This is a genomic window from Microcoleus sp. AT8-A3 (assembly GCF_036705675.1).
Taxonomy (GTDB): Bacteria; Cyanobacteriota; Cyanobacteriia; order Cyanobacteriales; family Microcoleaceae; genus Microcoleus.
The window spans coordinates 1-115,343 of record NZ_JAUBVD010000015.1; the positions used below are offsets into that span (position 1 = coordinate 1).

The 115,343-nt window shown below is 45.0% G+C and carries 90 protein-coding genes, 1 tRNA gene and 1 pseudogene (1 of these 92 running past the window's edge); 51 read left to right on the forward strand and 41 right to left on the reverse strand.

Going from position 1 to position 115,343, the window contains the following annotated elements:
* Positions 1-194 precede the first annotated feature (194 nt).
* Positions 195-983: pseudogene (cas6, locus tag QUB51_RS11345) on the forward strand (CRISPR system precrRNA processing endoribonuclease RAMP protein Cas6).
* Positions 984-1,120: 137 nt separating this feature from the next.
* Here cas6 and QUB51_RS11350 read toward each other — a convergent pair.
* Together QUB51_RS11350 and QUB51_RS11355 are read right to left on the reverse strand one after the other, a co-directional pair.
* Positions 1,121-2,578, reverse strand: a complete 1,458-nt coding sequence (locus QUB51_RS11350) for a DUF2079 domain-containing protein (RefSeq protein WP_333056483.1) — start codon at positions 2,576-2,578, stop codon at positions 1,121-1,123.
* A gap of 8 nt (positions 2,579-2,586) precedes the next feature.
* Entirely contained in the window at positions 2,587-4,170 is a 1,584-nt protein-coding gene (locus tag QUB51_RS11355; protein WP_333056484.1) for a DUF2079 domain-containing protein, read from the reverse strand.
* Between the two features lie 268 nt (positions 4,171-4,438).
* Here QUB51_RS11355 and dxr point away from each other — a divergent pair, with 268 nt between their 5' ends.
* Positions 4,439-5,629 (forward strand): 1-deoxy-D-xylulose-5-phosphate reductoisomerase, encoded by a 1,191-nt coding sequence (gene dxr, locus QUB51_RS11360; protein WP_333209211.1) that lies wholly within the window; start codon positions 4,439-4,441, stop codon positions 5,627-5,629.
* A 358-nt stretch (positions 5,630-5,987) separates the two neighbouring features.
* On the opposite strand, the gene QUB51_RS11365 is transcribed toward dxr, so the two are convergent.
* Positions 5,988-6,500, reverse strand: a complete 513-nt coding sequence (locus QUB51_RS11365) for a phosphoribosyltransferase family protein (RefSeq protein WP_333056486.1) — start codon at positions 6,498-6,500, stop codon at positions 5,988-5,990.
* A 54-nt stretch (positions 6,501-6,554) separates the two neighbouring features.
* Between QUB51_RS11365 and QUB51_RS11370 the strand changes: the two genes are divergently transcribed.
* The gene (locus QUB51_RS11370) at positions 6,555-7,304 is read left to right on the forward strand and encodes a pentapeptide repeat-containing protein (protein ID WP_333056487.1); all 750 of its coding nucleotides are present in this window, start codon (positions 6,555-6,557) and stop codon (positions 7,302-7,304) included.
* A gap of 148 nt (positions 7,305-7,452) precedes the next feature.
* Here the strand turns inward: QUB51_RS11370 and QUB51_RS11375 are convergent, their stop codons facing one another.
* The 3 genes from QUB51_RS11375 to QUB51_RS11385 all read right to left on the reverse strand — a co-directional run bounded on the left by QUB51_RS11375 (position 7,453) and on the right by QUB51_RS11385 (position 8,962).
* On the reverse strand, positions 7,453-7,653 hold the full coding sequence (locus QUB51_RS11375; RefSeq protein WP_333056545.1) for a hypothetical protein: 201 nt from the start codon (positions 7,651-7,653) through the stop codon (positions 7,453-7,455).
* A gap of 838 nt (positions 7,654-8,491) precedes the next feature.
* Positions 8,492-8,689, reverse strand: coding sequence for a hypothetical protein (locus QUB51_RS11380; RefSeq protein ID WP_333056488.1), 198 nt, complete (start codon positions 8,687-8,689; stop codon positions 8,492-8,494).
* Positions 8,690-8,821: 132 nt separating this feature from the next.
* Positions 8,822-8,962 (reverse strand): hypothetical protein, encoded by a 141-nt coding sequence (locus QUB51_RS11385; protein WP_333056489.1) that lies wholly within the window; start codon positions 8,960-8,962, stop codon positions 8,822-8,824.
* A 1,549-nt stretch (positions 8,963-10,511) separates the two neighbouring features.
* Between QUB51_RS11385 and QUB51_RS11390 the strand changes: the two genes are divergently transcribed.
* From QUB51_RS11390 to QUB51_RS11410, 5 genes are all read left to right on the forward strand, one after another.
* Positions 10,512-10,697: a hypothetical protein gene (locus QUB51_RS11390; RefSeq protein ID WP_333056490.1), complete on the forward strand. Its 186-nt coding sequence runs from the start codon at positions 10,512-10,514 to the stop codon at positions 10,695-10,697.
* 1,373 nt (positions 10,698-12,070) lie between these two features.
* The gene (locus QUB51_RS11395) at positions 12,071-12,934 is read left to right on the forward strand and encodes a calcium-binding protein (protein WP_333056491.1); all 864 of its coding nucleotides are present in this window, start codon (positions 12,071-12,073) and stop codon (positions 12,932-12,934) included.
* Positions 12,935-13,212: 278 nt separating this feature from the next.
* Positions 13,213-16,044, forward strand: coding sequence for a tetratricopeptide repeat protein (locus QUB51_RS11400; RefSeq protein ID WP_333261456.1), 2,832 nt, complete (start codon positions 13,213-13,215; stop codon positions 16,042-16,044).
* 24 nt (positions 16,045-16,068) lie between these two features.
* Entirely contained in the window at positions 16,069-20,262 is a 4,194-nt protein-coding gene (locus QUB51_RS11405) for a tetratricopeptide repeat protein (protein ID WP_333261459.1), read from the forward strand.
* Positions 20,255-22,156: a tetratricopeptide repeat protein gene (locus QUB51_RS11410; RefSeq protein ID WP_333261462.1), complete on the forward strand. Its 1,902-nt coding sequence runs from the start codon at positions 20,255-20,257 to the stop codon at positions 22,154-22,156. The genes QUB51_RS11405 and QUB51_RS11410 overlap by 8 nt, the downstream gene beginning before the upstream one ends.
* A 574-nt stretch (positions 22,157-22,730) precedes the next feature.
* Here QUB51_RS11410 and lpdA read toward each other — a convergent pair.
* Positions 22,731-24,167, reverse strand: coding sequence for a dihydrolipoyl dehydrogenase (gene lpdA / locus QUB51_RS11415; protein WP_333056495.1), 1,437 nt, complete (start codon positions 24,165-24,167; stop codon positions 22,731-22,733).
* Between the two features lie 433 nt (positions 24,168-24,600).
* Between lpdA and QUB51_RS11420 the strand changes: the two genes are divergently transcribed.
* Entirely contained in the window at positions 24,601-24,891 is a 291-nt protein-coding gene (locus QUB51_RS11420) for a hypothetical protein (RefSeq protein ID WP_333056496.1), read from the forward strand.
* A gap of 613 nt (positions 24,892-25,504) precedes the next feature.
* On the opposite strand, the gene QUB51_RS11425 is transcribed toward QUB51_RS11420, so the two are convergent.
* From QUB51_RS11425 to QUB51_RS11445, 5 genes are all read right to left on the reverse strand, one after another.
* Positions 25,505-27,787 (reverse strand): AAA family ATPase, encoded by a 2,283-nt coding sequence (locus QUB51_RS11425; RefSeq protein ID WP_333209192.1) that lies wholly within the window; start codon positions 27,785-27,787, stop codon positions 25,505-25,507.
* Between the two features lie 187 nt (positions 27,788-27,974).
* Entirely contained in the window at positions 27,975-29,552 is a 1,578-nt protein-coding gene (locus tag QUB51_RS11430; RefSeq protein WP_333233570.1) for a polysaccharide biosynthesis/export family protein, read from the reverse strand.
* Between the two features lie 131 nt (positions 29,553-29,683).
* Entirely contained in the window at positions 29,684-30,400 is a 717-nt protein-coding gene (locus QUB51_RS11435; protein ID WP_333056499.1) for a cyanoexosortase B system-associated protein, read from the reverse strand.
* Complete coding sequence (gene crtB / locus QUB51_RS11440) at positions 30,400-31,275, reverse strand: cyanoexosortase B (protein ID WP_333056500.1); 876 nt, start codon at positions 31,273-31,275, stop codon at positions 30,400-30,402. The genes QUB51_RS11435 and crtB overlap by 1 nt, the downstream gene beginning before the upstream one ends.
* 289 nt (positions 31,276-31,564) lie before the next feature.
* On the reverse strand, positions 31,565-32,704 hold the full coding sequence (locus tag QUB51_RS11445; protein ID WP_333261465.1) for a DegT/DnrJ/EryC1/StrS family aminotransferase: 1,140 nt from the start codon (positions 32,702-32,704) through the stop codon (positions 31,565-31,567).
* A gap of 187 nt (positions 32,705-32,891) precedes the next feature.
* On the opposite strand from QUB51_RS11445, the gene QUB51_RS11450 reads away from it, so the two are divergent.
* The 5 genes from QUB51_RS11450 (at position 32,892) to QUB51_RS11470 (ending at position 36,127) form a co-directional block, all read left to right on the forward strand.
* Positions 32,892-33,929: an NADP(H)-dependent aldo-keto reductase gene (locus QUB51_RS11450; protein WP_333261468.1), complete on the forward strand. Its 1,038-nt coding sequence runs from the start codon at positions 32,892-32,894 to the stop codon at positions 33,927-33,929.
* Between the two features lie 196 nt (positions 33,930-34,125).
* Positions 34,126-34,323 carry a hypothetical protein gene (locus QUB51_RS11455; RefSeq protein ID WP_333261471.1) on the forward strand — a complete coding sequence of 66 codons (198 nt, stop codon included), beginning with the start codon at positions 34,126-34,128 and terminating at the stop codon, positions 34,321-34,323.
* A 587-nt stretch (positions 34,324-34,910) separates the two neighbouring features.
* Entirely contained in the window at positions 34,911-35,258 is a 348-nt protein-coding gene (locus QUB51_RS11460) for a hypothetical protein (protein WP_333261474.1), read from the forward strand.
* A 90-nt stretch (positions 35,259-35,348) separates the two neighbouring features.
* Positions 35,349-35,750, forward strand: a complete 402-nt coding sequence (locus QUB51_RS11465) for a hypothetical protein (protein ID WP_333261478.1) — start codon at positions 35,349-35,351, stop codon at positions 35,748-35,750.
* An 8-nt stretch (positions 35,751-35,758) separates the two neighbouring features.
* Positions 35,759-36,127 carry a type II toxin-antitoxin system PemK/MazF family toxin gene (locus tag QUB51_RS11470; protein ID WP_333209181.1) on the forward strand — a complete coding sequence of 123 codons (369 nt, stop codon included), beginning with the start codon at positions 35,759-35,761 and terminating at the stop codon, positions 36,125-36,127.
* A 208-nt stretch (positions 36,128-36,335) separates the two neighbouring features.
* On the opposite strand, the gene QUB51_RS11475 is transcribed toward QUB51_RS11470, so the two are convergent.
* The 5 genes from QUB51_RS11475 to QUB51_RS11495 form a co-directional block, all read right to left on the reverse strand.
* A complete protein-coding gene (locus QUB51_RS11475; protein WP_333056517.1) occupies positions 36,336-36,596 on the reverse strand; it encodes a DUF4926 domain-containing protein in 261 nt (86 codons plus the stop codon).
* 56 nt (positions 36,597-36,652) lie between these two features.
* A complete protein-coding gene (locus QUB51_RS11480) occupies positions 36,653-37,015 on the reverse strand; it encodes a DUF5615 family PIN-like protein (RefSeq protein ID WP_333141537.1) in 363 nt (120 codons plus the stop codon).
* The gene (locus tag QUB51_RS11485) at positions 37,012-37,245 is read right to left on the reverse strand and encodes a DUF433 domain-containing protein (protein WP_424405108.1); all 234 of its coding nucleotides are present in this window, start codon (positions 37,243-37,245) and stop codon (positions 37,012-37,014) included. Before QUB51_RS11485 ends, QUB51_RS11480 begins: the two co-directional genes overlap by 4 nt.
* Before the next feature lie 16 nt (positions 37,246-37,261).
* A complete protein-coding gene (uvrB, locus tag QUB51_RS11490) occupies positions 37,262-39,274 on the reverse strand; it encodes an excinuclease ABC subunit UvrB (protein ID WP_333261482.1) in 2,013 nt (670 codons plus the stop codon).
* A gap of 127 nt (positions 39,275-39,401) precedes the next feature.
* The gene (locus tag QUB51_RS11495) at positions 39,402-40,583 is read right to left on the reverse strand and encodes an RNA-guided endonuclease InsQ/TnpB family protein (protein WP_445243049.1); all 1,182 of its coding nucleotides are present in this window, start codon (positions 40,581-40,583) and stop codon (positions 39,402-39,404) included.
* Positions 40,584-40,761: 178 nt separating this feature from the next.
* Here QUB51_RS11495 and QUB51_RS11500 point away from each other — a divergent pair, with 178 nt between their 5' ends.
* Positions 40,762-41,244, forward strand: coding sequence for a hypothetical protein (locus tag QUB51_RS11500; RefSeq protein ID WP_333056520.1), 483 nt, complete (start codon positions 40,762-40,764; stop codon positions 41,242-41,244).
* Between the two features lie 317 nt (positions 41,245-41,561).
* On the opposite strand, the gene urtA is transcribed toward QUB51_RS11500, so the two are convergent.
* Positions 41,562-44,486 carry an urea ABC transporter substrate-binding protein gene (urtA, locus tag QUB51_RS11505; RefSeq protein ID WP_333056521.1) on the reverse strand — a complete coding sequence of 975 codons (2,925 nt, stop codon included), beginning with the start codon at positions 44,484-44,486 and terminating at the stop codon, positions 41,562-41,564.
* A 550-nt stretch (positions 44,487-45,036) separates the two neighbouring features.
* Between urtA and QUB51_RS11510 the strand changes: the two genes are divergently transcribed.
* The 5 genes from QUB51_RS11510 to QUB51_RS11530 all read left to right on the forward strand — a co-directional run bounded on the left by QUB51_RS11510 (position 45,037) and on the right by QUB51_RS11530 (position 48,313).
* On the forward strand, positions 45,037-45,243 hold the full coding sequence (locus QUB51_RS11510; RefSeq protein ID WP_333056522.1) for a hypothetical protein: 207 nt from the start codon (positions 45,037-45,039) through the stop codon (positions 45,241-45,243).
* A 391-nt stretch (positions 45,244-45,634) separates the two neighbouring features.
* Positions 45,635-45,817 carry a CsbD family protein gene (locus QUB51_RS11515; RefSeq protein ID WP_333056523.1) on the forward strand — a complete coding sequence of 61 codons (183 nt, stop codon included), beginning with the start codon at positions 45,635-45,637 and terminating at the stop codon, positions 45,815-45,817.
* Positions 45,818-45,894: 77 nt separating this feature from the next.
* Positions 45,895-46,338 carry a hypothetical protein gene (locus tag QUB51_RS11520; protein WP_333056525.1) on the forward strand — a complete coding sequence of 148 codons (444 nt, stop codon included), beginning with the start codon at positions 45,895-45,897 and terminating at the stop codon, positions 46,336-46,338.
* 116 nt (positions 46,339-46,454) lie between these two features.
* A complete protein-coding gene (locus tag QUB51_RS11525) occupies positions 46,455-46,967 on the forward strand; it encodes a hypothetical protein (RefSeq protein WP_333056526.1) in 513 nt (170 codons plus the stop codon).
* Between the two features lie 563 nt (positions 46,968-47,530).
* Positions 47,531-48,313: a DsbA family protein gene (locus QUB51_RS11530; protein WP_333209168.1), complete on the forward strand. Its 783-nt coding sequence runs from the start codon at positions 47,531-47,533 to the stop codon at positions 48,311-48,313.
* A gap of 96 nt (positions 48,314-48,409) precedes the next feature.
* On the opposite strand, the gene rpe is transcribed toward QUB51_RS11530, so the two are convergent.
* On the reverse strand, positions 48,410-49,111 hold the full coding sequence (gene rpe, locus QUB51_RS11535; protein ID WP_006632078.1) for a ribulose-phosphate 3-epimerase: 702 nt from the start codon (positions 49,109-49,111) through the stop codon (positions 48,410-48,412).
* A gap of 613 nt (positions 49,112-49,724) precedes the next feature.
* On the opposite strand from rpe, the gene QUB51_RS11540 reads away from it, so the two are divergent.
* The 3 genes from QUB51_RS11540 (at position 49,725) to QUB51_RS11550 (ending at position 52,268) form a co-directional block, all read left to right on the forward strand.
* Positions 49,725-50,099, forward strand: a complete 375-nt coding sequence (locus tag QUB51_RS11540) for a hypothetical protein (protein ID WP_333056528.1) — start codon at positions 49,725-49,727, stop codon at positions 50,097-50,099.
* Between the two features lie 104 nt (positions 50,100-50,203).
* Positions 50,204-51,619: an LCP family protein gene (locus tag QUB51_RS11545; RefSeq protein WP_333209165.1), complete on the forward strand. Its 1,416-nt coding sequence runs from the start codon at positions 50,204-50,206 to the stop codon at positions 51,617-51,619.
* A 220-nt stretch (positions 51,620-51,839) separates the two neighbouring features.
* Positions 51,840-52,268 (forward strand): DUF202 domain-containing protein, encoded by a 429-nt coding sequence (locus tag QUB51_RS11550; protein WP_333261485.1) that lies wholly within the window; start codon positions 51,840-51,842, stop codon positions 52,266-52,268.
* A gap of 42 nt (positions 52,269-52,310) precedes the next feature.
* Here QUB51_RS11550 and QUB51_RS11555 read toward each other — a convergent pair whose 3' ends face one another.
* Positions 52,311-53,234, reverse strand: a complete 924-nt coding sequence (locus QUB51_RS11555) for an alpha/beta fold hydrolase (protein WP_333056531.1) — start codon at positions 53,232-53,234, stop codon at positions 52,311-52,313.
* Positions 53,235-53,424: 190 nt separating this feature from the next.
* Here QUB51_RS11555 and speB point away from each other — a divergent pair, with 190 nt between their 5' ends.
* The 10 genes from speB to QUB51_RS11605 all read left to right on the forward strand — a co-directional run bounded on the left by speB (position 53,425) and on the right by QUB51_RS11605 (position 64,927).
* Complete coding sequence (gene speB / locus QUB51_RS11560) at positions 53,425-54,354, forward strand: agmatinase (protein WP_333056532.1); 930 nt, start codon at positions 53,425-53,427, stop codon at positions 54,352-54,354.
* A 133-nt stretch (positions 54,355-54,487) separates the two neighbouring features.
* Positions 54,488-55,045, forward strand: coding sequence for a thioredoxin family protein (locus tag QUB51_RS11565; RefSeq protein WP_333056533.1), 558 nt, complete (start codon positions 54,488-54,490; stop codon positions 55,043-55,045).
* 179 nt (positions 55,046-55,224) lie between these two features.
* Positions 55,225-56,049 (forward strand): molybdate ABC transporter substrate-binding protein, encoded by an 825-nt coding sequence (modA, locus tag QUB51_RS11570; RefSeq protein WP_333056534.1) that lies wholly within the window; start codon positions 55,225-55,227, stop codon positions 56,047-56,049.
* Positions 56,050-56,470: 421 nt separating this feature from the next.
* Positions 56,471-58,288, forward strand: coding sequence for a molybdate ABC transporter permease subunit (modB, locus tag QUB51_RS11575; protein ID WP_333056535.1), 1,818 nt, complete (start codon positions 56,471-56,473; stop codon positions 58,286-58,288).
* Between the two features lie 69 nt (positions 58,289-58,357).
* A complete protein-coding gene (msrB, locus tag QUB51_RS11580; protein WP_333056536.1) occupies positions 58,358-58,756 on the forward strand; it encodes a peptide-methionine (R)-S-oxide reductase MsrB in 399 nt (132 codons plus the stop codon).
* A 395-nt stretch (positions 58,757-59,151) separates the two neighbouring features.
* Positions 59,152-59,880: a UMP kinase gene (pyrH, locus tag QUB51_RS11585; RefSeq protein WP_333056538.1), complete on the forward strand. Its 729-nt coding sequence runs from the start codon at positions 59,152-59,154 to the stop codon at positions 59,878-59,880.
* Complete coding sequence (gene frr / locus QUB51_RS11590; protein ID WP_333056539.1) at positions 59,867-60,415, forward strand: ribosome recycling factor; 549 nt, start codon at positions 59,867-59,869, stop codon at positions 60,413-60,415. Before pyrH ends, frr begins: the two co-directional genes overlap by 14 nt.
* A 172-nt stretch (positions 60,416-60,587) precedes the next feature.
* Positions 60,588-60,893, forward strand: a complete 306-nt coding sequence (locus QUB51_RS11595) for a hypothetical protein (protein ID WP_333209158.1) — start codon at positions 60,588-60,590, stop codon at positions 60,891-60,893.
* 205 nt (positions 60,894-61,098) lie between these two features.
* Positions 61,099-61,551, forward strand: a complete 453-nt coding sequence (locus tag QUB51_RS11600) for an NADAR family protein (protein ID WP_333056541.1) — start codon at positions 61,099-61,101, stop codon at positions 61,549-61,551.
* A gap of 370 nt (positions 61,552-61,921) precedes the next feature.
* Positions 61,922-64,927, forward strand: coding sequence for a GAF domain-containing protein (locus QUB51_RS11605; protein ID WP_333056543.1), 3,006 nt, complete (start codon positions 61,922-61,924; stop codon positions 64,925-64,927).
* Between the two features lie 7 nt (positions 64,928-64,934).
* On the opposite strand, the gene QUB51_RS11610 is transcribed toward QUB51_RS11605, so the two are convergent.
* The 3 genes from QUB51_RS11610 to QUB51_RS11620 all read right to left on the reverse strand — a co-directional run bounded on the left by QUB51_RS11610 (position 64,935) and on the right by QUB51_RS11620 (position 67,291).
* Positions 64,935-65,711: a pentapeptide repeat-containing protein gene (locus QUB51_RS11610; RefSeq protein WP_333209155.1), complete on the reverse strand. Its 777-nt coding sequence runs from the start codon at positions 65,709-65,711 to the stop codon at positions 64,935-64,937.
* Between the two features lie 412 nt (positions 65,712-66,123).
* Positions 66,124-66,768: a pentapeptide repeat-containing protein gene (locus QUB51_RS11615; protein WP_333056817.1), complete on the reverse strand. Its 645-nt coding sequence runs from the start codon at positions 66,766-66,768 to the stop codon at positions 66,124-66,126.
* Between the two features lie 400 nt (positions 66,769-67,168).
* Entirely contained in the window at positions 67,169-67,291 is a 123-nt protein-coding gene (locus QUB51_RS11620; RefSeq protein WP_333056816.1) for a hypothetical protein, read from the reverse strand.
* Between the two features lie 434 nt (positions 67,292-67,725).
* Between QUB51_RS11620 and QUB51_RS11625 the strand changes: the two genes are divergently transcribed.
* The gene (locus QUB51_RS11625; protein ID WP_333056815.1) at positions 67,726-68,163 is read left to right on the forward strand and encodes a helix-turn-helix domain-containing protein; all 438 of its coding nucleotides are present in this window, start codon (positions 67,726-67,728) and stop codon (positions 68,161-68,163) included.
* Between the two features lie 297 nt (positions 68,164-68,460).
* Here QUB51_RS11625 and QUB51_RS11630 read toward each other — a convergent pair whose 3' ends face one another.
* Positions 68,461-68,814: a metal-sensitive transcriptional regulator gene (locus tag QUB51_RS11630; protein ID WP_333261490.1), complete on the reverse strand. Its 354-nt coding sequence runs from the start codon at positions 68,812-68,814 to the stop codon at positions 68,461-68,463.
* 430 nt (positions 68,815-69,244) lie between these two features.
* On the opposite strand from QUB51_RS11630, the gene QUB51_RS11635 reads away from it, so the two are divergent.
* The 4 genes from QUB51_RS11635 to QUB51_RS11650 all read left to right on the forward strand — a co-directional run bounded on the left by QUB51_RS11635 (position 69,245) and on the right by QUB51_RS11650 (position 76,732).
* A complete protein-coding gene (locus QUB51_RS11635; protein ID WP_333261494.1) occupies positions 69,245-70,495 on the forward strand; it encodes an HhoA/HhoB/HtrA family serine endopeptidase in 1,251 nt (416 codons plus the stop codon).
* A gap of 146 nt (positions 70,496-70,641) precedes the next feature.
* The gene (locus tag QUB51_RS11640) at positions 70,642-72,345 is read left to right on the forward strand and encodes an AIPR family protein (protein WP_333261498.1); all 1,704 of its coding nucleotides are present in this window, start codon (positions 70,642-70,644) and stop codon (positions 72,343-72,345) included.
* Between the two features lie 21 nt (positions 72,346-72,366).
* Positions 72,367-74,028 carry a site-specific DNA-methyltransferase gene (locus tag QUB51_RS11645; protein WP_333261500.1) on the forward strand — a complete coding sequence of 554 codons (1,662 nt, stop codon included), beginning with the start codon at positions 72,367-72,369 and terminating at the stop codon, positions 74,026-74,028.
* Positions 74,018-76,732: a DEAD/DEAH box helicase family protein gene (locus QUB51_RS11650; protein WP_333261503.1), complete on the forward strand. Its 2,715-nt coding sequence runs from the start codon at positions 74,018-74,020 to the stop codon at positions 76,730-76,732. Before QUB51_RS11645 ends, QUB51_RS11650 begins: the two co-directional genes overlap by 11 nt.
* Positions 76,733-76,879: 147 nt before the next feature.
* Here the strand turns inward: QUB51_RS11650 and QUB51_RS11655 are convergent, their stop codons facing one another.
* The 5 genes from QUB51_RS11655 to QUB51_RS11675 all read right to left on the reverse strand — a co-directional run bounded on the left by QUB51_RS11655 (position 76,880) and on the right by QUB51_RS11675 (position 83,464).
* Entirely contained in the window at positions 76,880-77,242 is a 363-nt protein-coding gene (locus tag QUB51_RS11655) for a type II toxin-antitoxin system PemK/MazF family toxin (protein WP_333209144.1), read from the reverse strand.
* Complete coding sequence (locus QUB51_RS11660; protein WP_333209142.1) at positions 77,197-77,427, reverse strand: hypothetical protein; 231 nt, start codon at positions 77,425-77,427, stop codon at positions 77,197-77,199. The genes QUB51_RS11655 and QUB51_RS11660 overlap by 46 nt, the downstream gene beginning before the upstream one ends.
* Positions 77,428-77,545: 118 nt before the next feature.
* On the reverse strand, positions 77,546-78,739 hold the full coding sequence (locus QUB51_RS11665; RefSeq protein WP_333261506.1) for a glutathione S-transferase family protein: 1,194 nt from the start codon (positions 78,737-78,739) through the stop codon (positions 77,546-77,548).
* 228 nt (positions 78,740-78,967) lie between these two features.
* On the reverse strand, positions 78,968-79,849 hold the full coding sequence (locus QUB51_RS11670) for a tetratricopeptide repeat protein (RefSeq protein WP_445243085.1): 882 nt from the start codon (positions 79,847-79,849) through the stop codon (positions 78,968-78,970).
* 366 nt (positions 79,850-80,215) lie between these two features.
* A complete protein-coding gene (locus QUB51_RS11675) occupies positions 80,216-83,464 on the reverse strand; it encodes an ATP-binding protein (RefSeq protein WP_333209136.1) in 3,249 nt (1,082 codons plus the stop codon).
* A 396-nt stretch (positions 83,465-83,860) separates the two neighbouring features.
* Here QUB51_RS11675 and QUB51_RS11680 point away from each other — a divergent pair, with 396 nt between their 5' ends.
* The 7 genes from QUB51_RS11680 (at position 83,861) to QUB51_RS11710 (ending at position 90,943) form a co-directional block, all read left to right on the forward strand.
* Positions 83,861-84,796: a circadian clock protein KaiA gene (locus tag QUB51_RS11680; RefSeq protein WP_333056796.1), complete on the forward strand. Its 936-nt coding sequence runs from the start codon at positions 83,861-83,863 to the stop codon at positions 84,794-84,796.
* Positions 84,797-84,984: 188 nt separating this feature from the next.
* A complete protein-coding gene (gene kaiB / locus QUB51_RS11685; RefSeq protein ID WP_006632119.1) occupies positions 84,985-85,299 on the forward strand; it encodes a circadian clock protein KaiB in 315 nt (104 codons plus the stop codon).
* Positions 85,300-85,646: 347 nt separating this feature from the next.
* Positions 85,647-87,209 carry a circadian clock protein KaiC gene (gene kaiC / locus QUB51_RS11690; RefSeq protein ID WP_333056794.1) on the forward strand — a complete coding sequence of 521 codons (1,563 nt, stop codon included), beginning with the start codon at positions 85,647-85,649 and terminating at the stop codon, positions 87,207-87,209.
* A 587-nt stretch (positions 87,210-87,796) separates the two neighbouring features.
* On the forward strand, positions 87,797-88,105 hold the full coding sequence (locus QUB51_RS11695) for an EAL domain-containing protein (protein WP_333261522.1): 309 nt from the start codon (positions 87,797-87,799) through the stop codon (positions 88,103-88,105).
* A 224-nt stretch (positions 88,106-88,329) separates the two neighbouring features.
* Positions 88,330-89,085 carry an alpha/beta hydrolase gene (locus QUB51_RS11700; RefSeq protein ID WP_333261526.1) on the forward strand — a complete coding sequence of 252 codons (756 nt, stop codon included), beginning with the start codon at positions 88,330-88,332 and terminating at the stop codon, positions 89,083-89,085.
* A gap of 5 nt (positions 89,086-89,090) precedes the next feature.
* Entirely contained in the window at positions 89,091-90,707 is a 1,617-nt protein-coding gene (locus tag QUB51_RS11705; protein WP_333056792.1) for a diguanylate cyclase domain-containing protein, read from the forward strand.
* A gap of 71 nt (positions 90,708-90,778) precedes the next feature.
* Positions 90,779-90,943 (forward strand): hypothetical protein, encoded by a 165-nt coding sequence (locus tag QUB51_RS11710; protein WP_333056791.1) that lies wholly within the window; start codon positions 90,779-90,781, stop codon positions 90,941-90,943.
* Positions 90,944-91,009: 66 nt separating this feature from the next.
* On the opposite strand, the gene QUB51_RS11715 is transcribed toward QUB51_RS11710, so the two are convergent.
* Positions 91,010-91,082: transfer RNA gene (locus tag QUB51_RS11715), tRNA-Arg, on the reverse strand.
* An 86-nt stretch (positions 91,083-91,168) separates the two neighbouring features.
* Here QUB51_RS11715 and QUB51_RS11720 point away from each other — a divergent pair.
* The 5 genes from QUB51_RS11720 to QUB51_RS11740 all read left to right on the forward strand — a co-directional run bounded on the left by QUB51_RS11720 (position 91,169) and on the right by QUB51_RS11740 (position 98,867).
* Positions 91,169-91,366: a hypothetical protein gene (locus QUB51_RS11720; RefSeq protein ID WP_333056790.1), complete on the forward strand. Its 198-nt coding sequence runs from the start codon at positions 91,169-91,171 to the stop codon at positions 91,364-91,366.
* An 83-nt stretch (positions 91,367-91,449) separates the two neighbouring features.
* On the forward strand, positions 91,450-94,314 hold the full coding sequence (locus QUB51_RS11725; protein WP_333056789.1) for an ATP-binding protein: 2,865 nt from the start codon (positions 91,450-91,452) through the stop codon (positions 94,312-94,314).
* Positions 94,307-95,743, forward strand: coding sequence for a response regulator (locus QUB51_RS11730; RefSeq protein ID WP_333209128.1), 1,437 nt, complete (start codon positions 94,307-94,309; stop codon positions 95,741-95,743). Before QUB51_RS11725 ends, QUB51_RS11730 begins: the two co-directional genes overlap by 8 nt.
* A gap of 125 nt (positions 95,744-95,868) precedes the next feature.
* Entirely contained in the window at positions 95,869-96,264 is a 396-nt protein-coding gene (locus QUB51_RS11735) for a response regulator (RefSeq protein ID WP_333056787.1), read from the forward strand.
* Positions 96,261-98,867 (forward strand): PAS domain S-box protein, encoded by a 2,607-nt coding sequence (locus QUB51_RS11740; protein ID WP_333209126.1) that lies wholly within the window; start codon positions 96,261-96,263, stop codon positions 98,865-98,867. The genes QUB51_RS11735 and QUB51_RS11740 overlap by 4 nt, the downstream gene beginning before the upstream one ends.
* Positions 98,868-99,052: 185 nt before the next feature.
* On the opposite strand, the gene QUB51_RS11745 is transcribed toward QUB51_RS11740, so the two are convergent.
* The 6 genes from QUB51_RS11745 to tkt form a co-directional block, all read right to left on the reverse strand.
* Positions 99,053-100,141, reverse strand: coding sequence for a response regulator (locus tag QUB51_RS11745; protein WP_333056785.1), 1,089 nt, complete (start codon positions 100,139-100,141; stop codon positions 99,053-99,055).
* Between the two features lie 125 nt (positions 100,142-100,266).
* On the reverse strand, positions 100,267-101,769 hold the full coding sequence (locus tag QUB51_RS11750; protein WP_333209123.1) for an ATP-binding protein: 1,503 nt from the start codon (positions 101,767-101,769) through the stop codon (positions 100,267-100,269).
* A 91-nt stretch (positions 101,770-101,860) separates the two neighbouring features.
* On the reverse strand, positions 101,861-102,013 hold the full coding sequence (locus tag QUB51_RS11755) for a hypothetical protein (protein WP_333056783.1): 153 nt from the start codon (positions 102,011-102,013) through the stop codon (positions 101,861-101,863).
* A gap of 307 nt (positions 102,014-102,320) precedes the next feature.
* Positions 102,321-102,767: a response regulator gene (locus tag QUB51_RS11760; RefSeq protein ID WP_333056782.1), complete on the reverse strand. Its 447-nt coding sequence runs from the start codon at positions 102,765-102,767 to the stop codon at positions 102,321-102,323.
* A gap of 48 nt (positions 102,768-102,815) precedes the next feature.
* Positions 102,816-105,614: a PAS domain S-box protein gene (locus QUB51_RS11765; protein WP_333056781.1), complete on the reverse strand. Its 2,799-nt coding sequence runs from the start codon at positions 105,612-105,614 to the stop codon at positions 102,816-102,818.
* A 559-nt stretch (positions 105,615-106,173) separates the two neighbouring features.
* Positions 106,174-108,189 (reverse strand): transketolase, encoded by a 2,016-nt coding sequence (gene tkt, locus QUB51_RS11770; RefSeq protein WP_333056780.1) that lies wholly within the window; start codon positions 108,187-108,189, stop codon positions 106,174-106,176.
* 481 nt (positions 108,190-108,670) lie between these two features.
* On the opposite strand from tkt, the gene lysS reads away from it, so the two are divergent.
* Positions 108,671-110,224, forward strand: coding sequence for a lysine--tRNA ligase (gene lysS / locus QUB51_RS11775; RefSeq protein ID WP_333261510.1), 1,554 nt, complete (start codon positions 108,671-108,673; stop codon positions 110,222-110,224).
* Between the two features lie 534 nt (positions 110,225-110,758).
* Here lysS and QUB51_RS11780 read toward each other — a convergent pair.
* The 5 genes from QUB51_RS11780 to QUB51_RS11800 all read right to left on the reverse strand — a co-directional run.
* The gene (locus QUB51_RS11780; protein WP_333056778.1) at positions 110,759-111,358 is read right to left on the reverse strand and encodes a TerD family protein; all 600 of its coding nucleotides are present in this window, start codon (positions 111,356-111,358) and stop codon (positions 110,759-110,761) included.
* Positions 111,359-111,439: 81 nt separating this feature from the next.
* Entirely contained in the window at positions 111,440-112,894 is a 1,455-nt protein-coding gene (locus tag QUB51_RS11785; protein ID WP_333261514.1) for a TerD family protein, read from the reverse strand.
* A 117-nt stretch (positions 112,895-113,011) separates the two neighbouring features.
* Complete coding sequence (locus QUB51_RS11790) at positions 113,012-113,584, reverse strand: TerD family protein (RefSeq protein ID WP_333056776.1); 573 nt, start codon at positions 113,582-113,584, stop codon at positions 113,012-113,014.
* A gap of 160 nt (positions 113,585-113,744) precedes the next feature.
* Positions 113,745-114,278 (reverse strand): peptide deformylase, encoded by a 534-nt coding sequence (gene def, locus QUB51_RS11795; protein ID WP_333056774.1) that lies wholly within the window; start codon positions 114,276-114,278, stop codon positions 113,745-113,747.
* A gap of 131 nt (positions 114,279-114,409) precedes the next feature.
* Positions 114,410-115,343 carry the 3' portion of an HhoA/HhoB/HtrA family serine endopeptidase gene (locus tag QUB51_RS11800; RefSeq protein ID WP_333056773.1) on the reverse strand. The gene runs 308 nt beyond the window's last position, so only the last 934 of its 1,242 coding nucleotides appear in the window; its start codon lies off the right edge, out of view — the gene reads right to left on this strand; its stop codon occupies positions 114,410-114,412.

Below are 115,343 nucleotides of genomic sequence, written 5' to 3' on the forward strand. Positions count from 1 at the left end.
ATTTTCGATTTTCGATTTGGGATTGATTCCACGGATAAATCACGTGGCGGGTATCACATGAAGAAATTCGCTTGTCAGAAAAAGCCTTTACTCTTTCGGGATTGGAAGGTGATTTGCTCCTCGGCGGCAAAGAATTTCAGCTTTTGGGCGATCGCATTTATCGCTGGTACGTAACAGGACTTTCAAAGCCCGTAGTGCAGTGGCTGAGTCAGTGGCTGCACAATTTGCCCCAAGAGATAGATTTGCGAAATGCTCCGCTGCTAATTCGCTCTTGGGATATTGCTTTTGCTCCCACAAATTACCAGCAATTATTAACAGCCGAACGCCCATTTTTGCCCACCATCAAACTTATTTTTGTGACTCCTACAAGCTTTCGTAGCAAAGGCAATCACTTCCCTTTGCCAGTTACCGAAAATGTTTTTCACAGCTATTTGCGCCGCTGGAATAACTTTTAGGTGGTAAATTTTTACCAAGCATAATTTTTGAACTGGATTGATAAAAATGCAATTATTAGCCGCCACGAATTGGAGTCGCAAAAGGTAGCGGCGGGCAAAAAAGGTATGGTAACGGGATTCACTGGGGCGGTGGAATTTGGGCTAGGGCGATCGGCTCACAATCGCCCTGATTTTGTACAGTTATTTTATGCTTTGGGGCGGTTAGCGCCTTACTGCGGCATCGGCTACAAAACAACTTTTGGATTGGGACAAACGCGATCGCAATGGTTGACAGAAGCCCTACCTGAAGTGTCGATACAAAGCGTATTGGCGGCGCGAATAGAGGAATTGACACAGAAGTTTATGGCGCACAGAAAACGTAAAGGTGGAAGTCGCGCTGCTGAGATTGCGGAAACTTGGGCAACGATTTTGGCGCGCCGGGAATTGGGGGAATCTTTGCTGGATATTGCTGCTGATTTGGAAATGCCTTATGAAACTGTGAAAACTTACGTGAAGTTGGCAAGAAGGGCTGTGAAAGTGGAGGATTAGCGCGAATTTGTTGACTGTTGACTGTTGACTGTTGACTACTGACTGATGACTGCTGACTAATGACTCTTAGGAATGAGAATTAAATAACTTCCACTCTTGAAAGTGGGACGGGCGGGACGCCCATCCCACAATAACAATTAAAATTGTAAGTTATTTAATTCGCGATCCTTAGTGAATAGATATATGTCGTCTCGCTGATATTTTAGTTGAAATTGAGGGGTGTTTTTTAGTTGAGTTACTAAGTTTTTAACAAAAGCTCGATCGCTCATCCAGCCAGGATATCTGAGGTTCAGCAATACATAATCAAATTCTGCGAGATTTGCAGGTGGCGCGTTAGCCTGAGTTAATTTTACCACAGGGCGGTGCGCTAAGTGCGGAGCAATCTGAGCATTTGTTAAAACACTGCCTTTGGTTTCCACAATAGAAATTGCCTCTTTGGTAGCCGGCAAAGTGTCGATCCCCTTTAAATAAATAGTCCAAAAATAGCCGTATTTCGCTAAAGCTAAGAAAGCAATCAACGACCAAATTACAATGACTCTAGGCAAGGGATAATTAGGAAGTGGCAATCTCTCAAATATTGTTTTTCCCTTTTGCTGATTGGTAGCTGCCAAACTGGAAATTACGGCTACCAACAAAAACGGCAATATCGGCACAGAATATTGATGAATTAAATCCCGCTGAGCGGGGATATCGGAAAGAATATTCATCGCCAACATCGGCACAGCACTAATTAAAGATGACAGATGACGCGGGGACAGCCACCAAATTATAGGTAATAGCAATAACGCTAAATATCCAAAAGTATCTAAAGAAAACAAACGCCCTAAAACTAGATTTGGTTTCACTATTAAATTAATAGCAATTTCAAAAACAGAGTTTCCCAAATATTGATATCGCCCGATACCCGCGTGTTCTCTTCCCTGATTAAAATACGGTATAACTGCCTGAGTAACTACCAGAAACCAACCCGCGCCTAGAAAGAGAGCTATGAGCCCACAATTGCGTTTTTTGTCAAAACACAACAGCCACAAACCCATCGCAGCCACAGTTAAAGATAGCACGGCTTTGCAGCTCAAAACTAATACAATAGCAGCACAAAACCACAAGGTTTTATTCAGCCTCGCGGCTAAGATTGCTGCTAGCAATGCTGGTAAAGCAATTACTTCTGGGTGGAAGTCGAAGAGGTTGACATTAAATACTGCGGGATAAAGCAGATATACGGCTGAAATTGCAATTGCTTTTTGTTCGTTTAATCCGGCTTGACGTGCCAAACTCCAACTCGGCCAAGCGCCTAAAGCTAGGGAAACAGCTTGTACTAAAAAAAGCCAGTGAACATCTGGATATATTTTGTAAAGTAAAGCTAGTGGATAGAAAATAAAAGCGGCGTGGTCGCCCCAAATATTGATTGCCATTAAAGAGGAAAATGGCGTTTGATTTTGGGAGATTAAATAAATTGCTTGGTCAAAAATTGCTAAGTCGAATGCAGTTGACTGAAACAAAGCGTGCCGCGCGCTGCTGGCGGTAAATAAGACTATCGTTGTCACGACAATCATTAAAAATACTGGATGAGTTTTTAGGAATTTTAAAGTTCGCATTTTATTATTTAATCAGCGATTCGTTTAAATAGCATAACTTCGTTTTTTTGATAAGTTAATTTAAAATCGGGAGACTTTTTCAGTTGCTTTGCTAAGGTATCACCAAGTTTTTCAGTATCAGGCCAGGGATGGCGCAGGTTTAATAATATGTATTGAAATTCAGCTAAATTTGTTTGGGGCGAAATTTGTGACAGCAATTTTACTATTGGGCGGTGGGCAAAGTGAGGGGCAAGTCTATTATCGGTTAAAATACTGCTTTGGGGTTGGACTTGTGCGACTGCTTCGCGTGTAGCTTGCCAGGTATCTAGTCTATTTAGGTACAGATAAAAATCTTTATATTCGCCCACACCCAGGAAAATTAGTAATGACCAAATTATCATGATTCTCGGCAATTGAATTCCCCGCCAAAGTTTAGAAATTCGGAAGTTTTTAATTTGTGGCAGATTCACCCATGTTAAAAACTGTTGCTTATTTGCTTGATATTCTTCCTTGTTGCCTTTTATTTCTTCCCTCTTCCTGGTTTCTTCCTTCGCGATTACTGCTAAAAATAAAAAGGGAATTACAGGTACTGAATACTGATAGGCTAAGCTGCGTTGAAATGGCAAGTCAGAGAGGATATTGATCAGGAGGGTAGGGAGGGCAGGAATTAGCGCTGTTAGATATTGTATCCGTAGTTTGCCCGAAAATGGCAATAGCAGCCAAATCACAGGTAAGGTGAGGAGAAATAAATATTTGAATGTATCGAAGGAAAGAATTTTTCCTAATACTAACTGTGGTTTTAATATGAGATTGATGATAATTTCTAGTACGGATTTTCCTAAATAGCTGTAGCGCCCGACTCCAGCGACTTCGCTGCCGCTAAAGAAGGGGATTATTTTCTGGGAAGCTATCAAAAACCAAGCTGCACCTAGCAAAAGTGCGATCGCCCCGTACCGTTGCTTTTTTTCGCAAAAAAACAGCCAGAAACCCATAGCAGCAACGGTTATGGACAAAACCGCCTTGCAACTGAGAACTAACACAATAGCGGTACAAAACCACACAATTTTATTTAAACGCGCTGCCAAAATTGCGGCAAAAAGTGCGGGTAAAGCGATTACTTCCGGGTGAAAATCAAATAAATTGATGTTAAATACCACCGGATAGAGCAAATAAATCAATGCGATCGCACGGGATTGTTCTTGATTCAAACCTGCCAAACGCGCTAAACTCCAGGTAGGCCAAGCCCCCAGGGATAATGCAACTGCTTGTACCAACAGCAGCCAATGCACATCTGGGTAAATTTTGTACAGCAAAGCTAGCGGATAATAGATTACCGCTGCGTGATCGCCCAAAATATGAATCCCCATTAAAGAAGAAAAAGGCGTTTGGTTTTGGCTGATTAAGTAAATTGCTTGGTCAAAAATTCCCAAATCGAAAGCAGTTGATTGGAATAAAGCGTGGCGTAAACTGCTACACAACAAGAAAATTGCCGCAGCAGTCGCGATCGCCCAAACCAAACTCGACGGTAGCTGGGATCGACCTTCATCTATATTTTCGGCGATCGAGACACTGATGTCCTCACGGTCATCAGCAAAATTTTCCCTATTCTGCATGAAATCTGGCACCTTGTGGTCAATCGATTTTAGATTTTAGATCTTAGATTTTAGATCGAAGCATTGACCCCACGGATAAATTCGGGGGCTCCTTTATCGGATACAGGTTTTTTATTTCTGGACGGATGAATCACGTGGCGGGTATCCTGGATGCTTTCGGTCACTCAAAATATGATTCCATCGAATGTGCTTTCCACGCAATAGTTAACCACTAATTTTTATCCCCGCAATCGTAATATTAGAATAATCCACAAAACCTTAAAAAATTGTGAAAGCAATAACTCTTCTCGGATCCACAGGCTCGATCGGCACTCAGACTCTGGATATTGTAGCTCAATACCCCGATCAATTTCGGATTGTCGGGTTAACCGCCGGACGAAATGTAACGTTGCTGGCCCAGCAAATTCGCCAGTTTCGACCGGAAATTGTCGCGATTTGCGACGAAGATCAATTACTGGAATTGAAGGAGGCGATCGCAGACATCGACCCTCAACCTATTTTACTTGCTGGCGAGTCAGGCGTTGTCGAAGTTGCCCAATACGGTGACGCTCAAGCCGTCGTCACTGGCATAGTTGGCTGTGCCGGTTTGCTGCCAACAATTGCGGCTATCAAAGCAGGCAAAGATATCGCCTTAGCCAATAAAGAAACATTAATCGCTGGGGGCCCGGTTGTCAACCCCTTAATCGAAAAATACGGCGTTAAAATATTACCTGCTGACTCGGAACATTCGGCAATTTTTCAGTGCCTCCAAGGTGTTATGGTTGGCGGGTTGCGGCGAATTATTCTCACTGCTTCGGGGGGTTCTTTTCGAGATTTGCCGATCGACAAATTAGCAGGAGTAACAGTAGCCGATGCTTTGAAACATCCAAATTGGTCGATGGGGCAGAAAATCACGATCGATTCTGCTACTTTGATGAATAAAGGATTAGAAGTCATCGAGGCTCATTACTTATTCGGAATGGATTATGACGACATTGATATTGTCATCCATCCTCAGAGCATAATTCACTCGTTAATTGAGTTGCAAGATACCTCGGTTTTGGCGCAATTGGGATGGCCGGATATGCGTTTGCCGCTGCTTTACGCTTTGTCTTGGCCGGAGCGAATTCATACAGATTGGGAACGGCTCGATTTGGTAAAAGCTGGGGATTTAACTTTCCGAGAACCAGACCACGAAAAGTATCCTTGTATGCAGTTGGCTTATGCGGCGGGACGTGCGGGCGGTTCGATGCCTGCGGTGCTGAATGCGGCAAACGAACAGGCGGTAGCGCTATTTTTGCAGGAGAAGATTCAGTTTTTGGATATTCCGAAGTTGATTGAGAAGGCGTGCGACAAACATCAAGCCGATAACTGTGAAAGTCCTGGTTTAGACGATATTTTGGCTGCGGATAGGTGGGCGCGGCAGGAAGTTTTGGCAGATAGTATGGAATTGGGCGATCGTATTCTTTCGGTTCGCTAATTCTATCAGCCGACTTGCACTTACCCACAAGCCCTAGGAGTGCATTAATTCCTCGTCTCATAGAAGACAGTCGGTTGAAACTTATATCTTGCACCATTCTCAATAAGCCTTTTAGGAACAGGCAAGATGCCTGTTCCACAAGAAAATTCACTCTTTGTGGAACAGGCATCTTGCCTGTTGCTGATACTGGTGCAATATCAGAGTTGAAACAGACTGCCGAACCTTGATAAATATCCAGTCCTCTTCAGAGGACTTTAGCTATGAGACAGGGGTTTCAACCCCTGACGGACTATGCCAAAAAGTGCAAAATATCGGCAAAACCATATTAAAGCTTGACCTGATTTTAGTTTTTTATTGACTAACTCCCAACTTGTGCCGCAAAATCAGCCGCACTCATCTTTTCGTACATTTCAAAAGGTTGGTGAATCCAAGGATTGTCCGCCAAATAATCTACATAATAATCCGGCTTTGCAACAGAACAAGCCTTGTACCAGAGTACAGCAGTCCGAATTTCCTGAATATCCTCGCCGTAGCGATTCTTGAGCCAAGCGATACCTTGCTCTAAACTAATTCCCGAATCCACCAAATCGTCAACCAGGAGAATGCTGCTGCCCAAATTATCGCCCACCATTGTCAAATCGCGGGCAAACTCGATCGCGCCCCGGACATTTCCCTCGGCCCCACCATAGGACGAGGCCGCTAAAATCGCCAGAGGTTTGTCGAAAATCCGCGACAGAGTATCTCCAACCCGCAGCCCTCCCCTCGCCAGACAGACAATTCGATCGAATTTCCACTGAGATTCCTCAATTTTTACAGCCAAATCCTCAATTTTCCGATGGTACTCAGCCCAAGAAACGTAAAGGTCACTCATTCCTAATATTATTTAAATATCAAAGGTATTATTAAATATTTTGGGGAAAATGACATGGATGCAGATGAACTTCTCAGACGGTATGCAGCCGGAGAACGGGTTTTTCACAAAGTAGACCTGAGCGGTGCCAATATGTCAAGGACAAATTTGCGCGATATTGACCTGAGTCACGCTAATTTAAAAGGTGCAAATTCGATCGGTCTCACCCTATACAGAGCTAATCTGTATCAAGCAGATATCAGTCAAGCCAACCTCTCCCAAGCCAACCTCATGTCCGCTAATTTTGGCGAATGCGAGGCGGTGGGAGCGAACTTGAGCGGAGCCATCTTGCGGAGTGTCGTCTTCAGTGGAGCCGATTTAACGGGGGCGAGTCTCAGGGGTGCAGACATGAGAGATGCAAACCTTCAGGGGGCAATTTTGATTCAAGTTTATGCAGTTAACGCTAACTTGCAAGGTGCCAACTTGACAGAAGTAAAGCTTTGCGGAATCAACCTGAGCAAAGCAAATTTAACCGATGCAAACTTAACACAAGCTGACCTCAGCCGTGCTAACCTAACTCAAGCAAATCTGAGTTGGGCTAATTTGACGGAAGCAAATCTGGAAAAAGCTGATTTGAAGGGAGCCGATTTGAGTGGAGCTAACTTGAGCTGTGCAAATCTCCATCAAGCAGATTTGAGCGGAGTTTCCCTTAAGGGAGCAAATCTCCGGGGAGCAAACTTGCATCAAGCTTCTTTGCGTGGGACTAATTTGGATGAAGCGAATCTGAGAGAGGCCATGATGCCTGACGGCACAATCTGTGACTAAATAAGCTGAGAAAATAGAAGTTAAAACGGCAGGGTGCCTATGGCGCACCCTACATTTAGGCTAATGCCTAATTTTTTTAAGGGGATTTAATTCTGCCTTCAAGTGACAGTGCATTTAAAGAGTAGTGGCAAAAAATTTAGCACCGAGTTTAATCTACAACTTTCAGCCAGCCCCGGCGAACTGCGTGGAGCAAGCGGTTGATGGCTGTTTGATCTTCTTCGGTAAGACAGTCATTTAACAGCGCTGTCTTGAGCTGTTGTCGGTGAGTGGGAGTCAGCAGACCGGAGTGATATACCTGAAAGACTAGCTCTGCAATAGTAAATTGAGGTAACAGCGTTTGGGTTGTCATCATGTGTTTTTTTTTGAACTCACTTTTGACAGTATTAACTAATTTTTCCAAAATTTATGTGATTCAACTACGGGAGTAAATGTGATCGATTGGCTCTTGATGAGTGATTTGTGTCAGCCGGACTAGGGGATCGGATATTTCCTCGATAGCCCTGGCACTGTAAACACAAACCCCGTCCCGATTTCTCGCTTTTGGCAACTCCGAAATCTCTACTTTTGGTTAAGAAACGGTGACAAATAAATTAAGATTTATCTATTAAGGAATGAGAATTAAATAACTTCCACTCTTGAAAGTGGGATGGGCGTCCCGCCCGTCCACTCATGACGGGCAGGACGCCCATCCCACAATAACAATTAAAATTGTAAGTTATTTAATTCGCGATCCTAAGAGATTACTAATGACTGCTAGCTAAATCGCATGGCTTAATTGAAGGTACAACTTTTAGCCTGTTTAGGAACCCGCTTTTACCTACATTTACCTAGTTTCTTGGTGTGGTCTTTGTTCCGTGGATATACTTAATAACCCGCCCAAAGACAGATACAAGTTTCCGATAGGAGTGGGCATCGATCCAAAATTTTAAGCTCTAGTTCAAGCTCCCAGATTCATATGTGAAGTCAATCTAAAATCTAAAATCTAAAATCTAAAATCTAAAATCGACTGGCTGCTTCCAATCAAAAATCCCGGCTTCTTCAAGAAACCGGTTCGAGTTTTTCGATCGCACTACAATTTTTTTTTGGAGAGGGTTAATGGATCGACCTACTCACTTCAATCTTATTGTTGGCAAAGCTTGACAGGAGAGAAAGTAAAAATACTCATCTCAACTTTTTGTGTGAGGAGACTAATCGGAAATCCTGACCCATCCGCGGCGGATGGCGTGCAGCAGGCGGTTGACTGCATCTCTGGCATCTTCGCTGAGAGCGCTTTGGCAGAGTTCGCGCAATCCGTGGCTTTGAGTGCGAGTCAGATTGCCTGAATTGGTGACTTGATAGAACAGTTCAGCGATCGCCCGATCGGATTTTAAAGTCAGAGCTTGCATGAAATCTCGTTGAACTCGACTATTATAATATCGAGCATTTGACAAAAGAGTAGGGTGATTGCAGTCGGCTAAGCTGTGCGATCGTTCTTGGCTCGATTTGTGACCGAAGTCTACCAGTATACGTGATTTAAATCACAGCAAACCCAATACCTCGATCGCATAAGCTATGATTGGGGTGGTAGCCTCCAGGTTTGACAAAACCTCGAAAAGCCCTGAACGCAAGGCTTTGAGTTGCCAATACCGCCGCGCAGCAGGAGTAATTCCGCTCAACATTGCAGGCTATGGACTTGCATAGCTGTGAAACTTTTGGTTTAAGACACTTGCAGCTTGTGGCTCAGGGCATAAAGTTGCGATCGGCGAGCCACCGCCTGAGATACAATAATTATAAATACTTCTATCCCATCTATAGACAGGGAGGTCAAAAAATGATAATGATTAGCTACTTTTCTATTGCCTTAATCGTTTTTCTTGTTTGGTTCAAAAGTTTTTGGAATGATACTGCGACATCTAAAAAAGACGTGATATCTTGGATAGCCTTAATAATCGGCCCTCTGTTTTGGCCTGTTGTTCTGCCCCTATCCCTTTTGCAAATTACTAGCAAAAAGTCTGTTGTACAAACAGCTCAATGCGAGCAAAAATTATAATAACTTTTGGAAGTAACTGGCTTCAACACACTCGCTTATCTCTTCCTAAATTATTCGGCGTGCATCGCTTTTGGCAGCGAGTAATTTATCTTGTTTCATACTAAAAAAATGCAGCTAGAAGGTAGAATCAAATAAAAATTCTGAATCCTAAAACAGTATTTTTTTACCGCTATCAAATTCTGCCTTCTGCTTTTTGATCCAGCCCAAAAACGGATACAAGTTTCCGACAGGAGTCGGCTGCTGCCCTAAATTTTAGGATCTTGTTCAAGCTCTCCGATTCATCTGTGGCATAAATCTCAAATCTCCAATCGTTGAACTAAGCGAGATTGACGCACGCCCTAGCCCACGTATCACGCCAAAGTCTCCAATTGACTGATGCCTAATTTTCTTCTGTCACATCGTGAATTAACGGTGCGGCTCAGTCAATCGATTGCGCGATTTTAGATTTTAGATTTTAGATTTTAGATTTTAGATTTGAAGCATTGACTTGCGCGAGATAAATTCGGGGGTTCCTTTATCGGATACAGGTTTTTTATTTCTGGGTACTGAGTCTGCTTTCGGAATGAATCACGTGGCGGGTATCCTGGATGCTTTCAGTTAAAATTGTTCCGGCAAAATTGTCAGACTCACATTGTCGAACAACGACCGCAAAATTTTTTTACTCAAAAATTATCTGCCACCTCAACCAAGCTCAAAATAAATATGTAATGTAACATGGCCTGTTGCTTGCAAAAATATAACTTCAGACATATTTTCGTCGGTCGCTGACCAACTTAAGAATTTTCATTACTTCCGACCACTGCGTACCATTAATCGAAGGTGGGAAAATCCTGGCGAGGCGTGGAAAAACAGCTAGACTCTTTGCCATTTAAGCTTTTCGGGATCCCTTTATTCAAATCGTAGCAGCTCTAAGCAGGAAATTGTAGAGTTCGTTTGCGCCCAAAATCCCTAACTCTTACCGCAGTTAGATAGACAATTCAAGGCAGAGACTGCAATATGAAATAGGCAACCAAAACTGTTTCAAGTCTCAAGTACGACTTATTTTTGGCGATCGGGCATCAGGAGTGTATAACGCGAGCCAGCTAAATTTTTGGAAGTACGAGATGTTTGGGAACTTCAAAAAAAAAGTGCCGTCACGGTATCCAAATTAGTTATTTGCATAAAAAGTAGGAGTCAAAATGAACGAAGTATCTGAGAAACCAATTTATAGAGTTCTTCATCTATTGTCGCTGCTAGCGCTGGCATACTATGGAGCTACTTCCATCAATTATATTTTCGAGAGTGACTCTCACGCTCACATCTACAAGTACGACAGCCAGAGCAATTATAACGCCTCACCAGCGCAACTAGAAGCACACCGCTAGGAATAAGTAGAGATTTTCTCTGAATGACTGCCGGCTCAAATTTCGGGGAATTGGCTAATCGTTAATGATCGGCTCGAAGTTAACAACCATTAGTAAAAAAGTCTTTGCTAAAAACTCAATATTTTCACTCACAGGTATTAGCCATCGAATGTACCGCAAAAATTAACTATTTAATTTGTTCTCAAAATAGACCAGAGTGATGAAAGGATGGCCAAGCATTTTCATCAGTAAGAGCCTTAAGAGCTTTAGTAATCGCTTCATCAAGAACATTTGAAGGTGGATATGCTTCAAAAGGGAAAATCGCTTGGATTTTTGCCCACTACAGCTCGATGGGAGATAAATCCGGCGAGTATCGAGGTAAGAATTTTACATTGGCTTTGATAGATGCCATCAAAAAATTGACGGCTTCAGCATTCATGATAAACAGGTAAATTATTCATAACTACAATGGGGCTAACCCATAACTGGGGCAGGATTCGCCAGCAGCCCAAAAATTTATATCCTAGTTCCAGTTCCCAGATTCATCTGTGGACTAAATCTAAAATCTAAAATCTAAAATCTAAAATCTAGTGACATTACCCTCACAAATCTACCGGCCCACCGTTGATCCCAACTTTTGACCAAAAGACGATCGCGCTACATTGTCTGATTGTGCGGATGGATGCGGATCGTGGTTGAAATGACGGATGGGGGTTGAAAAACTGGGTTTTTAGCCAAAATTCTATATTGAGCGTGAGGGATTTGGCTGGAAACATCAAGGCGATGAGGCTCAAAAGTTCGTCCGGGACTGTATTGGGAGCCACTTTTGATTGAATCCGGCCTCCAGCGTGCGTGGGCTTGCTTTCAAAGCGAGTTACAAACTTTTGATTTCTGGGGAACTATTGGCGAAAATCAAAAGTCTGGTCAAGTACAGTGTACTTAAAAAAATCGCAGCTCAGTTCCAGCCTCATTGCGGGCGATCGAACTCTCCGGCGATGACAGGGCCCGCGGGCCCGGTGCAACTTCTCAATCTTGAGAGCATACTTCCATTAAAAATGGTCTCTGTGTATCTTCCGGGTATTGTTTTAATAATGACTAGCCATATCGATGGTCATTATGGTAAACTCGCAAACGTTTAAGTGGAATATTTTCGTGTTAGAGGAGGCAGTGGTGGAGTCGAGAGTCAAAAGCAGGAAACAACCGAGATTTGCTGCTCAACGAATACAGGATTCAACTCGCGCTCCCAGGCTCGCTGCTGACAATTTAAATTACATGACAGCTTATAGCAGCCGGGTCAATTAGGGTCTCAACCGATGTCCGGTTTCATTTATTGAATCCCTTTGGAGGGAAAAGTGTATTGTAGAAAAATGATTGATCTTTTAGGAGGAGTGTAAATGACACAGGTAACAAATCCAACAACACCAACTACACAACCAGGCGGTGTCGGTGGCGGTGGCTCAACCATTATTGGCACCCCCGTAGGCGCTAACAGGTTGAACGGCAGCCCCGGCAGCGATATCATTCTGACTTTTGAGGCCGCTGATGTCATCGCTGGTGGCACTGGCAACGACCTGATTATATCGGGTGGCAACAATGATAGTGTCGGCGGCGGCGACGGCAACGATACCGTCATTTCAGGCAGCGGCAACGATGTGGTCGCTGGCGTTAGCGGCGATGACTTAATCTTTGGCGGTAAAGGGAATGACCTGGTAGACGGTGGCGATGGCAACGACTTGGTTTCTGGCGACAGAGGCAACGACACTGTACTTGGCGGAAGTGGCAGCGATACAGTCTTTGGTGGCCAAGGCAACGATCTTGTCAGCGGTGGCGATGGCAACGACACTCTCTACGGCGGTAAAGAAAACGATACTGTCGATGGTGGCGCTGGCAATGACTTGATCTCTGGCGACAGAGGCAGCGATGTCCTGATCGGCGGTGCTGGCAGCGATACGTTCTACTTCGCGAGTGCTGGTGGCGATTTCGGCGTAGACACGATCACTGACTTTACCCCAGGCGAAGATAAGATCCGCTTGAAACAGGGCGGTGTGTTCGCTGGCTTGGGCAGCAGCTTCGAGGCAAGCGAGTTTGTCGTCGTTTCTAATTTCAACGAAGCTACTCCAGGAACAGCCACGACGAACAAGTTGGTCTACGACCCAACAAGCGGTAAGTTGTTCTTCAACGGCGCCAGCGGAGTGCTAACTGTTGCTCAATTGCAGCCTGGCCTGACTATTACCTCGAACAACTTCGAGTTGTTCTAAAACAACTGGCAGTTGTGGGGCAGCACCGGATAAGATTCGGGGCTGTTCTCACAAAGCCGGTAGTTTTAAAGGATTTCAACCTCACTCTGCTACAAGCGGGGTGAGGTTGAAATCTTCAATGCAGGAACTGAAGCAGGGGCAGTTAAAAAAAATCGATCGACAGTTATTGATAAAATTAACCGATCGCCCGATCGGGCAAAATATAAATAGAAAGTTTTTAAATTAGAATTTCTAGGTTTTACTGAAGCGGTAAAGAAACCGCAACTGCACCGCTAGCAATGAGCACTGAAGAATATATCCGGCAAGCCCAAATTTATTTGAACCGGGGGAAGTTAACTGAGGCGATCGAGTTTTGCAACAAGGCGATCGAACTTCAACCGTTTTCGCCCTCGGCTTACACGACTTTAGGGGAAATTCTCGAAGCTCAAGGCGATCCGACGGCGGCAAGAGACGCTTTTGTGCAAGCTTTGGAGATTTCGCCCCAGTTTTTTCTGGCTCATGCTTATTTGGGTCAACTTTACAGCGACTATGCGTGGCTGGATGAGGCGGTTTTTCACTACCGACAAGCTCTGGATTTGAAACCAGATTGGGCCCAAGTTCATTATAACTTGGGAAATATTTTTCACAAGCAGGGTAATTTGTTGGGGGCGATCGACTGTTACCGAAAGGCGATCGCCCAAAAACCGGATTATCTCGATGCTTTATACAATCTGGCTGTGGTTTTAGGTGAAAATAGTCAGCTCGAAGCGGCAATGGATACCTACCGACAGGCGATCGCTCTAAAGCCGGATTACGTGGAAGCTTACAGCAATCTGGGTGTGATTTTGCTCAAGGACGATCGGGCTGCTGAGGCGATCGAGGTTTACCAGCGGGCGATCGAGATTAAGCCGGATTGGGCGACGCTGCACAATAATTTGGGTCAAGCCTTGCTGGACAAAAATCCCGATAGGGCGATCGCATCTTACCTCACAGCTATTGAGTTGGAGCCGGACATGGTTTTGGCTCACTACAATCTGGGGAAAGCGTGGCAATTGCAGGGGGAACATTCGGCGGCGCTTGCTTGTTTCGGTCGCGCGATCGAGCTCAATTCCGACTATATTTCAGGCTATACAGACGCCGGGTTTTCTTTGATGGTTTTGGGCAAAATTGCTGAAGCCATGCCTTATTTTGAGCGGGCAATAGCTCTGAAGCCTGATTTTGTTGAAGCCTACTGCCGCTTAGGAGACAGGCGCAGAGTTGCGGCGGTAGAAGATGATGAATTGTCCAGGGCGATCGCTGCGTGCGATCGATTTCTCACAGCATTGATGGGAACTTCGGCAACGGATTTTGTAGCGGATGTCACGGATGTCACGGATGTCACGGATGTCACGGATTTAACAGATTTAAAAGTAAATAAAAAAGATGGTGTGGCTAGATATTTGTCAAGTGCAGCTTGCGAATTACCTGTTGCTGAAATTTGCGATAATTTAGCCGAAATTTACTTGCATTTAGGAAATGCTTTAACAGAGTACGGCGGGCATGAATCTGCCACCGCTTATTATCAAAAAGCTTTGCAAATTCAGCCACAAAATGCAGAGATTTACTGGCGGGTGGGAAATTCCTTAGCCCAGCAAAAGCGGTTCATTGCAGCAATTGCCGTTTACCGCATGGCTTTGACGATTCAACCTGCTTTACCGCAGGTTTATTTTGAGTTGGCAAAACTGCTGGAAAAACAGGGGCGCTGGGAACGGGCGCTCGATTATTATCAAAAAGTTTTAGAGTTGCAATTGCACGGGTATGGGGAGCAGAAAGAGTGGAAAAAACTGAGTTTTATCTTGCCAGATAGCACTTCTATCAAACCTCCTGACGGTATTTATTTATCGAGTTGGGATTGGCTGGTTAATGCTAAGTTGGAGGCTGACAATTATGTGGAAATATTTTGGCAACCTGCACCCGAAGCAAGTGCAGAAAATATTCCGAATTCCCAATTTGCGAGATCCAATTCCCAATTGGCAAATTCCGATTGTGCGGGGTTAACTTGCGGGCTGTGTTTGCAGCGACTTTCTAAGTGGTTCGATCCGGTGCATTTGGGTTGGGGAATTTGCCGTTTGTCCAACTCGCAACCGCTACCTGTGGAGTCGCCCAAGACTTTTGTGGCGGCAATTCCCAACGGGCGAGTTTGGATTGTGCCGCAGGAAAATTATTGGCTGATTTGCAAGGCGATCGCTGTAATTACTCCTGACAATTATTTGTTGGCTGATGTGTCGAGAGATTATCCGGGATTTTTGCCGGGATGCGAAAAGCATGATGTGAGGAAACACAGCGTTTTTCAGTTAGAATCCTTTCCAGGTTTAAAGCAAATTGACGGTAGCGTGGCGGTGCTTTCGGGTTTGTCTGGAAATGTCTATTTTCACTGGATGGTTGACGTTTTGCCGAGGATAGAATTGCTGCGGCACAGCGGTAGGGATTTGGCGGAAATAGATTGGTTTTTGGTGAATAGTTGTCAGCACCAATTTCAGCGGGAAAGTCTAAGAATTCTGGGCATTCCAGAAGAGAAAGTCTTGGAGAGCGATCGCGTGCCTCACATTCAAGCAACCGAGTTGATTGTGCCGTCTTTTGCGGGATATTTGGGCTGGCCTTCTGGGTGGGCGATGGATTTTTTGAGGCGCGAGTTTCTCAAGGAAATTATACCTAGTTCGAGCTATCCCAAACGCATTTACATCAGCCGCAGCAAAGCAAGATATCGACGAGTTTTGAACGAGGAAGATGTGGTTGAGGTTTTGGAGAACTTTGGCTTTGTTTCAATTTTTCCTGAGTCGATGTCTTTGGCAGAGCAAATTGCTCATTTTTCCCACGCTGAGGTAATAGTTGCAGCCCACGGCAGCGGATTGACAAATACAATTTTTTGTGGCAAGGGAACTAAAGTAATTGAGTTGGTGTCGCCTCACTATATCAGCCATTATTACTGGGGAATCAGTCAATATTTGCAGTTGGAACATTACTTTTTAACGGGCGAGGCTTTTGAATGCTATCCTATTAGACAGTTGATGTATCAGAATTCGCTGACTGAGGATATTTTAGTGAACTTGAGTTCGCTGAAAAGGATGGTTGAGGTGGTGGGTTTGAGTTAGTTGGTGTCTGGAGCAAGTTTAATTATGCCCTCGATTGAGAAGATGGAAAAGGCAGCGGTTGATTTGAGTCGGCAAGCAGAAGTTTATTTAGCCGAAGGAAGGTTAAATGAGGCAGTTGCTGCTTGCGAGTCAGCGTTGAAAATTGAACCGAATTTGGCGGCAGCTTGTCAGACGCTGGGAAAGGTGATGCAGGTTCGAGGTGAAATCGAGCAAGCTAAGCAGTGGTATGAAGCGGCGATCGATCGCAATCCAAATTTGCCGGAAGTTTATGCTAATCTCGGCATTTTGTATTCTCAGGGGAAACAGTGGGAAAAGGCGATCGCCAATTGTGAAAAAGCGATTTCGCTAGCGCCGAATTTTGCTGCTGTTTATCGGCAGTTGGCGAGAATTTGGACGCAGTTGGAGAAGCGAGAAGAGGCGGCAGACTGTTGGTATCAAGCTTTTAATATTGAGCCGAATTGGGCAACTGCTGAGGAGCACGTCACTCTGGGAAATAGTTTGGTTGAATTGGGAAAGTTCGATCGCGCTATTGAATGTTATTCCCGGGCAATTGGGTTAAACCCGCAACTGGCAACAGCTTATCACAATTTGGGGGAAATGCTGATTGGCCAAAAACGGTGGGATGAGGCGATCGCCAATTACCGACAAGCCATTGCCATCAATCCAAATTCGTTTGAATCTTACCACAGTTTGGGTAAAACTTGGGCGGAGCGAGGAGAATTAGATCGGGCGATCGCCTGTTACCGCAAAAGCATCGAACTCAATCCAAATTATGCTCGTGCTTACGTGGGTTTAGGTAATGTTTTGGTGCAGAAGCGCGAGTTGGATGAAGCTATTAAATGTTACCGTCAGGCTCTTGAAATTAATGATAATTCCTACTGGGCATACAATTGTTTAGGGGAAGCTTTGGCTCAAAAACAACTGTGGCCAGAAGCTATTATTTGCTACCGCAAAGCTATTGAATTAAATCCCAATATTCCTTGGTTTTATGTCAATTTGGGAATTGCATTAACCAGTGAACAATCCTGGGATCAAGCTGTGGCTGCTTACCTGCACGCGGTTCAGATTGAGCCGAATTTGACGGGAATCAATCAGAGGTTGGGATATGTTTTGCGGAAGCGCAGCGAATCGGGTTTAGACAGCACAATCGCAACTTATTGTCAAGGTATCGAGGTACTTGCCAGCGGGAAAATTTACCACAACTTGCTGGGAATTGAGTTAGAAGGAGCAGAGTTTTATATAAATTTAGGCAATATTTTAGCGAAACAAAAGCTGTTGGAAGGTGCGATCGTATTTTATAGCATGGCACTGAAAATTGAACCCAATGCTGCGGAAGTTGTTGCAAAACTCCAGGAGGTTCGGGCGAAACAACAGGAGTTATACGCACAAATTGCCACTTACCGTCGCCAAATAGAAATCGATCCGAGCAATTCTCAGTCTTACAATGATTTAGGAAATATTTTACCCCAATTAGGGGAATTGGAAGAAGCAATTATTTGTCACCAAAAAGCAAGCGAATTGAGGAGTTGGCCTGAGTGTGCGGCGAAAGATTATCAATTTACCCAAGATTGGTTTACCCACAATATTCCTATTTGGAAACGGCATTTGCAGGAATTTACCGGGATTACGGATTTTCAAGTTGTGGAAATCGGCAGTTTTCAGGGAATGTCGGCTTGCTGGCTGCTGGATAATATTTTAACTCATCCGACGGCAAAGATTACTTGTATTGATTTGTATTTTCAACAACATTTTAAGGGCAATATTGTTAAAACGGGAGCAGCCGATCGGGTAATTGAATTAGAAGGTTACTCTCAAGATTTGTTAGTGAATTTAAATTCGGAATATTACGATGTTGCTTACATTGACGGCTGTCACAAACCCACAAGTGCTCTGCAAGATGCGATTTTATCTTGGAGGTTGGTGAAAGTTGGGGGCTTGATGATTTTTGATGATTACGAGTTTACGTTTCCCGACAGCCCGGAGCAAGATACTAAAATTGGGATAGATGTTTTTTTGGAGATGTTTGGAAGTCAGTTAGAAGTAGTACACAAAGGCTATCAACTGATTGTCCAAAAAATCGGCAATCAAAGTTTGGGCGCCGAGCAAACTTTGTTGTCTCTTGGTTGGGAAAAGTTGGGGGATATTGCGGCAAATGCGGGTTATTTGGATGAGGCGATCGCCCGCTATCAAACAGCTATTAAAATTAAGTCGGGCAACTACTTAACTTACCACAAGTTGGGTAAAGCTCTGCAAGAGAAAGAACTGTTTGAGGAAGCTCGGGCAGCTTACCAAGGGGCGATCGCACTCAACCCTAATTTTAGTTGGTCTTACCACTTTTTGGGGGAAACTTTGCAGGCGATCGAGGAACACGAGGAAGCCGCTGCTGCTTACCGCAAAGCTATTGAGTTAAATCCCAATTTTTGTTGGACTTACAACAATTTAGGCGATGTGCTGATGGAGCTTTCTGAGTGGGAGGAAGCTGCTGTTGCTTACCGCAAGTTAGTTGAACTAAATCCCGATTTTTGTTGGTCTTACGACAGATTAGGTAAGGCTTTGGTTGCACTGGAAAATTGGGGAGAAGCTGCCCTTGCTTACCGCAAGTTAGTGGAACTCAATCCCGATTTTTGTTGGTCTTACGACAGATTAGGTAAGGCTTTGATTGCATTGGAAAACTGGGAAGAAGCGGCGGCGGCTTACCGCAAAGCTATTGAATTAAATCCCGATGATTGTTGGTTGTACAATTGTTTGGGGGAAGTTCTGGAATTCCAAGAAAATTGGCCCGAAGCAGCAGTGGCTTTTGGTGGTGCTATTGAGCTAGAATCCGATCATAGTTGGCTGTACAAAAAGTTGGGTGATGCACTGCGGAATCAAGGGAAATTGGAAAGGGCGATCGCAATTTACGAAAAAGGTATCAATCTCGATCCAAAATCCTGTTGGTGTTACGAAGGATTGGGTTTGAGTTTAATGGCTAAACAGCAGTGGGAACCTGCAATCGCTAATTTAGTTCAAGCCCTGCAAATTAAACCCGATTTGTTTGAAGTTTACGATAACATAGGTTATGCTCTGGAACAAAAAGGAGAAGTCGATGAGAGCGAGCGGGGAGAATACAGCAATCAAATCTTACCCTTAAGAATTCTCAAAAAATACTGTGGGTTTACAGAAGATTTGATCGTTGCAGCAGAATCGAATCCGCACCTCACCTGCATTGACATCCATCCTGCGAGTCAAATTAATTTATCTGATTCCAAAACAATCGACAGCAGCCACAGATTTTGGGAGCATCAAAGTCATTCCAGAAAAGCTTTTGTTGCCGTATTGCCAAACGGACGAGCTTGGGCAGATGTGGTGACTACCGCCGTGATTACTTCAAACAATAAACTTGTTACTGATATTTCAATGGGTTGTGCTGAATTGGTAATCACTTCCGACAAATTGCCTCCCGCTGAACACGTCGATGGAAATGTGGCTTTTTTATCTGCTCGCTGGGGTGGAGCCGCTTATTTTCATTGGATGTTTGATGTGATTACGCGATTTGACCTTTTGCAGCGGAGCGGATTGATAGAAACTATAGATAAGTTTGTTGTCAATGCCTCGGATTCTTCCTATCAAGCAGAAACTTTAGAGATTTTAGGAATTCCTCAAGCTAAACTTTTAGAAAGTCGCTGCAATTTACACATTACCGCTGATAAATTAATAGTTCCTTCAATATCTTATGACGGATCTGGGGCAGTTTCAAAATGGAAGTGTGAATATCTAAAACAGACATTTTTAAATGAAAAACAGCCACTAAACACAGACTATTCAGAGCGAATTTATATCACCCGTAAACAAGCATCTTATCGGCGACTCGTCAACGAGGAAGAGGTAATTAAATACTTAGAAAAAATTGGGTTTCGCAGTGTCAAGTTAGAAACGATGTCGGTAGGGGAACAAGCATCATGTTTAGCTGCTGCTAAAGTAGTTATCGCACCTCACGGAGGGGGGTTGACTAATCTAGTTTTTTGCAGTCCGGGAACCAAGGTAATTGAGCTTTTTTCTCCCCTTTACGTGCCGCATTGTTATTGGATGATTAGCAATTTGTGCGGCCTGGAACATTACTATTTACTTGGCGAATTGGTGGATGACAAAATTCAGAAATGTCCGGGACATAAAGATATGCGGGTGGATTTGAACTCGCTGGAAAAATTACTGAGTCTTGCAGGAGTTTTGCATGGATAATAACTACCACAATTTGGGTAATTCCCTGCAAGAAAGCGGTCGGTTTGATGAGGCTGTTGCTGCTTACAAAAATGCTATTAAATTAAATCCTAATTTTTCTTGGTCTTATCACAGTTTGGGCGATGTTTTGCTGAAACTTGAAAAATGGGAGGAAGCTGTCGCTGCTTACAAAAAAGCTGTTGAGTTAAATCCAGATTTTTCCTGGTCTTATCACAATCTGGGCGATGCTTTGCTGAAACTTCGGCAATGGGAAGAAGCTGCTGTTGCTTACCGCTGCGAGATTTCACTCAAATCTGATTTTGCTTGGTCTTTTTGCAATTTAGGCGACGCTTTAACTAAACTCAAACAGTGGGATGAAGCTATCGCTACGTATTTAAAAGCTATTGAAATTGACGGAGATTTGCCGGGAAGTTACGAGAAGTTGGGATACGCTCTCGGACAAACAGAGTCTGATTTAAACTTAGTTTTAGAAGAATGTCAATTGCAAATTACACCGGAAAATAGGGATTTTTATTTGCAGTTAGGAAAGAATTTAGCCAAGTACGATCGCCCAAAAAGCGCAATTATTTTTTACCAAATGCTCTTGACAAAATTGCCTATTTGTGCAAGTCTGTCAGCGGAATTGGAGGAGTTGTTGCAGCAGCAAGAAAAGTGCGATCGCGCATTAGCGTCATCTCGCGCAACTGTCGCCCAAAAACCAGATGATTGCTGGTCTTATTATAATTTAGGTGCTGTTCTGAGCCACCAAAAATATTGGGAGGAAGCGGCGGCGGCATTTTTCCAAGCAATAGAAATAAATCCCGATCTTCCTTGGTGGTTTTATTACAATTTATGGGAAGTTTTTGTTAGGCAAAACAAGTTAGATGAAGTTGAAAATTTGTGCCGCGAAGTTGTTGCAGCTAAACCGGAGGCTTTTTGGCCTTATCTGAATTTGGGGGAAGTTTTGACGAGGCAAGGTAAAATTGCCGAGGCGATTAGCTGTTATCAAACTGTTAGTTTTAAACAAAGTTTTGCATCTATTATCAGTAAGAGAACAGGCAAGATGCCTGTTCCACAATCAGATACAGGCAAGATGCTTGTTCCACAAGCAGATACAGGCAAGATGCTTGTTCCACAAGCAGATACAGGCAAGATGCTTGTTCCACAAAATTGGAACTTAAAAGCCGTTAAAGTTCCTAACTTTATAATTATTGGTTCTCAGCGGTGCGGGACGACTTCTCTGTATACTTATTTAGCTCAACACCCGCAAATTTTGACTCCGATTAAAAAGGAGATGGATTTTTTTTCGTGGCACTTTGACAGAGGGATTGATTGGTATTTGGCTCATTTTCCCCCAATGCCTTCGGGAGAGGAATTTTTGACGGGCGAAGCAAGTCCGAGCTATTTTGACTATCGGGAAGCACCGGAACGTCTCTACACCGCGTTTCCAGAGGCTAAGCTGATTGTACTTTTGCGAAATCCGGTCGATCGGGCGATTTCTCAATTCTACCGCTTGACTGACTTAAATTGGGAAGCGCGATCGCTCGATCGAGTAATTAGCGATGAAATTGAACGGTTGAATCAAAATCCAGAATACATCATCGGCGAGGAACCGGGGAATTATTTAGCTCGCGGTAGGTACATAGAATTTATCAAAAACTGGCGGACTTTCTTTCCCCAAGAACAGTTGTTAATTTTGAAAAGCGAAGATTTTTATGCAGGTGCGGCGACAACCGTCAAGCAAGTTTTAGAATTCTTAGATTTGCCGGAATATCAATTGTCTCAATACCAAAATGCTAATCCCGGTTCTTACCAGCCGATCGATCGATCGGTTCGCGACAGGTTGAGCGATTATTTCCGACCTTACAATCAGGAATTAGAGCAATATTTTGGGAGGCAGTTTGATTGGGAATAAAGTTGAGCTAAAATTAGCTTCTTCGTTACTTAAGATCGCGAATTAAATAACTTACAATTTTAATTGTTATTGTGGGATGGGCGTCCCGCAATTCCAAAAAGGACGGGCGGGACGCCCATCCCACTTTCAAGAGTGGAAGTTATTTAATTCTCATTCCTTACTATGCTAAATCAATAGTTAAATCAGTAAAATCAATTGAACAAATATGTCAAAATGCCAATCAAGTCCTTCTCAGGCTTGACATTTAAGCGAGTTTGATTGTTAACTATAAATAGTCACTCTTAGTTTGGGGGAGGAATTATAGTCATCACCACAAAAAAGGTACTAAAGTTCTAACAGAGCTTCTGAATATACAAGGAATTAAAGAATTAAAGCCCAAACCCTACTCCCCACAAAAAAACTTACTCTTTGTGGAACAGGCAGGAAAGCCTGTTAAGCGAGAATGCTAAAAGATGCAATTGCGAGCACTTTCATCTCCTTTAACTTGCTCTACCACCGCCCTAAAACAGAATACTTAAATCCCCGACTTCTTCAAGAAGCCGGGGATTTAAAACAATAAAACTGCCCCTACAAATTAATGACTACCCGCTCCAGCCGCCCGTTTAAACGCCTCATCAAGCACTTCCGAAAGCGTCGGGTGAGTGTGAACTCGGAATGCTAAAGTATTAACAGAATCGCGCTGGGCGATCGCATTTGCCGCCTCCTGAATCAAATCCGCAGCGTGCAAACCGAAAATGTGAACTCCCAACAACTCCCCAGTATCTTTCCGGTAAATCACCTTAGCCATACCGTCAGTTTCACCCTCCGCAATAGCCTTAGAATTTCCCTTAAAATAACTCTTGACAGAACCGACCTCAAACCCTTCAGTTTTTCCTAACTCCTTCGCCGCAGGTTCAGTCATCCCCACATAGCTAATTTCCGGGTGAGTAAACGCCGCCGCCGGGATACTCAAATAGTCAACTTCGCGGGCACGATCGCAAATATTTTCCACTGCAGCAATTCCCTGAGCAGACGCAGAATGCGCTAACATCATCTTGCCATTAACATCGCCGATCGCCCACAAATTTTGCACCGGTTCTCCCGCCGCCAAAACCTGCATCTTATCGTTAACTGGGATATAACCGCGCATCGTTTCCACGCCAACAGTTTCTAACCCCAAATTCTTACTCACAGGAACCCGACCAGTTGCTACCAAACAAGCATCAACTTCCAAAACTTCGACAACTTCCTTAGTTTTGAAATCAGCTAATTCAATAATTACCGGCGAACCAGGAGTAATCTTCTTCGCCAAAACACCCACTTTTGTTTCAATATCGCGGGGTGCAATTAACACTCGTTCTGCCAACTTAGCAATATCCGGGTCAAAAGTCGGCATCAATTGGTCTAAAGCTTCAATCATCGTAATTTCGCAGCCCAGGGCCGTGTAAATATCCGAAAACTCCAAACCGATATAGCCGCTACCAATAATTGCAATCCACTTCGGTAGCGATTCCAACCTGACAGCATCATCGCTGGTAAATACAGTTTTGCCATCAATTTCTATCCCAGGGGGGACGAAGGGAACCGAACCGGGAGCGAGAATAATATCCTTGGCGGTAATAGTTTTCTCGCCTTTATCGGTTTCGACGGTAATTTTTTGAGCACTGGCAATTTTGCCCCAACCTTGGATGACATCGACGTTCAAACGTTTGAGGCTGTTAGTCAAGTCGCCACGAAGTTTGCTAACAATAGTATTAGCGTGATTGGCGATCGCCCCGCGATCGAAATCCACACTGCCCAATTGAATACCCAAAGTCTTTAGGTGGTGGGCATTCCGCAAATCTCGCACCCGCCCGGAAGCCGCCAACAGCGCCTTCGAGGGAATGCAGCCCCGGTTGACGCAAGTCCCCCCCATGTCCCCTGCTTCGATAATTGCCACTTTCAGCCCGCAGCTAACCGCGTGTATGGCAGCCCCGTGTCCGCCCACGCCAGCGCCGATAATTGCTAAATCGTAATCAAATCCCTGAGTCACCTTAAAATCTCCTAATGCCTTTGAAATCTTAGGACTCAAGCAAAAAACACCGTATTTCCGTCCTTTCGGGGTGGCGCGTTGCCATCGCAACCCTTGAACAGCGGTAATAGTTGCATAAGTCCTGTCTCCTTATTCTCGACTAGACTAGGGTTAATTAGACAACGAAAGAGCCCTAACTGAGATTTTTTCAGGGTCAATGATTTTGAGCTGGGTCTGCACCAAGTCTCAAATCACTCAGTAAGCGGGTGTAGAGTTAAATATAGTTTGAAGGCTGACAATGCCCGCAGCAGGTTTTATATGGGGCAGCAAGTTCAGCCACAGGCATTCCCATCGCCCGGTTAAATTCTGTCCTCCTGCTTGTTTTAGTCGGTTTTCATGTCTAATATCTGCACGCGCCGGGGCGGACAGAGTTTGTTGGCAAATTTTAGACCCTATGGAGTGGCTTATGACGGATGACGACGACCAGAAAGATTTACGCCGGGCCTCGGCTCAATCATTTTTTGAGTCCCTGGATGAATTGTTCGATTCTATAGAATCGAACAGCACGCAAGCTGCACAACCGAAATCTCCACCGCCTCCGGCTAAACCTTCGAGTCAGTCTTCGAGTTTGCCGAAGAAGACTAGACCTGCGAAAATTAATTTGTCGGATTTTGAAGATGCGATCGCCGATTTGGAACAGTTTATCCAGAGTAAACACTCCAAACGCCCGGAATCCAATCAATAGGACGATGACACATTTTCAAGTAATGACTGTTGACTGTTGACAAGCGAATTTCAAAGGTGGTACCCGCCACGTGATTGATCCGTGGAATCAATCCAAAATCTCAAATCTAAAATCCTCAAGAAAGAGCATTTATCTCGCGCAAGTCAATCTAAAATCTAAAATCTAAAATCTAAAATCTAAAATCGATTGACTGTTGACTGTTGACAAGCGAAAAATTTTAGATTAATGTTCACGATCCCAGATGAATCTGTGGAGTCAATTTTTAATGTCAAATTCGGCAGCATAGGAATCATTCATCTCTCTGCTCTCTGACTCTGTGATCTCTGTGTCCTCTGCGGTTTAATCATTCCAAAGCAACCAGAATTGATATCAATCTCAAATCTCAAATCTCAAATCTCATAGAATAGAAATGATTCATCTCTCTGTTCTCTGACTCTGTGTTCTCTGTGTCCTCTGCGGTTTAATCATTCCAAATGCCACCGGAATTTATATCAATTCCAAATCTAAAATCGACTGGCTGTTAACGGTGCTTTCGGCTTAACCTGCTTAGGTTGCACCTACAAAACATTCACATTTGCTTGAGGATGGCTTTACAATAATCAAGCCTGATAAATTATCTAAATTTACTATTAATAGCCTTATTTTTAGGCTTTGAGTGCTGCGGTAATTGCCTCGATCGCACTTCGATCGCCCGATCGCCGATCGCACTCACAGGCAACTCCCATTCATCAATATCAAGATCATTGCGGAACTTCACCGGAATATCAGCACCGTTAATAATCGCTCCCAACAGCCGCGGCCCAGATTTATGCGACTCGTCATCCTCAGATTCCAGCAACTGATCTGCAGCCTCAGACAACATACTAGACAAAGTGTAACCAGGCCGCGCCACCAAAATCATACCATCCGTGTACGGTTCCAGCGTCAGCGCGTCGTTGCACTCGCTCAAAGCCGGAGAATCCACAACCACAAAATCAAAGCGGTTGCGAACATCCTCAAACAATCTCCGCATTTCGCTGGATTCTAGTACGGCGGAGGCTTGCCGCAAAAAGCCGGGACTCGGCACAACGTATAGGTTCTCTACCTCTGGAACCAAAAGGACGCACTCGCTAATATTGCCGTAATAGTGCAAAGGTTCCACAGTCGCCAGAGGATCAGCAGCAATTTTCAAAGATTCAACGTTAGAAGCCGATCGCAAATCTGCTTCAATTAGCAAAGTCCGTTTACCCGATCGAGCCGATGCAATTGCCAAATTGTAAGCACTAAAACTTTTCCCCTCCAAAGGCGCCGCCGAAGTCAGCAACACCACCTTCACCGGTTTGTTCCCGATCCGGCGCAAATTAGTACGCAACCGCTCGTAAAACTCCAAATAGGGAGAATTTGCCTCCAAGGCGAGCGGCATTATTTCATCACCGTAGGAATCAAACACCGTCACTTCAGGCAAAACTGCCAGTATCGGCACCTCTTTTTCCACCAAAGCCGCCCGCACTTCTTCCCAACTGTAAAACTTGCCGTTGAGCATCCCCAACAAAAATATCAACCCCCCGCCCAACAGCAATCCCACAAAGCCGCCCACCGCCAGCATCACGGGCAAACCTCTCTTGTTTGACTCAACGTCATCAGTTTGCGGCAATTGGGCGATTCTCAAACTCCCCGTTGTCTCAGCTACCGCCGCCTCAGCATCTACCAAAGCCGACTGCATCTTGTCGTAGAGAGCTTTTTTGAACGCCACTTGCTGGGCTAACCGCGCTTGTTCTAACTGCTTGTTGGGGATTGTCGCGTGTTCCCGACGCAATTCTTGTTCAGTTTTCTCGATTCCTTGGAGTTGCTGTTGCACCGTATCCCGCTGCGTTTGCAAAGCAATCAAAGTTTGAGCTAACTGCTGTCTAGCCGGATCTAAAGAAGAGTCTACCCGAATTCGATCGGCACTTCTGAGCGGAGCCGCCACCCCGTTACCGCCTAGTACCTCAGACTGCCGCTGCTGCAACTGCTGCTCAAAAGCAAGTTTTTGTTTAAGCAATTCCACAATTTTCGGGTGTTCCTCCTGCAAGTCGCTGCGGAGAATTTTGAGCTGAGATTCGATCGAAAACAATTGCACTCGCAGTTGGGCAATAATTGGATCGGCAGAGAGTGCTTGAGCGACGTAAGCTTGCTCCACATTCAATCCCAAGCGATCCTGCAAACTGTTAATTTGAGCTTCAATTCCTCCCAACTGCACGCGGAGTTGCCGCTGCTGCTGTTGGCTGCTGGTAATCGCTTGCGGCAGTGCACCGCTCTGAGCTGCTAAAATTGAAGTTCCTTCTCGTTTTTCGTAGGCTTCAAGTTTTGCTTCCGTCTCTCTGAGTTCCTGAGTTACTGTCGGCAAACGCTTGTTAATTTGGGCGATCGTCTCACGCAGTCTAGAAGTATTAATACTTTTGCTGTGTTCCACCATTTCGTACATCAGCGTCTTTACTACCGCTTCTGCTTTTTTGCGATCGGCATTTTTATACAATACTTGAATCAAAGCGCTGGGGTCATTATTCTTACTGGGCATTTTTATCTGCACATCTTTTCCCAGCTTTTTAGCCAAAGCTTCTACTTTTTCCGCTTCTTCTTTGTTTAATTTTCCTTCGGGTTTGATGAGTTTTTTCGCTGCTGGTTCAACCACCCTTGTATCCAGCAGCATATCTTTAGTTATTTCTTGTCCTTCCTGTTGGATTTTAGTAGTAGTAGATGAAAAAATCACGCTCGGTCTGTCGTAAGCAAGCGTACCTATTGCAACGTAAACTGGCGCAGGCTTTGGCTGCATGGCAACTACCCCCGACACCCCCACAGTCACCGCGAGAGTAGCCAGTCCCACCCACTTGTATTGGTCGAAAGCAATTAAATAACGTTTAACAACTGATAAAGTCATGACGATTTTAGATTTTAGATTTTAGATTTTAGATTGCTAAGTGTTAACGATAACTAATGATTGCGGACTAATTCTACAAATCCCCCAAAAACCTTAGAACTTTCGGTCGGTGATTAAAACCCATATCGCCTAAGTCATTCTCCATCTTAAATCTTAAATCTTAAATCTTAAATCTAAAATGGTATGACTACCTCTCATTACGTGATGGGCCAAACAAATCTGTTACCCCATTTCTCAACTGCTCAAAGAACAGAATAAATCCCAAAGTATCCCGGAATGGTCGAGTAAAAGTATTGATTACATAACCAATGCGCTCTACCAAATTCCTACCAATCACAATCACATCATTATCTTCGAGCATCGGGTTCTGAGAAACATTGCCCTCCAAAGCAGCTTTAGCATCTATCGAACGGTTGATTGCTCTACCTTGCTTTTCGTCGAACCGAATCAGGGCTATTTTTCGCAAGTCAGCAAGATTAACAGGCAAGTTGTTGAGAGCATCCAAAAACCGACTGCCATTTTCAACATAGAACGAGGTCAAACCACCACTAGCGTAACTCAAAACTCGAACGTAGATCCTGGGCTTAATCAAAGTAGACCGCGAAACCAGAGCTTTATCGTAGTCTAGGTTTTTGGTACTAGCGTCCAATTCCGGGATGACAATCACATCTCCCGATGCCAAAGGAAAATCGAACAAATCGTTACCGTTTGCTAGGGGAGTGTAGAGGTCGATTGGTTCCTCCACCGAGGAGCCGTCCATCAGCGTCCGCCGCACTCGCACCTCCCGCAAATCGGCTTTTCCCGTGACTCCCCCCGCAATCGCCAAAGCAGCCGAAATTCGACCAGAACCCGCAGGAAGCGTGTAAAAACCCGGTTTGCTGACTTCTCCGGTGACAGTGATTTGGACGGGGACAGCAGCAGCAGCGAGGCTGTACCTGGATGCTAAATCTCGATCGGAGTTGCGATCGGGCGTAACCTGTTTATACGGTACGACGATCGCATCTCCATCTTCCAAACGCAAATCCGGTGGAGCAATACCAGTTTGCAACGGTGTCAAAATATCAACAACTTGCTCCGCCACAGCACCGGAAGGCAGAGTCCGCCGCACCCGCACCCCTCGCAGTTCCGCCGTAGGATTAGTCCCAGCAGCCGCCGCCAAAGCCGCAGGAAGCTGGGGAGTTTGCAGCGGATAAAAACCCGGTCTGGCAACTTCCCCCGTCACCGTCACCACTACGGGGCGCTGAACCAGCAAAGCAGCCGAGACTTGAGGATTTTTGATAAATTGACCAAAGCGCTCCCGGAGGCGCTGCTGTGATTCTTCGACAGTAAGACCGCGCACATTTACTGTTCCGATTAGCGGCAGTACAATTACCCCTTCAGGGCTGATTGCACCTGTAAAACCTAGCTCAGGGAAGCGCTGAACTTGAACAGAAATCTGGTCTCCCGGCCCCAGGCGGTAGGGCCGATTCCGAAAAGCTGGGTTAATATCCCGGTTGAAATTGGCAGGCGGCGGTGGCGGTACAGGCGGTGGCGGTGGCGCCACGAGTCGCTCGTCTCTGGGAACAACAGATTGAGCTAAAGCCGTTTCCGAAAAATTTTTGCTATTAAAACCCCAGAATACAGCAGCAAAAGATAGAGTCCAAACAGTGGAATGCAGGCCTGCCAAGTAAAAAGCGAGGCGATTTTTAATAGTGGATTTTTGCCGCATTTTCAGAGGATTTAAAAAAGTAATATTTTGAATAATGACCTGATTTGTAAGTTTCATCTAAATATAGCGACGACAAAAAACAATAAGATATTTTCGTGCGGGTTGAACTAGAATATTGACTAGGAAGCAGTAGATTTTGGCAAAACTCGCCCACGCCCTAGGCTGATTTATTTGCACCTACCTGCTTACTAAAACCGAAAAGTTTCTGTAATTAATTTAGCCTGGACACTTTCGGCAAGAGATTCCAGCAATGGTTGAGCTATCTTAATGTCGCCCTGGGGTTGAATGGGAAGGATGATACTGATAGCAACCCAAGAGGCGCGGCGGTTCGAGAGTCTAGCAATGCTGTCTTCCCAAAACCAGCGACTGGTTGTTGGAGAACCCCCGTTAGGCCAAGCGTACCACTGCACGACAGCAAAAGTTTGTTGGCGAGTCCAGCTTCGGAAAAACCTCGCCTCGACAGTAGGCGGTGGCTGGCCGGGTATTGGTGCTAATTTAACTGTAAACCTCAAAGTGCGATGAGAATCGGTTTGCCATCGGTGAAATCCATCGATATCTAGCCATTCTACTTGGGGCTGGTTTTTGGGGTAATTTTGAGGCAACAGCAATAAAATGGCAATTGTTTTATCCTTTTTAATTTCTTGAACTAACCATCTGTGAGTGCCAATTTGGACGTTATTCTGAACGGCTATAACCTGCCACCCAGGAATTTTTATCCCGTTTTGGCGTACACTTCTTAATTGCTTGAGGTTGGCAAGGGTTGGCGGGTTTGTCCAAGGCCACCTTCCCGTCGCGTAGCCGGGAATTGCTACTGCCCCAACTAATACCAGCAAAAACACCAGTACCATAATTTTAGATAATTGATACCGCCGCAGGAGTTTCTGTGCTGAAATCATCTGTTTCATTAATTGCCAGACTGACTTGGGAAATACTTTTCCATTCCGTTGAGGAGAAGTACCAATAACCCTAGTATACAAGCAGAATATAAATCTCCGCCCCATCCGGCGTGCAGCCAAGTAAAAAGCGCCTCTCTGTCGGTTCCGTGAAAGTAAGTTAGCAAAGTATTGCGAAAAATGTTGGAAGTGATGCTAATAATGGATGTAATCACTAAAAACAAAAGACTTTTTTTGCCCGAGTTCCAAACTCCCGTCCAATCCAGCAGAATTAAGCTAACGTAAAGACTGGTAAACAGCATTTTCAAGCCTGCACAGTGTGGAGCAACTTCTACAATGCGATCGTTCACGTACAGATAAATTTCTTCCACTCTCACGTTGATACCAACCTTAATTAATATCCAGCCTGATGTTTCAGCAATGAATTGCTGTAAGGGCAAGGCGTAGGGTTCTATGAGGTAAGGAATGTGGTTTGGCGAGGCCAGAAATACGAATAAAAGCGGCATCGCCTGCAATTTTAAGCCGGGAATTCCTTTTAAAGATAAGCAAATGCTGGCCAGCATTATGGGAAGGGATAAATTTACTAAATCGCTCAAGCGACTCAGATAAAAAAGCGTGGCTAGTACCAGCAAAAAGCCTCCCAAAGGATGCGGTGAATTGGGCAAGTTGCGCCAGCACTTTCGGTTCATCCAAGCAATATAAGCTGCGTAGGGTAAACCAATTAGTCCGTGGCTGAAATATTCGTGTTCGAGGCTGATGGTTTTGTTGAACCAGCCGTCGTACCAGTGTACTAGCAAGGGGGCGTACAGCAGCACTAGGAGCGCCGTGATACCTTCCCCCAGGAGGTATCGCTTGAAAACAATGCGAATTTTGCGCTGGATTTGCATGGTTTGAGAAGTTTTAAGATTGCCGCGCTGGATTCGCAACGCTTTGGGGTTTTAAAGTGTGAGTTAAAGATTTGTTAATTCCCGACATCAGGCATCAATATCAATAAAGGACTCTCGCGCAGGGTGGGGGCGGGTTTATTTAACCTGTCTGCACCCTTTAAAGCTATTGGTGAACCCGCCCCTACGGGTTTTTGATATGGGTGCCTGATGTGAGTTAATTCGGAACTTAAATGCTTTTATAACTGCACTCTACTGCTGGAAACAGGTTCCGCATAACTTTTATGAACAATTAGCAATTCAATGATAGTACGATCGCCCGAACAACTTGCTCGATCTGAGTATTGCTCAATCCGGGATACATTGGCAATGATAAAATTTGTTGGCACAGGGTTTCTGCGTGGGGGAAGTCGCCCGGATTGCCTAAGTTTTGGTAGGCGGGTTGCAGGTGACAAGGTACGGGATAGTGTATACCTGTTTGAATGCCGTGTTGGGCGAGTTTTTCCTGAAGGGTGTTGCGGTTGAGCGAGCTTTTCTCCGTAATTTGGATAACATAGAGGTGATAAATGTGACCGCTGCTGCTGTGGTTGGCGATGGGTACAATGCCTTTGCGTTTCAGGGGTTCTAATAGACTATTGTAGTGTTGGGCGGCGGCGGCGCGATCGCGATTCCATTTTTCTAAGTAAGGCAATTTAACATTGAGCACGGCGGCTTGCAAATTGTCGAGGCGGCTATTGGTGCCAATTTCTGTGTGCAAATATTTGCTGGGTGCTCCGTAATTGCGGAGAGTTCGCATTTTTTCTGCGAGCTCTGCATCGTTAGTAATTAACATCCCGCCGTCGCCAAAAGAACCAAGGTTTTTGCTGGGATAAAAGCTGAATGCTGCTGCTTTTCCAATGGAACCCGCGCGGTATCCTTCTCTTTCGGCTAAGTGTGCTTGGGCCGCATCTTCAAATATGATTAAATCGTGGCGATTCGCAAAATCTAAAAGCTGCCGGGGCGATACCATTTGACCGTAGAGGTGTACTGGGATAATTGCTTTAGTTTTCGAGGTAACTGCTGTTGCTGCTGCTGTGAGGTCAATCAGGGCGGTTTCCGGGTCGCAATCTACAAGAATAGGTATAGCTTTGGCTTGGAGGACGGCGATCGCGGTGGCGATAAAAGTGTTAGCGGGTATGATAATTTCGTCGCCCGGATTAATGCCGCAAGCTTGGAGTCCCAGAGCGATCGCATCTGTTCCGCAAGCCACTCCTACGCCGTATTTTACTCCAGAAGCTGCAGCAAATGCTGTTTCAAATTCGGCGAGGGCTTGGCCTAAAATAAAATCTCCTTGCTCGATTATTTTCCCAATTGTTTCTGTTATTTGAGATTGGATTGGTTGGTGTTGCAGGGAGAGGTTGACAAATGGAACTTTTGGCGGGCGACTACTCATACATCAGAGGAATACGAATTATTTATATTAACATTTAAGTTCGGATATCTTTGATTTTTTTAACCGCAGAGGGCGCAGAGAGCGCAGAGGAAGAGAGGAGAAAGCCTCGCGCACTTTTCTGGAGCTTTCAATTAAATCAAGGTTTTTCTGTAATATAGAATCAGATATTTTTCCCGCAATCAAACTCATGGAATACAAAAAACTAGGCGACAGCGATTTATCAGTATCTGAAATCTGTTTGGGTACGATGACTTATGGCCAGCAGAATACCGTTGAGGAAGCGGCCCAACAGCTCGATTTTGCGATCGATAGAGGAATCAACTTTATCGATACGGCGGAAATGTATCCTGTCCCTGGAAAGGCGGAAACTCAGGGAAAAACAGAGGAATATATCGGCGAGTGGTTGGCGAAGCAGCAGCGGGATAAAGTCATTATAGCGACTAAAGTGGCGGGCAGAAGCACTCGCTTAAAGTGGATTCGGGAAGGGAAAAATCAGATCGATCGCCCAAATGTCGAAAAAGCCCTGAATGACAGCCTGAAGCGCTTGCAAACTGACTACATCGACCTCTATCAGATCCACTGGCCCGATCGCTATGTGCCCTTATTTGGCGCGCCGGATTACGACATCGCCCAAGAGCACGAAACAGTCCCGATTTTGGAACAGTTAGAGGTATTTTCTGACTTAATTAAAGCTGGAAAAATCCGCTATTTAGGTTTGAGCAACGAGACGCCTTGGGGAGTTTGCGAGTTTTGCACGTTGGCGGAAAAACACGGGTTGCCAAAGGTTGTTTCGATTCAGAATGCTTTCAGTTTGAGCAATCGGACATTTCACCTAAATTTAGCAGAAACTTGCCGTTTTAAGAATGTGGGATTGATGGCTTACAGTCCTTTGGGGTTTGGGCTGTTAACGGGTAAATACTTGAATGGAATTCCCGAAAATTCCAGGTTGGCTTTATTTGCGGGATTCGGTCAGCGTTACGATAAAACTAATCTGAATGATGCGGTAAAAGCGTATGTTGAGATTGCGGGGAAACATGGGATAAGTCCGGCGCAGATGGCTTTGGCGTATGTGCGATCGCGCTGGTTTGTAACTAGCACAATTATCGGTGCAACAAGTCTCGAACAGTTGCAGGAAAATATCGGTAGTTTGGATGTGAATTTGGATAAGGATATCATAGCGGAAATCAATGCGGTACACGCTAAGTATCCGAATCCGACACCGTAAGTTGATTAGTAGGTTGGGTTGAGGTAACGAACCCTATGTTTCACTTCGCCCAACTTACCACTTTAATATGCGAAAATTACATAAACAGAACTTACGCACTCCGCCAAAGAAACCGGGTTTTTTACTCCATCTGCGGGCTGTAACGAAGTTTTATTTCAAAAAACCCGGTTTCTGAGTTCCCCTGTGTAAGTTTTATTTGAGGAAGTTTGAAACTTCAGGTTGGGAAAAGGTTTTTGAATGCGATCACACTCACGTATTAGATGTGCTCAGAGGCTTTCTTCAGGAAGTGATGCAGCTAGCTGTAGATAAGGGTTACATCACAGCCGAGGAGAAGGATGAGTTTATTAGTCCGGCTTTTGCTAGCACTACCGATGCTGTAGTATTGAGCAAGTAGTTTGTTTTGGTGGGGTTTTGGGCGATCTACCTTTTTTATATATTCCTGAAACCCATTACCATGTCTGCCCGCGATCGATTCAATCGGCGCTCAATTCTTAATAGAGATTTAGGTTAATTGTGGCATCCATTTTACCCATAGCCCGGTAGACTGCACTATTCAAGCCTATTAGATTAAAGCGGCATCGGATGTCGGTAAATTGAGGTTGAGTTGGCATCCACTTTACCCATAGCCCCGTATATGCGGTTATTCAAGCCTATTAGATTAAAGCGGCATCGGATGTCGGCAATCGGATGTTTAAATCTCCGTAATAAAGAAAACAAACGGTCTTATTGCTCGCTTGACAACTAACCCCACATCATATATTCTTAAAATACAAGCTCAAACAAAACTTCCTCACATTCCCAAGTGTAAGAAAGACAACGCTTTAATGTCTTGTAGTTTTTGCAATAGCAAATCATATCTGATACGGAAAAGGCCCGCCTGAAGTAACGATTCAGACAGAGGCCTTGCTTTAGCTAGCGAACTCACGGTGGTTTGACATCTCAACTTCAGACCACCACAAGTCAACGTAACTTTTGAAATATATGTCCCCTAATTATACTCCACAATGCGAGTCGTTGTACACCAACCTTCAGCGGACTAAGAAAACCCTCTCTGTTTTGGCGGAGTCACACCGCGCTTTGGCGAAGTCGAACCGCGCTTTGGCGGAGTGGAACCGCAGTCTGCTTGAGGAAAACGAAGCAAAGGATGAAACTATCAAAGCTAAGGATAAAACTATCCAATCCTTTGAGGAAAAAGTCCTTGAACAGCAACAAGAAATAGATGACTTGAGGCGCGAACGTGATTGGCAGCCAAATGACTGGGATAACGATGGTTCATCAAACGCAGACTGTCGTGCTCGCGAATATGCAGCAGATAGACTAGGAATCTGATAGAAAGTACGATCGCCCTTCCCATCCAAAAAATAGGACAATGGTAAAGGGCGATCGCACTTCACCCTAAAATCTTTCTCAACTAAACCCATGAGTACAATTCGCTTACAACTAGCCGAATACTTGAAATGTCGAGGTTTCACCCCCGAAAACTTAGTCGAAGCTGTGGGCGAAACACTCAATCCTGAAACCGTATACCAACTGATAGAAAAAGCCGAAAACCTCAGCCATCTAAACTTATCCGTCTTAGCCGCGATTATAGATGGCTTGAGCAAACTCAATGGTTTTCCCGTTGGCATCGGAGAAGTGCTAATATTTTTTCCTGACATTTCCGAGGAAGCATTGGCAAAATCGCCTTGGCGTCAACTTTACCTCGTCGATAATGAAATTCCTCCCTATGATTGGGGAGATGTAGACCCGATGAAACTTGGTCAACCCGTGCGCTATATACCGGGAGTAGGTGCTGTTATTCTTGAAGACGAAAGGGTATAGCAATAAGCGTGGCTAATAGATTCACCATCCGCGATATTTTACTGGTTGATTTCCCTCCTCAAACGCCTGCACTGCACGAACAGCAGGGAATACGCCCTGCTGTAGTAGTGGGGAGGCCAAGCAACACAGGTACGATGCGTTTTGAGCTTGTGATTGTTGTGCCAATTACCAGACAATCAGGAGATTGGACTGCACAAAATCCAATTTTATACCCAAGTCTTCAGGCAGGAATGGGAAATCTAACGGCCGACTCGATAGTATTGCTGGATCAAGTACGCGCTGTAGATATCCGGCGAGTATTGCGCTATCTTGGCAGTTTAACCGCAGAAGAGTATCAGCCGATCGCAAATGGACTAAAAGCGATGTTTGGCTTTTGAATTATCCCTTCATTACCTAAACGTTTATCGCGCAGATGCTTAATACGATTCCCTACGGGATAGCTTCGCTTCACGCACTTTTTGCTGTTTTTCCTGCAAAAATTCGGCAAACTTGCTGGGCCCAAAGAAACCGGGTTTTTAGCGAATCTGTGGGCTACAGCGAAGTATTTTCGTAAAAAACCCGGTTTCTGAACCTCATGCGTAAGTCTTATAATTGCAACTGATGCGGATAAACTGTTTCAACACCAATCGTTTCTATAAATGCGCCCGGTTCATCCTGAGTTTCAGGAACAAAATCCCCGCCAACTTCCGCTTTCACCCATCCGCCAAACAATTCTACTAAATAAGCTTCACCATTCTTGAAAACCTCAACAATTGCTCCGGCTGTTTCTCGCGGTGCAATCTCGCCATCAGCGAGGGCGACTGCTTCGGTTAAATTAACTGCATCGAATAATTTAAACTTGCTCATTGCTGTCTCCCAACCGTTTATTGCACAAATGCTGAATACGATCGCACTTTCCTACTCTAAATAGGAAGTCGCCGTACTCGATAACGATTATCTTCCACTGTCACAATCGCACCTGTTTCCAAATCTTCACCGCACTCTGACAAAACAGCCAGCAATCTAGCACTAACAAACACTGGAATAGTGGTTTGCAGTCTAAAAATAATTACACTTGGAAGAGATTGAGAACTGATAGCCAAAAGCTCGCCAAAATCCAGGTCAAAAGTTAAAACAATTCGTTGCTCTTGGCGTGCTTTTTCCAGGATCTCAGAATCGGGCAAACGCTCCAATCCTTGCTCATTTAAGTGTACAGCATTATATCCCTGCTGGCGCAGTGCAAGCACCGTTACAGGAGACACACCCATGTCTGCCAAGAATTTCATGCTGGAGTCCCGCTAAATGGACGAATTTGCTCGTTCGTCAAAAATGCCGCATACTGGAGACTAGCTTTAATATCCTCAGCTTCCAAATAAGGATAAGCTGCCAAAATTTCCTCTACACTCATCCCATTTGCTACTAAACTCACTACCAAAGAAACAGTAATTCGCATTCCTCGAATGCAAGCTCTTCCTCCCATAATTTTTGGATCGAAGGTAATGCGATCGAACATCATATCCTCCCACTCTTCCTTAATGTCCCAATAGCTTATCCCGCAAATGCTTAATCCGATCGCGCAATTTACCCGCCTCCTCAAACTCCAACTTCTTAGCCGCCGCCTTCATCTGCGCTTCCAACCGCCCGATTAACTGAGGAATCTCATCCAAAGATAACTCGTTCACCTGTTCGTAAACCTCCTCCAACTGCTGAGAATTCAGCTTGCGCGACACATCCAAAAATGCCAAAATCGCATTACTCGATCGCTTTTTCGCGATCGGCTGCGGCGTAATCCCGTGCATCTTATTGTACGCTAGCTGAATCCCCCGGCGTCGATCGGTTTCGTCGATCGCCTTAACCATACTGTCAGTCAAATTATCCGCGTATAAAATAGCCTGTCCCTGAACGTGCCGCGCCGCCCTTCCAATCGTTTGAATCAACGAACGTCCCGATCGCAAAAACCCCTCTTTATCCGCATCCAAAATTACCACCAGCGAAACTTCCGGCAAATCCAAACCTTCCCGCAGCAAGTTAACCCCAATCAATACATCAAACTTACCATCCTGCAAATCTTGGATAATTTCGATGCGTTGAATCGACTGAATTTCCGAGTGCAAATACCGGACTTTAATAGCTCTCTCCTGCAAATATTCGGTTAAATCTTCCGCCATCCGCTTCGTTAAAGTCGTCACCAAAACTCGCTCGTCCCGACTTACTCTCTCCTTAACTTCCCCCAACAAATCATCAATTTGTCCTTGCGTCGGGCGCACGAAAATTGTCGGATCAACTACTCCGGTAGGGCGAATTACTTGCTCTGCAACTCGGCCTTCCGATATTTCCATTTCCCAATCCCCAGGGGTAGCAGAAACAAAGATGCACTGATTTTCTTTTGCCCAGAATTCCTCTGCTTTTAAAGGGCGGTTATCGGCCGCGCTGGGCAAGCGGAAACCGTGTTCGATCAATACTTTTTTGCGCGCTTGGTCGCCGTTGTACATCCCCCGAATCTGCGGCACTGTGACGTGAGATTCATCTATCACCAACATCCAATCTTTCGGGAAATAATCAATCAAACATTCTGGCGGTTCCCCCGCATTTCTTCCTGCCAAATGTCGCGAATAATTCTCGACTCCGTTGCAGTAACCTACCTCGCGCAGCATTTCCAAATCGTATCGCGTGCGCTGTTCCAACCGCTGAGCTTCTAATAGTTTACCCTGTTTTTCAAATTCTGCCAGTCGGTCTTCTAATTCGAGTTCTATTCCTTGGCAAGCTGCCTCTAATTTATCTTCTGCTGTGACAAAGTGGCGCGCTGGATAGATATTTAAAGCCGTTGAACTTTGCAGAATTTTACCTGTTACCGGGTCAACGTAGCGAATGGCATCGATTTCATCCCCGAAGAATTCAACGCGAATAATTCTATCTTCGTAAGCGGGGCCAATTTCCAAAACATCGCCTTTGACGCGAAATTTGCCTCTGCCTAAATCTATATCGTTGCGGCTGTATTGGACGTTGACTAAATCACGCAAAACTTGCCGCTGGTTGACTTCCATTCCTACTCGCAAAGGAATAGCCGCTTTCAGGTATTCTGCGGGCATTCCTAAACCGTAGATGCAGCTAATTGAAGCAACTACAATTACGTCGCGGCGTTCAAAGAGCGATCGCGTAGCTGAGTGCCGCAACATATCGATCTCGTCATTAATTGCGGCTGTTTTCTCAATGAAAGTATCGGTGACGGCGATGTATGCTTCAGGTTGGTAGTAGTCGTAATAACTGACAAAGTATTCGACTGCATTGTTCGGGAAAAAATTTCGCAGTTCGTTGCACAGTTGAGCTGCCAGGGTTTTGTTGTGTGCTAGGACTAAGGTGGGTCTGCCGACTTTTTCAATCACCGAGGCAATGGAGAAGGTTTTGCCCGTACCTGTGGCACCGAGTAAGGTTTGAAATCGATCCCCGGCTTCGATGCCTTTGACGAGTTGGGCGATCGCTAGCGGTTGGTCGCCTGTGGGCTGGAAGGGCGCTTGCAATTGAAAAGATGCTGCCGCAGTTACCATAGGAAAATGTAGCTATTACCCATAAATCTTAACAAAAATGCAGATATTCTGCAATTTCTCTAAGAAAATAGTTAGACTTTTTGACACTCCCCAGCTATCAAGGCGAGGGGATTCTTTGTTCACAGACTCAACTTGCTTGCGACTGGATTTCTCCAGCCAAAGTAGAGGTCGAATCTCCCAAAGCGTTCGGGTCTTTGACCCAAGTTCCGGTATGCCCTACCGTACTCAAGGCTAATTTCAGAATGTTAATCGCGGCGTTCCAATCCCTATCCATAACAAATCCACATTCACAAACGTGGGTTCTTACGGATAGGGATTTTTTGACGATTGCACCGCAGTTAGAACATTTTTGCGAAGTATAAGCAGGATTGACAGCAACCGTTACCCTGCCAAACTTTACGCCAAAATATTCCAACCACTTCCTGAATTGATACCAACCAGCATCGTTAATCGATTTAGCCAGACAGTGATTCTTTGCAAGATTCTTAATCCTCAAATCTTCGTAGGCGACCAAATCGTTAGATTGGATTACGTAACGCGCCAGTCTCTTAGCGTGTTCTTCACGTTGCCTACTTATTTTGAGGTGTGCTCGCCCTAATCGATTAATTGCTTTCTTTCGGTTGGCAGAGCCTTTCTTTGTGCGAGAGACACGTCGCTGTCGAAACTTCAACCGTTTCTCGCTTGTTCGGTAAAACTTGGGATTTGGTTCAGTGTGACCGTCGGAGTCTGTATAAAACTCTTTCAAGCCCACGTCCAATCCAACTGTTTTACCTGCTGGCGTTGTATCTACATTGTGATCAGCACTGATTGCCAACTGAACGTAGTAGCCGTCAGCGCGACATATTAAGCGAACTCGCTTGATCTGATCGATTTGGTAGAAGTTAAGATCCCACGTCCCTTTTAGTTTGAGCTTGCCAATTCCCTTTTTGTCAGTGAATGTGATTTGCTTCCGAGTTTCTGAAAGTTTCCAACCGCTGACTTTGTACTCAACAGACCGACTGTTTTTCTTGAAAGTCGGATAGCATTTCTTTCCGGGAACGGCTTTCTTGCAGTTGTCGTAAAACCGAGCAATCGCAGAATAAGCCCTTTCCACAGAAGCTTGGCAAGCACTAGAATTCAAATCTTTGACAAAGGCAAACTCTTCTCTGAGCGCAGTGATGTGCCGATACAAGTCTTTTTGCCCTACTCCTCGGTTGTCTATCCAAAATCGGATGCACTTGTTCCGAACGAATTGAGCAGTTCTGATTGCCTCGTCTATTGCTGCGTACTGATTTGGTTTGCCTTTAGCCTTGAATTCTAAAACGAACATTTTACGTGAGAACTCGCTACGTTAAAAGTCTAACACAAAGCCGTCCTATAAGGACGGGGCTTTAAACCCAAGTTTTTGGTAATATTATTTTAATCATCGGCCCAAATAGAAAGCAGAAAGCCCACAAAAGCAGTTGTCCGAACCCAGCAATCAACAGTAATAAGCGAGGAAAAGAATTATGGATACGAGGAGCACAGGTACAGGCAAAGGCAAAGCACTCGCCCGCCGCGGCAAAGGCAGTTCCAAAAGCCAACCGACAGAACCCACGGATGCCAAAGCAACAGGAATTCAACTTTATCGGCCGCAACTCATGCATGACAACCGCCCCGTCGGCCCCGACGATTTTACCATCAGCGAGACCGTCTCGATATCGGGGAACCGCCCGATCGGCACTAGCACCCTGCATATCAGCGAAACCTACGGCATTGTAGGCAATCGCCCGATCGAATCCAGCGACTTTGAAGTGGTTGCTACACTCGGCAATCGCCCGATCGGTTCCAGCGCCATGCAAGTCAGTGAAATGTTCAGTATGTCCGGTGCTCGCCCTATTGCAATCAGCACTCTTCACATTGATGAAGTTTACTCCACAATGGGAGGAAACCGCCCTATTGCCTCAAACGAAATTGACGATAGCTCGACATTAATGGGCTTCTTAGATTAATTAGTCAATTGTTAGTTGACCGTTGTCAGTTGTCAGTTGACTGTTGTTATTTCTTATTGGTTACCTGCTACTAATAAGCAATAACCATAGCACTTCTGGGTTTAATGAAGTACGTCTGGTAATTGGTAATCGAGAGGGATGTATAGCGGTTTTCTCTTGAAGTGAAATGCTAATCTGTAGGGTGCGTCGCCCTCAGATGAGAAATGAAACTTGCAGATTTTTCCGGGCGACGCACCTTACCCTTATCAATAGCGGATCTAACAATTTGTGGCGTCCAGAACAGTAATAATTACAGTCAACAGTCAACAGTCAACTAACTACTTCCCGATACCCTGATATTTACTCAATAAAGCAGCAAAGCGCTTGTAATCCACAGGCTTCCTCACATACTCCGCCGCTCCAAATTCCAAACCCTGATTTTGGTCGTCCAAAAAAGTTATCATAATCACTGGAATATCAACCAAATCTCGATCGGCTTTCAGCGCAGACAGCACCGCCCAGCCGTCCATACTTGGCATCATCACGTCCAGAATAATCGCGTCGGGCAGCAACTCCTTCGCCAACAGCAGCCCCCCTTCACCGCTAGCCGACGATCGCACCCGAAATCCCTGTTTCGACAAGCAGCGAGTCATCAAATCCCGCGCATCTGGATCGTCATCAATCACCAGCACCGTAGCAGCATCGGGCAGATCCAGCGGTTGCGATCGCACTTCTTTTTGCTTCGCTTCAGTCGCCGCTACACTCGTTTCCAACTCCTCGCCATACTTCGGCTGCATTTCTTCAATTTCTCGATCTTCCTGCGCTTCTTTTGGGTTTTTAACCGCAATCGGCAACCGGATCGTAAAACTAGAACCGCAGCCAAACTCACTCTCAACGGTAATGTCTCCGCCCATCATCTGGCAAAACTTCCGGCTAATTGTCAGCCCCAAACCGGTGCCACCGTATTTGCGGGTAGTAGAATCGTCCGCTTGAGCGAAAGCTCCGAACAGCCTCGACACCTGATCCTCAGTCATGCCGATGCCACTATCGGTGACTTGAAACACGATCGACGGCTGTTGACACCGAGAAGGATCTGCCGAGAGTTCTTCGGAATTGCCGACCGACAAAACCTCCCCTTCTTCCTTCCAAACATTAATCGTAATTTTGCCTCGATCGGTAAACTTAGCAGCATTGCTCACCAAATTCAACAGCGCTTGTCGCAGCTTCGACGAATCCGAGTAGATCGTGCCAATATTGCGATCGCAATTGACGATCAAAGTATTGCCATTTTTCCCTAGCGTCGGTTGAACAGTAGTGACAACTTGCTCGATCAAATCCCACACCTCAAAAGTCTCCAAGAAAAGAGTCATCTTTCCTGCTTCAATTTTAGAAATATCCAGGATGTCACTAATAATGTAGAGTAACTGCTTGCCAGCCATATTAATGCTTGCCAAATCCATCACAAACTCTTCTTCGCCGAGTTCCAGAGCCTCTTCTTGCAGCAGCTCGCTGTAGCCGATAATCGCATTCAAGGGCGTCCGCAACTCGTGAGTCATATTTGCCAAAAAAGTGCTTTTTGCCCGGTTGGCAGCTTCCGCAGCATTCTTAGCGACTTCCAATTCCTCCGATCGTTCCTCTAGCTGCTGCTGCCGCACCTCCAAACCGTTGAGCAAACTGCTAATTTGCTGAGCCATTGTATTGAGAGTAGAAGATAGCACCCCGATCGCGTCATTAGAAACCACCGGCGATCGAGCCGTCAAATCACCGCTAGCCATCTGTTCGGCAGTTTCCCGCAGCAAGCCGAGATTCCGAATAATTGCCGACACCGACACAAAACCCCCTATTCCCGCGATCAAACTCAAAGCCAAAGCCCCCATCAGCCAGTGCTGAGTGCGGCTCGCCACAAACAGAGTTTGCTGCACCAACACCGCCATTGCGGCCTCAGAAACCCCCGCAGGAGCTGAGGCCGCCTCTATTGCCAGCAAATAGTTCTTCATCTCCACAGAACCCATCCACCCGACTCCCACCGCCATCCAAGTTATCAGTACCAAGATGACAAACAGCCCGCTCAAAGACGCCCGAGTTCCCAGAGAAATCCCCCTCGTAGCAAGTGCCGCCGCCCAAGGATAGCCCTTGAGAAAAGGATCGGGCCGAACCGGTGCGCCGGAATTCCAAATCTCCTCAATTTGACCGTCCAGCCTCACCTTGCCAATCCGCACTGTTTTCCAAATATGCTGAGTTTGGGCATCTATTTTTACCTTCCCCGAAGGCGCTGCAAACTCAATATTTTTAGCAGCCGCCCTGACTTTAACCACATTTGTCGAACCAGCTTTTTCTACTGCTTGCTTCCACAGGTAAACGCCCAAATAAGCTGCTTCGATCGGGTCATCCGTGACTCGATTTTCCCCGTATCGGGCTTTATAAGCCTTGACAAATTTACGATTTTCCGGTGTATCCACCGTTTGAAAATAGTTCCAAACCACCAAATGTCCAGCAATATTGGACGGCCCGATCGCCCGCACTTCCTCTTCTGCTACGCTAACCGACATCACCGGCAAATCATCGGGTTTCACGCCAGCTTCCCGCAACTTTTGGAAAAAAGCCACATTGCTGTCCCCGTTGAGAGTGTTGAGAATCGCATCCGGTTTCACTGCTAAGATATGTGCGATCGCCTCGCCCACTTCCCTCGAACCCAGCGGCAGATACACTTCCCCCGCCAACTCTCCCCCCAGTGCCGCCAGTTGAACTTTCACAATCCGATTTGCCGTGCGGGGAAAGATATAATCCGAACCCAACAGGAAAATTTTCCGCTTCCCCTGTGCCAGCAAGTAATTCACCCCAGGCACAATCTGTTGGTTTGGGGCCGCACCAGTGTAGAAAATATTCGGACACTTTTCTAGCCCTTCATACTGCACCGGATAGAACAGCAAACCGCTGCCGTGTTCAAAAACCGGCTGTACAGCTTTGCGGCTCGCCGAAGTCCAACAGCCAAATACCACCGCCACCTGCGCTTCTAGGAGCAATTGCTTAGCTTTTTGAGCAAAAGTTTGCAAATCGCTGGCTCCATCCTCTATAACCGCTTCCAAGGGGCGTCCGAGCACCCCTCCCGCCGCATTAATTTCCTCAACAGCCAACAGCGTCGCATCTTTAACAGAAATTTCGCTGATGGACATCGTGCCCGTCAGCGAATGCAAAACGCCTATTTTGATCGGCTCACGAGTCGAGCCTGCTGCTGCGAGGGGGTTACTGCTCCTTGCTCCCATAGGGTTTTAGATAATTTTTACTAATAACAGAAATTTTAGTTCGATCCTGCACGAAGTTAGCCTTGAGGCTAAATCTTGTTTAGCAGATTATTTAACCCGATCGCCACCAAACGTGGAAATTGCTGCACCCTGTTGATTTTAACTGTCAAACTCTCAGCATAGACCTAAGTCTGGACTAAACAGCCTCCCATTTCTCTCTTCATCTTTTACCGATGTCCAAAGAGCCTCATACAACAACATTCGACACTTAATGCCATCGCGCGCGCTGCAGAACAATTCTCCCCCCTCCTCGCCGTTCCCCAACTCATTCACAGCCCGCGCCTTGCTACTCACCAAGCAATCTCACGCACTATTCCCCTTCCCCTATCTCCTTTCGGGCTAATGCAATTTTCCGTAATTTATCTTAACTATAAAACTCAAAACTCTTCACCAGCCCCTATCTCCCTTCAGACAGAGGGAAGCCCTCGTGATTTCCCTTATGATAAATATAAGGTTAACTTCTAAGTACCCTTGTTAAAAATAAATTTTGCAAACAATAGGGGAAAAACTAATGAATAGTCAAGAAAACGCGACCCACACTGGCAGCGAAAATCAAGTCACGCTACCAAAATCAAAGGAAACCTTGCTCGGCGAGGAAACAGAAAAAGCCCTCGGCCAGCAAAAAAAAGAAGATGCTCAAACTATGCACGCTGTCGAACAGTTTAAAGAAGAACTTCAGCACAAAATTGATGAAGAATGTCATCACAAGGTAGATTAAAACTACTAATACGGAATTTTTTCGGGTGTGGGTAAGATACAGTCTTGCCGACACCCGCCTTTTTAAGGCAGAATTAAAGATAATTTTAAAATTATAAATTCTTTTGGGTTTAAAAAAATACTCTTGGACGCACGGGCGACCATCCAGCATTTTTTTACAAAAATAAATACTTAATTGCAGCCAGTAGAAGCGGTAAAAAAAATGCGGCAAGTATGAAAGTGGCAGTCCGTCTAAAATTTTAAAATAATTTTTCCACATTCCCTATTCCCTATTCCCTATTCCATTTGTTATTCATTCTTTCTTCCTAGAGGTAGAGTGCAACGCAGCTCATAGTTACCTATGATGAGTTTAAGTAAAAAATGTCAAATTAAATACAGATAGGGAGAAACCCATGACCACTAAAGATAGAGCAGAGGCAACTGGCAACAACATCGCAGGCAAAGCTCAAGAAGCCCTAGGTAATATTACTGGCGACCCGAAGGATAAAGCAGAAGGCAAAGCCAAGCAGGCAAAAGCTGAAGCTGGTCACGCCATCGAAGATGTAAAAGATGAGCTCAAAAAGAAACTAGACTAAGCCTAATACTAATTGAGAGGGTCGAGCAACCTGACCCTTTCAAGTATTCAAGTTGTTTTCAGAAGGGAGGAAAAAAGGTGAGTTTATTGCAGCAGAGTCGCAAAATAATTGCGGGCGTACTCTTGGTATTAATGCTGGCTATTACGACTGCGTGCGCGCCCAGCGTTTCAGCCCAAAAACCGAGTGATGTACCTGTAGCAATTGGTGGCAGTCAGGGTTATTACGCGCAACTAGAACGTGGCAATACCGCCGCAGGTCAAGATTTTGGTAAATGGGTAACAAAGACGGCTCAGGGTCTTGTTCAGGATGCTTACGTGCGCGACAATAACAAGTTGGGAGTTGTAATTACTCCGCAAGTCCGCCCGACTGAAGTGAAAGATTTGGCCAAATCTTTAGCACAAGGTTTTCACCGCAATTTTCCAAATCAAGATGTAAGTGTTTTGGTTTACGCTCCTGACAAAAAACTGATTTTGACTGCTAAGTACGACCAGCAATCAAATCAAATTGAATACAAGTCTTGACCGAGTTAGCAAGCTTAAATGATAGCCGCGAGGCGGTTTAATATTCGGCAGTTTTTTGATTGCGAAGCCATCTCAATTTAAGACTGAAATGTTGTGTAGATTGGAAGAGAGTTACCATGAGTAGCAGCGATAATTACAAGCGTCAAATCATGAACGATTTAGCCCAGGGCGATCGAGAAATGATGCCGCAGACAACTGGTGAAGATTACGAAAACTTTGACGATTTTGCTCAGAGAACTTCGCCCGCTCAGCGCAAACAATTATTCGGGCGTTCCCTGAATCACGACTCCCTCCCGCCGGCTCAGTTGGAACCGGAATTGCAAAAGGCGATCGCCCAAATTAAGCCAAATGAACGCGACGATGTAGCGCGGGAATTCTTCAAGCATTTGGGCAAGAGAGGATTGGACGATCGCAAATTGGAAAAGCAGCTAGGACTTTCTACCCACCACGCCAGCCGCATGAATGCTGACGATGTTACCAAGTTGGCCTCGTTTACCTATCACAATCACCCGGATATTTTCCAAGAAGTGCTGGCCGAACAGCCAAGTTTGATGAAGTTTTTGGGAAATCCAGTTGTTGCAGGTATTTTGGGAATAGTTGCTGCTAAATGGCTCAACAACCGCAAATAATCTTGGATTCAGACAAGCCTAAAAACTGATAATACCTGCCGCAAATAAAAGGACGATTGCCTGGGCGATCGTCCTTTTATATTTTATATCTCGTCCGGTCAATTCCCTCCGCTTCGCTTTACCCGAAATCAGGTAGGGGCGGGTTCACGAACCATATCTGCCAATAATTGACAATCTCAAAAACCCGCCCGGCCGGGATATTAGGGTCAATCGATCGGACTAGATGTTATATCTAGTCCGGTAGTAAAATAACCGCGATCGCGTTTTTATGGAGGATTTTAGTCATCATAAAACTCACTCAAAATTTAGTCCTCAGTACAAACATCTTTGATGGCGGTCGTTCGAGGAAACATAAGATTATAATACTAAATCCCGATTGTTTAAATCTTAATTATGGGGTTCCTAGCGGTTCCGGTAAGTAAAAAAACTTGCCAATTACTGATTACGAATTACTAATTATTGCTTAAAGCTAAAAATAACTGCACCGCAGTCAACAGCGGTATACCTGACACTCCGCAAAATTAAATGTAGGATTAAGTGTTGTCGTGAATCAGAAAAAAAAGATGAACATATCCACTATTTGGCGAAAACTCCGCAGCCAGCAAGCCTTCTGCTTGGCTGCAATCCTCGCAGGTTGCCTGGTATTTATCGGTTGTTCCCCCGCACAGTCAACGGCTGGCAATTCAGTCGATCCCAAGTTCAAAGAGCAAGTCTTGCAGGTGATCCGCGAAAACCCGCAAGTAATTTTAGAGTCTGTACAAGCGTACCAGCAACAGCAGCAGCAGTCTCTCAAAGCAGCGCAGGAATCATTTTTGCAGGAGATGAAAACTAATCCCAAATCGGCGATCGGGGATTCTCCCACTACGGGCTCACCTTCCCAGCAAATTGTACTTTTAGAATTCTCTGACTTTCAATGTCCGTTTTGCGCGCGCGCTCACGATACTGTCAAGCAGTTTATGGCAAAACACCAGGACAAAGTTACTTTAGCTTACAAGCATTTTCCCTTAACTTCTATTCACCCTCAAGCGCTACCGGCAGCTAAAGCAGCTTGGGCGGCGGGGCAGCAGGGCAAATTCTGGGAATATTACAGCGCTTTGTTTGAAGGGCAGAAAGATTTAGGCGATCCATTGTACCCATCGATCGCCCAAAAGCTCAATCTAAAATTAGATAAATTCAACACCGATCGCAACAGCCCCGCTGCAGAAGCCGCCATTGCCAAAGACGTGCAACTTGCTCAACAACTAGGCATTGAAGGCACTCCGTTTTTTATTATGAACGGCGAAACTTTCTCCGGGGCGGTCGAGCTTTCTGAGATGGAAAGCATTCTCGCCTCTGTCTCGAAATAAGTAATTCCTGACTCTTGGAAACCGAGTATAAAAATGCGTTCCCAGCCAAAGCAGGCTGGGAACGAGAAAAACCCGAAAAACTCGAAAAATCTTTGATTAAACCGCAGCCAACTCAGGAGTCGGGCGCTTGCTGTGGCGGATACCCTCGATCGCCGCTGCGTAATCATTCGCCTTAAACACAGCAGAACCAGCAACGATCGCATTTGCGCCCGCTTCCAGAACCTGCCAAGTATTGTTCCCCTTCAAACCGCCATCTACCTCAATCCAAGGATCGAGGCCCTTGTCGTCGCACATTTTACGCAACTGGCGAATTTTCGGCAAAACAGCCGGGATAAAACTTTGACCGCCGAAGCCCGGATTGACGCTCATAATCAGCACCAAATCGCAAAGTTCCAGCACGTACTCGATCAACTCCAAAGGCGTCGAAGGATTCAGAACCACACCAGCCATTTTCCCCAATTCCCGAATTTGGCCGAGGGTGCGGTGCAAGTGAGGCGAAGCATTGTGTTCCGCGTGAACCGAAATAATGTCAGCACCAGCCTTAGCGAAGTCCTCGACGTACTTCTCCGGCTCCACAATCATCAAGTGGACATCGATTACCTTGGTAGTAACAGGGCGAATTGCCTCAACAATCAGCGGCCCGATAGTAATATTAGGAACAAAGCGACCGTCCATCACATCTACGTGAATCCAGTCAGCCCCAGCTCGATCGACAGCCTGAATCTCTTCTCCAAGACGGCTAAAATCGGCTGATAATATGGATGGAGCAATAACGATGGGTTTTTGGGATTGGGTCATGGCTAAGTCTGTTCTCCTGACTGCTGTGCTGTATCCAGTTTATCAAAATACGGGTCTCCGGGTCGAAAAGTTGCCAACGATCGGTCGCGAGATTGGGAGGGCAGAAAAATTTGGCCTGTGACAGACAATTTTGGCGATATCCCCAGCCCTGCTCTCGGAATTTTGGTTTAGGATATAAATTTTCCCTCTAACAAATAACTTGTGTGCAAAATCTCACCTTCTGCAAATTTTGAGTACCGAATTGTCAGTAACTCAGGGCTAAAGCCACTGAGCTTGTAGGAGAAATCGAGCAAGCTATGCTGACCAGACCCCTCGCAAGAGGAGACGTTATTTAGGTCACGACACCGGCGAATGCGACGCCAGTTTTCCGCTCTGTCACCTGCGATTAAACAGTTTTAAAGTCACTGAAACAGTGTCGCAGGTCTAACAAGCCTTTATAACCAGGTCTGCACGAACATTACCCCGCAAGGGAGACTGAGGCAACCATACCTCATCGGAGGGGCAACCATACCCCTCCAACCCGACAGGGGAAAGATTCAAGGCGATTGAAATCGCCGAGTCGTTTTCCTCTCAGGACTGAAGTCGCTGAGTTTCCCACTTACCGAGTTTTTTTATGAAAAATACAGATCCCTTAGAAAATCCTGAACTCGATCGTGCCAGTCTGTTTGTATTAATGATCCCAGTCATCGGCTTTTTCCCAGCCCTGTGGACTCTTTACCGCCGTCAGGGTAGTCCCGAACGCAAAGCCATCAGCCGCTTGGCAATTGCCCTTGCTTTTAGTTGGCTCTTAGGACATATTCTTTTAGAAGCTGGAGCGATTTCTGCGGAATCTCAGACACTTCCCATGTTATTAATGAGTAGCCTGCTAACAACCAGCTATTTCATCGTTGCTCTGGGACTGATGGTTCGCCTCTGGAAGCGTCAACCGCTATGGTTGCCTGGAATTAGTCGCTTAGCCGAGCAAGTAGTAGGCAAACATTTATCATAATTTAGGGTTTTTTTAAGCCCCTACCCTATTGATTGAGTGCGTCTTCAGCTTGATACTACATATTGCCATTATCTTTTTTATTTTTGTTGTGTGTGAGGAAGCCAGTGCCAGCTCAAAAAATTCCTAATCAAGACCCTATCCAACAATCAACTGCTCAACCTGCAACCAAAAAATCGAACCAGCCCCATCGAGGCCGTTGGCTGGGTTTTGGTTTTGGTTTGGCTGGAGTAGCCATGCTCTCAGCCACAGCCGGAGCGTTGCTAGCCGTCTCCCTTTCTACAACGCCGCTTCAGCAACAAAAGTTGAGCCCTGAAGAAGCAGCCGTATTTTCTCAAGGCGACATGGCAAAGCTCAACATGAAGATGCCGGAGCTGACTCGGCCAGTTAATATTTTAGTTTTAGGGCTTAAAGTTCTGACCTCTGACATCGAAGGAAGTGTCAACAAAGATGTCGGACACGAGGTTTGGGAAAACTCATTTAAGGGCTTAACCGATACCATGCTGTTGGTGAGGTTTGACCCTCAAAATAAAAAGTTAAGCGTGCTTTCCATTCCGCGAGACACCCGCACCTATGTTGAAGGCAGGGGCGAGGTGAAAATCAACGAAGCTAATTACCACGGTGGCCCGGCTTCGTCAGCGAAGGCAGTCAGCGGACTCCTGGGCGGTGTGGGAATTGACCGCTACGTCACAGTTAATATTCATGGCATAAAAAGTTTGGTCGATGCCCTGGGTGGCATTACTATTAATGTCCCTAAAGACATGAAATATACCGATCACAGTCAGCATTTATATATAGATTTAAAGGCTGGCAAGCAGAAACTCAACGGCGAACAAATCGTGCAATATTTGCTTTATCGGCACGACGATTTGGGCGACATCGGGCGGGTGCAGCGCCAACAATTGTTGATGCGGGCTTTTGTGGAACAGGAAGTAAATGTAGGTTTGCTGTCTCGACTACCGAAGATTTTATCGGTGATTCAGTCTCACCTTGACACGAATTTGAGTATAGAAGAATTGGTAGCTTTGGCTGGTTTTGCTACTCAAACCGATCGCGCTGGCGTGCAGATGTTGATGGTTCCCGGCAAATTTAGCGATTCTAAGGACTACAAAGCAAGTTTTTGGTTGCCCGACCAATATGCCATCGAAACTATGGTGGCGGAACATTTTGACTTCGGCCAAAATACTTGGACAATTGAGAATGCTGATTCGACTTTTCTGAAGGTGGCGATTCAAGATAGTACCGGAGATCCATCGGCTGTTGAAGATTTTGTCAATAATTTGACTCAAGCCGGTTATCGGAATGTTCAGGTTTATAAAGCTTGGCCCGAACCGCTGGAGGTAACTACTCTAGTAGCTCAACAGGGCGATATTAAAGGTGCTCAAGCGATTCGCCAGTTTTTGGGTTTTGGAGATGTGTTGGTTGAGAGTACCGGTTCTTTGAATTCGGATGTCACAATCAGATTGGGTCAGGATTGGTTGGAGAAAAAGGCTCAGTCCGGCAGTGTGCCTAAGTCTTTTTAAACTGGATTTTAACTGGGGTATTTGTAGGGACACAGCATTGCTGTGTCCTCTTATTTTCTGTTGGTAGAGATGGAGGCGATCGCTTTTTTGTCTATTTACTGATAGTATATTTTTGGGTGATGATGAATCACGATCGCAATACCGATACTTCCCTCCGCAGTCACAAGTGAAACAATAATCAACGAGGGAAAGCTTAAGATATTTTATCAAGGTAGGGTTGATGAACAAGGGTGATAAAATAGACCGACAGCGAGAACATCAGGCAAATGAACGCACCTTTCTGGCATGGTTACGAACTTCACTGGCTTTAGTTGGTTTTGGGTTTGCAATCAGTCGGTTCAGTTTATTTCTCCGTCAATTGCAAGCTACAGTGACTCAGCAAGAAGTTTCCTCCCCTCCCTTCTTCAACTCCGAAACTTTAGGGCTGAGTCTGGTCGTTTTTGGGATTGCGGTCATTGCCTTAGCAGCATGGCGTTATAATCGAGTATTCTGGCAAATTGAGCGAGGTGATTATCGCCCAAATCGTGTGCTAGTTTGGATTCTAACTGGAGTTGTAATGATTTTAGGAACGTTAAGCATTCCGTTGGTGCTATGGCGCGATCGCGCAAATATAGCTCCCACTTCAACTCCTAAAAACTCTCAATTCTAAGTTAACCCGATCGCTTAGCTAAAGTGCCTCTTCCTTTGTTGATTAAAGGGGAGGATTGTCGGCAAATCTCGATCGCTCTTTAATCCAATCGAGTAAAATAGGATTGACCAATTCCGGCGCTTCATCCTGGGGACAATGGCCCACTCCCTCCAAAGGAATAAACTTTTCAACAGCCGGAAACTTTGCCAATTCTCGCCCCAAGGCGATCGGCTCCCAAGGGTCATCCGTACCCCACAAAATCAAAGCCGGACAGCTCAAACGCGGCAACAAATCCTCCGGTAGCGGGCCTTGAGAATAACTGATAAAGGCCACAAATACTTCAACTGCGCCGCTGTCTTTAGCAGGTTCCAGCAGCATATTTACCAGTTCGTCGCTGACAGCTTCAGGACGGTGATAAGCTTGCAAAAGCACTTTTTTTACTGTTTTTGGCGTTGCTAATTGTTTAAAAAATAATTGACTTATCCACTTGACATTTAAAACTTTTTGTGCAATTGGCGCTCCAAAACTGCGATACCAAGGCATTTCGGCGCGTTTGCGATCGTGCAGCAAGCGTAGGGAACAATTGAGTAAAATTACGCCAGAAGCAATATCGGGAAAATCAACAGCCGCTTGCATAATTGCCACACAGCCGATCGAATTTCCCACCAAAAAAGCCGGCCCGCCCGCAACTTCCCGACAAAAATCAGCAATTAGCTGACCCCAAGTTTCAAAAGTATAGTCAATCTCAAGCTTGGGCGCGGGTTTAGCAGAACCGCCAAAACCGATGAGGTCGATCGCATAACAGCGGCAATCAGCAGCCAGCGCCGGCAAATTCTTGCGCCAGTGGCCCCAAGACGCACCAAAACCGTGGACAAACACCACCGCAGGCCCCTGGGAACCCGCAGCCTGGTAGCAAATCGGAAAGCCTTTCCACAGCCAAGTTTGAGGCGAAATAAGTGTTGACGAAGCGGGAGTAGAAGATGTCATGCGATTTTAGATTTTAGATTTTAGATTTTAGATTGGGCATGGGGCATAGGGCATGGGGCATTGTTAGCTGCTGACTGCTGACTAATGACTAATGACTAATGACTAATGACTAATGACTACTTTGCAGTTAGAGCCGATAGTATGTCACGATTAAACCTGCTGACTTCTTTGCTGTATTAAAATTTCCCTTATGCCAACGATCGTTTCCACAGCAGTCGTACCATTTCTGGGGTCTGAAATTGTACCCGACTACGACACCGCCAAAGTAGTAATCTTACCAATTCCCTACGAAGCTACCACCACTTACCGCCGGGGGTGCGAAAACGGGCCCGCCAAACTTCTAGAAGCTTCTCATCAACTCGAGTGCTACGACGAAGAATTGGATGCCGAAGTTTGCTACGATGTCGGAATTTATACAAAAGAGCCGATCGCCGATACCCGCAACAGACAACCAGTTTCATCCTCAGAAATGCTGCAAGTAACCCAAGCAGCAGTCTACCAGCTAGTTACCGAAAATAAATTTGTCATCTCCCTCGGAGGCGAACACAGCATCACTGCCGGCGTTGTCGAAGGTTATCGCCAAGCATACCCGGATGAACCTTTCACAGTCGTGCAAATTGACGCCCACGGCGACTTGCGACACGAATACGAAGGCTCGATTCACAACCACGCCTGCGTGATGCGACGTGTTGTCGATATGGGCTTACCGACACTGCAAATCGGGATTCGCGCTATCTGCAAGGAAGAAGCCGACTTGATTAAAGCCAAACAGCTAAACGTGATTCGAGCCAGAGAAATTGCTACTCAACCGGATTGGGCCGATCGCGCAATTGCCAGCATAACAACTAAGCGAGTATTTTTGACGATCGACTTAGACGGCATCGATCCGACTTTAATTCCAGGGGTGGGAACACCCGAACCGGGCGGGTTAAATTGGTATTCCCTCACCGCATTTTTGCGCCGCGTCTTCGAGTCCTACGAAGTAATCGGGTGTGACATTATGGAATTAGCACCTATTGTAGATTCTGTCGTCTCAGAATTTACCGCCGCCAAATTAGCATACAAACTTATTGGATACCAAGCTCTGGCTCAAGGTTGGCTAAAGCCAGACGAGGAATAAATCGCGAAGCACGAATCACAATAGGCTGTTGGCAAGGCTAGAATTAAGCTAAAGCCAAACAACAGCCAATTTTATTCGTGCTGACAGTTTCATCTTTCATGCTGGCAAATACTCCTCTTCACCTCCTGAAAACATGAGTTTACTAATGGATACAACGGGTACTCCCATTAACGGCTACGCTCCCGATTTTGAACTGCCGGGAGTTGACGACGAAGTTCACCATTTAGCTCGATATTTAGAAAAATTTCGGGCGATCGCGGTGATATTTATGTGCAATCATTGCCCTTACGTGCAGTTGTATCTCAATCGCATGAAAGAACTTCAAGCAGATTTTCAAGATCGAGATGTTACTTTAATCGGGATTAATGCTAATGATGCAAACCAGTATCCCGACGACAGTTTTGAGAATATGAAAATTTTTGCCACCAACAATCAACTCAACTTCCCGTATATCCGAGATGTTGCTCAAGATGTGGCTGAAAGTTTTGGGGCTTCTAAAACCCCGGAGGTTTTTTTGTTAGACCAAGACGGCAAACTGCGCTATAAAGGTTTAATTGACGACAACGCTGACGATCCGGCGGCGGTGCAGGTTTCTTATCTGCGGAGTGCGATCGACCAATTGCTCAACAGTCAACCCGTTGAGCCTTCAACTACAGAGGCAATAGGCTGTTCCGTCAAATGGCGATCGTAGGCAGATTTAAAATTAACGTTCCCGCACTAATTATTAACTGGTTCCCTGGCTGTGCCTGGGAACCTATCTCCAGAGGCTCTGCCTCGTCAAAGACTGGATGAAAATTGGAGATACAGCCTCCGAATCTGCTTTACTAGGCAGAGCCTGGTAAGGAGTAAAAAGATTCAAAACAATTGTCTGTGAACTTAAAAAGTAGACGTATTCCCAACTTAATTTTCGCAGTCGCCTTCCTGCTAGCACTGCTGATTAGTTGGAACTTATTTAAGAACTTTTCCTCAGTCGATACGTTGCAGCGCACCTCCTTAAACGTATCCGCTGCTATCAGTCTCTCGAAAGCTTTAGGGGAAATCAAAACTGTTTATCAAAGCAGTAATCCGAATTTTACTATTACTTATAATTTTGGTGCTTCCGGTGCTCTAGAACAGCAAATTCAGCAGGGAGCACCGATAGATGTATTTTTCAGCGCCGCCACCAACCCAATGGATGCTTTGCAGCAATCTAACCTGCTAATTAACGACACGCGCCGCAATTTGCTGACAAATCGCCTGGTTTTGATTACTCCCAAAAACGGTGTTGCTTTGAGCGATTTCAAACAGTTGACAGATGCCAGAATCAAGAAAATTGCGATCGGCGAAGCCAAGAGCGTACCTGTCGGACAATACGCTCAGGAAATGTTAAATAAACTTGGATTGTGGGGGCAAATACAGCCAAAATTAGTGCTAGGAAATAACGTCCGCCAAGTGCTGACATTCGTCGAAAGCGGTAACGTTGATGCTGGTATAGTTTATGCGACTGACGCCACAGCCTCCGACAAAGTAACTGTGCTGCTAACGGCTGCCGAAAATTTGCATTCGCCCATTGTTTATCCGCTGGCAGTTATCAGAAACAGCCGCAATCCGGCTGCTGCGAAAAGGTTTGTTGACTTTTTGGGGGGCGATCGGGCTAAAATAGTATTTCAGAAATACGGATTTGGGATGGCTCGCCAATTAGTCTCATACAACTGAGATGTTGCACTATTCTCAATTACTTGTTTAGCAACAGGCTTTCCGGCCTGTTCCACAATAAAATTCACTCTTTGTGGAACAGGCCGGAAAGCCTGTTCTTGAGAATGGTGCAAGATGTGAGATACAACCAAATTTTGTAGGGGCGGGTTCACCAACAATATCTAATTCCCGCCAACAATCTATATAAACCCGCCCTCACACAACAGATAACCTTGTGTATTCAAAGAGGTACATTTCGATTTGCCGCCCAAGTGGGGGCGGGTTTACGGGATTATTTGTATTAGCCGAAGATTGTTGGTAAAACCCGCCCCTAGGAGCGAATCCCCAAATTATACATTTTGATTTATCTTTGGGTGGAAGCGGGTTTAGTAAATTATGTGTTTGAGGCAATTATTGTTGGTGAAACCCGTCCCTAGGATTTATGGAATTTGATATTTCTCCCTTCTGGATATCTCTAAAATCCTCCGCTATTGCGACATTTATTACCTTTTTCCTGGGAATAGCCGCCGCCCGGTGGATGCTTTCAACTCGCATCAGAGGTAAAGCTTTAATTGAAGGGATTTTCATTTCTCCCTTAGTTTTGCCGCCGACAGTAGTGGGATTTTTGCTGCTGCTGCTGTTTGGGAGAAATGGGGCGATCGGGCAATTTTTGCTACAATTCGACTTAACTATAATTTTCACTTGGCAAGCGGCCGCCATTACTGCCACAGTTGTATCATTTCCCCTCATGTACAAAACTGCTTTGGGAGCTTTTGAGCAAATTGATGCCAATCTTCTCAATGCAGCCCGCACTTTGGGAGCATCGGAGTGGCAAGTTTTTTGGCGGATTATGTTGCCGCTAGCATGGCCGGGAATTTTAGCAGGAACTATTCTCGCATTTGCCCGCGCTTTGGGTGAATTCGGCGCGACGTTGATGTTAGCGGGGAATATTCCCGGACAAACTCAAACTATCCCGATGGCAATTTATTTTGCTGTGGAAGCTGGGGATATGAGGCAAGCTGCTATTTGGGTTTTGATTATTCTGAGTATTTCTTTGAGCGTGCTAACTGCTGTTAACTTTTGGACTGATTTACAAAAGATATCGCCCAAACCGAATTCGAGTTATAGATTGCAATCAAATATTCCTAAATTCGCGTCTGTTTTTACCACAAAATCCCAACAACAACCTAAAAACGGACTTTTTTTAAACATTTTTAAACCTCTCTCCAGCTTTGCCTTGGATGTCGGCTTCGATATCGGCCCGGAAGTGCTGGGAATTTTGGGCGCGTCGGGTTCGGGAAAAAGCATGACTCTGCGCTGCATCGCTGGTTTGGAAACTCCAATGAGCGGTAAAATTGCAGTCAATGGCAGGGTTTTATTTGACTCCGCACAGGGCATTAATGTAGCTTCTAAAGACCGCCGCATCGGTTTTTTGTTTCAAAACTATGCTTTATTTCCTCACCTGACTGTTGCTCAAAATATTGCGTTTGGTTTGCAGCATTTATCTGAAAGCGAGCAAGAACTTCGGGTAAAAGAACAACTAATTTCGGTGCAAATGTCGGGAATGGAAAATCGCTACCCGCACGAACTTTCGGGGGGCCAACAGCAGCGGGTGGCTTTGGCTAGGGCGATCGCCCCTTCTCCAGAATTGCTACTGTTAGACGAACCGTTTTCTGCTTTGGATACTCACTTGCGGAGTCAACTGGAACGGGAGTTAATGCTGACTCTGGCTAATTATCGGGGAATTACTTTGTTTGTGGGTCACAATTTAGAGGAAGTTTACCGGGTGTGCAAAAATCTGTTGGTGTTGGCTGAGGGAAAGCCGATCGCCTTTGATACAAAACAGAACATTTTCGATCGCCCCCGCAACTTCACCGTCGCCCAGTTGACGGGCTGCAAGAACTTCTCTGCCGCTAAACCGATCTCCGTAACTCTCGTGGAGGCGATCGACTGGGGCTGTACTCTGAGTGTAGTCGAACCAATTCCCAAATCTCTAGTTTCTGTGGGAATTCGGGCTCATCAACTGAGTTTTGTCAGCGGGTGCGATCGTGAAAATACTTTTGCTTGTTGGATCGCCTCGACTGTGGAAACTCCGCACCGGGTGACATTATATCTCAAATTGCACTCGCCTCCCAATGATTCCCAAGATTATCACTTACAAGCCGAAGTTTTCAAGGAAAAGTGGAGAGCTATTAAGGACAATCCTTTTCCCTGGTATGTTCATATCGAGCCAATTAGGTTAATATTAATGGAAGCCTGAGTTAACTAGCAATATACCGTTAACCGTCAACACTCAACAGCTAAATACATCTTAACCCAACATCAAATCATGACTGAACAAGTTAAAAAAACCGACGCGGAATGGCAACAACAACTAACGCCAGAACAGTTTAAAGTCACCCGCAAAAAAGGAACGGAAAGAGCTTTTAGCGGCGAATATCACGACAACAAAAAACCCGGAATTTATAAGTGTATTTGTTGCGGCACTGAGCTATTTAAATCAGAAACCAAGTACGATTCCGGTACCGGTTGGCCGAGTTTCTACGCTCCAGTTAGCGAAGAAAATGTCAAGTGTGAGTCCGATAACACCTTGTTCATGCGCCGAACAGAGGTACTGTGCGCTGTTTGCGACGCTCATCTCGGTCACGTATTTAACGACGGGCCCAAACCTACCGGTCAGCGTTACTGCATGAATTCTGCTGCTCTTAATTTCGTTCCCAAGGATTGATTCTTTTAGGGGCTAGCTAGAAGCCCAACCCCTACTCCCCACAAAAAATCAATCCGGTTGTGGAACAGGCATCTTGCCTGTTCACCGGCGCATTCACTGAGAAAAAATCAATCCGGTTGTGGAACAGGCATCTTGCCTGTTCACCGGCGCATTCACTGAGAAAAAATCAATCCGATTGTGGAACAGGCATCTTGCCTGTTCACCGGCGCATTCACTGAGAAAAAATCAATCCGGTTGTGGAACAGGCATCTTGCCTGTTCACCGGCGCAGCCGACGCCACAAACAAATTCTCTGGCAGCACAAGCAGGATGCCTGTTCCGGGCAATTGATGTTCAAAATGCACCCATACTGCTATCTTATGGTGGAGGCAAAAAGAGTAAAAAAATAGTGGCGGCATGGGGATGGTATATCAGCGAGTTTTGCTGAAGCTCAGCGGTGAAGCGCTGATGGGCAGCTTGGGCTACGGGATCGATCCGATAGTGGTTCAGTCGATCGCCCAGGAAGTGGCCAAAGTCGTGTCCCAAGGCATTCAAATCGCGATTGTTGTCGGTGGCGGCAACATTTTTCGCGGGGTGAAAGCTGCTTCGGCAGGGATGGATCGGGCAACGGCTGATTATGTGGGTATGATTGCTACGGTGATGAATGCTATCACTTTGCAGGATGCCCTGGAACAAGCAGGAGTGCCAACGCGGGTGCAATCGGCGATCGCCATGCAAGAAGTAGCTGAACCCTACATCCGGCGGCGGGCAATTCGCCACCTAGAAAAAAAACGAGTAGTGATTTTTGGTGCCGGTTCTGGCAACCCTTTTTTTACTACTGATACTACAGCCGCTTTGCGGGCGGCTGAAATTGATGCAGAGGTGATTTTTAAAGCTACTAAGGTAGATGGGGTGTACGATTCTGACCCCCACGTCAACCCCAACGCGCGCAGGTATCAAACCCTCACCTATGCCCACGTCTTGAATCAAGATTTGCGGGTGATGGACAGTACGGCGATCGCCCTTTGCAAAGAAAATAATATTCCTATTATGGTATTTGACCTCTCGGTGTCGGGCAACATCTACCGAGCTGTAATGGGAGAATCTATTGGAACTCTTGTCGGAGGTTTTTGTGAAGTTAGCTGAAGCAGAAGATCATATGCAAAAGGCAGTTGAGGCTACTCAACGGTCTTTTAATACTATTCGGACGGGACGGGCCAACGCCTCCCTCCTCGATCGAGTCATGGTAGACTACTACGGCTCTCCAACTCCGATCAAATCCCTTGCCAATATCGGCACCCCGGATGCGACTACGATCACCATTCAACCGTTCGATCGTACAGCGCTGACCTCGATCGAAAAAGCAATTTCCCTGTCCGATGTAGGACTCGTTCCCAACAACGACGGTTCAGTTATTCGCTTGAACATTCCGCCGCTGACAAGCGACAGACGCCAAGAATTTGTCAAAATGGCCAGTAAGTTTGCTGAAGAAGGTAAAGTTGCAATTCGCAATATCCGCCGCGATGCCGTTGACTCGATTCGCAAGCAGGAAAAAAGCAGCGATATCTCTAAAGATGAATCCCGCGACTTGCAAGATAAAATTCAAAAGCTGACGGACAAGTACGTTGCCAAAATAGAAGAAGTTCTGGCAGCCAAAGAGAAAGATATCACGACTGTTTAGGGAATGGGAAATTGGGCATGGGGAATAGGAAGAGTTTTGAGATTGTTCAGAGCCGGCCGCGAACAACGAGCAGACGCTTAATCATTTGTGAGTTGTGAGTTAAAAACTCAAGATTTCACACTCATTAACTTACCCATTCCTCCTGCCCCATTGACCAATCACCCATTACCAGTTGTCCGGTGAAGGAATTCGTCCTGCCATTTTTAGTGGATTTAAGGCTGCTGAGGCGCTCGATCGAGCTCTTGGATGTGCCGACGACGCTAAGGAGCCTTACACTCAATCGATCGCCCAAGAATGGAACACTCATCTGATTTGGGTCAGTCGCTTGGCTAGAGCATTCTATCAGTTTACAGGAGCTGCTTACAGAGCGGGCGTCAAATTGCCGATGACTACTCAGTTGATGAGCAAAATTTTGTGTGGCGAACCGCGTTATGCCGATATCGCTAACTGCGCTCTTAAAAAGCTGATGCCGCTTTAGAACGAAGGAAGTTCAGCAACGGATTTAACGCATGGATTTTGAGGGAAGAAAAAAGAGAGAATCTTCTTAAATCCCAATTCCTTATTCTCAATTCCTCATTCCCAATAGCGGTAAGGTGCGCCCCTAAGCACCCTAGATAATTGGATTTTGCGTAAATCCTGTAAAATTTAAAATCTAAAATCTAAAATCTAAAATCTAAAATCAAATGATAATTTATTTTTATAAAGTAGAGGAGCCTTATGGCTGCTTTTCTAATTTTTCACTACACGACATTTCTCTGCACGGTCAATATTGGTTGACGGTGGAACATTACTATCAAGCCCAAAAATTTGTCAGCACCGATCAAAGATTAGTGGCGGCGATTCAAGCCGTAGCAACTCCTCAAGAAGCCGCTAAATTAGGTCGCGATCCCAACCACCGGATTCGCGCTGATTGGGAAGCCGTGAAAATTCCCATTATGCGCGAAGCAGTTTTAACTAAGTTTCTCACTCATACAGACATTCAAGCGATTCTCCTCGCCACAGGGGATCGAGTAATTGTAGAGGATTCGCCAACGGATTACTACTGGGGGTGTGGCTGCGACCGAACCGGTCAAAATCATTTGGGTAAAATTCTGATGAGCGTGCGCCAAGAAATTAGTCAGCACCAAGGGCGCTGATAGAAACTCAAATTCTTTCGTTAATTATCATTATATGAAGTTCTACAACAAATGTCAAGTTATCCTAACAATGAAGAATTCTCCTAGTGAGAGTGTAAGATTGCGAGAAATTTATAAGAGCATTAAAATAATAATTATTATTTGCTTAAGTCGCTCTGCCTGTTGAAGGCAAGGGTTAAACTGGCGCGATCGCAGATTTGACTTGCCCCAGCCCACCAGAGGCGATACACCGTCGTCTCTGACAAGTGCGCGACGGATTAATTGTACAGATCGGTTGAGTCAAAAACTCAGGGTGAGGCATTTGAGTTTCAACGCTCCAAGAGCACATCAAAACTTCTTATTATCATTGTATAAGTACAAAAGGAGATTTATGCAACTCAGAGAAAATACGCAAGAATTACATTATAAACTAGACAGAGAAGTTTTGATACGGCGGATAACAGAACGCATTCGCCAATCTCTAGAATTAGAAGATATTTTAACCAGTACGGTAGCAGAAGTGCGGTCTTTTTTGAAAACAGATCGCATTATGATTTACAGGTTTAGTGCCGACGGCAGTGGAGAAGTTGTTGCTGAGTCACTTAATAACAACCATCTCCCTTCCTTGAAAGGACTGCACTTTCCAGCAGACGACATTCCCGCCAGCGCCAGGGAGATGTATCTCACTTTGCGCCAGCGGACAATAATAGATGTTAACTCAGGGACGATCGTCCTGAGTCCCCTCGATGCAGCAGACACCGGTCAACCCTTAATAAAAGAGGAGATGCACTACCGATCGCTCGATCCTTGCCACACCGCTTACCTGATCGCAATGGGAGTGCAATCATCCTTAGTCGTGCCGATAGTGCACCGCCGGATCGTCTCGGAAAACAGCAAAACAGATATCTGCCAAGCCGCGACGTGTCTGACTCGATACGAGCCAGGAAATAATCAAAAAATTCACATCGAACTGTGGGGACTTTTAGTGTCTCACCACTGTGCGCCCCTCAATATTTCACCAGCAGATTTAGAAGTAGTTCAGCTCGTATCGGATCAATTGTCTAGCGCTATCGCCCACGCCCTCCTCCTCCAGCAAACCCGCTCTCAAGCGGCCCGCGAAGCTACCGTGAGCCGCATAGCAGCCCTGTTGTACGGTCACGTCAACATTCAACTGCAACAGGGTTTAGAAGCCACCGTCACCGCTTTGGGTGGCAGCGGTGGCAGACTCTATCTCAACCAGCCGAAAATCAACGGTGAAAAATTATCCCCTCCCAAGATAGAAGGAGGATTGCCAATTGCCCCGGCCCACAGTGATGCTACCTTTGAACTGTTCACCACAGGAGAACAACCGACACTTCCCAACTGGGAAAAAGTTAAGGCGATCGAAGCTCATGCCCTCTGGCAGGAATGGCTAACCAAAGGATTCAAAAATACCGAAGAATTTCCCAAATTTCCAATTTTTACTAATTCTCAATTCCCAGTTTTGATAATTACCGACTTATACAAAGAACCTCTATTTAGAGTTTTAGTTCCCGCTTTCCAATCTACTAAAATTCGGGGTTTGTTGGTAATTCCCCTCCACTACAAACAACAAGTAGTTGGCTGTTTGACCATTTTTCGCAATGCAATAGATACCGAAAAAATGTGGGCGGGGCGCTTTGACACCAGCGCTGCACAAACCCTTCCCCGACAATCATTTGAACTTTGGCGAGAAATAAAAAAAGGTCAGTCGCCAGAGTGGAAGTACGAAGAAATTGAGCAAGCTTTAGCTATAGGCAGCCAATTTTGTTCGGCAATTGGGCAGTACGTTCTTTATAAAGAAGTGCAAACTCTGAATGCCAACTTGGAGCGCCAAGTTCAAGAACGCACCGCCCAATTGCAAAAATCCTTGGACTTTGCCAAAGTATTGACGCGAGTTAGAGACCAGATTCGCAGCACCTTAGATTTAAAAATCATACTGCAAACTATTGTGCGAGAAGTCAGAGTTTTGTTGGATACCGATCGCACGGTAATCTACCAATTTGCGGCCGACAAACAGGGCGAGGTAGTTGTCGAAGCTGTTTGCGGCGAGTGGCGGTCAATTTTAGGTATCACATCTCCACAAGGATGCTTTCCCGAAGGCTCAGACTGCTTTTATCGAGCCGGACGGGTGCGAGCAATTAATGATATTTATACTGAGGATTTAACACCCTGTCACCGCGAATTTTTGGAAGAGTTGCAGGTGAGAGCAAGTTTAATTGTACCCATGATGGGCAAAGATTCCCAATTGTGGGGGTTGCTGATTGCCCATGAGTGTTCGGGGCCGAGAGTTTGGCAAACAGCAGAACAGGAATTGGTGCAACATTTAGCGGCTCAAGCTGCGATCGCCATTCACCAAGCAGAACTTTATCAAGAAAGTCTCAATGCAGCAACTGCCGATCGATTAAAAGCCGAACAGCTAGCTAAAACCCTCACAGAATTGCACAATACCCAAGCCCAACTGATTCAAACCGAAAAAATGTCCAGTCTCGGACAACTCCTGGCCGGAGTCGCCCACGAAATCAATAACCCCGTTAACTTTATCTACGGTAATCTGTCCCACGCCAGCGAATACACCAAAGATTTACTCTGCTTGGTGGAACTCTACCGCCAGCACTACCCCAATCCCAACCCAGAAATTAGCGAGTGCTCCGAAGCAATAGACATCGAATTTCTTGCCGAAGATTTGCCAAAAATTTTGGGTTCCATGACAGTCGGAGTTGAGCGCATTCGCCAGTTAGTGGTATCTTTGCGTAATTTTTCCAGGATCGATCAAGCCGAGAAAAAAGCCGTTGACATTCACGAGGGCATCGACAGTACCCTGTTGATTTTGCAGCACCGGATCAAAGCCAATTCTGAGCACAACACCGTAGAAATCATTAAAGAATATGGCAAGTTGCCCTTAGTTGAATGCTATGCCAGCTCGCTCAATCAGGTATTTATGAATCTGATCGGTAATTCCCTCGACGCCCTAGAACTGAGAAAAAAAGAGGGAGTTATGAATCTTCCCTTTAAAGCAGCAAATGCAGCCGCGACGCATTTAAGCTCCCAAATACTGCCTATCGAGTCAGGAGATATAAAGGCCACCACCGAGTGTTTGATTCCTAATTTTCCATCTCCTTGCATTCGGATTCGCACTGAATTAATCAATGAAAAAATGGTAGGAATTTGCATTGCCGACAATGGTCACGGCATCCCCAAAGAGTTAATCTCTCACATATTTAATCCGTTTTTTACTACTAAACCCGTAGGTCGGGGCACGGGTTTAGGACTGTCTATCAGTTACCAAATTGTAGTTGAGAAACACCAAGGTGTACTTAAGTGTGTTTCTGTACCGGGTCATGGTACAGAGTTCTGGATCGAGATTCCCCTGAATTAGGCAACCCTCAAGGCAAGATTAGCTTCACCAGCACAGAACCGATCGACCCCAGAAGACTCATAAAGTCGCCGCGGCTGGAAGTGCGGGGTTCCGTTGGCTTTTGGCGTGCCACAATGGCTTCGCCTAACTGCTTTGACAACTCCTCACCTTGGGGATTTCCTTGATCTGCAAAGAGTTTGTTTGCTATTGCAGCGTCTTGAGCCGCACCGGCGAACTCTCCCAAGTCAGCGCGAGACATACTGCGTGCAAAATAAACTGCTGCTAAATCCGATTTCAGATTCAGGGCTTGATTGTAATAATCAATGGCGTTTCTGTAGTTTCCTGCTTGAGCTTCCAGCACTCCCAACCGATAGAAGTCTTCAGCGGTGCCAATATTGGTTGGCATTCCTCTAACTCCGAGCAGTTGCGCGTTAGTTAAATTGGCGTTGAGCAAATTGGCGTCGCTGAGATAGGCACTTCTCAAGTCAGCACCGCTGAGGTTCGCACCGCTGAGGTTTGCCCCTGTCAGGTTGACGCCAAACAGGCTAGTGCCGCTGAGGTTGGCACCGCTGAGGTCAGCCCCCGCGAGGTTGGCTCGACTGAGGTTAGCCAACCTCAAGTCAGCACCTTTGAGATTGGCTCCTGTTAAATTGGCTAAAACCAAGCCAGCACTGCTGAGGTCGCAGTTGGGGCACTGTCGGGTGGCTAGTAATTGTTGCGTGTGTTGGATGTTCTCGGCGGGTGCAGGAGCGATCGGGGCGATCGCGCTCAGCAGCGTTGCAGCAGCGAGGATTCTGAGTTTCATTTTAACCGTCCCAAATCCAAAATATTAAATCTAAAATAGCTTTTATCGAAGCAATTGAAAATCACCATAACACAAGTTCACCCAACAAATCTTTTGACTTGCCGTATGTAGGAGTTCTGAGCGCCATCAGCAGCCTAGATTGAAGTTCTCGGCCTTACCTGAGTGTCAATCGATTTTAGATTTTAGATTTTAGATTTTAGATTTTAGAATTGAAGCATTGACTTGCGCGAGAGAAATACGTTCGGCAAGTTTCTCGGATACAGGTTTTTTATTTCTGGACGGATGAATCACGTGGCGGGTATCATGGATGCTTTCGGTCAAATAAAGATTTCGCTGCCAATAAATTAGGGTAATGAATTACTCATTACCCTTTAGCCGCTGTTCTCGGCAACCATAAAAATTAACCAATAAATTAGTCGTGAATCGTGCCGTCGGGCATCGTTGTACCCTTAAGATATACTCCGCTCAGGTTGACTTTTGTAAGGTTTGCTCCCAACAGGTTTGCTCCGCTTAAGTCGGACGCACTTAAAATCGCTTCAGTCAAGTCGGCCCTAATTAGACTCGCCCCCATTAAGTCGGCTCCGCTAAGGTCTACTTTACTCAAGTTTGCGCCAATTAAATCGCATTCTGTGAGCACCGCCCTACGCAAGTTTACTCCGTAAAAATTTACTCCGTGCAAGTCTGCACGGCTGAGTGTTGCCCGAGATATATTCGCTCCAATTAAAGTTGCTTGGATCAGAGAAGCTCCGCTCAAGTCTGCTTTACTGAGATTTGCTCCCATCAACTCAGCTCGATTCAGGTTAGCTTCAAGTAAAAGTGCTTCTGTGAGGTCTGCTCCACCTAAGTCTGCTTTGCTCAAATTAATCTTGCACAAATTGGCTTTGCCAAAGTTGACTCTGTTGAGTTTGGCTTTGCTGAGATTGGCTCCAATCAGGTCGGCTTCATACAGATTGGCTCCAATCAATTCTGCTTCGTAGAGGTAGACCTCGTGCAGGTAGACCCCACTAAAATTTCTTTCTCCTATTGCATATAGCTTGAGCAGTTCGTCAACGTTCATTGTGGCTTCTCTACACCTTTTAAATGAAGAATACTGTCAGCAAGCTGGTTACACCGGATGTTCTGCAATTTTAGATTCTGAAATATTCACACCTAGGGTGAAACTTCCCTGAATCTATAAGGTTTTAGGTGGAAAGTCCGATCGAACTCATAACTTTTTGTGGCTAGTTGAGCTTACTGAGTGCTTGTGTGACCTAAATCACAAAACAATGTTAGTAGTATCACATAGAGGTTCCGCTTTCGATCACAGCAGACGGGCAAAAATAGCCGATACTTATACTGTAATGCTGAGAAATTGACAATGCCACCCTCGTCGTGTTTTACTCAATTGGCGATAAAGCCAGTAGTTTCACGGATAGTAGCCCGCTTGCTGTGAAAGTAGGTTGCAACGTCACTCGGCCCTACCCGCTCTGACCGATGAGAGTGCTGATATCTAAGGATTTTTCGCACTGCGAAAGCCAAAAATGCACTTCGGGGACGAGGGGAATGTCTGTATAAAAATGCGATCGCTGGTGTACAGACATTCGCTTGTTTGCTAGCACCTAATGACTGAAAATCGCCCATACGTTCGCAAAAAATACCAATAAATACCAGGAAAACCATGATTGATGTTTAACAATAAAAGAATAAATGGTATTCCTTAAGAGTCACCTATTGCCGCTAATGTTACAGTCGATCGGTTAACGGCTATCAGTATTAGCAATGACGCTTGTCCATCAAATACAAAACTGACCCAGAAACAGGGTGTTTTACCAAAAAAATCGTTGCAACCTTGCTCCAGGTTAAAATAATCAGGTTTCTGAGCGTCTGAGTGCATCCAGGAAGGAAAAAGTTGAATGAGTACGATCGCTTTTGTATTGCTTCAGGGCAAACAAAAGGTCAGCATTTAGGATAGGAGCAGCTTTTGCTCCCTTGTCAAACAAAGGTATTGTAGAACGCGAATCGTGAGGTAATTGATATGGCTGGAGTATGTAAACTTAGCATCACAGAGACAAGTGAAGAGCTAAAAAACCTGTTAACTGAACAAAAAACAGCAAGTGGCTTTCAAAAAATTCAAGCACTTTACCTGTTCAAAATTTGTCATGTTAAGACAGTTAAAGAATTGGCAATGACGATCGGGGTAAATCGAATTACAGTGCAGCGGTGGCTGAGAAAGTACCGATCTGACGGACTCGAAGGACTCCTCGAAACAAAGCACAGCGGTGGCCGTAAGCCGGCCATTCCACCTCTTGCCCGCGCTAGTTTGGCAATGCGCCTCAGCGACCCCCAGAAAGGCTTTAAAAGCTATGGAGAAATTCAAGAGTGGTTGCAGCAGGAATACAGCATTGAGGCTTCCTATAAAGCAGTTTATGCAACAGTCAGATATCACCTAAAAGCCAAGCTGACGAAAGTCTAGACAGTTCATACCACGTCGGATTAAGCACCGATTATCTAATGGTTAACCGTCAGCTTTTGAATATCTTGAGGAGTTGCGTCATCACGACAAACCGGACTAATTCTTTTTTAACAAAACTCGCTCTCCTAAACTGCGAAGCATATAAATTATATGTTGTGGCAATGGGGGTGAAGGGGAGAAAATTTGATGCTTTTCCCGCGTTTGTGAAAGATGCTTAAAAAATTAGCCAGAAAGAATAACTTGCAAGTTTTGTCTAACTTGCAGGTTTTGTTATATGGATGTAAAAATTGGCAGCGGCTAAGGCAAAAACCGATCCAAAGCTGCTTTCAACTCTTCGATTTCCGTATCGATATTACCTTCTTTCGCGGCTCTGGCGATGCACTCAGTTAAGTGTTCGTCAAGAATGATTCTCGCTACGCGATCGAGCGCGCCTCGAACCGCAGCAACTTGCACCAGAACTTCGGGACAGGGACGGTTTTCTTGAACCATTGTTTTAATGCCGCGGACGTGTCCCTCAATCCGAGACAAGCGATTTACCAGCCGCCGCATCGATTCTTCATCGTGATGGTGAGGGTGGGCTGATTCAGCGTCGTGATGGTGGTGGGAATTTGAGGGCAAGGATTTGTCAGTAGAAGTATCAGATAGAATCATTGGGGTTATACCATTTTAGATTTTAGATTTTAGATTTTAGATTGGGAATGAGTGATTTCGTAATGGTTGGGCCCACGGGCCTAGAGTTGCATTCTTTTTTTGAAACTGGTATTACTAGGGAATTTTTTAAAGTTAGAATTCAGAATAGGGTGAGTTGGTGCGGGCTCGTGACTCATGTATTGTAACTGTCAATCGATTGCGCGATTTTAGATTTTAGATTTTAGATTGACCCCACGGATAAGTTCGGGGGCAAGTGTCATCGGATACAGGTTTTTTATTTCTGGACGGATGAATCACGTGGCGGGTATCCTGGATGCGGGAATTGTCAAAATATATTTAGGATCTTCATAGTGGCAGATTATGCAGATTATTGAGTCCGCACGATCGCACACCTTTACCAGACTAACCCAGACTAACAAAGATTGACGCTATGCGACTATTTAAGTTTTTTCGCCCCGCACCTCGAACAGGTGCTCGTTGGTTCGCCCTAATTTTAGCAATGACGATCGCCCTGAGTGCTTTAACAATCAATGCTGCACCCGCCGCAGCCGCCGCCGCTGATGGCAAAAATCCGCCCAAGTTGCAGTTCCAGACTGCCCCAGCCACTGCCGCGAATCCGCAACTGTTAGCGCTGCGGAGCTCGGAACTCCCGGCGGATACCGGCAGTTTTGTAACGGCGGCAGTCGATCGAGTCGGGCCGGCAGTTGTTCGCATTGATACCGAGCGCACTGTCAGCCGCAACCTCGACCCCTTAATGGAAGACCCCTTTTTCCGCAGATTTTTGGGAGAAGATTTACGCAGCCTGACCCCCAGACAAGAACGCTTGCGCGGTCAAGGTTCGGGCTTCATCATTGACAAAAGCGGGATTGTTTTAACCAACGCCCACGTAGTTGACAAAGCCGATCGAGTGACTGTCACCTTAAATGACGGCAGGACATTTCCAGGAGAAGTGCAAGGTACTGACGAAGTAACAGATTTGGCTGTTGTCAAAATTAATACCAAGGAAGTTAACTTGCCCGTGGCAATCCTAGGAGATTCAGACGCGGTGAAAGTGGGAGATTGGGCGATCGCCGTGGGCAACCCCCTGGGATTTGACAACACCGTCACCTTGGGCATTATCAGCACCCTCAAACGCTCCAGTGCAGCCGTCGGCATTCCCGACAAGCGCCTTGATTTTATTCAAACCGACGCCGCCATCAATCCCGGCAATTCCGGTGGCCCCCTGTTAAACAGCAGAGGAGAAGTGATTGGCATCAACACGGCGATTCGAGCCGATGCAATGGGTATTGGCTTTGCGATTCCGATCGACAAAGCCAAAGCCATCTACGCGCAGCTAGCCAACGGAGAAGAAGTCAGCCATCCGTTTTTGGGGATTCAGATGATTGCTTTGACTCCTGAAATGGCCAGAGAGAATAATTCTGACCCCAATGCTCCTTTGATTGTGCCGGAAGTTAAGGGAGTGTTAGTGATGCGAGTTGTGCCCAACACTCCTGCTGAGAAAGCAGGGATTCGCAAAGGGGATGTCATCGTTCAAATTGACGGTGAGGCAGTGACTGAAGCCGAACAGTTGCAAAGTTTGGTGGACAACAGCAAAATCGGTCAAATTCTGAAACTGAAAGTGCGGCGCGGTGCCCAGATTAAAGAAGTAGCAGTTCAAACTGCTCAAATGAGGGATTTTTAGAAGTGAAGAGGAAGGGGGAAATCGTTAAAAAACCCTCCTCCTTGTTTCTTTTTTATGTGAATAGATTCAGGAGTGCGATAGTTTTAATAGTTGCATTTTTTCTCTCAAAAACTGATGGTTTTTAATAAAGTATCAATATCCCAACAATGAAAAAAAAACAAATTTTAAATTACCAAAAAAGTCAAATTATTGAGGTACTAAAGCAGGATTATTTTCAAATGACCGCGCAGCTTCATAGAAACTGGACACCAGAGCAACATGAAAAAAATCGATTGAGTCGTTCTTTGGCTGCATTTGCGATCGCCAATCTTGCCGATATTACCCCAGCTCAAGCGGCTAACTCAATTATCAATGGGGAAAATGATAATGGGATTGATGCCATTTATTTCGATCGGATGAAAAATTTGCTTTTGTTGGTGCAGGCTAAGGCAGGGAATGCTCCAAATATGGGTGATAATAAGAAATTTTGTGATGGGATTAGAGATTTAGTCCATCAACGTTTTCAGAAATTTAATGATGGCTTTGTGCGGTTGCAGCAAGAGGTTGAAGATGCTTTAAATACTAACGGGGTAAAAATAGTTGGCTGTAATATATATCTTGATGAAAGCCTTAGCTCTCATGTGATTGCGGATCTCGATCAGTTAAAAACTGAACTGAATCAGTTCGATCAACGTTTTGAATGGCAAGATTTAAATATTAGCATAACACATGGTTGGTTGACAGCCAAACAAGCGATCGCCCCTGTTGATGTAGTCTTGACATTGGAAAACTGGCATTGTTTAGATCGGCCGCGTAGGGCATTTTATGGATTGGTTAAGGCTTCAGAACTTGCATCTTTATATCAACAGCATAATAAGTCGCTTTTTGAGAAAAATATCCGTTATTACCTAGGTGCAGAGGATGTTAACTTAGCGATTGCGGACACTGTCAAAGAGCAACCATCTGAACTATTTTATCTCAACAATGGTCTGACGATTACTTGTTCGATAATTAGTCTGCCATCAGGACACAAACAGGAATCAACTCAATTTACTTTAAAAGGTTTTTCCGTCGTGAATGGGGCGCAAACGGTAGGAGCTATCGCTGCTGTTTATAATGCTAATGGTTCAATATCTGCTGATGCAAAGTTATTAGTTACAATTATTGAAGTGGGGACGGAGACTGATAATATTGGCGAAAAAATTACTGGAGCAAGAAATACGCAAAATGCTGTGCGCGATGTTTATTTTGCCGCGTTAGATTCCAATCAAGAACGTTTGCGACAGGAATGTATGGTATCGAATATTGTTTACGAATATCGACCATCGGCGGAGCGGAGTCAGGATGCGATTACGATTGAACAGGCGGCAGTTGCCCTTGCTTGTTTTAGCGGTGATACGGAAATAGTGGTTGCAGCAAAGAGAGAAATTAGTCAGATTTATAAGCGTTATTATGATATATTGTTTAGTGATGGGCTTTCAGGAGTTACGCTGTGTCGTTATGTGCGAATTTTTCAATATCTGGATGAAATTTTTTCGGCTTCAGAAAATGCTGCAACAGGTCAACAAAAAAAGTTTTATAAGCATGGTAGATTTTTTATTATAGATATTCTTGCAAGACGCTATAAACCTTTGCTAAATAAGCATGAAGTTTATTTGTCTGAGGACGATAAAATGCAACTTTCACGAATTGGGTTAGAGCTTGCTGAGGTTGTTTACACTGTTGCTGAATCTCGATTTGCTAGTGACAACAAGGGATATCTTGCTATTTTTAGGAATATCACAGATGTTAGGCCTTTAACGAGTGAGGTAATGCAGGAGTTAGATCGCAGGGATGCTCAGGCTGAAAATCCGAATATACCTACAGTTTAACTTTTGAGATAGATATTAATTATGAATAAGAAGCAGAGACTAGAACTAACATGGGTTGGTAAGGATATTCGCCCCAAGCTGGAGCCGCGAATTTTACTGGAAGATCCAGAAATATCTTATCATGCTGCTCATCAGGTGAGTGAAAATGATATTTTTGATAATCGCTTAATTTTTGGGGATAATTTGTTGGCTCTCAAGGCTTTAGAGTCTGAGTTTGCAGGAAAAGTTAAGTGTATTTTTATCGATCCGCCATATAATACAGGCTCAGCTTTTGAACATTATGATGATGGAATTGAACATTCTATCTGGCTTGGTTTAATGCGCGATCGTTTAGAGATTTTGCGTAATTTATTATCGAATGATGGTTCTTTATGGATCGCGATTGATGACAATGAAGCACATTATTTAAAAGTGGTTTGTGATGAAATTTTTGGTCGCAACTGTTTTATTACATCTTTTATTTGGAGAAAAGTTGATAGCCCTAACGATAATAAAGTTGCCATTACACCCGATCATGAATACGTTCTGTGTTTTGTAAAAGATCCGAGATTAGTACAGTTTAAACAGAAACCTGATAACTCAATTCTCCATGCTTATAGACAACCTGATTCAGAGTCAGATCGCCCTTACAGAGATCGATTATTAAAAAAGAACGGCAAAAGTAGTCTTCGGTCAGATCGACCATCAATGTTTTTTCCAGTTATTGCTCCTGATGGTACAACAGTTTTTCCAATCCATGACGATGGCCGAGAGGCTTGCTGGGCGATAGGTAAAAAAGGAGTTGAAGATTTGATAGCTCAAGGAAATTTAATTTGGAAACAGCGCCAACAAAACGGTATAAAGCGATGGGTTCCGTATACAAGAGAATTTGCAGCCGAGGAGCCTTCTCGTCCGTATCCAACAATTTGGAACGATCTCGATACTACGCGACAAACCAAAGCACATCAAAAGATTTTGTTTGGCGAGAATAGTTTGTTTGAAACACCAAAACCAGAAGATATTATTTGTCGCATCTTACAAATTTCTACAGAAATAGGTGATCTGGTTCTTGATTCTTTTGCAGGTTCAGGAACAACAGGCGCAGTCGCGCAGAAAATGGGAAGACGCTGGATCATGATTGAACTCGGCGAACATTGTCATACCCATATCATTCCCCGACTCAAAAAAGTAATTGATGGCGAAGATCAAGGGGGAATTACTAAAGCAGTTAACTGGAAAGGTGGCGGTGGGTTTCGTTACTATCGTCTCGCACCATCCCTACTAGAAAAAGACAAATGGGATAATTGGGTGATCAACAAAACCTATAACGCCGCCATGCTTGCCGAAGCACTCTGCAAAATCGAAGGTTTCACCTACGCACCATCCGACACTTTGTATTGGCAACATGGCTATTCCACTGAAAGCGACTTTATCTATGTCACCACCCAAAATCTTAGTCACGAACAACTATCCAAACTTGCAGACGAAGTAGGACAAGAACGCACCCTACTTGTTTTATGTACCGCCTTTCGAAGCGAAACCGACATATTCCCAAACCTCACCGTTAAAAAAATTCCCAAACAAATCCTTTCACGGTGTGAATGGGGACATGATGATTACAGCCTAAAAATTGAAAACTTGCCAAAAGCACCCCCAAAGTTCGGACAACTATCACTATTTGACCTGGATACCTATGATAAATAAACTGGTTAATAATATTTCTAATCGTCTCAGTCTGCGCCATCCTCAGCGCCAATCTTTAGAAATTATCGATCGCATTTGTGAACTCTTATCCATCCCAGACATCACAGATAGAGAAACAAGTTTAGTCGCCCTCAAAAAAGAATTCCCAACGTTTACTGACTTCGAGCGCGACTTTCCCTCCCTATGTTTTGCCCTAGCCACAGGTGTTGGTAAAACTCGACTCATGGGCGCATTTATTAGTTATTTATACCTAGCATATAACATTAAAAACTTTTTTATCCTTGCCCCAAACCTAACCATTTATAACAAACTAATTACCGACTTTACGCCCAACACCTCAAAATATGTATTTACGGGTATCTCTGAATTTGCGATCTCTCCACCAGTCATCATCACAGGTGACAACTATGAAATGAATGCGCGAACGATCTTAGATCAACAAATTTCATGCAAAATTAATATCTTTAATATCTCAAAAATTAACTCAGAAGTGCGTGGTGGCAAAAGCCCTAAAATTAAACGACTATCCGAATATATTGGCGAAAGCTATTTTGATTACCTGTCTCAATTAAAAGACCTCGTAATTCTCATGGATGAATCGCACCGATATCGCGCCTCAGCAGGAGTTCGCGCTATCAATGAATTAAAACCATTAATGGGGCTAGAACTTACCGCCACACCCTTTGTCGAAACCAATAAAGGTTCAGTAGCTTTCAAAAATGTCATCTATGACTATCCCCTCGGACGTGCCATAACCGATGGATTTGTTAAAGATCCTGCCGTCGTCACCCGCAAAGACTTTAACCCCGCGTCAATGTCACCAGAAGCGATCGAGCGTCTTAAACTAGAAGATGGCATCTATCTCCATGAAAATATTAAAGCTGAATTAGAAACCTATGCTATTCAAACTGGAAGAACGATTGTTAAACCTTTTGTATTAGTTATTGCCCGTGACACTACCCACGCCTCAAAACTGATGGAACTCATTCAATCTGATGAGTTTTCCGAAGGAAATTATAAACATAAAGTTATTCAAGTTGACTCTAGTAAAACGGGCGCTCAAGAAGATGAAATGGTAGAGCGATTGCTCAAAGTAGAACATACTGATGAACCTACTGAAATAGTTATCCATGTAAATATGCTCAAAGAAGGTTGGGATGTCACCAACCTCTATACAATTGTCCCTCTGAGAGCCGCAAATTCCAAAATCCTGATCGAGCAATCTATTGGAAGGGGCTTGCGTTTGCCCTATGGAATGCGTACAGGTGTAGAAATAGTCGATCGCCTAAATATCGTCGCCCATGACAAATTTCAAGAAATTGTCGATGAAGCAAAACGCCCAGAATCCCAAATCCGCTTAAAACAAATTATCCTTACAGATGAAGACTTACAGCAAAAGACACAAACAGTAATTTCGCGATCGCAACTAGCCCAAAATCTAGGACTTCACCCCGAACAACCCATTAATTTACCTGATAATTTACCTGAAACAGAACCCCAAAATATTCAACCATCGCTATTTCAATCACCTATAGAACAAAAGATTGCACAGCTTACATACCAAGAAATCCTAAAGCTTGAAAGCCGGCCCGAAGAAGTCCCAACCACCGCCCATCTCGCATCCCCACAAGTTCAGGGAAGGGTGCGCGAAGCCGTAGCTAGAGAATATCAACCCGCACAAATGGAACTTGAAGGCATAATAGCACCTCCAGATATTGAAGCGATCGTTGCGAAAACAACGAATTTAGTGATTCAGCAAACCATCAATATTCCTAAGATTCTGGTTATTCCTAAAGGGGAAGTGCGATCGGGTTTCAGGTCTTTTGCCCTAGATGTCACAGGCTTAAATTATCCCGTTCCCTCCCAAGAAGAATTACATATTCAATCCCTAACAACGAATAAAGTTGAACGTATGGGAATTAACAAAGAAAACTTTGAAGAATTACGGCTTGAAAACTATATTGTCAAAAATCTAGTCAACTTCGATGATATTGCCTATGACGAACACGCTGATTTACTCTATGACCTGGCGGGTCAAGTTATCAGTCATTTTATGACCTACTTATCGGAAGGAGATACACAGAAAGTTTTACGCTATTACCAAAGGGAAATTACCAATTTTGTCCGCAGCCAAATGCAGCAAAATTTCTGGGAAGAAACAACAGGTTATGAAGTCAAAATCAGTAAAGGTTTTACAGCCTTAAAAGATAGCGCATACACTACAAATGCTAATAATTGCCTTGATTATCAATCTTCGCCACGAGACAAAAGCAATATGTCCAAATATCTGTTTACAGGCTTCTCCAAATGCCTCTATCGAGAACAGAAATTTGAAGCGGAAGCAGAAAGAATACTAGCACTGATTTTAGAACGGGATGCAATCAAATGGTTTAAACCCGCAAAAGGACAATTTCAGCTTTATTACAAATGGCAGGGAAAATATTCAGAATATCAACCAGATTTTGTTGCTGAAACAGAAGAAGTTATCTATATGCTGGAACCAAAAGCTCGAAATGAAATTGACAATCCTCAAGTGCTTGCTAAGAAAGATGTCGCAGTTCAATGGTGTCAATATGCTTCGGACTATATGCTAAAGCACGGTGGCAAACCTTGGAAATATGTCTTAATTCCCCATGATGAGATCAAAGAAAATATGAGACTCCAAAAACTAAGCGATCGCTATACCGCCACTACTAAGGGTTAATTTCAGGGGCGATCGGGAGCAAAAAAGTAATCACTAGCCATGCTACCAACCGATGCCAAAGGGCGAAATGTAGGAAAGTTCTTCAACAATCCAGCAATCCTGCGTCACTCGATGCTATATCGCTAACCCGCCAGCTTTTGCATTACCCTACTCTTCAAGTTCTAAATATCGAGCCAAAATTTGTTGAATTTCTTGGAGTTGTTGCAACTCCAATTGCCCAACACAGCGCACAAGTCTGCGTTTATCAAACGTCATCGGATCGACACACACGATAAAACTCTCGGTACTCAGACCATTGAGAGTCGAAGGAATCACAGGCAAAACAACAGGCCGTAAACCATCGTTGGGAACAGCAGAAGTGATGGGTAGAACAGTTACCTTGCTGCGTTGATTAAAAACAGTTCCTGAAATAATTACCGCTGGTCGAGTCTTGCGGATTTCTGTACCAACTGACGGATCGAAAGTCACAAGCCAGATGCTTCCCAGTCGGTAATCGCTGCTTGCTGCCATGCTTCATCCTCATCGGTTAATTGATCGCTCAGTTCATCCAGCAATAAACAGGCTTCTACCATTGCCTGCTCTTCTTGTTGTTTGCGCCATGCTTGCAATAAAAGCTCAACTAGCCGACTGCGATTTTCTACACGATCGTCAATGTAACGCACTAGCTCATCTGGCAAAGAGATAGATACTTTCATATTATGTATGCCACTTTTAATACTACCAATGGTAGCACAACGATCGAGCAGATAGCAAGCTGATGAAGTAGAGCAGCAGCAACGCCGATTCCGTCTGATTCCGATATGCCCTAGAATCCTACACAAAATTAGCCGGATCTTGATCTCGCCGATGCTTCAGCAGAATCGGAGTACCTTGGCCATCACCCACCAAAGCCGCCGTTTCCTCCAACGCTTCCCTCAATCGCTTGGCGGCGTAGATCGACATATCACGGGGCACATTCACCCGATCGCGCAAATACCGCAAAGCCGCATCAGAACCAGCCGGCGGCGTACAAACTTCGCCAGTCATCATCAAAGTTAAAGCACAACGCAAAGCCTCATCGAATAACTTGTCATCAGCAGGATTGACTCGAACGATGTTGCGCTGGTGCTTAATGACGCGATGAAGTGCTTCAGCGCGGGAGGTTTCCGGTTCTGGATACATCACATCCGGCAGGCCAGCCCAAGGCCCATTATCCACGCGGGCTTTATTGAGTAGCATCTGAGGTTCGCCATTTTCATAACACCCGCCCATCTGAGGCGGTAAATCGTGGACGTGGGTGTGAAAGTCGCTCTGAGTGCCGCGATAGGTAGGGCGGGTTTCCATCGCCGCAAACCAGTCAGCAAAGCGCGGGTTTTCTTCGCGCATCGAGTAGCCTTTGTAGTAGTAAAGACTGGCATTCATCCGTTCGACGTAGGGCGTAAAGATCACATCCGCAGTGCCAAATTCATCGAGGAAATAAGGCCCCGGAGTGCTAGCCAGAGCTTTTTCTACTTGGGCGACGACACTGATAAATTGGTTGCGGTTGTGTTGTTCTACTTTGGCTGAACTTGCTGGGTAGCACAGCCAAGAGCACCAGGCTCTAAATAGCAGTCGCTCTAACCGCCGCATGGGTATTACTGCGGGATTTTCCATGCCCAAACCCAAGGGGGCATAGACTCGTTCCAGCGCGATTAAGATGTCATCGCTTTCGGTGATGATGCGGCCGTCTAGTTCGATCGCCGGTAGCATTCCCGATGGCACTTTGCGCTTATACCAGCTTTCCTTTTCCCCATAGCAGAACATCGTAACTTTCTCAATGCGGTAGGGGATTTGTTTTTCTTCTAACCACAACCAGATTTTTTGGCAGTAGGGACACCAAGCATGGTTATCGCGGTACAGGGTGACTCGCACATCGGATTCGGTTTTACCGAAGAGGCGCAAGCGGGATTGAGCGTTGGTGGGGCCGTTTGTGCGATCGACTTCAAAGTCTGTGAGGGCTTCTAATTCTGTCCAGCTTAAGGGGGTCATGCGATTTTAGATTTTAGATTTTAGATTGGAGAATTGTAGACAGGGACTGCTTCGTGGCAATAATAAAACTTACGCACCAACTCTATCTGTAGGGTGCGCTGTGCGCGCACCTTACCTCTACCCATAACGTATTCAACTATTTTTTGGTCTTAGTTCTGAATAAGATAGTTGGTTCTCAGTTAAACAACACTTTGAGGACTGAAGTCCTCACTACTAACTTAACTACAATTAAGGCGACAGTTGGGGAGGGGGTGGGGCGTCTTGAATTTTAGTCAGTGCTGCTTTGATTTCAGGAGTGGCTAGCAACTTTTGGGTATCTGCGATTAAACGATCGCCCCAGAGGTTTTCTTTGAGATATTCTACGGTAGCATAACGTTTGTCGAGTTTCAGAGCTGCTTCTCCCATCGCTAAGCCTTTTTCTTTGTCACCTTTGGTGTAGAATGCTACTGCTAGAGCTAGCATTGCTTCGGCTGCTTTGTCGTCGATCGCGATCGCTTCTTGCCAGCGTTTGATGGCGCTATCAACATCTCCCATTTCGTATTTGACTAATCCGATATTGTTGACAGCAGGCCACAGGTTTTTTTCTAAAGCAAAGGCTTTTTCGTATTGGGCGATCGCCTGATCGAACCGCTTCAGCTTATAAAAAGCATTGCCTAAATCAAATAATGCACCTGGAGTGTCTGGTTTGAGTTTTAATCCTGCTTGCAAATATTCGGCTGCTTTCTCGTAGTTCGCTTTCCGAAAGTGAGCTTCTCCCAAGACAAATTTAATTGATGGATTTTCGGGCGACAGAGATTGAGCTTGTCCCAAAGCTTCAATGCCTTTGTCAAACTGCTCGACTTGAAGGTACAAGCTACCTAACAAAGTCCAAGTTTGAGCATTTTTGGGGGCTAACTGTGTGGCGAGTTCGGCTCTGGGTACCGCTAGTTGGTACTGCTGGAGTCTGGCTAGCTGGACGGCTTCTTCTGCAAGGCTCAATGCCGTTTGTTCGAGTTGGGCCGAGTCGATTTGCAGGGTGTAAGGCAGGAGTGCCTGTGCAACAGCAGGCTCGGGCATTGCCCCCAAACCGAGTGCGAGTAGCAGAGATATTAAAGGAATGCGATTAGGCACTGTACAGCCCCAGAAAAAAATATAAGGGTTTCTCGATCGCCTATAATAACTCATATTTTTGAGTTTTGATATTGCTTCTTGACTCGCAACACTTTTTGGTTTTCATTTAAATACTTCTCAAATTATGTTTACATTCTGGATTGTCGTTTTTATTCACTGTTTTAGACACGACTGATTACCTCACTACAAATAGGCACAATTATGAGTTATTAGCAACTTAAATGAGTCAATAAATAACGCTTCGCGGTTTATATTTTAAAACTTAAAAAATCCTTTTTTTTGTCCTAAATACTCTTTTGTTTTTACTGGTTATAAAGGAGTAAATTATTCAATCTAAACCTGGTAAATCCTTCATTTTCAAAAATTTTAGTGAGTTAATAAAGCTTGTTGAATTTTGTCTAACAATTGTGCTGCCGATAGGGAAGAAGGCAAAATTTTGGCAGATACTTCTTGCAGTAGAAAGTCGATCGCCTCGGATTCCGAATTTACAGCCGATCGATAATCCCAGACTAAAATTGGCAGTTTTACTGCCATTTGCCGCAGGTTCGATAGCGCCTGCAACATAGCGGGGGATTCTGAGGGGGCATCTCGCAAGCACAGCAAAACTAAGTCAACGCTTTGATATTGCAACTGCTGCAAAACTTCTGTCCAGCTCTGAGCGATCGACCCTCGAAATCCTGCGGTTTGGACGTACTGAATCAAAGCTTGAAAGTTGGGAGTAGAAAACTGGGAATTGGGGAGGGGAATCTCGGCCGCGGTCGATCGATCGCCATGTTCCAATTCTCCCGTCGGCTTCCCCCCAGAAGAGGAGTGCAAATCCGGTAAAGTCGAAATGTCGGCAAATAAAATGCTGGGCTTCCAACTCATGCCCGCAGCAACTTGAATTACTTGCCACAAAGCACTTGGCATTAACCCGGTTGGTGAAGTTTCACCGTCGTCGGGACTGCTAGTGGCTAAACAGGGAAATACGGACAATCCTTTGACTTGATTTGCCAGTTGCGTAGTTCGGGAGTCTAAAGTCACCAAGGGGAGAGAACCCAAATTTCGAGACCGACTTAACTGTTCGATAAAAGCTAAGGGGTTTTGCAGTTGACTTGTACCGTCTAAGACGATCGCATCGGGCCGCCAAATTCGGGCCACGAGTTCTGCTTGGCCGAGGTCGTCTGCTTCTAAAACCCGGCAGTAGTTGGGGTTGAGCAGTAAAGCGGAACCTTGAGACGAACTGTTTTGCGGGCTGAGCCACAACACGGTTAAAGAACTCCTTACTTTGGCGCTACTAGCATTACTGTGGCCGATCAAGTCTGCCAGCAGCCGCCGCAAAGCGGGTTCTTCCACCGGCAAGCTCAAAAAGCCTTCGGCCCTGTTGACACTGGCCCGTTCTTTTTCGCCTCTGGTGGCCGTGACGATCGCCGGAATCGATCGGGTATCCGGGTCACTCTTGAGCAGCGTCAGCACGTCCCAACCCGACAGCAGGGGCAGCAGCGGGTTGAGGAAAATCGCTTCGGGACTAAACCTGCGGGCTTTTTCCAGCGCTTCGGTGCCGGAACGGGCCACTATTACTTGGTAGCCCAAACCTGAGATGACGTTGGTTAAATCTTCGATATATTTGGGAACTGCTTCGACTATTAATACTAAACGAGAGCGAGAATTGGCGATCGGAATCTGATATTGGGGTTTTAATAATTCTTCCTCAGCGGCTCCCGGTGCCGGGACTTCTTCGCTGCTGTTTCCCGGAGGAGTTGGTGGCAGCAGCAGGGTAAATTGAGAGCCTTGGTTTTCTGAGGAAATAAACGAAACGTCTCCGCCGTGGAGCCGAGCTAGGCGTTGAGTCAGTACCAGTCCCAGTCCGGTTCCTTGAAAGCGGCGGGTGAGGGGGCTTTCTAGCTGTTGAAATTTCTGAAAGATTAGGTGCTGTTTGTCGGCGGGGATGCCGATGCCAGTGTCCCAAACTGTGAATGCGATCCAGCCTTCCCAAACATTTACTTTCAATCCGATTTTGCCACCGATTTCTGTGAATTTTAGGGCGTTGGAAAGGAGGTTAACTAGCATTTGCCGCAGTCGCAGTTCGTCGGCAATTAATTGGCTCAGTCCCGGTTCTATTTCGAGTGTAAATTCTATTTGGGCGGATGGTTCTGCGTTGGCTGTACCGTCCGTTTTGCTGGGGGCGGGAGGGTTTTTTTCTTCTTGCTGTTGCAGTTGTTTTGCTTGTTCAAAGGCTCTTTGGCAGGTTGATGCTATTTCCACTGCTTCGGGAATTAGTTCTAGCTGCCCGGTTTCCATCCGGGTCAAGTCTAAAATGTCGTTAACTATTGTCATCAAATGCCGCCCGCTTTTATGGATTAGTTTGGCGTAGCGTGTTTGGCGGTCGTTTAGTTCTCCGATCAATTTATCTTTGAGGAGGCTGGACAAACCGAGGACGGCGGTGAGGGGGGTTTTTAGTTCGTGGCTGATGCAGGATAAAAATTCGTCTTTTAGTCGGTTGAGGTGGATTAAATCTGCGTTTTTCGCTGCTAGTTCTTTGGCGACTAAATGTTCTTCGGTGACATCTTGTCCCATTACTAAAATTAGCTTGTCTGAGAGCGGCTGTTTGACAAATTGCCAGATCCGTTCTTGACCTTTTTGTACGGGACACTCGCAAATGTAGGTGTCTGGTTTGCCGGCCATGGGACACCAAGCTGGAGCGGTTAAGGTTGAGGGGGAGGCGGCGGCGTACAAGGGTAGTGGGCAACTGGTGGCTGCTGTTGAATCACGCGCGGCGAAGCTATCCCGCAGGGAATCGCCCGATCTACTTGCTCCTACTAGGCTCCTGCAGTCTTTGGTGATGGCCTCAAACTGCACGCTCTTGTATTCGCTTGTTAAATTGCTTGGTTTGCGGGGCGAGTGTTTACCCAAATTTGCTGCTGGTTCGGGAACTGGTTCTGGGCCTGCTCCCAGCAAAATCCGCCACGCTGCGTTTTGACTGACTATTTGTGCGGTTGGGGTTTGCAATCTCAGGGGCAGGGGCAGTTTTTCCAACAGTTCAACTAGGGAGTTGAGGTTTTCCGAAGGTTTCAATCCTGCTTCTAAAAAGCGTACTTGAGCGCCTAGGGCCGTGGCGATGGCTTCGGAAACCGGTTTTAATTCGATTTCTTTGACGGCTGTTTCCTGCTCTGTGAGGCTGCAGAGCGAGCTGCTGTTGAGTGCGGCGAATTGCAGCAGGCTCAGGCTGTCTAGCATTCCTAAAAATTGACCGCTGGCATCTGTGACGGCGATCGGGTTGTTTGATGAAATGCCGGCGGTTTGGCGGTTTGGCTGGGCTGGGGTGTTCTGTTCTTCTGTTTGCAGGTACTCCCAGAATTCCCTGACGCTCATAGTGGCGGGTAATGCTCTGACTGGTTCGATCGCGATCGAGCTTTCTGACAAAGGTTGCGGCCCGTCGTTTGTGCGATCGGCTCCCCAAGCCCAAAGGCTGCGGAGGTACACTAATCCCAGCGGCTGTAACTGTTCGTTGACTACTGCGACTCGATCGCAGTTGCAGGAGCTGAAAATTGACTGCAGCGATTCTAGCGCACTCGTTTGGAGGCACAGCGGCACTGGCTCGATAAAATTTTTGAGACTGGGGGTGGTGAGTGGCATAACAAACCTGAAAGTCTGCTCGCGAGAGCAGTAATATTTTTGATGCTCAATGTAGCTGCGAATTTCTGTATCTTATTTGTTTTATATCAGTTCGCTATCAGGCTCGTTATCCGCACCGAGACCGGGGAGTTCGATGCCTACGCCTGATTTGAGGCGACTAGCAATTATTTTAAGGCTTAAGCTTAATTGCAGAAATCACGCTCAGGGTGCTTGACACAAAAACCACGGAGTACACTTTGATTCTTCCTCTGGTAGAAGCGCATCACTTATTTTGCGGTTAAGATTGGTTAAAATAAATGTTGAGATGATTGTTAAAATGTTAAGTTTTTTGTAAAGGAGATATCAACTCTGAGCGATCCAGCACTTTCAGGCAACTTAGGTGGTGCACCTACAGCTTTGCTTCCTCAACTGTCTATCGGTATTTTTGTCCGCTCTGAGGAAATTGCAGCCTCTGCGATCGAGCTTTTGAGAGGCGAACGCTATACTTTAACGCACATTAAGTCGGCAGTGGAGCTTTTGGGGTTCCTTAAACACAATTATCACCTTGATTGTTTGGTTTTGGAGGTGGATGGGGATCTGCGATCGCTTCTGGGGAAGCTGCAAGAACGATCGCTCTTTTTGCCTGCTGTGATTTTTTCGCCTCACGCGCAGGTAGATGGCAAGCCCGAAGCACCATATTCAGATGGTTTTGAGGCCGCAGCCAGTACCGCCAACCAGAGTCAAGACGAAAGCTGTGCTTTTTTTTATCACCCTGCTGAGGTGCAACTGGCAATCGCTCGATCGAGATCCATAGCTGCCGCTATCGATCGGGCGATCGCACAATTTCTGAAACTTTCAACTCCGGTTCCTGTCAATTACCAATCCGTAACCGTCGATGCGACAGCCCAATTGACTGCTCAAAGTTTGCTCAGCCGACAGCAGCGGCGACTGGCGGAAAAATTACGGGAGCGATTAGGATACTTAGGTGTGTATTATAAAAGAAATTCTCAGATTTTTTTGAAAAATCTGTCGGCCCCCGAAAAGCAAAAGTTTTTGGAGCAACTCAAGTCAAGTTATCGCGACATCGTTTTGAATTACTTTTCTCAAGATGCTGCCGTCAACAATCAAATAGATGAATTTGTGAATTTGGCTTTTTTTGCTGACGTTCCCGTGACTCAAATTGTAGAAATTCACATGGAATTGATGGACGAGTTTGCTAAACAGCTAAAATTAGAAGGGCGCAGCGAGGAAATATTGCTAGATTACCGTTTGACCCTGATTGACGCGATCGCTCATATGTGCGAGATGTATCGGCGATCGATTCCGAAAGAGACATCTCAAGGTAGAATGTAGCAGGGATTTGGCATAATTGAAGAAACAAAAGGTAGAAGGTAGAATCTAACAAAAAATAAAGGAGCCGACCAACTGCCGATCGAGCGTGAGGCTGAAATTATTATAAAATAACAAAGAACAGCGGATTTAAGACAAATAACAACTACAACTAACATCTGACAACTAATACTCAACATTTAAAAAAGTTCATGAGTCCTCTGAAGAAAACCTACGTTCTGAAGCTATACGTTGCGGGGAATACTCCCAACTCAGTGCGAGCTTTGAAAACCCTAAAGGACATCCTAGAACAAGAATTTCAAGGTGTCTACGCGCTGAAAGTCATAGATGTTCTCAAAAACCCTCAGCTAGCAGAAGAGGACAAAATATTGGCAACCCCGACGCTGGCCAAAATCCTGCCGCCGCCGGTGCGAAAAATTATTGGCGATTTGTCCGATCGTGAGAAAGTTCTGATAGGATTAGATTTGCTCTATGAAGAACTTCGCGAAGAAGACCTGAATTCATAAGATAATCAGGTAAGAGTCAGTCGATTTTAGATTTGAGACTTCGGTTTGGCGTCAAACGTTCGGCGAGCGCGAGCGTCGAAGCGTCGAGTCGCGCGATCGTCGAACGATTTTAGATTTTAGATTTACTCCACAGATGAATCTGGGAGGTTGAACAAAAGTCTAAAATTTCTATCTTTCCACGACAGGAGTACGTGGCACGGTATCGGTTTTTGGGCGGGGTCATTAGTCAGCATTCAGCAGTCATTAGTTATTGAGCAAGAGCCAAAACTAAAAGCTGGGTACAAAGACTCACGATCCGCGGTTAATGAGTGACAACTAAAGAATACTGAGAGTTGACAAAAATCGACATGAATGAAATTAGTCAAACGGTTAAACGAGAAGGATTGGTAACGGCAGGAGTTGAAAAAATTCGCACGATGATTGAGGGTTTCGATGACATCAGTCACGGCGGAATGCCCATCGGCCGAACCACCCTAGTCAGTGGCACATCAGGAACGGGAAAAACTTTATTTGCCGTACAATTTCTCTATAATGGAATTACCCATTTTGACGAAGCTGGAGTGTTCGTAACTTTTGAAGAATCTCCGACAGATATTATTAAAAATGCTTGCAGTTTCGGTTGGGATCTAGCACAGTTAATCGAGGAAGGCAAGCTATTTATTTTGGACGCTTCCCCCGATCCAGAAGGTCAAGATATCGTAGGAAATTTTGATTTATCAGCCTTAATCGAGCGAATTCAGTACGCCATTCGCAAGTACAAAGCCAAGCGGGTTTCAATAGATTCTGTTACCGCCGTATTTCAGCAGTACGATGCTGCATCGGTGGTGCGCCGAGAAATTTTTCGCTTAGTTGCGCGCCTCAAACAAGTCGGAGCAACTACAGTTATGACGACGGAACGGGTGGAAGAATACGGCCCGGTGGCTCGGTTTGGAGTGGAAGAGTTTGTGTCGGATAATGTGGTGATTGTTCGCAACGTATTGGAAGGAGAACGCCGCCGCCGCACCATCGAAATTTTGAAGTTGCGCGGTACAACTCATATGAAGGGCGAATATCCTTTTACTATGACTAATGACGGAATTAATATTTTCCCATTAGGGGCGATGCGATTAACTCAAAAGTCTTCCAACGTGCGGGTTTCTTCGGGCGATAAAACTCTCGACGAGATGTGCGGTGGCGGCTTCTTCAAAGACTCGATTATTTTGGCTACGGGTGCAACGGGAACCGGCAAAACGCTGTTGGTGAGCAAGTTCTTGCAGAATGCTTGTATGAACGGCAATCGGGCGCTGCTGTTTGCCTATGAAGAGTCGCGAGCTCAGTTGTTCCGCAATGCTTATTCTTGGGGCATTGATTTTGAGGAAATGGAACAGAAAGGAATGCTGAAGCTGCTGTGTACTTACCCGGAATCTGCTGGTTTGGAAGACCACTTGCAGACTATTAAATCAGAAATTGCGGAGTTCAAACCTTCTAGAATTGCTATAGACTCGCTGTCGGCTTTAGCTAGGGGTGTCAGCAATAATGCTTTCAGGCAATTTGTGATCGGAGTGACAGGTTTTGCGAAGCAGGAAGAAATCACTGGCTTTTTTACGAATACAAGCGACCAGTTTATGGGTTCTAATTCGATTACCGACTCCCATATTTCTACGATTACTGACACAATTATTATGCTGCAGTATGTAGAGATTCGAGGAGAAATGTCGCGGGCAATTAATGTGTTTAAGATGCGCGGTTCGTGGCACGACAAAGGAATCCGGGAATACACAATTACTGAAAGAGGCCCACAAATTAAAGATTCGTTCCGTGGTTACGAACGGATTATCAGCGGTTCTCCGACTCGGATTACGATTAATGAGAAGAGTGAGCTATCGCGGATTCTCCAGGGTGTGCAAGGTCAAGATGACGAGGATATTTGAGAGTTAGCAGTAATTCGTTGTTAAAAGTAGGTTGGGTTGAGCTAGGAAACCCAACTTTTTTAATTTGAGGATTTTGTGAACATTTATAGCAACCGCGACAATATTTGGCAGGTTCTTAATTGCTGAAATAGGAGCTTTTATTGCCTTCTTCATCACCGCCTTTTGCTATAGTAATCCCACTAAATTGGTTGTGGTAAAAATCTAGGGGTAAGCTGTTGTTTCTCTAAATTGTATATTTCAATGACATCTCAAAAATCATAAAATCCTGTCTCTACTCGATTTGCAAACAGGTAGCCTTGCTGGTGTTAAAGTTATAGTAGGAGGAGGGCATTCTCCTGAAGTAGGTTGGATTCATCGCCATCGATGTATTCCCCTCGCCGAAAAAACTAGATTGATTTTGCCCGAAGAGCAAATGGGTTTTAGAGCAAGCTTGTGGGCAATATCAGCAGTGGCTAGCAGCAGGACTAATTCTTCCTAATATCGCGGTGAATCTGTCGGCACGTCAACTCAGCCAACCGACTTTAATCGCTAAGAGCGATCGCATTGTTGATCGCACCGAGATGAAGCCAAAATATCGATAGCTAGAGATTACGGAAACTGTAATGATGCTTAATGTTGACATTACATACCATGTTTTGAGCAAATTATCAAAGCATGGTATTGGGATTTTTGTCGAGGATTTTGCGACTGGCTATGCTGCTTTTAAGAATCTGAAAAATTTTCTGGTGAAGTCGCTCAAAATTGATCCCTCATTTGTCCGGGATTTAGCTAGCCTTCCGAGCGATCGCGGAATTCAAAAACCCATAGTTGTAATCCCAGAGGGGTTAAATCTCAGCATAATTGCTGAAGGAATGGAAGCCCCAGCGAAATGGGAATCGTTACAAGCGATCGCCTAGGAAATCGGGCAGCGTTATATGTTGAGGAAGCCTGCCATTGCTGAGGTTGCCATTCAATTAATCCGACATCCTGAATTGTTGCCTACCGCTATGTGGGATCAGCAATCGTCCCTCATGAAAGCGCGCAAAAGTCTTATAATTAATTTAATGCTCGTCTCGCTCAAATGACTAAAAAAATTTTCTTACGGAATAATATAAAAGTCTTAGGACAAGGCACCCAGACGATGATGTTTGCTCATGGATTTGGGTGCGATCAAAATATGTGGCGTTTCGTAACACAGGCCTTCGAGAAGGATTACAAAATTATCCTATTTGATTATGTAGGTTCGGGACAGTCTGATATTAGTGCCTACAGTTATGAACGGTACAGCGACCTCAATGGCTATGTTCAGGATGTCCTCGATATCTGTGAACAATTAGCCTTGAGGGATGTAATTTTTGTCGGTCATTCTGTCAGCAGTATGATCGGCCTTCTGTCCTCAATTCAAGCTCCTAATTACTTTAATCGCCTGATTTTCGTAGCGCCTTCACCTTGCTACATCAATGATTTACCAAATTATTACGGAGGGTTTGAGCGCAAAGATATTGAGGATCTCCTCGATATCATGGAGAAAAATTACATTGGTTGGGCAAGCTTTCTGGCGCCAATGGTGATGCAGAATGAGGATCGTCCTGAGTTAACTGAGGAACTTGAGACAAGTTTTTGCTCTACGGATCCGGTGATTGCAAGTCGCTTTGCCGAGGTAACTTTTTACTCTGACAATCGCAGTGATTTACCCAAGGCATCAGTACCTACACTGATATTGCAATGCGCTGATGACGTGATTGCTCCCACCCAGGTAGGGGATTACCTCCACCGCCACCTACCTAAAAGTACGCTACGGGTGATGAAAGCTACGGGACATTGCCCGCACCTGAGTCATCCACAAGAGACGATCGAGATGATTAAGGAGTATTTGAGTGTACCTCATACTACCTGATTTGTATGGCAAACATGACCTACCAGATAGACGAGCTACTCAACACGTCACCCTGTGGATTCCTCTCGTTTGCTGACGATGGTACGATCGTAATGGTCAACGCCACATTACTGCAATTACTCGGATACGAAACCGATGAACTGCGGGGACAGAAGATGGAATTCATTCTGCCAATGGCCAGCCGGATTTTCTATCAAACCCATTTCTTCCCCCTGTTGAAGCTCCATGGTAAAGTAGAGGAAATTTACTTCTCATTAAGGTCAAAGGAGGGTAGTGATATACCGATGCTGATCAACGCTGTGCGTCGGGAGAAAGGAGGAAGCTTCGTCAACAATTGCATCTTGATCTGTATCCGCCAGCGTATCCTATACGAAGGTGAAATTATTAAAGCAAAAAAAGCAGCAGAGGCAGCTATTCTCGCCCAAAAGCAAGCAGAAATCGCTCTGCGGAAACAGTACGACAAGGCGATATTACTTCAAGAAATTACTCAACACATCCGTCAATCTCTTGATTTGTCTACAATTTTTGAGATTGCTTCGCAGGATATTCGCTTGTTTCTTGATGCCGAGCGCGTCGGCATATTTAAGTTCGATCCTGATAGTAAATTTGGATATGGTGAGTTTGTTTCAGAATCCGTAGGCGAAGGATGTAAATTGGTAAGCAAAAATCAATTTAACGACCATTGTTGTGGTGAACAATATCCTGATTCATATCAAGAATGGAGAACGCAGATAGTAGAAAATATCAATAATATTGACCTTCAACACTGTTACCGCGCTCTTTGGAAACAATTTCCGGTTCGGGCTAATTTAGTGGCGCCGTTGCTCAATGGACAAGATTTGTGGGGGTTGTTATGTATTCATCAATGTTCTGCGCCTCGGCAATGGGAAGAATTTGAAGTTGACCTTGTTAAACAGATTGCTAATCAGTTAGCGATCGCCATTAAACAAGCGGATATTTTTCAGAAGTTGCAGAAGGAATTGGCAGAAAGGCAGCAGGCTCAAGCGCGGATGAGAGAAATTAATCAACAACTGGCACTCTCTAACGAAGAACTAGCGCGCGCTACTCATCTCTTAGAACAAGTGGTAAATATTGATGGGTTGACTCAAATTGCTAATCGTCGCTGTTTTAATGACCGCTTAGAGCATGAATGGCAGCGGCTATACCGGGAAAAAAAACCTATTTCTCTTTTGTTATTTGATGTGGATTATTTCAAACGTTATAATGATTCCTACGGTCATCAAATGGGGGATAGTTGTCTGTTCAAACTTGCTCAGACGGTGCAAGAGGTGGTGTACCGTCCGGCGGATTTAGTGGCGCGTTACGGCGGAGAAGAATTTGCCATCATTTTGCCTAATACAGATATTGAAGGAGCGAGTTCGGTAGCCCAACGGATTCACGCTGCTATTCAAGCTTTACATATTCCTCACAAAACCTCTGATGTGAGCGATGTAGTTACTATTAGTATGGGTATCGCCAACTTGATTCCGATTTCGGAACTATCATCGGCTGACTTGATTGCGCTTGCCGATCGTTCACTCTACCGTGCCAAGCAACAGGGGCGCAATCAGTCCGCGACCTGCGAGTACAGTGGCGATTCAATTTTTGACACTGACGCTTAAATCACAATAATTGAGGCCGAGGACAAAAATTTGTCCCCGGTCTATCAAAATCAGTCATTCTATAAATCTACATGAGCACGGAGCTATTGGAAAACTCCGCTCCGACCGTCGCAGATTTTCCAGAGCCAGCCGACTTGCTCAACCAGTTGAAAGCGCGGCGCAAAAAGTCCGGCGCAAACTTGGCAGATATGGAGGTGGTTTTGGAGATACTTGGAACAGATGGGAGCGAAATTTGAGCGGAAAATAGGACTATCGGTAATACAATTAACCTGAAACCCTTACTCCGCAAACGACATACAAAGTGAGCACGGAGGGATTTGAACCCCCGACCCTCAGGACCGGAACCTGATGCTCTATCCACTGAGCTACGTGCCCTCGACTTTCTGAAGTATAACACGTCTTGCGGAAAATGGCGAGTGCCGATCGCAAATTTCCTGGCCGGCCTCCAAACCGCTTGACCCATGCGGGTTAAACTCGCCCGCGCGATCGGGTATCAGGCCATTCTCGCAGCCAGAGACGGCAACTTTTACCTAAATGGTAACAATAATACGACAATGGGTAAAATAATAGACTTTAATCGACCAAACATTAGGTTCACAAGCGATCGGGGTCGAGCATCTACCACAGCTAAAATAGCCCGCATCAATTCCCCTAGCTAATCGGCAGTAAATAAATGGTGCTGCAGTTAAGACAGGTTGTGCAAATACGGTTCTAGACTAAGTTCACCAAACCCCTCAATCTTATGGTTTCTAAAATTTTAGACAAATTATCGCTGCGAACTGTTCTCATAGTTCCATTTGTATTGCAAATCGTGGGAGCCGTGGGACTCGTAGGATATCTGTCTTTTAGAAACGGACAAAAAGCAGTTAATAACCTTGCCAGTCAGTTAATGAGCGAGGTGAGTTTGCGGGTCGAGCAAAACCTGCAAGTTTACCTAACAACTCCCCATCAAATCAATCAAACCAAGCTGGATGCTGTCAAACTCGGGTTGTTAAATATGGACAACTTATCCGCTTGGGAGAAATATCTTTGGCGCCAAGTACAATTATATCCATATATCAATTTTACCTCCATTGGCAACAAGAATGGAGACTATCGAACCGGAGAGAAACTGTCAAATGGCTCTCTAATGATTAATTTATCAGGCAAATCTACTGGTTTTGATTTTTATTCTTACCATACTAATGATACAGGCGATCGCACTACCCTAGCAACAGTTGTCAAAAACTTTGACATCCGCGAACATCCTTCGTACAAAAATGCGGCTCATCTCGAACAACCAACTTGGAGTTCCGTTTATATTTCGTTTCTAGAACCAACCTTAATACTCAGTGCGCTCCAACCTGTATACGAGAACAATCAGCTACAAGGAGTATTAATTAGCGCCTTGCGTCTAGACCATATTGGGAGTTTTTTAAACAGTCTCAAAATTGGCAAATCCGGGCAAGCATTTATTATGGAAAAGAATGGTACTTTACTGGCAACTTCAACTGCCGAACAACCATTTCGCATCAATAATAATAAGAAAGAACTGTTCAAAGCAGAAGAGAGTGTTGACCACTCGACTCAAGCTACAGCTAAATATGTAGCAGTTCGTTTTCAGGAATTAAAGCAAATAAAAACTTCCTATCTCTTTAATTTTGAAATAGAGAACAAGCGACAATTTGTAAAAGTTCTACCGTTCCAAGATGGCAAAGGTTTAGACTGGCTGATTGTGGTAGTTGTTCCCGAATCAGATTTTACCAAAGAAATAGATGCTAATACCCAGACTACTATTTGGCTATGTTTAGCAGCTTTAGGAGTAGCTTTAGTTATCGGCATTCTGACTTCTCGCTGGGTGACAAATCCTATTTGGCGCTTAAATACAGCAGCCCAAAATATTGCTAAAGGTGAATGGGATAAAACAGTAGAAAGCGAACGCTCCGACGAATTGGGGGAATTAGCTAAGTCATTTAACAGCATGGCTCAACAATTGCAACAATCTTTTGAAACTTTAGAACAGCGAGTGCAAGAGCGGACGGCAGAATTGGCTATAGCTAAAGACAAAGCGGAAGTAGCGAATCAAGCTAAAAGTACCTTTCTTGCTAATATGAGTCACGAATTGCGATCGCCTCTCAATGCAATTCTCGGTTTTTCCCAACTGATGACTCGCAGCCAAACTCTCTCCCCAGAGCATCAAGAAAATATTAGCATAATTAGCAGCAGCGGAGAACACCTCCTTACCCTGATTAATAACGTGCTGGATTTATCTAAAATTGAATCGGGGCGCACCACCCTCAATCCCCAAAAATTCGACCTCTATCGCCTGCTAAACGACGTGGAAGATATGTTTCAACTCAAAGCAGATGACAAGCACTTGCAGTTGATTTTTGACTGCAGTCCCGATGTGCCACAATATATAAAAACTGACGAGTTAAAGTTGCGGCAAATCTTAATTAATCTGCTCAATAATTCTCTTAAGTTTACCGAGGCAGGCTGTGTAGCGGTAAGAGTTGGCAAGCAGTCATTAGGCCGAAATCAGCAGGCACAAGGGGGAATTTTTTCTGATTTTGCAGTATCAAAACCTACAAATTTTTTCGCCATAAATGGTCTTAAAATATCTCAAATCAGTCAGTCGAACAACCAAATCATTGCAACCCCAAATGACGATGCAGCTTCTACCTCTTCCTTCTTCCTTCATTTTGAAGTCGAGGATACTGGTCCCGGTATTGCTACCAATGAATTAGACGATATTTTTGAACCTTTCGTGCAAACCAAGACAGGCAAAGATTCGCAAGAAGGTACTGGCTTGGGATTGCCCATCAGTCGCAAATTTGTGGAATTAATGGGCGGTGAAATGAGCGTCAGTTCTGCTGTTGGTAAGGGAACGAATTTTCAGTTCGATATTCAAGTTATTGCTGTCGATGCGGCTGATATTGAACGCCCAAAGCCGATCAGGAATGTTATAGGCCTGGTTCCCAACCAACACACCTATCGAATTTTGATAGTAGACGATAAACCGCTCAATCGCCAATTGTTAATTAAAATCCTCTCTCCTCTGGGTTTTGAACTAAAAGAAGCGAATAACGGTCAAGAAGCTATTGAGATTTGGGATAGTTGGGAACCGCATCTCATTTGGATGGACATGAGAATGCCTGTGATGGACGGCTACGAAGCTACGCAATACATTAAAGGTACTATTAAAGGTCAAGCTACTGCGATTATTGCGCTGACAGCCAGCGTTTTGGAGGAAGAACGGGCAGTTATTTTATCGGCGGGTTGCGATGCTTTTATGAGGAAGCCTTTCCGGGAACCCGATATTTTTGATGCTATGCACAAACATATCGGAGTGCGCTATATTTATGAAGATCCGGCTCAAAGTGATTTATCGGCAATCAAAGAGGGCGATCGCGCTATGAGTGCGACTGATTTCGTAAAATTGCCTGATTCACTGGTAGCTGATTTAAAGCTAGCAATACAGAATGCAGATATGGATTTAATTGATACTTTGATAGAGCAAATTCGCTTAAAGGATGCAGTAACGGCAGGCGCGATCGCAAATTGTATAGAAAATTTTGAGTACGACAAACTTTTAAAATTAATATCTCAAGCAAGATCACATGAATAACGACATTCCTAGCACCGATCGCGGTAATATTTTAGTAGTTGACGATACCCCAGCTAATTTGCGGCTGCTAGCCGGAATTTTGAACAGCAAGGGCTATAAAGTTCGCCCGGTACCTAGCGGTGAGTTAGCGCTTTCGGCAGCCAAAGGTATGCCTCCAGATTTGATTTTGCTGGATATTATGATGCCCGAAATGAATGGGTATGAAGTTTGCGAAAAGATCAAAGCTGATGAACGAACTTGCGAAATCCCGGTAATTTTTATTAGCGCGATTAATGACGTACTTGACAAGGTCAAAGCCTTTGCTGTGGGCGGGGTAGATTATATTACTAAGCCCTTTCAGGTGGAAGAGGTTCTAGTGAGGGTAGAAACCCATTTAGCAATGTGCCAGTTGCGAAAAAAACTCCAACAGAAAAACAATGAACTTACAGTTACTTTAGACCAACTGCAAGCTACTCAGAATCAATTAGTGCAATCGGAAAAAATGGCTGCATTAGGGCAACTGATTGCGGGCATTGCTCACGAAATCAATACGCCGTTGGGAGCGATTCGGTCGTCTATTGGAAATATTACCAGCTTTTTGGATAACAATCTCGAAAGCTTGCCAGTTTTTTTTAAAGAACTGTCTGCTGAACGCCAGCAAGATTTCTTGCGTTTGATGTACAGTTCTAGTCAACAAAATTACTCTTTATCTACTCGAGAAAAACGGGTATTGAAAAAAGGAGTGAAGCAGCAACTAGAGTCGGAAGGTCTTGACAATGCTGACAGCCTTGCTAGCATTTTAGTCAATATCGGATTGCAAGGAAATTTGCAAGAATTCTTGTCGTTGCTCAAAGATCCTGACAGCGAAAATATTATAAAAACAGCCTACGACTTTGCTAGCATTCACAGAAGCGCCCGAACCATCGCTACCGCTACTGAACGCGCTGCCAAAGTTGTCTTTGCCCTGAAAAATTATGCGCGTTACGATGTAAATGGGGAAAAAATACAAGTGAATATTACGGATGGAATTGAAACTGTATTAACTCTTTACCAAAACCAAATCAAGCAGGGTGTGGAAGTGTTCAGAAACTATCAAGATAAATTGCCTGTGGTACTATGTTATCCTGATGAACTCAATCAAGTTTGGACAAATTTAATTCACAATTCCTTACAAGCGATGGACAATCAAGGGACTTTAACAATTGACGCGCTACAACAAGATACCAGCCTCTTGGTAAAAATTATTGACAGCGGTAAGGGGATTCAACCAGAGATTATTCCGAAAATTTTTGAGCCTTTTTTTACCACCAAACCTGCGGGAGAAGGCAGCGGATTGGGACTGGATATTGTCAAAAAAATAATTGAAAAACATCAAGGTAAAATTGATGTGGAGTCGAGGCCCGGTAAAACAGTATTTACCGTGTGTTTGCCGATTAATTTAACTGAGTAGCTAAAGCGCCGGATGCTGAAGTCGGGGGCGAAAATTTGCAGTCTACCCGCGCAGAATGTAGAATTTGGAAAACGGTGTACTGCCCATGGGGGTTCACCCTACCCCACTAAAGAAGGAAACTAGCGATGTCTAAATCAGCAATTTTGTGTGTGGACGATGAAGTAGGAGTGTTGGAAAGTCTGGAAATTGAACTGCAACAGGCATTTAACGGTAAATATCTTTGCGAATTTGCTGAAAGTGCTGCCGAGGCCCTGGAAATTATTGAAGAGCTCTGTGAAGCTGAGGTTAATATTTTAGTAATTGTCTCTGATTGGTTGATGCCCGGAATGAAAGGAGATGAGTTGCTGATTAAAATCCACCAAAAATATCCGCAAATTGTGACAGTGATGCTGACAGGACAAGCCGACAAAGAAGCAATCGAACGCACAAAAAATCAAGCTAATCTTCATGCTTTCATAGAAAAACCTTGGCAGAATCAAGAATTAATTGAAGCGATTAAGTCTGGTCTAGCAAATTTATGAAAAAACCAGTCATTATTTGTGTGGATGATGAGCAGACTATACTCGATAGTCTGGAAATAGACCTCCTAAAAGCCTTTGAAGATAAATATTTAATTGAAACGGCCCAAAGTGGCGAAGAAGCTTTAGAGTTGCTGTCAGAACTTTTAGCAGAACAGTATGAAGTTCCTTTGGTTATTTCGGATCATATCATGCCTAGCATGAAAGGAGACGAACTATTAAGGAGCGTTCATGCTATCTCGCCGAACTGTCTCAAAATCATGCTGACGGGCCAGGCCGATTTGGATGCGGTAGCCAATGCTATTAACTATGCTAAATTGTACCGATATATACCTAAACCTTGGCAATGTGATGACTTAAAATTAACGGTCACTGAGGCAATATATAGATATTTTCAAGATAAACAATTAGCGGAAAAACAAAGAGAACTGCAGGAAATGAATCAGGAGTTGGTAAAATTAAACCGCAAGCAGGCGATGCTGATTGCCAAACTCCATGAAAACGAAAGTCGCTTGACGCAATATTTAGAAGCTATGCCATTGGGCGTGTGTGTACTTGATGCAAACGGGCAATCTTTCTACGCTAACCAGAAAGCGCGGGATGTATTTGGCAAAGGCACTGTGCCACATATTAATTCAGAGCAAAAAGCAGCTATTTATCAATTCTATAAAACCGGGACTAATCAGAGATGCCCTGTGGAAGAATTGCCAATTATGCGGGCGCTTAGGGGCGAAAATGTGCGGACTGAGGGTGTAGAAATTCGTACAGCTAATAAAATTATTCCTGTAGAGAGTTGGGCAACTCCAATTTATGATTCTACAGGAGACATTTCCTATGCGATTATTGCTTTTAGTGACATAAGTGAACGCAAGGAAGCTGAAGCGGCGCTAATTCAAGCTGAAGAGAAGTATCGCGGGATATTTGAAAATGCTCTAGAAGGTATTTTTCAGACGACGCCGGACGGACATTTTATCAGTGCGAATCCTGCTCTGGCGGAAATTTACGGCTACGATTCTGCGTCAGAATTGATAGAAAGTATTAATGATATTCAGCAGCAATTGTACGTGGAACCGAACCGCCGTCAAGAGTTTTTGGGGCTGATGAAACAGCACGGTACTCTGTGTGAGTTTGAGTCTCAGGTTTACTGTCGAGATGGCAGCATTATCTGGATTTCTGAGTATGCGCGCACAGTTTATGATGCTAACGGTGAAGTGCTTTACTATCAGGGTTTTGCTAAGGATATTAGTTTGCAAAGACAGGTAGAAGTGGAACGAATTAGGTTTACTAATGATTTAGAAAAAGCTTTGGCAGCCGAAGAAAAGTTAAATGAGGCACTGTCAGAAAACGAAAGCCGATTGACTCAATTCCTGGAAGCGATGCCAGTAGGAATATTTGTTGTGGATGGTAAGGGTAAACCTTTTTACATGAATTCTTGGGGCGAAAGGATACTAGCCCAAGGTTTAATTTTTGATGGGGGTACTGAGCAATTTCCTGAAGCTTATCATTTTTACGACGCTGGAACTAATCAATTGTATCCCAGGGATAGCCAACCGATTGTTCGGGCGTTGCGGGGAGAATTTGTGCGTATGGACGATCTAGAAGTTCATGGATCGGATCGGATTGTGCCGATCGAGGTTTGGGCGACTCCAATCTACGACGAACGGAAAAACATAGTTTACGCCATCGCGGCTTTTCAAGACATCACGGAACGTCTAGAGGTAGAAACCGAGCGCCGCCAATTCACAGACGAGTTGCAAAAAGCTTTAGCAGCGGAAGAAAAATTAACAGATGCTTACGGGCGGTTTGTGCCGCACCAATTTCTCCACTTTCTGGGATATGAAAGTATTCTGGAAGTCAAATTAGGCGATCAGGTACAGAAAGAAATGTCGGTGCTGTTTTCAGATATCCGCGATTTCACTTCTCTTTCGGAAAGGATGAATCCCGAAGAAAATTTTAAATTTATTAATGGTTATTTGTCCCGGATGGAACCGGCAATTACTGACAATTTTGGTTTTATTGACAAATACATTGGCGATGCGATTATGGCGCTGTTTGATGGCAGTGCGGACGATGCTGTGAAAGCTGGAATTGCAATGCTAGAAGAGCTTAACGAATATAATATTAGTCGTAATCAGGTCGATGGCCCGCCGCTGCAAATTGGCATTGGCATCAATACAGGTTCTTTGATGTTAGGCACGGTGGGCGGCCAAAGTCGGATGGACAGCACGGTGATTAGCGATGCGGTAAACTTAGCCTCCCGCGTGGAAACTTTAACGAAAGAGTATGAAGTTTCGATGTTAATTACTCACAATACTTTTATACAGTTAAACAATATTTATGATTTGAGGTTGATCGATCGCGTAACAGTTAAAGGCAAATCCCGAATGGTAACACTTTATGAAGTATTTGCGGCCGATCCGCCAGAGTTACGACAGAAAAAGTTAGAGACAAAGACAATCTTTGAGCAAGCTTTGGTACTCTACAATAGTGATAGGTGTGGCGAAGCTATAAGATTGTTTTCGGCCTGCTTAGAAATCAACCCTAATGATAAGGTAGCTCAAATTTATATGCAGCGGTGTCTGAAAGGCGCGATCGCTCCTGCATAATAGCAGAAGGAAGAAGCAATCGATCGCATGGGGAAAGTGCGATTAAAAACTTCCCAATCATCGGCCACGGTTGCTATATTGTTGATAGGATTTTCCCAAAATAATGCAACTGTAGGGAATATCCCAACCCTGATCTAGTAAATCATCCCCAATTCTAAAATCTAAAATCTAAAATCTAAAATGGTTTAGACAGGCAGGGAAACGCAAACTATGGTTTCTTGCTGCGGCAAACTTTCTATTTTAAATTCTCCGCCGTGCAATTCTACAAGGCGTTGAACGATAGCCAAGCCCAATCCCAAACCTGCTTGTTGGTAAAGTTTGCGATCGAACTGCCTGTAAGCTTCTAGCTGTGCAATCTGATCGGTAGTCATACCGCGGCCTTGGTCTTTAACAGACAGAATAAAAGTCTGATTTTCGACGAAAGTGCTTAATAAAACAGGCGTTCCTTCTAAAGAAAATTTGAAGGCATTGTCCAATAATTCTTCAACTATTTTTGCGAGCCTCACAGAATCAATGGCTACCGATGAATCTTGCAAGTTCAATTGTAAATCGTCTGTTCTATTCGCGTGTTTTGCTTGCTGCCGCGCTTTTTGACTCAGCAAAGATTTTACACAGCTAAATTCGCTGTTTCGCATCTCCTTTAGCAGTTCGGGATTGGTGGCTGCTATCTCCAGTTCTGCATACAGCAAAAAGTTCTGAATCAGCCGATACAAGCGATGACCGGAAGTTTGAATTTGACCGATCATCTCTAAGATATCTGATTCCTCTAAGACCTGATATTCTGACAGAATTAGCTCAGAAAAGCCCAGAATTGCATTCAAAGGAGTCCGCAATTCGTGGGGCAGCGACATACTAATATTAGTGCGTAATTCGTCTAGCGTCTTTTGAGATTGTCGGCTAATTGTTTTTTGTTTTTCAAGTCTAATAGCAATGGCTTTTAGCAGTTCTTGGGGCGTACAGGGCTTAGTAATGTAATCGTCAGCTCCCAGTTCCATGCCCGTGCGAATGTCAACTTTATCGGCTTTGGCTGTGAGGAAAATAAACGGAATTGTGGCAGTCAATGGTTCGGAGCGCAAAGCTTTGATGACGCCGTGACCGTCTACTTCCGGCATCATCATGTCGCACAAAATTAAGTCGGGGATTTTTTCGATCGCCAATTTGATGCCGACTTGGCCATTACTCGCTCCTATTCCTTCAAAATTCTCGGCTTCCAGCAACTCTAAAATATTCTCTCTAATCGCTTCTTCGTCTTCTATTACCAAAATCTTAGCCACGGTGCTAGCTCCTTGTAGTTAGTAGTTTTTCGTAAAAATTCTGGGTTCAGATACTTGATAAGTTTGTTTGTTAGGGGCTTAATTAATCGTTAAATTGCGGATATGTATAGTTAATAATTCAGTTGTTATTGACTGGGGGTGTAAATTAAAGGCAAGGTAATAGTGAAAGTTGTGCCTTTTCCTTCTTGACTCTCGATCGCGAGTTGGCCGCCGTGAAGTTCCACAGCCCTCTTCACAATTGCTAAACCGAGACCTGTTCCCGAAATAGTGCCGACATTTGGAGCTCGGTAAAAAGTTTCTAATATCCGCTCTCGATCGGCTTGGGGAATGCCGATGCCCCGGTCTTGAACTTGGAACACAGCTTCGTTGTTTTGACAGTTGAGGTGCAAGGAAACTGTACTGCCGACGGGGGAATATTTGATGGCATTTGAGAGGACATTTCCCAAGATTTGCTGCAGCAGTTTTTCATCCATTTGAGCATCGCAGTTGCCGCCTTCATATTGAAAGGCGATCGGGTGTTGGTTGCTGTCGTTGAGCTGCTGCTCTTCTACCAGTTGACGGCAAAATTTTTCGAGGTTTAAGGAAACCGGTTGAAACTGCAAGGTATTGGCTTCGATTTTGCCAATTACGAGGATATCTTCTAATAACTCTGTCATGCGTTTAATTGCTAATTGAATCCGCACAAAATGAGTAGATTTTTTATCTTGGGGCCACTGAGAACTGTAATCTTGCAGCAATCCAGCGGAAAATTGGATGGTTGTCAAAGGTGTGCGGAACTCGTGGGAAACCATTGTGACAAATTTAGCTCGCAGTTGTGAAAGTTCCTTTTCTCGTGCGAGGGCTTTGAGAATTTCCGCTTCTGCTCGTTTGCGATCGCTAATGTCACGGGCTTCGGCAATCAGCAGCAAAACTTGTCCTGTTTCATTTTTAACAGGTTTCAGTGAGAAATCAACTGTCATAATTTGGCCGCTTTTGCCTAATAAGTCGATTTCGCTGCGGAAAAACTCGCCCCGACTTGCTTTGCCGATCGCGAATTGCAATTGTTCGGAAACCTGTGGCGACTGGGCCCAAATCGCCATTTCCCAAATTGGGCGGCCCACAATACCTTCCGATCGCAATCCGGCAAAATCGAGGGCTGTCTCGTTGACTTCCAGCACAATTCCTTGCGGAGTCAGCAGCTTGGTTAGCTGAAACGACGAGTCAAAAATCGCCCGAAAGCGGCGCTCGCTTTCCCGCAGCATTTGAAATGTTTGAGATCGTTCGATCGCGTAGCGGATCGTCCGCACTAATAATTGAGTAGTAATTTGACCTTTAACAATATAGTCTTGAGCTCCCAAGCGAACTGCTTCTAGGGCGATCGCCTCATCGTCCAAGCCTGTCATTACCACCATTGGCACATCAGGAGCAACTTCTCGCAGGCGAGTTAGGGTTTCCAAACCGCGGCTGTCGGGCAAAGAAAGGTCGAGCAAAACGACATCAAAGGGTTGTTTACACAATTGTGCGATCGCCTCATGCAGGAACTCAACAGACACCAGTTCCCACTCGACGCCCACAGATACTTCTAACAGTTCTGCAAGTAAATCAGCATCAGCAGGATTGTCTTCTACTAACAGAATCTTAATCCACATAGCTTAGACGTTTTTGACTGTAAAATTTTTACTCTACCAATCTTAGGTTAAACTTTTTTGCTTTCCCTTGCCATTTTCAACTTGAAAATTATTATTTGGGAACTGTCACCACCACCAGCCACCAATCCTCAATCCATCTCACCAGCTTAGCGACTTGACTAAAATCGATAGGCTTAGTGATGTAGCACCGGGCTGACAGGGCATAAGACTTGAGAATCTCTTCATCGGCTATGGATTTTGTCATAATTACCACCGGAATCATTTTTAACTTGAGTGCTGAATTAATTTATATCAATATTTACCAACCGTTTTTTTATACAAAATTAAGTCCAGCAGAATTAAATCGGGACGCAAACCCGAACAGAAAAGCCTTCTTTATTCAAAAATTTTATTGCTAATACCATATTTCCTACTCTTAGGCAAATTGTTAAAAATTGGCTGGTAGCCAGCTTTTATAAACCCCATTCAGCCTCGCTGAGCAAATCATCCACCAGCATAATTTCCATAGGTTAAAAAAAATTAGAGCGCTCATAAGCGAAGCATCTGTTCGTTTAATTTAGAGGAAGTTTGACGACGGCCAGCCAGAATTCCTCAATTAACCTGACTACTTTAGTAAATTCTATGAAGTCTACCGGTTTTGTTATGTAACAGTTGGCGTGGAGGGAGTATGACTTAAAAATATCTTCCGGCGCTGCTGAAGTGCTGAGAATTACTACAGGAATTAATTTTAAGTTGGGGTCAGTTTTAATTTCTTCTAGCACTTCAATACCGCTTTTTTTCGGCAGATGCAAATCGAGCAAAATCAAATCAGGACGAGGTACCCTGAGATAGGGCTCTTTTTGGCGCAAAAACTTGATTGCTTCGACTCCATCCTCCACAAAATGCAAGTTATTCAATATTTTACCCTGACTGAGGACTTCTCTTGCCAAATCCGCATCGCTGGGAGAATCCTCAATCAGCAGAATTTCTATAGGTCTAACAGTGCTTCGATCGCTCATAACTGGCGTATCCTTTAAAGTATAAAAACAAAATTGAATTTTGAGGCTTCAGGTACTAATTATAGGAATAGTGAAGTAAAAAGTCGCTCCTTTTCCCTCTTGGGATTCCACCCAGATGCGACCGCCGTGGCGTTCAACAATGCGCTTGCACATCGCCAAACCTATACCAGTACCGGAATATTGGCGGCGTCCGTGCAGGCGTTGAAAAATGATGAAAATGCGATCGGCATACTGCGGATCGATGCCAATGCCGTTATCGCGGACACTGAACACCCATTCACTCTCTTGCCTGCAGGCAGCGATATGAATCAACGGGATATCTTGGCGACAAAATTTGATGCTGTTGGCGACCAAATTTTGGAATAATTGCACCAGTTGAAATTCATCCGCCATCACGGTTGGCATCGCGTCGCAGGTGATTACAGCTTTTGTTTCGGCGATCGCAATTTGCAAATTGCACATAGTTTGCTTAACCACAGCGTTGCAGTCCGCCTGCTCAAACTCCTGACCCCTCGTTCCCAGGCGCGAATACGCCAACAAATCGTTAATTAACTGCTGCATTCTGGTGGCGCCATCGACAATATAATGAATATACTTATCTGCGCGATCGTCCAAATTTCCTTGATAGCGCTGGGCAAGCAATTGAGTGTAACTGGTAACGGCTCGGAGCGGTTCTTGCAAATCGTGGGAAGCCACATAAGCAAATTGTTCTAATTCCTCGTTGGAACGCTTCAAATCTTCTGTCAGTTGCAGCATTTGCTGCTCTGCTTCTTTGCGGCTTGTAATGTTGTAAACCAAGGCGCAACAAGACAGCAGATTATCCTGGGAGTCCATGACTGGACTGGTAGACATATGAGTCCAAATATCTTTGCCGTCCTTGCTTTTGAATTTAAATTCGTGTTGATCGCCAATACCTTGCTTCCGTCGCTCGATATGATCGAGAGCTTTTTCTTTTTCCGATTTGTCCATGAACTCAAAAAGTGGGCGACCGAACATTTCTAATTCACTATAACCTAGCATACGCGCCATTGCGTGGTTTACGTAATTCGTGAGACCATTTCTGTCAATTACCCAAATACCTTCTTCTGCTAATTCAACTATTTGCCTGTACTTAAATTCGCTTTCCTGCAAAGCTGTTTCAGTTAGTTTGCGCTCAGTGATATCTTTCATAAAACAGTGGTGGCCGTTAAATATCCCTTGTGCGTCGCAAGATTTTACCATCGTTAATTGCTTATAAAAAAACGAGCGATTTTTTCGGACTCCTCTAGCTTCAACTTCTACTTTCCCAGAAATTAACATTTCCTGATAAGCTGAGAGCATCATCTCAACATCGCCCGGATGTACGGTAAGCTGCCATTCCATGCCAAGCATTTGTTCCGGTTCGTAACCGCATTTATGAGCGTAAGCTCGGTTAACCTTCACGTAGCGTCCCTCAATATCAAGCAGCGAAATGCCTTCCACGGTATTTTGCATGGCATTTGTGAGGTCACGCAGCTCTTTTTCTGCTTGTTTGCGATCGCTAATATCCTGACCAATACCCAAAAAACCGTTAATATTTCCGCTACTATCAAATAAGGCCGTCACCGACAGCAGTACCGGAAACCGCGAACCATCTTTGCGAATATAAGTCCACTCATTTTCGTCCGCGATTTCCCGGCACGGCAAGGTAAATAATACTTGAATTCCCGGCTCTATTTTAACTCCCAATTCTTGAGAAAGAACTTCAGCTCTTTGAGCGACCTCCAGAGGCTCGTGAATTATTGCTATGGTGACTTTCCCCACTACTTCTTCTAGCGAATAACCTAAAAGTTGCTCTGCCGCCCGATTAAATGTTTTAATTGTACCGTCGGAATCGGTAGAAATAATTGTGTAGTTAGCGCTATTAAGAATAGCATTTTGCAGTTGCGTCAATTCCAACAAAGTGAGAGCAATTTTTTCGCGGTAAGCTATTTCTTTTTGCAATTGGTGGTTAGAAATTTCGATTTGAGCAGTGCGCTCAGAAACTCGATGCTCCAGAGTTTCATTGAGCCGTCGATTTTCCTCTTCTATCTGCTTGCGTTCTGTAATATCAGTAATAGTACACACATAACTTTTAACCTCCCCATTTTCTCCGATTTGACCGACAGATTGACCGAATACCCAACTGATTTGAGGGTGATTAATGCCTTGAAAGCGGTACTCAGATTTAAACGGCAATTTCTCCTGCGCGGCGCTATACCATTCAGAACAAACCCGATCGCGATCGTCTGGATGAATGCCTTGCAACCACCCTTTGCCCAAAGCTTCATCACAAGTTATTCCCGAAATTTGACACCAGCGTTCGTTGACATACAAGCAGTCTCCTCCAGCATCTGCATAAAATATTCCCACCGGCGAAGCTTCAGTTAAAGTTTGATAGCGAGCTTCCGTTTCTCGGCGTTCAATTATTTCTTTTTGCAGTATTGAATCGATCATCCCTAATTGAGTTGGACTCAGGAGAGTTAAGGCTTGGGGAACGAAAGGAATTAATGCAAAAGCGGTGTAACCAGAAATCGCGGCGGTAATAATTTTTAGAATCCCAGAAACCCAATAAACAGGATGCCAAAGCGTCCAAACTTCCATCACATGAGTAGTGCCGCCGGAGATAATAAAGGCTGCAAACAGCCAAAAGATATTGCGAAAGGGCAAGTCTTTTCGCTGAAAGATAAAATAATAAATTAGCGAGAGGGGTATTGAATAGTAAGCCAGGGCAATGATAGAGTCTGACACTATGTGGAGTGCGACTAGCTCTGGCGGCCAAAGGTAACAGTAGCCTTGAGGAATATAATTTCCCGTGAATAACAGGTGATTTAAAAAATTCCAAATCATAAACGGAATGGCAAATGGGGAAGGAGTAATTTAAGGCAATAACTTATAACTTATCTTAACTCTCTGAAATATACAGTTATGGAGGCACGGGGGGCTAAAAACCCGGTTTCTTCATAAAAATCTCGTTGCCAAACCGAATATAGTGGTAGAAACTGGTTTTTCTTCCGTAAGTCTTAATATAGCAATTCTCAATGATTCGCGAGCTGTAGCGAGCTCTAGGTTGGGTATAACTCATATGTTGCACCATTCTCAATCCTTTTATGAACAGGCTTTTCGGCCTGTTCCACAAGAGATGAATTTTCTTGTGGAACAGGCAGAAAAGCCTGTTCCTGACAATGGTGCAAGATGTGAGGTATGACGAAGTGAAACCCTAGATGCCGATTTTAGATTTTAGATTTTAGCTTTTCCTTCCTTCTTCCTTATCTTCTAAATAACTAAAGCCTTCTTCCATCCATCCGTTACATCGGAAGGAAGCGAATCCGTTGCCGAACTTCTTCCTTCTGCTATAAAAAATGGGGCGAGCCCGAAGCCCGCCCCACCAAAAATTATGCTGCTGCTATTAGCCCAACAGCGCCTGAGCCTTAGCTACCACATTATCAACGGTGTAGCCAAACTTTTCTAAAGCAACCGGGCCCGGTGCAGAAGCACCGAATCTGTCAATACTGAGGCTATCGCCTTCAGAACCCAAATAACGTCCCCAGCCGAAGCTAGAACCTGCTTCAACGGCCAACCGCTTAGTAACAGCTTTCGGCAGTACAGATTCGCGGTAAGCGGCATCTTGTAAGTCGAACAATTCCCAGCAAGGCATCGAAACTACGCGCACTTTATTACCTGCGGCGCGCAATTTTTCAGCGGCATCAACGCAGAGGTAGGTTTCGCCGCCGGTGCCGATTAAAATGATGTCGGGAGTGCCGCCGTCGTCGGACAAAATGTAAGCGCCTTTGGCTGTTCCTTCGATCGAACTTCCGGCCAAGTTGGGCAGATTTTGGCGCGACAAAGCCATTAAAGTTGGGCGAGTGCGGCTTTCAACGGCCACTTTGTAAGCGCCGGATGTTTCGTTACCATCCGCAGGGCGCATTACCAACAAATCGGGAATTACGCGCAGAGAAGCGATGGTTTCCACGGGTTGGTGAGTTGGGCCGTCTTCGCCCAAGGCTACGGAGTCGTGAGTCATTACGTAAATAACTCCAGCTTCCGAGAGTGCAGAGAGGCGAATTGCTCCCCGCATATAGTCAGCAAATACCAAGAAAGTGGCGCAGTAAGGAATTAAACCGCCGTGCAAAAGCATACCGTTGGCGATCGCACCCATGCCGTGTTCCCGCACACCAAAGCGCAGGTTACGTCCTTCGTACTGACCTTTTTGGAAGTCTTTTTCACCCTTAAGCAAAGTCATGTTAGAAGATGCCAAGTCAGCGGAACCGCCGATCAATTCAGGTAACACACCTGCCAAAGCATTCAAACATTTTCCAGAATGATTCCGAGTCGAATCGGCTTTATCTTCTGCCTTGTATGTCGGCAAAACTTTATCCCAACCTTCAGGAAGTTTGCCGGCCACTGTGCGCTCATATTCTGCTGCTTCTGCAGGATATGCTGCTTTATAAGCATCAAAAGCTTTCTGCCATTCTTGCTCAGCTTGAGCACCGCGATCGACTGCTTTGCGGAAGTGTGACAAAGCATCATCAGGAATCTCAAACGGTGCGTGTTCCCACTTCAAGAAATCACGAGTTGCTTTCACTTCATCGGTACCCAAAGCAGCACCGTGAGAACTGTAAGAATTGCGCTTGTTAGGAGAACCGTAACCAATAACTGTGCGGACTTTAATCATGGACGGTTTGTCCGTGACTTTTTTGGCTTCTTCAATAGCTTTGTGAACTGCTTCTAGGTTAGTATCTTCGTCTAGAGCGGTATTGTCTACTGTAATAACGTGCCAATTGTAAGCTTCAAAACGCTTGCCCACATCTTCAGTAAAGGCCAAGCTTGTGTCGCCTTCAATAGAAATGTGATTGTCATCGTACAAAGCAATTAATTTGCCGAGTCCGAGGTGTCCGGCCAAAGAACAAGCTTCGCCAGAAATGCCTTCCATGTGGCAGCCGTCACCCATGATGACATAGGTGTAGTGGTCAACAATTTTATGGTCGGGCTTGTTAAACTTAGCAGCGAGGTGAGCTTCTGCCATTGCCAAACCGACGGCATTAGCAATTCCTTGTCCCAGGGGGCCAGTGGTAACTTCTACGCCTTCGGTGACGAAGTTTTCGGGGTGTCCGGGGGTTTTGGATTCCCACTGACGAAATTGCTTGATGTCGTCGAGGGTGACGCTATCGTAGCCGGTCAAGTACATGAGGGCGTACTGTAGCATACAGCCGTGGCCGGCGGAGAGGACGAAGCGATCGCGGTTAAACCATTTGGGGTTTTTGGGGTTGAACCGCATGAACCGATCCCACAGCACGAAGGCCATAGGGGCAGCGCCCATCGGCAGTCCCGGGTGTCCTGATTTTGCTTTTTCTACCGCATCGATGGCCAAAAAGCGGATAGAGTTGATGCAGAGTTCTTCGAGTGATTGGGTTGCAACAGCCATAATTCTGGTTTTTATATGTTAAGAGAGAGTGTGTGTGGTCGATTCTGACAGAGGTGCGATGAGCCGAGTTCGATCGCTCGCGTTTCTGCTGTTCAGTTTCTGTGGAACTGCCGTGAGGCTGCACTACATATCATCTCACCTGTTGCGATCGACAGACAACTTAATTTTTTAATGTTTCGGTCGCTTTGTGCAGTCGATTGTAAATTTTTATCGGAGATATTTCTGGGGCGAGTGCGGATCTGTGAGATCGGGGTACGAGAGGGTGTAACTTATTTATTTGGCAAATTGGCTCTCAAAGCCACCCAGTTATGATAGAGTTTGGTGTTTCTGACATTTTGCAGCTCGATCGCGAACAGGCAAGATGCCTGTTCCACAAAGAGGAATTTTCGTGTGGGGCGTTGATTTGAGCAACGCTCGATCGCACGATCGCCAGAATAGTGCAAGATGTCAGATATTTGTAATTTTAATCAGGCAATAACTAATGACTCTCAGTGAAGCCGAAGTCCGCAGTCAAAAAGTAGACGAACTGCGATCGCAAGGCATAGAACCGTATCCCAGTGAATCCTACGCGCGATCGCACACAGCCAAGCAAGTTCGCGAAATATTTAGTCAGCCGGGAAAAGAACTCGAAAACGGACAAAGTGACCCCGAAGAAATTTCCCTGCGATTAGCTGGCCGCATCACTTCCAAGCGAGACAGCGGCAAAATTGGTTTCATCGATTTAAAAGACGCCACAGACAAAATTCAACTCAAAATCGAGAAAGCAATCGTCACCGGCGAAGTCGGTTTGAGCTTTGAACAAATTAAAAAATTGCTCGATGTCGGCGATTTTGTCGGCGTCGAAGGTATCGGCTGCCGCACCCCCAGGGGAGAACTTTCTATTTTAGTGAGGGAATTAAAGCTTTTATCAAAAGCTACCATTCAATTTCCCGATTCTTATTACGGAATTAACGACCCCGAAGTTTGCCGCCGTCACCGCGAAATGGATTTGGCAAGCAACCAAGATGCGCTCAACCGTTTTATGCTGCGAAGCCGCATCGTTCAAAGCATCCGTTCCTATCTCTGGCAAGCCAATTTTTACGAAATAGAAACGCCAACACTCCAAGCTATTTACGGCGGTGCTGCTGCTAAGCCATTCATCACTCACCACAATGCTTTGGAGGTGGATTTGTATTTGCGAGTCGCTCCAGAATTATTCTTAAAAAGAGCAATTTGCGGCGGTTTCGAGCGAGTATTTGAACTAGGGAAAGCATTTAGGAATGAGGGCATTGACAGCACCCACAATCCTGAGTTTACCTCTTTAGAAGTTTACCAAGCTTATGCTGATGTTTTCGACATTTTAGGAGTTGTCGAAGACGTGATATGTTTCGCAGCGGCGGCGGTATTTGGGGATGTCAAGGAAATTGAAAATCAGGGGGAAACGATTAGTTTAGAACGCAAGTTCGACTACAGCGAAAAATATCCCGGTTTCAAGGGCAAACACTGGCAAGTGAAAACGATGGTAGAAGCTGTCAGAGACGAGTTTGGGCTGGATTTTGACAGTTTGGACTTGGAAAGTGCGAGATCCTCTGCAACCAAGCTAGAATTGCACCTGTCTAAGTTAGAACAACAGAGTTTAGGCTACGTGCTGTATGCAGTTTTTGACAAATTAGTTGTTCCCAAACTAATTCAACCTACATTCATCATCGACTACCCTGTTGAAGTCAGTCCCTTAGCAAAAGGACATCGCAGCAAGCCGGGATTTGTAGAACGTTTCGAGCTGTTTATCAACGGTACAGAATACTCGAACGGCTTCTCAGAATTGAACGATCCGAAAGAGCAAAGAAAGCGGTTTGAGGAACAGTTAGCACAGAAAAATGCGGGCGATGATGAAGCGCATCCAATGGATGAAGACTTTATTCAAGCTTTATCTTTGGGAATGCCTAATTGTGCGGGAATGGGTATCGGTGTAGACAGATTGGTGATGCTTTTAACTAATACTCAAAGCATCCGCGATGCGGTGATGTTCCCGACAATGCGGCCGGTCAAAGATTGATTCGTAATTTTTTGTAGGGGCGGGTTCACGAATAACATTTAATTCCCACAAACAATCTATATAAACCCGCCCCCACCCGACAAATAACCTACATCAACCTTGACTTCGATCAAATACTAAAAATGTGCATTGCGATTTACCGTTGGAGGGGGGCGGGTTTATTTATATCGTCAATTATTGGCTAATATTTTGGTGAAACCCGCCCCTACAATTATGCAGAAAATGTGCATTGCGATTTACCGTTGGAGGGGGGCGGGTTTATTTATATCGTCAATTATTGGCTAATATTGTTGGTTAACCCGCCCCTACAATTATGCAGAAAATGTGCATTGCGATTTACCGTTGGAGGGGGGCGGGTTTATTTATATCGTCAATTATTGGCTAATATTGTTGGTTAACCCGCCCCTACAATTCTACGGAAAATGTGCATTTTGATGGCGGGCTGGGAGGGGGCGGGTTTATATAGATTGTCAATTATTGACAGGTATTTTGGGTGAACCCGCCCCTACAAGCCTGAATTTAACAGATTTGATATCACCGCATAAACGAACCGACAACACCGTTCATATCTTCAGCCAAAGGATTTCCCAAAGCCTTAAACTTCCACTCGCCGCCTTCTCGATAGACTTCTCCCATCAACATATTTAATTTTCCTTCATAAGATGGGTCATTTGACAAGCGATAGCGAGCGATTTCTTTGCCTGCGGCATCTACAGCTCTCACGAAAGCATTTTCTACCAGGCCGAAATGCTGTTTTCTCTCTTTTCCATCGTAAATATTTACGCCCAAAATAATTTTGTGATATTCTCCTGGCAAAGAACTCAGTTTCACCACTATTTGTTCGTCGTCTCCCTCTCCCTCGCCCGTGAGATTGTCGCCTGAGTGAACAACTGTTTTGTCCTTTGACTCCAAATGAGAGTAATAAATTACATCCTCTTTGTAGTTCTTTATTTTGCCATTTTCTCCCAACAGCATAGCGTAGGAATCTAAGTCAAAATTTGCACCGCTGCTTCGGCCGAAAAGACCTTTTTTAGTTTGTGCCACATCCCAGCCCAAACCCATTGTCAGTCTGGACAAGTCGTATTCGCTTTTGCTGAGAACTATTGATTGTCCTTTTGTTAAGTTGATAGCCATAGTTTTGTGATTTTGTAAGGTTTATGGTGAAGTTGAATGATTGCCCTAAGCTAGCATTTTGTTTGTCGGCAAAAGCTGTTTCTAGGGTAAGAGATTTTTGATTCGTGCTGATTTTACCCAATTCGGATATTCTGCTGTCAACAAATCGTATAATTCCTCATCGGCAATATGTTCCGGGTCTTCTAAACTGAAGAAATCGGCGTTGTCTAGGTAGCGATCGCCCATTTGGTCAAGCTGCTCTAAAAAGCTAAAATCGCTCGCTACTGCTCTTGCTAACCACCCGCGAACTCCCTTACTTTTGACATCTTTCTGCGACTTACCGATCGCCATAAACTGCCAAAATATCGGCTCATAGGACGACCATTGTAGCTGCTGCTTGCTTTCCGATTCGTCGGCTGTTTCTCCATCAGTTACAAACATGACGTAGACAGGTCTATCGGCTTTAATACCTGCGTAGCGCCTGCTACCCCTACCGTCAGGAAAATAGAAGTTTCTAATTTCCTTCATCACTTTACCGTAGTAAGTACCTCCTTCTAAAGGATACTGTTGCAGTATATGGTCGATGAAGTTTGAGAAATTGTCGATCGACATTTCACCGGGATTGTGTGGGTTCACTCCAAACAGAAATATGTCGATCGCTGCGTTGTCATCAAACCGACATCCCAAAGCCAAAATCTTCTCTGCCAAACGCTGAATTTTTCCTGAACTGTATAGCGAAGACATGGAACCAGAAATATCAAGGCAAAGCGCTACTTGAGCATTGTGATTTGTTAGATTTGCTTTCTTGAGCGAGATATCTGCTTTCTTAGCGAGATTGAAAATGTGCGGCGCTTTCTCCTGAAGCTTTTTGTCTAATGCTATAGCTTTCTGACTTTTGTGGCTATCTTCAATAACTGGTAATCTAGGCAGTTCTACTGTACGTTGTGCAGGTTTTTCTGGCTGTTGAATCTCTGAATGATACTTGTCAACAAAACTCTGCAACCCTGCTTTATATCCTTGTCCTACGGCCTGAAATCTCCAAGCTGCCTCTTTTTTATACAACCGTCCAAACTCGACTGCTGTTTCTTCAGAAAAAGCTTCTGTTAAATCATAGCGCGCTAGTTCGCTGCCGGTTTGGCGATCGTACAATCGGATAAAAGCATTTCTGATTTGGCTAAAATTTTGATGTTTAGCTTGTGCGTCGTGAATCGTGACCACAAAAACCATTTCCTCAACAGCAGCCGTTACTTTTTCCAAGTCTACATCAATTGTCTCGTCATCCCCTTGAGTTTGACCGGTTTGATTATCTCCCGAATGGGCGATCGCTCCGTCCGGCGACTGCGAGTTATTGTAAAATACAAAGTATCTTTCATCGGGGATTTTGCCGTCCGTACCTAATGCAAAAACCGAGGCATCGATATCGCAGCTTTGCTGGTTTGAGTCTGAAAAATTTAGTTCAGTTGCTATTTCCCATCCCAGGGCGATCGCAACTTTTGTTAAACTTGGAGATGTTTTAGAAAGATTAAATCTTTCGCCCTTCTTTAATTGAATTCCCATCTGGTTTGTCACCTCATGAGTCTGGCTTAAAATCGAGGGAAATATTCCTGCTTCCGAATTTCCCCTCGATTTATTTAGTTAGGAGCGATCCTCTTCGAGGGCTTCGCTAACGACCTTTTATCCGGCATACTTATCTACAAAGCTTTGCAAGCCGGAATTGTAGCCTTCTCCTACAGCTTGAAACCTCCACTCGCCGTCTTTCTTGTAAAGTCTGCCAAACTCTACCGCTGTCTCCCTAGAAAAATCCTCGTCCAAATCGTACTTCGTTACTTCTGTGTTAGTAGTAGTGTCGTAAATCCTGATAAAAGCATTCCGCACTTGACCGAAGTTTTGCCTTCTCAATTCTGCTTCGTGGATAGTTACCACAAACACAATTTCTTGCACCGCCGGATCGACTTTGGTTAAATCGACTGTAACGGTTTCATCATCGCCAAATCCTTCTCCGGTTCTGCTATCTCCCAGATGTATTACAGAAGTGTCCGGCGACTCCTTGTTGTTGTAGAAAACAAAGTATTTTTCGCCGGGAATTTTGCCAGTAGCCCCCAACATAAACACGGAAGCATCTAAGTCAAACGCTGCGCCGGTGTCTGTAGCATTGGTATCCCATCCCAAACCAATCCCGGCATTTTTTAGCCCCGGTGCTTCTTTAGAGAGATTGATTCTCCCGCCTTTTTCTAAGTTGATAGACATTTGCTCTCCTGTTTGCAACATCTCTGATATTACTGCTAACAATTATACCAACTGTCAGAGCAGCTTGACAAATTGCTTTTGGTACTCGTCCTCGGTCAATCGATTTTAGATTTTAGATTTTGGATTTGGGATTTTGGATTGGAGAATTGCTCCCGTATGGTCAGAGCAGCTTGACAAATTGCTGCTGGTACTCATCCTCAGTCATCAGTTCGTGGGTATTTTCCACCCTGTCTAAAAACACGATTCCATCTAAATGGTCGTGTTCGTGTTGAAAAATTCGGGCCACAAAGTCTGTCAATTCTTGTCGGTGGAGTTTGCCGTCTCTACTGGTGTATTCTATCTCGATCGCCCTACTTCTCGGCACCAATCCCCGAATCCCCGGAATGCTCAAACAGCCTTCCCAGTCTTTGACTGTCTCTGTTGATGCAGCCACAATCCGGGGATTAATCATCGCTGTGGGCTCCATGTTGGGTGCTTGGGGATACCGCAGGTTGGGGCGAGATGCGACGATGAACAGGCGATCGGACTGAGCCGCTTGAGGGGCGGCAATCCCCACTCCGTTTGCCTGCTGTACTGTAAATATTAAGCTGTCAATCAACTCTTGAATGCGATCGTCTTTAATATTCTCGACAACTTGCGATCGGCGGCGCAATACGGGATTTCCTAATTGTGAGATTTGTAAGATTTCTGCCATAGTTATTGGTTAGTCCTTATTGGTTATTTGTTGTTACCGTTTTGTCGGTTGAATGGAGGAACAAAATCTAACTTACTCACTCAATAATTAATCCGTGTATCCGTGTCCTAATCCGTGTCGTGCTTTCCTTCTTATCCAACTTTTTGAACCGGCAAACTTCCCGTTTTAACAGTCAAATTAACTATTTGCCCGTTACGGTTAATTTCCATTTGCAACAGCCCGCCAACCTTAGCATTTTGCACGAACTCCTGAACAGCTTCCGACTGAATAATCGGCTGATTATTAATTTTTTGAATCACATCTCCAGCCCGCAAACCGGATGCGGCTGCCGGAGAATTAGGAACAACGCTAACAATAGCCACACCCCGATCGACTGCAACTCGCAGGCTGCTGGTAGCATTGCTGTTAATTTGCTGCTTAACCTCTGGATTCAGCGTCGCCATTTCAATGCCTAAATAAGCGTGTTCGACTTTCCCCGTCGTAATCAGTTCCTTCGCCACCTGTTGGGCCGCCTGAATGGGAATCGCAAACCCCAGTCCTTGAGCACCTTGAATAATCGCCGTATTCATGCCAATAACTTCGCCCGAAGCATTCAGCAGCGGGCCGCCAGAATTCCCCGGATTAATTGCAGCGTCTGTTTGAATAAAACCGATCCGCTTGTCGGGTACGCCCACATCAGTGCTCGATCGCCCCGTAGCGCTAATAATCCCCGCAGTTACGGAATTGTCCAAACCCAAAGGATTGCCAATGGCGATCGCCCATTCCCCAGACAACAGCTTATCCGAATTGCCGATCGTCACCACAGGTACATTATTCGCCTCAATCTTCACCACAGCCACATCCGTCACCTTATCCGCCCCCAACACCCGCCCCTGAAAGCTGCGGCCGTCCCTGAGAGTTACATTTACCGTATCGGCTCCCTCTACAACGTGAGCGTTAGTGAGAATCAGGCCGTCGGCACCGATGACAAAACCCGAACCAGTGCCCCGTTCGATCCCGCCCCGGCCACCCGAATTCGGTTCTATCCCAAAAAAATCTTCCGGCGACAGCCCTCTATTTCCCGGT

Bases quoted from the DNA above. Each gene is read 5' to 3' on its own strand.
- QUB51_RS11480 (WP_333141537.1), bottom strand. From the start codon at position 37,015: ATGAAATTCTTGGCAGACATGGGTGTGTCTCCTGTAACGGTGCTTGCA.
- QUB51_RS11395 (WP_333056491.1), top strand. From the start codon at position 12,071: ATGACACAGGTAACAAATCCAACAACACCAACTACACAACCAGGCGGT.
- QUB51_RS11760 (WP_333056782.1), bottom strand. From the start codon at position 102,767: ATGAGCGATCGAAGCACTGTTAGACCTATAGAAATTCTGCTGATTGAG.
- QUB51_RS11515 (WP_333056523.1), top strand. From the start codon at position 45,635: ATGACCACTAAAGATAGAGCAGAGGCAACTGGCAACAACATCGCAGGC.
- QUB51_RS11740 (WP_333209126.1), top strand. From the start codon at position 96,261: ATGAAAAAACCAGTCATTATTTGTGTGGATGATGAGCAGACTATACTC.
- QUB51_RS11735 (WP_333056787.1), top strand. From the start codon at position 95,869: ATGTCTAAATCAGCAATTTTGTGTGTGGACGATGAAGTAGGAGTGTTG.
- QUB51_RS11465 (WP_333261478.1), top strand. From the start codon at position 35,349: ATGAGTACAATTCGCTTACAACTAGCCGAATACTTGAAATGTCGAGGT.
- QUB51_RS11750 (WP_333209123.1), bottom strand. From the start codon at position 101,769: ATGTGGATTAAGATTCTGTTAGTAGAAGACAATCCTGCTGATGCTGAT.
- QUB51_RS11425 (WP_333209192.1), bottom strand. From the start codon at position 27,787: ATGACTTTATCAGTTGTTAAACGTTATTTAATTGCTTTCGACCAATAC.
- QUB51_RS11565 (WP_333056533.1), top strand. From the start codon at position 54,488: ATGAGTTTACTAATGGATACAACGGGTACTCCCATTAACGGCTACGCT.
- QUB51_RS11450 (WP_333261468.1), top strand. From the start codon at position 32,892: ATGGAATACAAAAAACTAGGCGACAGCGATTTATCAGTATCTGAAATC.
- pyrH (WP_333056538.1), top strand. From the start codon at position 59,152: ATGGGGATGGTATATCAGCGAGTTTTGCTGAAGCTCAGCGGTGAAGCG.
- QUB51_RS11525 (WP_333056526.1), top strand. From the start codon at position 46,455: ATGAGTAGCAGCGATAATTACAAGCGTCAAATCATGAACGATTTAGCC.
- QUB51_RS11400 (WP_333261456.1), top strand. From the start codon at position 13,213: ATGAGCACTGAAGAATATATCCGGCAAGCCCAAATTTATTTGAACCGG.
- crtB (WP_333056500.1), bottom strand. From the start codon at position 31,275: ATGCAAATCCAGCGCAAAATTCGCATTGTTTTCAAGCGATACCTCCTG.
- QUB51_RS11655 (WP_333209144.1), bottom strand. From the start codon at position 77,242: ATGGCAGCAAGCAGCGATTACCGACTGGGAAGCATCTGGCTTGTGACT.
- QUB51_RS11385 (WP_333056489.1), bottom strand. From the start codon at position 8,962: ATGTTGAGCGGAATTACTCCTGCTGCGCGGCGGTATTGGCAACTCAAA.
- QUB51_RS11555 (WP_333056531.1), bottom strand. From the start codon at position 53,234: ATGACATCTTCTACTCCCGCTTCGTCAACACTTATTTCGCCTCAAACT.
- QUB51_RS11635 (WP_333261494.1), top strand. From the start codon at position 69,245: ATGCGACTATTTAAGTTTTTTCGCCCCGCACCTCGAACAGGTGCTCGT.
- QUB51_RS11725 (WP_333056789.1), top strand. From the start codon at position 91,450: ATGGTTTCTAAAATTTTAGACAAATTATCGCTGCGAACTGTTCTCATA.
- uvrB (WP_333261482.1), bottom strand. From the start codon at position 39,274: ATGGTAACTGCGGCAGCATCTTTTCAATTGCAAGCGCCCTTCCAGCCC.
- QUB51_RS11475 (WP_333056517.1), bottom strand. From the start codon at position 36,596: ATGAGCAAGTTTAAATTATTCGATGCAGTTAATTTAACCGAAGCAGTC.
- QUB51_RS11705 (WP_333056792.1), top strand. From the start codon at position 89,091: ATGGCAAACATGACCTACCAGATAGACGAGCTACTCAACACGTCACCC.
- QUB51_RS11445 (WP_333261465.1), bottom strand. From the start codon at position 32,704: ATGAGTAGTCGCCCGCCAAAAGTTCCATTTGTCAACCTCTCCCTGCAA.
- lysS (WP_333261510.1), top strand. From the start codon at position 108,671: ATGACTCTCAGTGAAGCCGAAGTCCGCAGTCAAAAAGTAGACGAACTG.
- QUB51_RS11610 (WP_333209155.1), bottom strand. From the start codon at position 65,711: ATGAAACTCAGAATCCTCGCTGCTGCAACGCTGCTGAGCGCGATCGCC.
- QUB51_RS11390 (WP_333056490.1), top strand. From the start codon at position 10,512: ATGAACGAAGTATCTGAGAAACCAATTTATAGAGTTCTTCATCTATTG.
- QUB51_RS11485 (WP_424405108.1), bottom strand. From the start codon at position 37,245: ATGATGTTCGATCGCATTACCTTCGATCCAAAAATTATGGGAGGAAGA.
- QUB51_RS11495 (WP_445243049.1), bottom strand. From the start codon at position 40,583: ATGTTCGTTTTAGAATTCAAGGCTAAAGGCAAACCAAATCAGTACGCA.
- QUB51_RS11355 (WP_333056484.1), bottom strand. From the start codon at position 4,170: ATGCAGAATAGGGAAAATTTTGCTGATGACCGTGAGGACATCAGTGTC.
- QUB51_RS11700 (WP_333261526.1), top strand. From the start codon at position 88,330: ATGATGTTTGCTCATGGATTTGGGTGCGATCAAAATATGTGGCGTTTC.
- kaiC (WP_333056794.1), top strand. From the start codon at position 85,647: ATGAATGAAATTAGTCAAACGGTTAAACGAGAAGGATTGGTAACGGCA.
- QUB51_RS11755 (WP_333056783.1), bottom strand. From the start codon at position 102,013: ATGACAAAATCCATAGCCGATGAAGAGATTCTCAAGTCTTATGCCCTG.
- QUB51_RS11675 (WP_333209136.1), bottom strand. From the start codon at position 83,464: ATGCCACTCACCACCCCCAGTCTCAAAAATTTTATCGAGCCAGTGCCG.
- QUB51_RS11405 (WP_333261459.1), top strand. From the start codon at position 16,069: ATGCCCTCGATTGAGAAGATGGAAAAGGCAGCGGTTGATTTGAGTCGG.
- QUB51_RS11500 (WP_333056520.1), top strand. From the start codon at position 40,762: ATGGATACGAGGAGCACAGGTACAGGCAAAGGCAAAGCACTCGCCCGC.
- QUB51_RS11615 (WP_333056817.1), bottom strand. From the start codon at position 66,768: ATGAACGTTGACGAACTGCTCAAGCTATATGCAATAGGAGAAAGAAAT.
- QUB51_RS11605 (WP_333056543.1), top strand. From the start codon at position 61,922: ATGCAACTCAGAGAAAATACGCAAGAATTACATTATAAACTAGACAGA.
- QUB51_RS11720 (WP_333056790.1), top strand. From the start codon at position 91,169: ATGCGGGTTAAACTCGCCCGCGCGATCGGGTATCAGGCCATTCTCGCA.
- QUB51_RS11375 (WP_333056545.1), bottom strand. From the start codon at position 7,653: ATGACAACCCAAACGCTGTTACCTCAATTTACTATTGCAGAGCTAGTC.
- rpe (WP_006632078.1), bottom strand. From the start codon at position 49,111: ATGACCCAATCCCAAAAACCCATCGTTATTGCTCCATCCATATTATCA.
- QUB51_RS11765 (WP_333056781.1), bottom strand. From the start codon at position 105,614: ATGATTTGGAATTTTTTAAATCACCTGTTATTCACGGGAAATTATATT.
- QUB51_RS11550 (WP_333261485.1), top strand. From the start codon at position 51,840: ATGAACAAGGGTGATAAAATAGACCGACAGCGAGAACATCAGGCAAAT.
- QUB51_RS11630 (WP_333261490.1), bottom strand. From the start codon at position 68,814: ATGATTCTATCTGATACTTCTACTGACAAATCCTTGCCCTCAAATTCC.
- QUB51_RS11785 (WP_333261514.1), bottom strand. From the start codon at position 112,894: ATGGGAATTCAATTAAAGAAGGGCGAAAGATTTAATCTTTCTAAAACA.
- QUB51_RS11625 (WP_333056815.1), top strand. From the start codon at position 67,726: ATGGCTGGAGTATGTAAACTTAGCATCACAGAGACAAGTGAAGAGCTA.
- QUB51_RS11370 (WP_333056487.1), top strand. From the start codon at position 6,555: ATGGATGCAGATGAACTTCTCAGACGGTATGCAGCCGGAGAACGGGTT.
- QUB51_RS11620 (WP_333056816.1), bottom strand. From the start codon at position 67,291: ATGTCTGTACACCAGCGATCGCATTTTTATACAGACATTCCCCTCGTC.
- QUB51_RS11460 (WP_333261474.1), top strand. From the start codon at position 34,911: ATGTCCCCTAATTATACTCCACAATGCGAGTCGTTGTACACCAACCTT.
- QUB51_RS11435 (WP_333056499.1), bottom strand. From the start codon at position 30,400: ATGAAACAGATGATTTCAGCACAGAAACTCCTGCGGCGGTATCAATTA.
- kaiB (WP_006632119.1), top strand. From the start codon at position 84,985: ATGAGTCCTCTGAAGAAAACCTACGTTCTGAAGCTATACGTTGCGGGG.
- modB (WP_333056535.1), top strand. From the start codon at position 56,471: ATGGAATTTGATATTTCTCCCTTCTGGATATCTCTAAAATCCTCCGCT.
- QUB51_RS11530 (WP_333209168.1), top strand. From the start codon at position 47,531: ATGAACATATCCACTATTTGGCGAAAACTCCGCAGCCAGCAAGCCTTC.
- QUB51_RS11410 (WP_333261462.1), top strand. From the start codon at position 20,255: ATGGATAATAACTACCACAATTTGGGTAATTCCCTGCAAGAAAGCGGT.
- QUB51_RS11365 (WP_333056486.1), bottom strand. From the start codon at position 6,500: ATGAGTGACCTTTACGTTTCTTGGGCTGAGTACCATCGGAAAATTGAG.
- tkt (WP_333056780.1), bottom strand. From the start codon at position 108,189: ATGGCTGTTGCAACCCAATCACTCGAAGAACTCTGCATCAACTCTATC.
- QUB51_RS11600 (WP_333056541.1), top strand. From the start codon at position 61,099: ATGATAATTTATTTTTATAAAGTAGAGGAGCCTTATGGCTGCTTTTCT.
- QUB51_RS11660 (WP_333209142.1), bottom strand. From the start codon at position 77,427: ATGAAAGTATCTATCTCTTTGCCAGATGAGCTAGTGCGTTACATTGAC.
- def (WP_333056774.1), bottom strand. From the start codon at position 114,278: ATGGCAGAAATCTTACAAATCTCACAATTAGGAAATCCCGTATTGCGC.
- QUB51_RS11650 (WP_333261503.1), top strand. From the start codon at position 74,018: ATGATAAATAAACTGGTTAATAATATTTCTAATCGTCTCAGTCTGCGC.
- QUB51_RS11540 (WP_333056528.1), top strand. From the start codon at position 49,725: ATGAAAAATACAGATCCCTTAGAAAATCCTGAACTCGATCGTGCCAGT.
- QUB51_RS11430 (WP_333233570.1), bottom strand. From the start codon at position 29,552: ATGAAACTTACAAATCAGGTCATTATTCAAAATATTACTTTTTTAAAT.
- urtA (WP_333056521.1), bottom strand. From the start codon at position 44,486: ATGGGAGCAAGGAGCAGTAACCCCCTCGCAGCAGCAGGCTCGACTCGT.
- QUB51_RS11380 (WP_333056488.1), bottom strand. From the start codon at position 8,689: ATGCAAGCTCTGACTTTAAAATCCGATCGGGCGATCGCTGAACTGTTC.
- QUB51_RS11780 (WP_333056778.1), bottom strand. From the start codon at position 111,358: ATGGCTATCAACTTAACAAAAGGACAATCAATAGTTCTCAGCAAAAGC.
- msrB (WP_333056536.1), top strand. From the start codon at position 58,358: ATGACTGAACAAGTTAAAAAAACCGACGCGGAATGGCAACAACAACTA.
- QUB51_RS11420 (WP_333056496.1), top strand. From the start codon at position 24,601: ATGGAGTGGCTTATGACGGATGACGACGACCAGAAAGATTTACGCCGG.
- QUB51_RS11645 (WP_333261500.1), top strand. From the start codon at position 72,367: ATGAATAAGAAGCAGAGACTAGAACTAACATGGGTTGGTAAGGATATT.
- QUB51_RS11790 (WP_333056776.1), bottom strand. From the start codon at position 113,584: ATGTCTATCAACTTAGAAAAAGGCGGGAGAATCAATCTCTCTAAAGAA.
- QUB51_RS11640 (WP_333261498.1), top strand. From the start codon at position 70,642: ATGAAAAAAAAACAAATTTTAAATTACCAAAAAAGTCAAATTATTGAG.
- QUB51_RS11730 (WP_333209128.1), top strand. From the start codon at position 94,307: ATGAATAACGACATTCCTAGCACCGATCGCGGTAATATTTTAGTAGTT.
- QUB51_RS11510 (WP_333056522.1), top strand. From the start codon at position 45,037: ATGAATAGTCAAGAAAACGCGACCCACACTGGCAGCGAAAATCAAGTC.
- QUB51_RS11665 (WP_333261506.1), bottom strand. From the start codon at position 78,739: ATGACCCCCTTAAGCTGGACAGAATTAGAAGCCCTCACAGACTTTGAA.
- speB (WP_333056532.1), top strand. From the start codon at position 53,425: ATGCCAACGATCGTTTCCACAGCAGTCGTACCATTTCTGGGGTCTGAA.
- QUB51_RS11350 (WP_333056483.1), bottom strand. From the start codon at position 2,578: ATGCGAACTTTAAAATTCCTAAAAACTCATCCAGTATTTTTAATGATT.
- QUB51_RS11710 (WP_333056791.1), top strand. From the start codon at position 90,779: ATGAGCACGGAGCTATTGGAAAACTCCGCTCCGACCGTCGCAGATTTT.